The following is a 110,476-nucleotide window of genomic DNA, read 5'->3' as shown; positions in this document are numbered from 1 at the left end:
CTGGCTTGCGGTCGGCGCTTCCGGCGGTCGCCGCATCATGCCGGCGGTCATGCAGATCCTTTCCTTCCTGGTCGATTACGGCATGCCGCTGGAAGCCGCGTTCCATCAGCCGCGCATCGATGCCAGCGTGATGGGGCAGCCCTGGTACGATCCGCAGCATGACCATGGCGTGCAGGAGGCCGTGAAGGCGCGCTTCCCCGGCGCGGTGCCGAAACGCCGCGATCCGCTGCCGCTGCATTACGCCTGTCCGGCGGCGGTGATGTTCGGGGCCGACGGCCTCTGCAGCGGCATGGTCGAGATCGCCCAGCCCTGGGCCAGCGTCTCGGCCGCCTAAGGAAAAGATCAGGCAGATCAAAGGCTAATCCGGCCGGGCTTGCCTCCGGCCGGGGCTGGCCGTATATCCCGCCGCGCGTTTTCATTCAGGGACCAGGATCATGGATCGCCAGCGTTTCGAGGGCTTTGCCTATCTCGCCGCCTTTATCGCCTGCGTGCCGGCGGCCAACTGGCTGATCGGCAATGTCGGTACTGTCTGCATCCCGAAAGGGCCCTGCCTGATCCCGGTCGCGCCCTTCGGTATCACGGCGCCCAGCGGGGTGCTGATGATCGGCCTGGCGCTGGTGCTGCGCGATCTGGTGCAGCGCCGCCTGGGCAAGGGCTGGACGCTTGGCGCCATCATCGTGGGCGCGGCGCTCTCCGGTCTGGTGGCGCCGCCGGCGCTGGTGGCGGCGAGCGTTGCCGCCTTCCTGCTGTCCGAACTGGCCGATTTCGCCGTCTACACGCCGCTGCAGAAGCGCGGCCTGATCCGCGCCGTGCTGCTGTCCAGCCTGGTCGGGCTCTGTGTCGATTCCGTGGTCTTCCTGCAGCTTGCCTTCGGCAGCCTCGATTATCTCGGCGGCCAGATCATCGGCAAGCTGTGGATGGTGCTGCTCAGCATTCCGGTGATCCGGCTGCTGCGCGACCGCGACCAGCGGCTGGGCATCGCGGCGGCCTAAACGCCGCGTTTCGCCTTCATGTCAGCGATGGCCTGCAGCCAGTAATCGGCATCCTCGTACTGCGTCGGGTCGGGCACATCGGCCAGATGGAAGGCTTCGCGCCGTTCCACGCAGGTACCGCAGCGGCCGCAATGTCTTTCGCCGCCCTTGTAGCAGCTCCAGGTCAGGTCATAAGGCACGCCGAGCCGTGACCCTTCGGCGACGATGCCGGCCTTGTCGGTGCCGGTGAAAGGCGCGTAAAGCTCGATCTCCCACATGTCTTCCAGTGCGCAGTCCTGCATGGCGCGGAAGGCATCGACGAAAGCCGGACGGCAGTCGGGATAGATGAAATGGTCGCCACTGTGCACGGCGATGCCGACGGCTTCGGCCTTGGCGCCGGCGGCGATGCCGAAGGCGATGCTCAGCATGATGGCGTTGCGGTTGGGCACCACGGTGGACTTCATGTTGTCCTGGGCATAGTGCCCGTCCGGCACCGCATCGCCGCCGCTGATCAGCGACGAGGAGGTGAGGAAACGGCCCAGCCCGGCGATATCCACCACGTCATGGCGCGCGCCAAGTTCGGCGGCGATCCGCGCGGCATGTTCGATCTCGCGGCGATGGCGCTGGCCATAGTCGAAAGAAATGAGGCGGTCGAGCTTGCGCTCGACCGCCACTTTGTAGGCCAGGGTGACAGAGTCGATGCCACCCGAACAGAGAATGACGGTCTTCATGGGACCGTTTTTTACGCCGATCAGGCGGCTTGCGCCACTCCCTGATCGATCCGGCGGCGGCGGATCTGCCACAGGATGATCAGGCCGTAGAGCAGAATGGCCGGCGCTGCGACCCAGTAGGGATTGGGGCGCGGATTGGGCACCTTCACCCCGATCACCGCGTTGCCGGCGCGCACCTGCAGCTTGGCGGCTTCCGAACTCGGCCGCACCGAGCCGACGACGAAGCGGTCGCCCTGCTGGGTCACGGCGATGCCGGCGGCCTGCAGTTTCTCGGCCGCCGTGGTGCCGCTGGCCAGATTCAGGCGGATCGACTTCTCGACATCGTCGCCATCGCGATCCTGCGCCAGCAGGCGGAAGCGCACGGCATCGCCGGCCGGGGTCCGGTCGACCACCTGCAGGAACTGGGCGGCCGGCACATCCTGGTACGGCGGGATGATCTGATCCATCCAGTAATTCGGCCGCAGCAAGGTGAAGCAGACCAGCAGCAGCAGGACCACTTCCGCCCAGCTGCATTTGGTCAGCAGCCAGCGCTGGGTGGCCGCCACGAAGGCGCCCATGGCAATGGTGGCGCAGATGACCACGACGAGGAATTCGCCCACGCCGCCCACATCGATCATCAACAACTGGGTGTTGAAGATGAACATGAAGGGCAGCACGGCAGTGCGTGATTCATAGATCGTCGCCTGCCAGCCCACCTTCATCGGGTCGGCGCCGGCAATCGCGCCGGCGGCATAGGCGGCCAGGCCCACCGGCGGCGAGACGTCGGCCATCAGGCCGAAGTAGAAGACGAACATATGCACGGCGATCAGCGGCACGATCAGGTCGTTCAGCTGGGCGATTTCCACCACCACCGGTGCCATCAGCGTGGCGACGACGACATAGCTGGCCGTGGTCGGCAGGCCGGTGCCCAGCACGATGTTGATGACAGCCACCAGCATCAGCATGATGACGAAGTTGCCGGCCGAGAGGAACTCGACCACTTCCACCAGCACGAGGCCGATGCCGGTCAGCGTCACGGTGCCGACGATGATGCCGGCGGCTGCGGTGGCGATGCCGACAGCAGCCATGTTGCGGCCGCCGGTTTCCAGACCGCTGACAAAATCGGTCCAGCCCTGTTTCCAGCGCGCCGCCATCTCGCCTTCCTTGCGGAAGAACGCGGTCAGCGGATGCTGGGTCAGCACCACGGCCGCCATGGCCACGCAGCCCCAGAAGGCCGACAGGCCGGGCGACAGTTCCTCGATCATCAGGCACCAGATCAGCACCCCGACCGGCAGCAGGTAATGCAGGCCGGTGCGCGCCGTCTCGAAGAAATCGGGCACGGTGACCAGGGGCTGGGTCGGATCGTCGATCGGCAGGTCCGGGTTCTTGGCGCGCAGGCGCACCAGGCCGGCATAGGCGATCACCAGCAGCACCAGGGCGATCCAGGTGGCGGCGCCGCCGAAGACGTCGACCATCCAGCCCAGGCCGTATTTGACGATGCCGCAGAGGATGATGAAGCCGCAGATCGTCATCAGGCCGCGCAGGGCCGATGACGCGATGCTGCGCGTGCGGGTGAGCGGAATGCCCTTCATGCCGGCCTTCATCGCCTCGATATCGACGATGTAGAACAGCGCGCCGTAGGTCATGATCGCCGGCAGGAAGGCATGCTTCACCACCTGCGAATAGGGGATGCCGACATATTCAGCCATGATGAAGGCGGCGGCGCCCATCACCGGCGGCATCAGCTGTCCGTTGACGCCGGCGGCCGATTCAATGGCGGCGGCCTGCACCGGCTTGTAGCCGACGCGTTTCATCAGCGGGATGGTGAAGGTGCCGGTGGTCACCACATTGGCGACCGACGAGCCCGAGATCATGCCGGTCAGGCCCGACGACACCACGCCGGCCTTGGCCGGGCCGCCACGGAACTGGCCGAGCAGCGAGAAGGCGACCTGGATGAAATAGTTGCCGGCGCCGGCTTTCTCCAGCAGCGCGCCGAACAGCACGAACAGGAAGATGAAAGCGGTGGAAACGCCGAGCGCCACACCGAAGACGCCTTCGGTGGTAAGCCAGAACTGCGAGGCCGCACGGTTCAGGGACGCGCCCTTGTGCGAGATCATCTCGGGCAGCCAGGGGCCGGTGAAGACATAGACCAGCAGGATGATGCAGGTGATCGGCATCCAGATGCCGTCGGCGCGACGTGAGGCCTCCAGCAGCACCAGCACGCCGATCACCGATACCGTGATGTCGGCCGGCGTCGGCAGGCCGGGCCGGGTGGCCAGGGCGCGGTAGAACACGACGAGATAGAGCACGGCGGCAATCGACAGGCCGATGAAGATCCAGTCATAGGCCGGGATGCGGTCGCGCGGCGCTTTGGCGCTGGCCGGATAGGCGGCGAAGGCGAGGAACAGCGCGAAGGCGAGATGGATGCAGCGCGCTTCGGTGTCGTTGAAGATGCCGATATGGAAGATGAAGGGCAGCGGCGAGGCATACCACAACTGGAACAGCGACCAGGCGATGGCGGTGAAGGCGATGGCTTTGGTGACGATCGGGCCGGGATGGCGGCCGCCGCGGTCTGCCATCTCGACGAGCGCGTCGAGATCGACATTCTGCGGGATGTTTTCGCCCGCACCTTGGGATTTGCTAGTCATGGTAACTCACCGGATTGTGGATTTTGTGCCGCCCGTGGGCGGGATGACGGCTGCCTGCCGTCATAGAGAATGGGCGGCCCGGCCGATATTGGTGGCAGGGCCGCCCATCGCAGGCCGGATTACATCCAGCCCTTCTCCTTGTAGTACTTCACCGCGCCGTCATGCAGCGGGGCCGAATTGCCGTCCTTGATCATCGCCTTCGGGTCGAGGGCGGCGAAGGCCGGATGCAGCTTCTTGAACTCTTCGAAATTCTCGAAGGTGGCCTTGACCAGCTGGTACACGGTCTCGGTGTCGACCTTGGACGACGAGACCAGGGTGGCCAGCACGCCGTAGGTGGTGGTCGCCTGCGGGTTGTTGCTGTACAGGCCGGCCGGGATGGTGGCCTTGGCATAGTACGAATTGGCAGCAACCAGCTTGTCGACGGCCGGGCCCGTGATCGAGACCAGCTTGGCGCCGCAGCTCGTGGTCGGGTCCTGGATGTTGGCCGAGGGATGGCCGACGCCGTAGAAGAAGCCGTCGATCTTGTTGTCGCACAGCGCCGGGCCATGCTCATCGGCCTTCAGCTCGGAGGCGAGCGCAAAGTCGCTGAGCTTCCAGCCCAGGGCGCCGATGAACTCTTCCAGCGAGTTGCGGGTGCCCGAACCGGGATTGCCCACGTTGAAGCGCTTGCCCTTGAAGTCCTCGAACTTGGTGATGTTGGCTTCCTTGCGGGCCAGCACCGTGAAGGGCTCCGGATGCAGCGAGAAGACCGAGCGCAGTTCCTTGAATTCGCCGGCATCCTTGAACGGGCCGACGCCCTTCAGCGCCTGGTAATGCACGTCTGACTGGGCGGCGCCGAAATCGAGCTCGCCACCCTTGATGGTGTTGATGTTGTAGCCCGAGCCGCCGGTCGATTCGACCGAACAACGGATGCCGTGGACCTTGCGGTCCTTGTTGAGCAGGCGGCAGATCGCGCCGCCGGCAGCGTAGTACACGCCGGTCACGCCGCCGGTGCCGATGGTGACGAACTTCTGCTGCGCCATGCCGGCGCCCGGCAGGGCGGCCAGCAGGGCGGCGCCGAGCGCACCCATCGCAAGCTTGTTAGCAAACTGCATGATCACTTCTCCTCCGTAGGGAGCAGTCGCCGAGATTGGCGACTGCCGTAATGAGCCGTTGAATGCCGCATGATGGCGGCGGGATCGGACAGATGCGGAGCGCTCATGTCGGCCCGGCTGCACCCCGTTGCAGCCCTGGCCCGCTCCGCGCACCGCCCTGTGATAGCGGAAAGCCTGTCGGTTCCGCCATGCGTATCGGTGCCTGTCCCATAACCCAGTGGTATGGATACCGGCAGGGCCGGTCCCGTCAAGCCCGTTGTGGCCGTTTTGCCGCTGCCAGTGCGGCTGAAACGCTTTTTTCGGTCTGTGCCAAAAGGGCTATGAACTTGCGCGCCAGCACCGAGGCGGGCTGGTGTTTGGCGCGAATCGCCTGCACCGAAAAGCCGATGACCGGCTGCAGCGGACGGGCCGTTACCAGGGCCGGATCATGGGCGGCGGCGGTATACTGGTCGACGATGGCGGCGCCGGCGCCGCGGGAAACCAGGGAAAGTGCGATCTGGTTGGTTTTGACCTCGACAATCGGCCGCAATTCCACATCCGAGAGCTTGACCGCGGCGCCGAAGGCGGCGCCCAGCGGATCGTCGCTGCGCAGGCCGATGAAGGGATGCCGGCGGAACCAGTCGATCTTCACCGTCGGCGTCAACTGCGGTTCCATCGCCTTGGGGAAAATCCCGTAGAACTGCGCCGCCGCCAGGGTCTGGATGTCCAGGCCGGGATGCGGCTGCACGTCGAAGCCGATCCCTAAGTCCACCTCGTGGTTCAGCACGACCCGCACCAGATCGGCATATTGCCGTGTCTCCACCTCGAAACTGACATCGGCATGCTTCTGGCGGAATTTGGTGATCGCCAGCGGGATCAGGTCGATGCACAGCGCTGGCGCCGCAGCGATACGCAGATGCCCGGTGGTGGCGGCGCCCAGGTTGCGCGAGAGTTTGCGCAGGTTGTCCAGGCCGCTGATGATGCGCTCGCTTTCGGCATGCAGCACCTGGCCCTCGCGTGTCGGCAGCAGGCGGCCTTTCACGCGGTCGAACAGGCGATAGCCGAGCTGGTCCTCGGCGCGCAGCAGCAGGCGGGTGGCGGCGGGCTGCGAGATATTCAGCAGCTTGGCCGCCGCCGTGATCGTGCCGGTCAGCATGATGGCGTGGAAGACTTCGAGATGGCGGAGTTGCATGTCTGATCCGGCGTGTGTGCGAGGCGCACTGTAGCGACACTGTAGCGCTGTGGTGAATTTTCCCCAAGGGTTGGCATAACCCAATGTTATGGACCATGCCTGCAACGGCAGTGGCGACGATGCCCTCTGCGCGCCTAGCTTGTACGGGACGCTCGCCGCATCTCCCCGCGGCGGCGCAATCGGAGTCTGGCATGAACATCGTGGTGATCGGCTCGGGCGTGGTGGGCATGACAACCGCCTGGCGCCTCGCCCGCGACGGCCATCGCGTCACCGTGGTCGATCGTGCGCCGGCAACCGCCCAGGGCGCGAGTCACGCCAATGGCGCCCAGCTCAGCTATTCCTATGTCGCGCCGCTGGCAGCGCCGTCGGTATGGTTCGACCTGCCGAAATACCTGTTCGGCCGCAGCTCGCCGGTGCGTTTCCGCCCGACGCTGGAGCTGTTCCAGTATCGCTGGCTGCTGAAATTCATGGCCGCCTGCAACCGGCAGGAGGCTTACGCCACCACCGACAAGCTGCTGCGGCTGGCCTATTTAAGTCGTGACGTGCTGCATGCCGCCAACGACATCCATGGTCTCGATTTCGTCTGGAACCGCGCCGGCAAGCTGGTGCTGCAGGGCGATGCGGCCGGCCTCGATGGCGCCCGCGCGCAGGTCGACTACCAGAGCCGCCTTGGCAGCGTGCAGCAGGTGCTGGACCGCGATGCCTGCCTCGCCGTCGAACCGGCGCTGAAAAGCATCGCGCATCGCATCCATGGCGGCGTCTATACGCCCAGCGAGGAAGCCGGCGATCCCTATCGCCTGTGCATGGGCATCGAAAGCCTGCTCACCGGCGACAACAGTGGCGTGACATTCGTCTACGGCGCCCGGGTGCGCCGCCTGCTGCGTGCCGGCCATCGCCTGCTCGGCGTGGAAACCACCGACGGCAATGTGCTGGAGGCCGATGCCTATGTGCTGGCCGCTGGCGTCGCCAGCCGGCGCCTGGGTCTCACCGCCGGCCTCGATCTGCCGATCTACCCGATCAAGGGCTACAGCCTGTCGCTGCCGATTGCGCGCGACGATGCCGCTCCGCGGGTTTCGATCACCGATACCGACCACAAGGTGGTCTATGCCCGGCTGGGCGAAAAACTGCGAGTGGCCGGCATGGCCGATATCGTCGGCATGAATGACAGCATCGACCCGAGCCGTCTCAACCAGCTGGTCAAGCAGGCGCGCGAGACCTTTCCCGCCGCCTCCACCTGGCAGCAGATCGAGCCGTGGACCGGCCTGCGCCCGGCGACGCCCAAGGGCCTGCCGATCCTGAACGGCAGCGGCATCGACAACCTGCTGCTCAATGTCGGCCATGGCGCGCTCGGTTTCACCCTGGCCTTCGGCTCGGCCGAAGTGATCGCGGCCTCGCTTGCCGGCCGGCCCGCGCCAGTGCCGCTGGACGATTTCGCGCTGAGCGCTGCCTAACGCAGATTCTGGAGGTAATGCCGCGCCGTTGCCGCATCGGCAATGCTGCGACCCATCACGCCGGCATGAGTCACCGTCTGGCGTACCAGCGCGCCATTGTCCGGCGCCGGTGTGCCGTCGCTGAGCAGCGTGTTGTTCTCGAAGCCGATACGGGCATGGCCGTTCAGCGCCAGCGCCGCCAGCGCGCAGGCCGATTCCTTCGGCCCGAAGGCGCAGACCGCGAATTCGCCGTCGCTCGCCGTCCAGTCATGCATGAAGGGCAGCAGGTCGCTCGGTTCCGAACGCTGGCCGGCAGTATAACGGCCGAGCACGAACAGCACGAAATGCTTGCTCCCCGGAATGATGCCGCGCGCTTTCAGCTCGTGAAAGCGCTGCACGTCATCGGCGGCATAGAGGATGTACTGCATCATCACGCCGGCCTTGTAGAGTTCGGCCAGGAAAGCAGCGCCCTCGGCCTCGGCGGTTTCATCCGGCAGGATCTCGCGCACGGCGAGGCTGCAGGCCTCCGGCATCAGTGCCCGCATCGCCGCCATCTGTTCCTGGCGGTTATAGACGCCGGCGGCTTCCGAGGTCGCCTGGATGATGATCTCTTCACCGGCCTCGCGCCGCACCGCCTTGATGGCGGCGCGGTAGAGGTCGGCATCCAGCGAATGTCGGCCGCTGGCCGGTTCCCGCACATGCAGGTGGATCATGGATGCGCCGGCCTCCAGGCATTGCGCGGCGCAAACGCCCAGTTCGTCGGCGCTCAGCGGCACCGCCGGATGATCGGCCTTCAGCTTGCGGGCGCCATTGGGGGCCACGGCGATGACGGCCGGCGCCAGCACGGCCGGAACGATCGGCAGGCCGGACATCAGGCCACCGCCTTGAGCGAGACGTCGACGGCCTCGCCCAGCTTTTCGACGATCAGGTCGATATCGGCGCTGGTGCAGATGAAGGGCGGGGCGAGCAGCACGTGGTCGCCATGCAGGCCGTCGATGGTGCCGCCCATCGGATAGACCATCAGGCCCAGCTTCATGGCTTCCTGCTTGATGCGGGCATGCAGCTTCTTCGCCGGATCGAAGGTTGCCTTGCTGGCGCGGTCCTGCACCAGTTCGATGGCCTGGAACAGGCCGCGGCCGCGGATATCGCCGACATGGCGGTGGTTGCCGAAGCGGTCCTGCAGGCGGTCCATCAGATGTGCGCCCATGGCTTTCACATTGTCCAGCAGATGGTCGCGTTCGATCACCTGCTGCACGGCCAGGGCCGCGGCGCAGGCCATCGGATGGCCCAGATAGGTATGGCCATGCTGGAAGAAGCCGGAGCCGTTCTTGAACGCATCGAAGATATGCTGGCCCAGCAGGATGGCGCCGATCGGCTGGTAGCCGCCGCCCAGGCCCTTGGCGATGGTCATGATGTCGGGCGCGATGCCGTCCTGCTCGCAGGCATGCAGCGTGCCGGTGCGGCCCATGCCGCACATCACTTCATCGAGGATTAGCAGCACGCCATACTGGTCGCAGATCTCGCGGATGCGCTTGAAGTAGCCGGGCGCAGCCGTGACGGCGCCCAGCGTCGCACCCACCACCGGTTCGGCGACGAAGGCGATCACGCTGTCCTTGCCCAGCTCCAGGATCTTGGCTTCCAGCTCGTTGGCGGCGCGCAGGCCGTAGGCTTCCGCCGTCTCGTTATCGCGGCGGTCGCGATACTCAAAACACGGCGCGATATGATGCGCCTCGATCAGCATCGGGGCGAACTGCTGGCGGCGCCAGGCATTGCCGCCCACCGACAGCGCGCCGACCGTGTTGCCGTGATAGCTCTGGCGCCGCGCGATGAAATGCTTGCGCTGCGGCTCGCCGCGTTCGACGTGATACTGCCGCGCCATCTTCAGAGCCGCCTCGATGGCCTCCGAGCCGCCCGACACGTAATAGACATGGCTGATACCCTTGGGTGCCGTCTCGATCAGGCGGTCGGCCAGCTTTTCGGCCGGCTCGGTGGTGAAGAAGCTGGTATGGGCGAAGGCCAGCTTGTCGGCCTGCTCGTGCATGGCGCGGGTGATGTCGGGATGGCCATGGCCCAGGCAGCTCACCGCGGCGCCGCCCGAGGCATCGATATACTGCTTGCCGCTGGCGTCGATGATGCGGATGCCTTCGCCGCCGACGGCGACCGGATAGGCATGGTTGATGCTGCGATGGAGGATGCGGCTCGGCATGACTTACGACTTTCTGCTGCGGGACGGTTTGCGGGACCAGTAGGTGGAAAAGGCGCCGAGCTGATGCTCGGCATTGGCGATGGCATCCAGGGCCGTGTTGCCGGCCCGCGCCGCCACCAGCGCGATCAGGCTTTCGGCTACAGCAAAGGCAGGCGTGACGGCATGGAAGAAGGAGGGCGTGTCGGTCGGCACCAGGATGGCGTGGCGCGCACGCGCGGCAATCGGCGAGACCCGGCTGTCGGTGATCGCCACGATCTGGCAGCCGCGTTCGGCGGCATACTGCATGCGTTCGATGGTGGCGGTGGCATAGGGCGCCACGCTGGTGACCAGCAGCACATCCTGGCCGCCGGCATGGCGCAGGGCATCGATGCCGGTATCGCCGGCGCCGTCCAGCAGCAGGCCGTTGTCGCGGAACAGGCCGTAGACATACTGCGCCTGGAAGGCCACGGCGTAGCAGGAGCGCAGGCCGAGGAAATACACCCGGCGCGCCCGGTCGATCAGGGCGGCGGCGGCGATCAGGCTGGCGATGCCGGCCTCGTCATGGCTGGCGGCGATATGCTCGGCCATGGCCCAGCCGATCTGGGCGGCCAGCTTGGCCTCGCCGCTCTGCTGCTGGCGCTGCTGCAACTGTCCGGCCTTGGCGCTGAAGCCGGCACCCGCCGGGGCCGGGCCGCGCCGCAGCGCCGCGGCCTGCAGATCCCGGAAGGCGGCGTAATCGGCAAAGCCGAGCTGGCGCGCGAGGCGCGTCATGGTCACCGCCGGCACGCCGGCACGGCGGGCCTGTTCGCGCATCGACAGCAGCGCCACATCGTCGGGATGCTCCAGCACGAAGCGCGCCGCCGTCTGCAACTGCGGCGGCAGGCCGGAAAAGGCGGCGGCAATGCGGTCGGCAAGCGAGGACGGGGCCATGGGGCGGCATTCAACCGTGCTTCGGCCGGCCTTGCAACAAGTGATTCATAAATTAACGAATTGAAACATTCGTTGCAGTGCGGCAGGCCGGGCGGGGCTTGCCCGGACGCTTGCCTTGGCCCGATAAGCCGCGCTTATAGTATTTTCCGGTTTCCATCGGAATATCATCATGGCCGACCTGCGCAATCTCGAAACCTTCGTCTGGGTCGCCCATCTCGGCGGCTTCCGCTCCGCGGCCGAGAAACTCAATACGACGCAGCCGGCGGTGTCGCAGCGCATCGCCCTGCTGGAAGCCGAATTCGGCGTGCGGCTGTTCGACCGCGAGCCACGCGGCGTGGCGCTGACGGCCAAGGGCAACGAATTGCTGCCCTATGCCGAACGCATGCTGCAGTTGCATGCCGACCTGCTGCATGCGGCGCGCGAGAAGAAGGCGATGCGCGGCATCGTGCGCCTCGGCGTGGCCGAGACCATCGTGCATACCTGGCTGTCCAAACTGATCGAACGCATGCATGCGGTCTATCCGGCGCTGACGCTCGAGATCGAGGTCGATACCTCGCCGCTGTTGCGCGAACGCCTGCTGTCGCATCAGCTCGACATCGCCTTCGTGCTCGGGCCGATCAGCGAGCCGCGCATGAAAAACGTGGCTTTATCGAGTTATCCGCTGGCCTGGATCGCCAGCCCGTCGCTCGATCTGGGCGCCGAGCCGGTGCCGCTGGCAACCCTGGCGCGCTGGCCGATCATCACCTATCCGCGCAACACCCGGCCCTATATCATCATCCGTGAAATGATGACGCGGTCCGACATGCCGGCCCTGCGCATGTATGGCAACGCGTCGCTCTCCACCATCGTGCGCATGACGCTCGACGGCATCGGCATCTCGGCGATTCCGCCGCTGATCATCCGCCGTGAGCTGCAGGAAAAACGCCTGCGCGTGGTGAAGGCCGAACAGAATCTGCCCGATCTGAACTTCCATGCCTGTTATCCGGTCAAACCCGACAGCTATCTGGCCGAAGCGGTGACCGAGATCGCCCGCGAGATGGCGGCGGCCGAGGCGAAGCGGCGCGAAAAAAGGCTGCGAGCCTGATTTTTAACCGATAAGAATTTCTTATCGGCTGCCATCGGAACTCCCGATTGGACAGTCATGCACCCGTCATGATGCGATGATCGCGGACTGGAGGGGTGCATGAACGCCATTGCGTCAGGGACAATCTATGCCAGCGGCCGCGAGGCCCGGCAGGCCATTCGCCGCGGCGACCATCGCGGTCCCACCGCCGGCATCGCGCCGGGTTTCGTGCAGGGCAACCTGGCCATCCTGCCGCGGACGCTGGCCGACGACTTCTTCCGCTTCTGCCAGTTCAACCCCAAGCCCTGTCCGCTGCTGGCCGTGTCCGAGCCCGGTTCGCCGCGTCTGCCGGTGCTGGGCGATGACCTCGACATCCGCACTGACATCCCGCTCTATCGCGTCTGGCGCGACGGCAAACTGGTCGAGGAAGTGCCCGACCTGAAAGCCGTGTGGCGCGACGATCTGGTGGCGTTCCTGATCGGCTGCTCGTTTTCCTTCGAAGAGGCGCTGATCGAGGATGGCATCCCGCTGCGCCACATTGCCGCCGGCACCAATGTGCCGATGTACCGCACCAATATCCCCACCACGGCGGCCGGCCCGTTCCAGGGTCCGCTGGTGGTCTCCATGCGGCCGCTGAAGCCGGCCGATGCGATCCGCGCCGTGCAGATCACCTCGCGCTTCCCCGCCGTGCATGGCGCGCCGGTGCATCTGGGCAAGCCCGAACTGCTCGGCATCAAGGATCTGGCGAAACCCGATTACGGCGATCCGGTCGAGGTGAAGGATGATGAACTGCCGGTCTTCTGGGCCTGCGGCGTCACCCCGCAGTCGGTGATCGCCACCGTGAAGCCGGACTTCTGCATCACCCATGCGCCGGGGCACATGCTGGTGACCGATCTCAAGAACAGTCGTTTAGCGATTCTGTAATCTGTCCATCCAACAGGGGGTAATGATGACGATGAAGACTCTGCTGACTGCGGTCAGCCTGCTGGCAGCCACGGCTGCCACCTCGCCCGTTCTGGCCCAGGCCCTGCCGGCCGGCCCGAAAGTGTCGATCACCATGGCGACCCAGCCGGGTCCGGCCCTGCCGCAATACAGCAAGGTCGATGTGCCGATGCTGAAGGAAGGCGTGCCGGTCAAGAGCGGCGGCCGCATCGAGATCAAGCTGGCCAGCTGGCCGGAAATGAACCTCAACGGCCCCGAGATCATCCGTCTCGTGCGCGCCGGTCAGGTCGATATCGGCGCCGCCCCGCTCGCCACCGTGTCGGGCGACGTGCCGTTCCTGGATGGGGCCGATCTCGCCGGCCTCAATCCCACCATCGAACAGGCCCGCAAGGTGGTCGATGCGCTGGTGCCGCTGGCCAACCGCGAGCTGGAGCGCTTCAACACCCGCATCATCGCGGTCTATCCCTTCCCGGCACAGGTGCTGTTCTGCCGCACGCCGGTCACCTCGCTGGCCGAGCTGAAGGGCAAGAAGGTCCGCACCAATGGCGGCTCGATGAACGACTTCATGAACCATATCGGCGCCCAGCCGGTCGCCATCGGCTTCCCGGAAGTCTACGGCGCGCTGGAACGCGGCGTGGCCGATTGCGCCATCACCGGCACGTCGTCCGGTAACGGCGCGAAGTGGTATGAAGTGGCCAAGCACATGTACACGCTGCCGCTCAGCTGGTCGACCTCGGCCTACATGGTCAATGTGCAGTGGTGGAACAAGCTCGATCCCGCCGTGCGCGACTTCATGGCCAAGACCATGAAGGAAGTGGAAGACGCCCAGTGGAAGCTCGGCGTGGAAGCCACCGAAGACGGCATCGCCTGCAACAGCGGCAATGCTGCCGGCTGCAAGATCGGCACGCTGGTGACCAATGCGCCGATGACCATCGTGCGCGAGAAGCCGGCCGACGTGGCCCTGCTGCGCCAGGCTGTCGGCGATGCCGTGCTGCCCGCCTGGGTCAAGCGCTGTGGCGAACGTTGCGGCAAGGTCTACGAGCAGGTGATCCAGCCGATCACCGGCGTCGCCCTCAAGCCCTGAGTTTACGCGTGACCGCCACTCCTCCGGCGGCTGGCGCCGCTGCGGCTTCTGCCGCAGCGGCCGCCAGGCTCCGCCGCCTGATCGAAGTCGCCTGCCGCTGGATGAATTACACCGCCGGCTGGGTCTTCGTCTTCTGCGCGCTCTTCGTCACCTTCGACGTGCTGGCGCGCGCCTTCCTCGGATTCTCCTCACAGTCGACCACCGAGCTGACCGGCTACATGCTGGCCTTCGGCATCGCCTGGGGCCTGCCGCATGCGCTGGCCACCCGCAACCATGTCCGCATCGACATGATCCTGAACAAGGTGCCGCTGCGCGGCCGCCAGTATCTGCATCTCTTCGCGCTCACGCTGCTCGGCGTGCTGGCCGGATTCTTGAGCTTCGGCGCCATCGAGCTGGTGCAGGAAAGCCTCGATTTCGGCGCCACCGACAACAGCCTGCTGCGCACGCCGCTGGCGCTGCCGCAGGGCCTGTGGGCCGTCGGCATCGTGGTCTTTTTCCTCCTGATCGTCGCCATGCTGGTCGAGACGCTGCTGCTGATCCTGGCCGGCCAGGCCGAAGCCGTCGATCGCCTGCTCGGTCCGCGCACCTATACCGAAGAGGCGGCCGAGGCGCTCGAAGCCGTCGCCGTCAGCCGTCAGGACGTGAAATAATGATTGCCGTTGTCTTCCTGCTGATCCTGCTCGGCATCACCGTTGCCAGCGCGCTGACCGGCGGCGGCAGCGCCCCGGTCGCCGAAATCATCCTGCTCGTCGGCGTGATGTGCACCTTCTTCGGCTCCGGCGTCTATATCGGCGCAGCGCTCGGCGCGCTCGGCCTTCTGGCCGGCTTTGCGTTCTCGGACCGGCCATTCTGGAATTTCCTCGGCCAGATGACCTGGGGCCCAAGCAGCAGCTTCGTGCTGGTCGCCGTGCCGCTGTTCCTGCTGATGGGCGAGATCCTGCTGCGCGCAGGATTATCCGATAAGCTCTACCGCGCGCTCAATGTCTGGCTCAATCGTCTGCCCGGCGGGCTGCTGCACACCAACATCGCCGCCAGCGCCATCTTCTCGGCCATCTCCGGCTCCAGCGTGGCGACGGCCGCCACCATGGGCTCGGTGGCGCTGCCGTTTTTCAAGAACACAAAATACAGCCCGAAGATGGTTCTGGGCTCGCTCGCCGCTGGCGGCGCGCTCGGTAATCTCATTCCGCCGGGCATCACCTTCATCATCTATGGCCTGATCACCGAAACCTCGGTCGGCGCGCTGTATATCGCCGCGCTCGGTCCCAGCCTGCTGGTGGTGGTGCTGTTCATCGGGCTGATCGTCATCCATGGCCTGCGTCATCCGATTGCGCCGGAAGGCCCGGCGATTCCGCTCAGCGTCAAGATTGCCAGCCTGAAGGACCTGGTGCCCACCGCGCTGCTGATCCTGCTGGTGCTGGGCACCATCTATGCCGGCATCGCCACGCCCACCGAGGCCGCAGCTTTGGGCGTTACTGGCGCGCTGCTGTTTGCCCTGGTCGGCGGCAAGCTGACCCTGAAGATGATCCATGACTCGGCCGAGGCGACCGCGCGCACCACGGCCATGATCGGGCTCATTCTCTTTGGCGCCTATCTGCTCAACTTCATCCTCACCAGTCTGCGCGTGCCGCAGATGATGGCGGATACGGTGGCCGGCCTGCCGCTGCCGGGCTGGGCGATCATCGCGCTGATTATCGGCTTCTACCTGGCGCTCGGCACCTTCATGGAGGGCTTCTCCATGATCCTGACCACCATCCCCATCGTCTTCCCGATCGTGAAGGCGCTGGGCTACGATCCGATCTGGTTCGGCGTCATCGTCACCATGCTGGTCGAGATCGCCATGATCAGCCCGCCCGACGGCACCGTGCTGTACGTATTACAGGGCATGAGACCAGACCGGGGGCCGATCAGCGACGTCTTCTCCGGCGTGCTGCCCTTCATGCTCGTCTATATCTTCGCCATCGTGCTGATGATGGTCTGGCCGGGCATCGCGCTCTGGCTGCCGGCGCAGTTTAACTGAGGAATACCGCGTATGCTCACCTTCGACCGCTTCTGGCAGGACCGCCGCGACCGCGTGGCCGTGCAGATCGACACGCTGATCGTCGCCGGCTGGGCCGGCCGCGATGCCCATGCCATCGAGCATCATATCGAGGAACTGGCCGCCATAGGCGTGCCGCGTCCCAGCAGCGTGCCGCTGTTCTACCGCATCGGCACCGGCCAGCTCAGCCAGACCACGCATCTGCAGGTGCTGGGCCCGGATACCTCGGGCGAGGTCGAGCCGGTTGTCGTGTCTCTGGCTGATGGCCTCTGGGTCACGGTCGGTTCCGACCATACCGACCGCAAGGCGGAATCGATGGGTGTGGCGCTGTCCAAGCAGCTCTGCTCGAAAGTGGTCGGCACCGGCCTGTGGCGCTATGACGATGTGGCAAAGCACTGGGACAGCCTGATCCTGCGCGCCTGGGCCACCATCGACGGTCAGCGCGTGCTCTATCAGGAAGGCGCGGTATCGGGTCTGCGCAGTCCCGACGACCTGATGACCCGCTATCGCAACGAAGCCATGCTGCCGCCCGGCACGCTGATGTTCGGCGGCACGCTGGGCGCCATCGGCGGCATCCGGCCCAGTTCGCGCTTCGAGATCGAGCTGGAAGACCCGGTGCTGAAGCGCAAGCTGTCACATGCCTATGATGTGGAAGCGCTGCCTGTTGTCGCCTGAGCGCTGACGCCGTTAGACTTGAGGTCATGAGCGCCTATCCCCAGATCCGGTCCTTCGGCGACACGGCCTTCAGCGTCGAGTTCGGCGAGGGGATCGATCGCGCCGTCAATGCCATGGTGATGGCGCTGCATGCGGCGCTGATGGATGCAAAGCCCGCCGGCCTGATCGAGACCATCCCGTCCTTCCGCGCCCTGCTGGTGCAATACGATCCGCTGGTCACGGCCCGCGCCGATCTGGAAACCCAGGTGCGCGGGCTGTTTGCCGGGCTGAAACCCGCGCAGCGCGCCGGCCGGCTCTGGCGCCTGCCGGTCTGCTACGCGCCCGAATTCGGCCCTGACCTGGCCGAGGTGGCCGAGCGCTGCAAGGTGACGCCCGAGCAGGTGATCGCCACCCATACCGGCGGCCGGTATTTCGTCTACATGCTCGGTTTCATGCCGGGCCTTGCCTATATGGGCGGGCTCGATGCGTCGCTGCATCTGCCGCGCCGGTCCTCGCCGCGCACGAAAGTGCCGCAGAGCTCGGTCGCCATCGCCGAGTCCATGACCACGATCTACCCTTGGGAAAGTCCGGGCGGCTGGCATCTGCTCGGCCGTACGCCGCTGCGGCTGTTCGATGCCGCGCGCGCCGAACCGATCCTGTTCGCCGCCGGCGACGAGGTGACCTATGTCGCCGTCTCGACCGGTGACTATGCCGCCATGGCGCGGCAGGTGGAGCAGGGCGCGTTCGACTATGCGGGCCTGCAGGTGAAGGAATGACCGCCGGTTTCCTCGATATCATCGCGCCCGGCCTGATGACTTCGGTGCAGGATCTCGGCCGCCGCGGCCATCAGGCGCTCGGCATGCCGGTGGCCGGCGCCACCGATCCGCTGGCGCTGCGGCTGGTCAACAAGCTTGTCGGCAACGACGAAAACACCGGTGCGCTGGAGATCGGTTTCCTCGGGCCAACCTTCACCGTGAATGCCGAAGCCGTGCGCGTTGTCTTCGGCGGCGCGGCGAAACTCACCCTGCAGCCGGCCGGCAATGGCGAGGCGCGCGCCCTCAAGCCCTGGCGTTCTGCTTTGCTGAAGCGCGGCGACAAACTCGCGATTGGCGCAGTGGAAGAGGGCAGTGTGGCCTATCTTGCTGTCGAAGGCGGCTTCGCGATTGCGCCCTTCATGGGCAGCCAGTCGACCTACATGCGCTCCGGCCTGGGCGGCTTCGAGGGCCGCGCGCTCAAAGCCGGCGATCAGCTTCCTCTCAATCGCGTTGCACAGGAAGGCGACGAGCGCGAAGCCTCTGATGCCATCGACTACGGCAGCGGTCCCATCCGCGTCGTGCTCGGCCCGCAGGAGGACCGTTTCACGCCGAAGGGCATCGAGACCTTCCTCGCATCGACCTACACCCTGACCAAGGAAGCCGACCGCATGGGCATCCGGCTGGAGGGCGAGAGCGTCGAACACACCCGCGGCGCCGATATTGCCTCCGAAGGCGTGGTCAGCGGCTCGATCCAGGTGCCAGGCAACGGCAAGCCGATCATCCTGATGGCCGACCGCCAGACCACCGGCGGCTATACCAAGATCGCTACGGTGATCTCGGCTGACTTACCCCGCGTCGGTCGCATGAAGCCCGGCGACACGCTTACCTTCACAGCCATTGGCGTGGCCGAAGCCGAGGCGATCCGCCGTACCCAGGAACAGATGCTGAAGCGCCTGATCGATGGCATCCGCACGGCTTTGCCCGATGTCACTCTCGACCTGGATGCGCTATATACGCAGAACCTGATCAGCGGCGCCGTCGATGCCCCCAGCGGGCACTGGCGCTAAGGCAAGCGAGGCCTCCATGACCGTGAAGACCAACCTGAACAGCGATCTCGGCGAGAGCTATGGCGCCTGGACCATGGGCGACGACGCGGCGATGCTGGCCGTGGTCGGCACCGCCAATGTCGCCTGCGGCTTCCATGCCGGCGACTGGAGCGTGATGCAGGCCACCGTGGCCGAGGCCGTGAAGAACGGCGTCTCCATCGGCGCGCATCCCTCCTACCCGGACCTGCAGGGCTTCGGCCGCCGGCCGATGACCATGAGCAACAAGGAAGTCGAGGCGCTGATGGCCTATCAGATCGGCGCGCTGATGGGCGTCGCGGCCACCAAGGGGGCTAAGGTCACCCATGTGAAGCCGCATGGCGCCATCAACAACAAGGCCGCTGTCGACATGGACCTCGCCATGGCATTGGCGCGCGGCATCGCCGGCGTGTCGAAGGATCTGATCTTCCTGGCGCCGGCCGGCTCGGCCATGGTTGCAGCGGCTGCGAAAGCCAACCTGCCGGTGGCGCAGGAAGTCTTCGCCGATCGCAATTACGACGACGAGGGCAACCTGGTGCCGCGCGGCCAGCCGCATGCCATGGTGCATGACAATGACGAGGCGCTGCGCAATGTGCTGCGCATGGTGCAGGAACGCGCCATCGTCTCGGTCAGCGGCAAGCGCATCCCCTGCAATGTCGATTCCATCTGCGTCCATGGCGACAGCGTCGGCGCCGTCTCGATGGCCCGGCATATCCGCGCAGGACTCGAACAGGCCGGCGTCAGGCTGGTGACCCTGCCGGAGATGATCGGGTAAGGCCTCCAGTCTTTCCATCGTCATTCCCGCGCAAGCGGGAATCCAGAGTCTGGAGCTCAGGCCTTTCCCCTGGGTCCCCGCTTTCGCGGGGACGACGGCGCAGAGCTATACCTTGACGTCGCCCCCCGTCGCCCGGCAAGACTGGGTGAGGGGAGACCGCATGCCGAAGTCGAAAGCCGCAAAACCAACCGCCACGAAGCCACGCCAGCCGGACGTGACGCGGCGCAACATCCTGGATGCGGCGCTGGTGGAATTCGCCGCCCATGGCCTGGCCGGCGCCCGGGTGGACGAGATCGCGGCGCGCTCCGGCTCCAACAAACGCATGATCTACGAGTATTTCGGCAACAAGGATGGCCTGTGGCTGACCGTGTTGGAACGCGCCTATGAACGCATGCGCGAGGAAGAACACGCCATCGACGTTGCCCGCATGTCGCCGGTCGAGGGCATGCGCTACCTGATGGAATTCAATTTCAAATTCTGCTCGCGCAACCCCGAATTCATCGCGCTGCTGAATGCGGAAAACCTGCACAAGGCCAGCTTCCTCAAGGATTCCAAGAAAATCCGCGAGCTGTATACGCCGCTGCTGGTGGTGATCACCGATTTGCTGCAGCGCGGCCAGCGCGACGGGGTGTTTCGCAAGAATGTCGATCCCGTCGAGCTTTACACCACGATTGCGGCGCTCGGGTTCTTCTATTTTTCCAATATCCATACCCTGTCGACCATTTTCGGCCGCAACCTCCTGTCGCCGAAGCAGCAGAAAATCCGCATGGAACACTCCATCGAGGTTGTGCTCGGCTATCTGCGGCCCTGATGCAGCGCAGCAGGCCGGTCTTCGCCCAAGGTCGAATTTCGTAACTGACCGGTTACTTCCCCGTTGACAAGTTTGCCCGGCGACGGAATGCTGGGGCCAACAACAAAGGACCATCGGTCCATAAACGGAGGAAACCACCATGCAAGGCAGTCTTGCCATTCGTATTGCTGTCGCCGCATTTGCGGTCGGCACCCTGGGTCTCGTCGCCCAGCCGGCCGCCGCGCAGGCGACCTGGAAGCCGACCCGCCCGATCACCGTGATCGTGCCCTGGGCCGCCGGCGGCTCCACCGACCAGGTCATCCGCATCACGGCGGCCGAGCTGGAAAAGGAACTCGGCCAGAAGATCGTCGTGGTGAACCAGCCCGGCGCGTCGGGTTCGATCGGCACCAAGAGCGTGCTGGAAGGCCCGAAGGACGGCTACACCTGGGCCTCCGGCGCCGCCAAGGATATCGGCTCCTATGCCGTGTCCGGCCTGCTCGACACCACCGCCAAGGACTGGGATTTCTATCTCACCGTGGCGAACCAGTCGGTGATCAGCGTCAATCCGAACACCCCCTACAAGTCCGTCGCCGAGCTGCTGGCCGCCATGAAGGCCAAACCGGGCCAGGTGTCGTTCTCCACCGCCGGCGTGAATTCCTCGGGCCATTACGGCTCGGAAGCGCTGTCGCGTGCGGCCGGCGCCACCTACAAGCATGTCTCCTATGACGGCGGCAACCCGGCGGTGATCTCCACCGTCGCCGGCGAAACCGAAGTGACCAGCCAGCTCGGCGTCGAGCAGATCGAAATGATCCGCGGCAAGCGCCTGCGCGCGCTGGCCGTGCTGGCCGACAAGCCGCTGGTCGTCGACGGCGTGCCGCCGATCGAGCCGATCACCAAGACCCTGCCGAACTTCCGCACCGAGACCAACTACTTCGGCATCTTCCTGCCCAAGGGCGTGCCGGCGGAAGTCACCGCCACGCTGAACAAGATCTGGGACGAGAAGATCAAGACCTCGGAAGCGCTGAAGAAGTATTCGGCCGACAAGGGCGCGATCTTCGACCCGCGGTCCGGCGAAGATGCCAAGAAGGCGTCCTTCCCGGCGATCCAGGGCGCTGCCTGGATCCTGCAGGAAGGCGGCAAGGCCAAGATCAACCCGGAAACCATCGGCATCCCGAAGCCGTAATCCGGTGTGAACACCACGGCCGCCTGGCTTGATCCGAGCCGGGCGGCCGATTGTTTTTAACGGGAGTGCGATCATGAGTGCAGGCGAAGACGAGGCGAAGGTCGTTCCCGCGCGGTCCGATGTCTGGTGGGGGATCGGCTGGGTGGTGCTCGGCCTCGCCATCACCTGGGGCGCGGTGAAGATGGACCGCCTCGAGAACCTGCATATCAATCCCTACACGATCCCGGGCCTGCTGCCCGGCATCCTCGGCATTTTCATCGCCTTCTTCGGCGTGATCCTCGCCATCCGCACGATCCGTGCCGGCGCCTTCGCCGCACCGCAGGGACAGTCTGCGGACGAGCGCGCGGAGTCGCGGGTTGCCTGGCAGCGCGTCGTTCTCACCGCGGCGATCTGCGTGACCTTTGCGCTCGGCCTGATCGGACGCGGGCTGCCCTTCTGGGCCACCTCTGCGGCCTTCATCTTTTCCTTCGTGACGATTTTCCAGTGGAAGGAACGCGGCGCGGCGAACCAGCGCCTGCGCGGCCTGCTGGCGGCCGCCGGCGTTGCCATCGGTGGCGCCGCCGTCATCACCTTCATCTTCCAGGAACTCTTCCTGGTGCGGTTGCCGTAAGCGGGGATTCAGTATGTTTGAAGGTCTTGTCCTCCTCGGCTCCTCGCTGGCCAGCTTCCTCGGTCCCTGGCAGCTGTTCTATGCCTTCGGCGCCACGCTGGCCGGCATCATCATTGGCTGCATGCCGGGCCTCAGCGCCACGCTCGGCATTGCCTTGTTCACCACGCTCACCATCCGGATGCCGCCCAATGACGCCATCCTGATCCTGATCTGCGCCTATTCGGGTGCGATCTACGGCGGCAGCCGCACGGCCATCCTGCTCAACATCCCGGGCACGGCGGCCAATGCCGCCGCCTGCCTCGACGGCTACCAGCTCGCCCGCCAGGGCCAGGCCGGCCGCGCCATGGGCATCGCCACCACCGGCTCGGTGGTCGGCTCGATCTTCGGTATCATCTGCCTGGCGCTGTTCACGCCGCTGCTGGGCGAAGTCGCGCTCACCTTCGGCGCCTTCGAATTCTTCTGGCTCACCATGTTCGGCGTCATGATGTCGGGCAGCATCACCGGCGAGGATGCCCTGAAGGGCTGGATCATGGGCTTCCTTGGCCTGTTCATCGCCCTGATCGGCCAGGACGGCATCCATGCCTATGATCGCTACAGCTTCGGCATCAGCGATCTCACCGGCGGCTTCTCGCTGATTCCCTCGCTGGTCGGCGCCTTCGGTTTTGCCGAAGTGCTGACCGTGATGAAGGAGCGGCAGGCGCGGCCGGCGATCCACACGGTCGACTCCGTCTTCCCGCGCTTCGGCGACGTGATCAAATACTGGCGCACCGTGCTGCGCTCCGGCGTGATCGGCGTCTATGTCGGCATCCTGCCCGGCGTGGGCGAGGACATGGCGGCCTGGAGTTCCTATGCCGCCGCGCGCCGCGCCAGCAAGGAAAAGGAAAAATTCGGCAAGGGCTCGATCGAAGGTCTGATCGCCGCCGAAACCGGCGACAACGCCTCGATCCCCGGCGCCATCATTCCCTCGCTGGCGCTCGCCATCCCCGGTTCAGCCCCGGCCGCCGTGCTGCTCGCCGCCATGATGATCCATGGCGTGCGCCCGGGTCCGATGCTGATGATCGAAAGCCCGCAATTCGTCTATGACGTGGTGGCGATGAACCTGATGGCCACCGTGGCCATGCTGTTCTTCGGCCTGTTCCTGGTGCGGCCGCTGCTGATGGTGCTGCAGATTCCGCGCACCTACATCATGGCGATCATCTTCGTGCTCTGCACCGTCGGTTCCTACTCGCTGGCCGGCCGCCTGTTCGACGTCTGGACCATGATCGGCTTCGGCATCGGCGGCTATATCCTGCGGCAGAACGGCTATTCCATGGCCCCGCTGGTGCTGGGTCTGGTGCTGGGCGATCTGATGGACAAGAGCCTGCGCCGCGGCCTGGTGCTGTCGGATGGCGACCTGACGCCGTTCTTCACCCGGCCGATCTGCGTGGCGCTCTGGGTGGTCGTCGTCATCATGCTGCTGATGAGCATTCCCGCCACGGCCAAGATCATCCGTGGCCAGATTCAGGCGGCGAAGACCCGTCTCGGTTTCGGCGGCGCCTGAGTCATGGGCGCATTGACGATCCGGCTCCCGTCCCGTTATAAGTAACTGAATGGTTACTTCAGGAAGATACCTGAAATGCGCGTCTCGCTCTGTAACGAAGTCCTCAGTCCCATGCCCTTCGCCCAGCAATGCACGCTGGCGGCGGAGCTGGGCTATGACGGGCTGGAAATCGCGCCCTTCACGCTGAGCGACGAACCGCTCTCCTTGAGTGCCGCCGAGCGCCGGGTACTGCGCCGCACCGTGGAAGAGGCGGGGCTGGCGGTCACCGGCCTGCACTGGCTGCTGGTGACGCCGAAAGGCCTGTCGATCACCGATACCGATCCCGCCGTGCGCCGCCGCACCCGAGAGATGATGCAGGGTCTGTGCGATCTCTGCGCCGATCTCGGCGGCCGCTACCTGGTGCATGGCTCGCCGGCGCAGCGCCAGCTGCCCGACCGCGACATCCATGCCGCCAAGGGCTATGCGCTGGAAGCCTTCCGCCATGCCGCCCGCGCCGCTGAGAAGGCCGGCGTGATCTACTGCCTGGAACCGCTGTCGCGGCGCGAGACCAATTTCGTCAACACGGTGGGCGAGGCCATCGGCGTGGTCGAGGGCATCGCCAGCGACGCTTTCCGCACCATGATCGACTGCAGCGCCGCCGGCCTGGCCGAAGACGAGAGCGTGTCCGCGCTGATCGACCGCTGGATGCCCAGTGGCCTGATCTCGCATGTGCAGGTGAATGATCCCAATCGAAAAGGCCCCGGCCAGGGCGATATGGATTTCGTGCCGATCCTCGCGGCGCTGAAGCGCCACGGCTATGCCGGCGATATCGGCGTCGAGCCCTTCGTCTACGAGCCCGATGGCCCCGGTGTCGCCGCCCATGCCATCCGCTACCTCCGCGACCTGATGGAGGCGGCGTGATGGCTGCCGCACCCGTCTTCACTATTGGCGATATCCAGCTCTTCGAGCGGCCCGTCACCCTGCGCCTGCCCTTCCGTTTCGGCGTGGTGACGCTGACCGCCGCGCCGCAGGCCTATGTACGGCTGCGCATCACGCTATCTGACGGCCGCAGCGGCTGGGGCGCGGCGGCCGAGCTGATGGCGCCGAAGTGGTTCGACAAGAACCCGGACCTGAGCAACGAGCAGAATTTCGACCAGCTCCGCCTCAGCCTGCTTCATGCCGTGAATGCCTATGCGGCCGATCCGACGCCGCGCACCGCGTTTGGCCATTCCGCCGCCCATCATGCCGCCCTGGTGACGCAGGGTGCGAAGACCGGCCTGAATGCGCTGGTGGCGTCCTATGGTCCGGCGCTGCTCGACCGCGCGGTAATGGATGCGCTCTGCCGCCTGCGCGGCGTGCCGTTCGTGGCGCTGCTGGGCAAGAACCAGTTCGGCATCGAGGCGACGGCACTGACGCCGGACCTCGCCGGTTTCGACCTCGACGGCTGGCTGGGTTCGCTCAAGGCCGTGCGCACTATCGCCGCCCGCCACACGGTCGGCCTGGTCGACCCGCTGCGCGAGAGCGATGTGGCCGCGCCGCGGCTGGATGACGGCCTGCCGGAAAGCCTGGAAGGCGCCGTGCAGCAGTATGGCCATCGCTGGTTCAAGCTGAAGGTCGGCGGCAATGTCGCCTCCGACCTCGCACGCCTGCAGGGCATCGCCGCCGTCCTCGACCAGTCGAACGAACCCTATCGCGCCAGCCTGGACGGCAACGAGCAGTATGACGACGTGAACGGCATTGCCGCGTTATGGGCGGCGATGAAGGATGACCGCCTGTTGCGCCGGCTCTGCTCCTCGATCCTCTATGTCGAGCAGCCGATCAGGCGGGCATCGGCGCTGGCCCGGCCGGTGACCACACTGGCCGCCGAGATTCCGCTGATCGTCGACGAATCCGATGCCGATTACGATGTCTTCCCCAGGGCGCGCGAACTCGGCTATCGCGGCATTTCGTCCAAGACCTGCAAGGGCATCTATCGCGCCATCCTCAATGCGGCGCGCTGTGCACACTGGAACGGGCAGGCGGGCGGCGGCTATTTCATCTCCGGCGAAGACCTGACCTGCCAGGCCGGCCTGGCCCTGCAGCAGGATCTGGCGCTGGTGGCGGCGCTGGGCCTCACGGATGTCGAGCGCAACGGCCATCACTATGTCGACGGCTTCGGCACCGCCTCGCAGGCCGAGCAGGATGCCTTCCTCGCCGCCCATCCCGATCTCTATCACCGCGACACACGCAGCGGCCGTGTGCGGCTGACAATCCGCAGCGGCAATCTCGACCTGCGCAGCACCATGGACGCCGCCGGCCTTGGCGCGGCGGCTGAACCCGACTGGGGCGATCTCGCCCCCATGACACTCGAATCGTGAAAGAAGGACTGAAGACCATGAGCAAGGATATCCGTCTCGGCATCATCATGAACGGCGTCACCGGACGCATGGGCATGAACCAGCATCTGATCCGTTCGATCTGCGCGATCCGCAAGGATGGCGGCGTGGTGCTGAAGAACGGCCGTCGCGTGATGCCCGATCCGATCCTGGTCGGCCGCAACCTCGACAAGGTGGCGCGTCTGGCCAAGCAGCATGGCATCGAACGCTATACCGACGATCTGGACGCGGCGCTCAAGAACAAGGACGACACGCTGTTCTTCGATGCCGCCACCACCCAGGCCCGCGCCGGCCTGCTGAAAAAGGCGATGGCTGCCGGCAAGGATGTCTATTGCGAGAAGCCGACGGCGGAGAAGCTCAGCGTCGCGCTCGACCTGGTGAAGGCGGCGAAGAAATACAAGATCAAGCATGGCGTGGTGCAGGACAAGCTGTTCCTGCCCGGCCTGCAGAAGATCAAGATGCTGATCGACAGTGGCTTCTTCGGCGAGATCCTCTCGGTGCGCGGCGAATTCGGCTACTGGGTCTTCGAGGGCGACTGGCAGACGGCGCAGCGCCCCAGCTGGAACTACCGCTACAAGGATGGCGGCGGCATCATCCTCGACATGCTCTGCCACTGGCGCTACGTGCTCGACAACCTGTTCGGCGAAGTGGAAAGCGTCTCCTGCCTGGGTGCCACCCATATCAAGAAACGCTGGGACGAGAACGGCAAGCCCTACAAGGCCGATGCCGACGACGCCGCCTATGCCACCTTCCAGCTCAAGGGCGGCGTGATCGCCCAGATCAATTCCTCCTGGACCACACGCGTGCGCCGCGACGATCTGGTCACCTTCCATGTCGATGGCACGCTGGGTTCGGCGGTGGCCGGCCTCACCAGCTGCCGCACGCAGTCCCGTGTGAACACGCCGAAGCCGGTGTGGAACCCCGATGTGCCGCAGACCATCGACTTCTTCGATACCTGGCAGGACGTGCCGGACAACCAGGTCTACACCAACGGCTTCCGCGCCCAGTGGGAGATGTTCATCCGCCATCTGGTCGACAACGAGCCGTTCAAGTGGACCCTGCTCGAAGGCGCCAAGGGCGTGCAGCTCGCCGAAGCCGGCCTGAAGAGCTGGAAGGAACGCCGCTGGATCGACCTGCCCGAGTTGAAGGTCTGATCCGAGTCTGAAGGAGTTTCGCCATGGCGATCATGCTCAACCTGCCGGATGCTCCCGGCCATATCAGCCCCTACCGGCTGAAGACGCCGAAGGCCTTCCCGGTTTCGAAGCCGCCATTCAGCCGTATTGCTTTTGCTGCGGCCCATGTGGTGGCCGATCCGCTGGCCGAGCATGATCCCTGGCTGACCCCGGCCATCGACTGGGAGCGCACCATCGCCTTCCGCCGGCATCTCTGGTCGCTCGGCTTCGGTGTGGCCGAGGCCATGGACACCGCCCAGCGCGGCATGGGTCTGGACTGGAACGATGCGCAGGAATTGATCCGCCGCTCGCTCGATGCGGCAAAAGACGTGCCCGGGGCTGTCGTCGCATCCGGTGCCGGCACCGATCACCTGGCGCCGGGGCCCGATGTCACCATCGATACGGTGATCCGTGCCTATGAGGAACAGTGCGCTGCCATCGAGAAGCTCGGCGGCCGCATCATCCTGATGGCCAGCCGCGCGCTGACGGCCGCAGCCAAATCGCCCGACGACTATATTAAGGTCTATGGCCGCATTCTCAGCCAGGTGAAGCAGCCGGTGGTGATGCACTGGCTGGGCGAGATGTTCGATCCCGCACTCGCCGGCTACTGGGGCAATGCCGACCATATGACGGCGATGAGCACCTGCCTGGACGTCATCGCCGCCAATGCCGCCAAGGTCGACGGCATCAAGATTTCGCTGCTCGACAAGGACAAGGAAATCGTCATGCGCCGGCGCCTGCCGAAAGGCGTGCGCATGTATACCGGCGACGACTTCAACTATGCCGAACTGATCGCCGGCGACGCGCAGGGCCATTCCGATGCGCTGCTCGGCATTTTCGACGCCATCGCGCCGGCGGCGTCTGCGGCGCTTGGCGCGCTGACCCGCGGCGATGAGAAGACCTTCCACGAGATTCTCAGCCCCACGGTGCCGCTGTCGCGCCATATCTTCAGGGCGCCGACGCGCTTCTACAAGACCGGCGTGGTCTTCATGGCCTATCTGAACGGTCATCAGGATCACTTCCTGATGGTCGGCGGCCAGCAGAGCACGCGCTCGGCCCTGCATCTGGCCGAGCTGTTCCGCCTCGCCGATGCGGCCGGGCTGCTGACCCATCCGGAGCAGGCAGCGCAGCGCATGAAGGCCGTCATGGCCGTGCACGGGATCGACGCATGAAAAAGCCCGGCCCGCTGTCGCTCAACACCGCCACCGTGAAGGAACAGTGGTCGCTGCAGCAATGCATCGAGGGCTGCGCCCGCCATGGCATCACCGGCATCTCGCCCTGGCGCGACAAGCTGGCGGAATACACCACCGCGAAAGCCGCGAAGCATATCCGCGATGTCGGGCTCACCGTCACCGGCCTGTGCCGCGGTGGTATGTTCCCCGCGGCGGATGCCGCCGGCCGCCAGGCGGCGATCGAGGACAACAAACGTGCGATCGATGATGCGGCGGCGCTGAATGCGCAATGCCTGGTGCTGGTGGTGGGCGGCATGCCCGCCGCATCGAAGGATATCGCCGGGGCGCGCAGCCAGGTGCAGGATGGCATCGCCGCCGTGCTGGAGCATGCCCGGGCCGCGAACGTCCCGCTGGCGATCGAGCCGCTGCATCCCATGTATGCCGCCGACCGCGCCTGCGTGAACACGCTGGGGCAGGCGCTGGATCTCTGCGATGCGCTGGGGTCCGGTGCGAACGACACCCATCTGGGTGTTGCCGTCGACGTCTATCACGTCTGGTGGGATCCGCAGTTATCCGCGCAGATCAAACGGGCGAACAAGCGCGTGCTGGCCTTCCATGTCTGCGACTGGCTGGTGCCGACCACCGACCTGCTGCTGGACCGCGGTATGATGGGCGATGGCGTGATCGATATTCCCGCGATCCGCACCATGGTCGAAGGTGTCGGCTACACCGGCTTCTGCGAGGTCGAGATCATGTCCACCAACAACTGGTGGAAAAAGGATGCCGACACCGTGCTGAAGACCTGCGTCGAGCGCCACGCGACGGTGGTCTAACCTCGTCGAGGTCTGGGCGCCCGCTTTCGCGGGTGCGACAAAAATATTTTCGTCACGCCCGCGAAAGCGGGCATCCAGACGGATCAGTCGGGATCTCGCCCTTGATTCGACGGCGATGCACCCGCCATGATGGGGCGCCCCGTTCTCTCGCCCGGTTCATCCATGTTCAAAGCCAAACCGCTGTCGATCCCCGGCCTGTTGGAGCTGTTTCCGGCGACCGTGATGAATACGCGCGGCTGGATCAGCGCCGTGCATAACGAGGCCCTGCTCGGCGGCCTGGGGATTCACGACCGCTTCGTCGACGACCGCATTGTCTATGCCGACAAGGCCGGCACGGTCGGCGGCCTGCGCTACCAGATCGAACCGGCGCGGCAGGCCATCATGCTGCGGGTGCTGCGCGGCAGCCTGTTCGTCGCCGCCGTCGATGTGCGTCGCAGTTCGCCCACCTTCGGCCGCCATGCGACGCTGGTCATCACCTATATGAGTGCCAACCAGTTCTACGCCATGCCGGGCTTCGCCATCGGCTGGTGCAGCCGCGAACCGGCCACCGAAGTTCTGGTCAAGGCCAGCGCCGATCATGTGCCGCATCTGCAGCGTGGCATCGACTGGCGCGACCCGGCGCTGAAGATCGACTGGCCGGTGCGTGCCGCCGACGCCATCATCGAGCCGGGCGATGTGGATCAGCCGCAGCTGTTGGAACAGACCGACCTGCTGGAATGACCGGGACACCCGCATCCTTGATAACCGAGTCCGGCGAGTCCGGGCGGCTGCAGCGGGCCGATGGCGCGCTGACCTTGCGGTTTGATGCCGACAGTGCCGGCATCACCCGGCTGGCCGATCTGTACCAGCGCGATCCCTGCCGCGCCCTGCTGCCGGAGCCCGATCCGGGCGAGCCGCGCACCGCCGTGCTCATCACCACGGCCGGCGGTCTCACCGGCGGCGACCGGCTTGCGGTGGATGTTTCCGTCAGCACCCAAGCCACGGCGCTCTGCACGCCGCAGGCGGCGGAAAAAATCTACCGCTCGCCCGGCAATGCGGCGGTCATCGATATCCATATGGGCATCGCTGCCGGCGCGGCGCTGGAATGGCTGCCGCAGGAAATGATCCTGTTCGACGGCGCGCAGCTCCGACGCAGCATCAGTATCGACCTCGCCGGCGATGCACGCCTGCTGGCTGGCGACATCACCGTCTTCGGCCGCACGGCGCGCGGCGAACGCTTCAGCCATGGCGGCCTGTTCGACCGCTGGCAGGTTCGCCGCGACCATCGCCTGGTCTGGACCGATGCCACCCGGCTGGCCGACGACATTGCCGCCCGGCTCGACCACCCCGCCGGGTTCGATGGCGCGGTGGCCCAGGCCCTGATCCTCTATCGCGGGGCTGGCGACGCTCCGGCGATGCGCGACCGTCTGCGCGGCCTGCTGGCCGAAGCGCCCGAGGGCACGGTGGCCGATGCCACAGCCGGGGCCACAATCGGCGCCACGGTCGGCGCCACCGTGATCGACGATCTGCTGCTGGTCCGCCTGCTGGATCGCGATGCCGTCCGCCTGCGCCAGGCCTTTGCTATCCTCTGGGCCGCCCTGCGGCCCGGCCTGGCCCTGCCGGGGCGGATGCCCCGCCTCTGGCGGCTCTGACCGGAACTGATTCAAAGAGAGTCACTGCGCCTATTTTTTGCACTCACGCCGGCAATGGCCTCGAAAGCGTGCACATAAAACAGGCATGGTCCGGTTTGGTACGCGTACGACCAAGGTCGGGTCGCCCGCCCCGGTAGGTATCGCAGGCCTGTCATATTGCGGCGCGGAATCAGCATATTACCCCCGGTATTGGCCCATGCTTTGCGGGTATGCCCGGCTTGGCACGCTCCTTGCCATTTCCTTTCCGTCTGGTCGCGCCCTGGGGGGGCCGGCCCAAGCAGGAGAGGAATACAATGAGCAAGTTCATGCGGACGATGGCCGCGGCAGGCGCCATGCTGGGCGCAGTCGCCGCCGGCCAGGCCCAGGCTCAGGACACGATCAAGGTCGGCGTCCTGCACTCGCTGTCGGGCACCATGGCGATTTCCGAGACGACCCTGAAGGACACGGTCCTGATGATGGTCGACGACATCAACAAGAAGGGCGGTCTGCTCGGCAAGAAGGTCGAGGCCGTGGTGGTCGATCCGGCCTCCAACTGGCCGCTGTTCGCCGAAAAGGCGCGCGAGCTGATCTCGAAGGAAAAGGTTTCGGTGGTCTTCGGCTGCTGGACCTCGGTGAGCCGCAAGTCGGTTCTGCCGGTCTTCGAAGAGCTGAACAGCATGCTGTTCTACCCCGTCCAGTACGAGGGCGAGGAAAGCTCGAAGAACGTGTTCTACACCGGCGCTGCTCCGAACCAGCAGGCCATTCCCGCTGTCGAATACCTGATGAGCAAGGAAGGTGGTGAAGTCAAGCGCTGGGTGCTCGCCGGCACGGACTACGTCTATCCGCGTACCACCAACAAGATCCTCGAAGCCTTCCTGAAAGCCAAGGGCGTTAAGCAGGAAGACATCATGATCAACTACACGCCGTTCGGTCATTCCGACTGGCAGACGATCGTAGCCGACATCAAGAAGTTCGGCACCGCCGGCAAGAAGACCGCCGTGGTTTCGACCATCAACGGCGACGCCAACGTTCCCTTCTACAAGGAACTGGCCAATGCGGGCATCAAGGCCTCCGACATTCCGGTGGTCGCCTTCTCGGTCGGCGAGGAAGAACTCGCCGGCATCGACACCAAGAACCTCGTCGGCCATCTCGCCGCTTGGAACTACTTCCAGTCGGTCAAGAGCCCGGTCAACGACGCGTTCATCAAGCAGTGGAAGACCTTCATCAAGGATCCGAAGCGCGTGACGAACGATCCGATGGAAGCCACCTATATCGGCTTCAAGATGTGGGCCCAGGCTGTCGCCCAGGCCGGCACCACCAACGTGGATGCCGTCCGTCAGGCGATGTATGGCCAGAAGGTCAAGGCGCCGGGTGGTTTCACCTCGGTGATGAACACCAACCACCATCTGTCCAAGCCGGTGCTGATCGGCGAAATCCGCCCCGACGGCATGTTCAACATCGTCTGGCAGACCAAGGGCCCGGTGAAGGCCGACGCCTGGTCGAAGTACATCCCGGAAAGTGCCAAGCTGACCGCCGACTGGACCTTCCCGTGGGTCTGCGGCAACTGCGAGAAGCCGAAGTATGCGGCTCTGGCCAACTAAGGCGTAAAGCGTAACGCATGGCATCCGGTCCCTCCCTTCGCCGCAATGCGAGGGGAGGGATTTGGAGCGCCCAATCAAAAACAATCCGTCCCGTCATCGTTCAGGCCATCGTAAAAATGACCCGCTTTCTGCCTATTCTGATGGTCGCGTTGATGCTGACCCTGCTGGCGATGCGCCCTGCGGCCGCCCAGGATCTGACAACCACGCTCAGCGGCCTGACCGAGGCCGACCCCAAGCCCGCCATTGCGGCGCTGACCGCCAGCGACGATGACAAGGCCAAGGCGGCGCTCGCCGCGCTGGCTGCCGGCAACCTCTATCTCCGCATCTCCGACAATGCGGTGGTGATCGGCGAAAAGGATGGCGACATGATCGTCGTCACCAATGCCGCCACCGGCGATGTCGAAGACATGCTGAAACCCGAAGACCTGCAGGCCATCGCCCTGCCCGACGATGCCAAGTCGCTGCTGGCCGCGGCCGCCGGTGATGCGCAGGCATCCGGCCCGGTCGATTTCGCCACCGCCGTGAATGGCCTTAAGGCCGACAGCTTCGCCGACAAGGCCAAGGCGATTGCAGCGTTGAGCGCGCTGGGCGATGCCCGCGCCGTGCCGGCCTTCCAGGCGCTGGCCGATGGCCGCCTGTTCACCCGCAAATCCGACGGCCTGCTGGTGATCGGCAGCGCCAGCGGCAACGATATCGCGCTCACCGATGCCGTCACCGGCGAGAAGCTGGGCATTGTGGCGCCGGCGACGCTCGATCCGCTGTTCGTCAACAACAACCTGCGCAACACGCTGCGCGAAGCCATCGGCCGCCTGGGTCTGGCCAGCAGCGATCCGGCCGTGCGCCGCTCGGCGGCGGCAGCCCTGCTCGACAGTCCGGCGCCGGAAGCCGTGGCGCTGCTGCGCGAGGCCTATGCCAAGGAACAGAATGCCAGCGTCAAATCGGCGATGGCGCTGTCGCTGGCCGCCACCGAGTTGAGCGACCCTGACAAGTCCAAGCGCATCCTGGCCATCCAGACCATGAGCGGCACCGCCGAGCTGCGGGTGCGCTCGCTGCTGCAGGCCCGCCTCAACCAGGAAACCGATACGGAAGTGAAGGCCGCGCTGACCAAGGCTTTCGACACCATGCAGACCAAGATCACGCTGTTCTCCTATGCGGAGAATTTCGTGCAGGGCATCTCGCTGGGCTCGGTGCTGCTGCTGGCCGCCGTCGGCCTCGCCATCACCTTCGGCGTCATGGGCATCATCAACATGGCCCATGGCGAAATGATCATGCTGGGTGCCTATTCGGCTTATGTGACGCAGGAAATCTTCCGCGCCCTGCTGCCGCCCTCGTGGATCGGCGCCTATCTGCTGGCCGCGCTGCCGGTCGCCTTCCTGGTCGCTGCCCTCGTCGGCATCGCCATCGAGCGCGGCATCATCCGCTGGCTCTATGGCCGGCCGCTGGAAACCATGCTGGCCACCTGGGGCGTCAGCCTCTGCCTGCAACAGGCGGTGCGCAGCATCTTCGGTGCCACCAACAAGGAGGTCGCCAATCCCAGCTGGATGACCGGCGCCATCGATGTGGCCGGCGGCCTCGCCGTCACCTGGAACCGCGTCTACATCATCATCTTCTGCTTCGCCGTGCTCGGCCTGATCGCGCTGATCCTCAAGCGCACCAGCTTCGGCCTGCATATGCGTGCCGTCACGCAAAACCGCCAGATGGCCGCGGTGATGGGCATTCCGACGGCCCGCGTCGATGCGCTCACCTTTGCCCTGGGGTCGGGCATCGCCGGCATGGCCGGTGTGGCGCTCAGCCAGATCGGCAACGTGTCGCCCAATCTCGGCACCATCTACATCGTCGACAGCTTCCTGGTCGTCGTCTTTGGCGGCGTCGGCAGCCTGATGGGCACCCTGGTCGGCGCGCTGACGCTCGGCGTGGTCAACAAGATCCTCGAACCCGTCGCCGGTGCGGTGCTGGGCAAGGTGGTGGTGCTGGTCTGCATCATTCTCTTCATCCAGAAACGCCCGCGCGGACTCTTCGCGGCGAAGGGGCGCTCCGCCGATGCTTAATCCGCAGAATGGGCTTGAGGACCTGAAGACTCTCGCCAAGCCGCGGCCGCTGCTCAGCCGCACCGGCTGGGCCGCCTTCCTCGCCATTGGCTTCGTGCTGATCGTGGTCGTGCCGCTGCTCAATATCCTGCCGGGCCGCGGCAGTTTCGCGCAGCTGCCGGATTACCTGATTCCGCTGCTCGGCAAATACGCCTGCTACGCCATCCTGGCGCTCAGCCTCGATCTGGTCTGGGGTTATGCCGGCATCCTCAGCCTCGGTCATGGCGCCTTCTTCGCGCTCGGCGGCTATGCCATGGGCATGTACCTGATGCGCCAGATCGGCACCCGCGGCGTCTATGGCAATGCCACGCTGCCCGATTTCATGGTCTTCCTGAACTGGAAGGAACTGCCCTGGTACTGGCAGGGCTTCGACAGCTTCCCCTTCGCCATGCTGATGGTGCTGCTGGCGCCTGGCATCCTGGCGCTGGTGCTGGGCTGGTTCGCCTTCCGCAGCCGCGTCACCGGCGTCTATATCTCCATCGTCACCCAGGCGATGACCTTCGCCCTGCTGCTGGCCTTCTTCCGCAACGACATGGGCTTCGGCGGCAATAACGGCCTCACCGATTTCAAGGATATCCTCGGCTTCCCGATCCAGGCCGCCTCCACCCGCATCGGGCTCTATGTCATCTCGATTATCGTGCTGGGCCTGTGTTTCCTGCTCTGCCGGTTTGTCACGCTGTCCAAGCTCGGCCGCGTGCTGCTGGCGGTGCGCGATGCCGAAAGCCGCGTGCGCTTCCTCGGCTATTCGCCAACATCCGCCAAGCTCTTCGCCTTCGTGCTCTCGGCGCTGCTGGCCGGCATTGCCGGCGCGCTCTATGTCCCGCAGGTCGGCATCATCAACCCGAGCGAATTCTCGCCGGCCAATTCCATCGAGATCGCCATCTGGGTGGCGGTCGGCGGCCGCGGCACGCTCTATGGCGCCATCCTCGGCGGCGTGGTGGTCAACCTGGTCAAGACCTGGCTGACCGGCGCGGCGCCCGAACTCTGGCTCTTCGTGCTCGGCGGCCTGTTCATCGCCAGCACGCTGCTCTTCCCCAAGGGCATTGTCGGCCTGCTTGGCCAGTGGAAGGCCTGGCGCGACGAAAAACGCGCCTATGCCCTGAATGAAAAAGCGCCCGTGGCCGAAAAGGCAGGTGAATGATGCGTCCTGCCATGCCGCCCCCCTCGCCACTGATCGAACAGGCCACCGCCGGCATGGCGCCCGCCGTGGTCGACCGCCCGCGCGTCTCCGATACCCAGCTCTATCTGGATGGCGTTTCCGTCTCCTTCGATGGCTTCCGCGCCATCAACAACCTCGCGCTGATGGTTGCCCCTGGAGAGCTGCGTACGATCATCGGCCCCAATGGTGCCGGCAAGACCACGATGATGGATATCATCACCGGCAAGACCAAGCCTGACTCGGGCGAGGTGCTGTTTGCCGGCCGCGTCGATCTTACGAAACTCGATGAAGTCGAGATCGCCAATCTCGGCATCGGCCGCAAGTTCCAGAAACCGACGGTGTTCGAGAACCTGACCGTGTTCGAGAATTTCGAGCTGGCGCTGAAATCGGCGCGCGGCGCCTGGAAGACCCTGCTCGGTCGATTGAATGCTGAGGCGCTCGACCGCATCGCCTGGGCCCTGCACACGGTGGGCCTGGAAACCAAGATCCGCGACCAGGCCGGCGCGCTCAGCCATGGCCAGAAGCAGTGGCTGGAAATCGGCATGCTGCTGGTGCAGGACACCCAGCTCATTCTGCTTGATGAACCGGTCGCTGGCATGACCGATGCCGAAACCAAGCAGACCGCCGAACTGATCCTGACGCTGAAGGGCGAGCGCACCCTGGTGGTGGTTGAGCACGACATGGAATTCGTGCGCGATCTCGGCGCCAAGGTCACCGTGCTGCATGAGGGCAGCGTGCTGTCGGAAGGCACGGTCGATCATGTGCAGAACGATCCGCGCGTCATCGAAGTCTATCTGGGACGCTAGAGCATGCTGCAGGCGGAAAACCTCAATCTCTATTACGGCGCCAGCCACGCCCTGCGCGATGTCGGCGTCAGTGCCGAACCCGGCAAGATCACCTGCGTGCTCGGCCGCAACGGCGTCGGCAAGACCTCGCTGATGCGGGCGCTGGTCGGCTTGCAGACGGTGCGCTCGGGCAAGGTGATCTGGGAAGGCCAGGACATCACCGCGCTCAAGCCTCATGAGCGGGCCCGGCGTGGCATCGCCATGGTGCCGCAGGGCCGCGAGATTTTCGCCCGTCTCAGCGTCTACGAGAATCTGCAGACCGGCATGGCGCCGCTCCCCAGAGCCGAACGCCGGATCGAGGACGAGATTTTTGCGCTGTTCCCGGTGCTGCACGAGATGCGCAACCGGCGCGGCGGCGACCTTTCGGGGGGACAGCAGCAGCAGCTGGCGATCGCGCGGGCCTTGGTCACGCGGCCCCGGCTGCTGCTGCTGGACGAACCGACCGAGGGCATCCAGCCTTCGATCATCAAGGATATCGGCCGGGTCATCCGTGAACTGGCCAATCGCGGCACCATGGCCATCGTGCTGGTCGAGCAGTATTTCGACTTCGCCAAGGCGCTCACCGACCGCTTCATCCTGCTGCAGCGCGGTGAAGTCGTGGTGGAGGGTGATGCCGCAAGACTGGATGCAGACGACGTCCGCCGCTATCTTACCGTCTGACATCGCCATCTGGTTTTGAGGGGAGGGGAGCTGTCATGAATCTGACGCCCCGCGAAAAGGACAAACTGCTGGTCGCCATGGCGGCCACCGTCGCCCGCCGGCGCCTGGAGCGCGGCGTCAAGCTCAACCACCCCGAAGCCGTGGCCCTGATCACCGATTATGTGGTGGAAGGCGCCCGCGACGGCCGCTCGGTGGCCGATCTGATGCAGGCCGGCGCCACCGTCATCACCCGCGCGCAGGTGATGGACGGCATTGCCGAGATGATCCACGAGATCCAGGTGGAAGCCACCTTCCCCGACGGCACCAAGCTGGTGACCGTGCATAACCCGATCCGCTGACGGAAAGGCGCGCGCCCATGATCCCCGGCGAAATCATCACGGCACCTGGCGAGATCGAACTGAATGCCGGCCGGCCCACGGTCACGCTGGAGATCGCCAATACCGGCGACCGGCCGATCCAGGTCGGCAGCCATTACCATTTCTTCGAGACCAATCCGGCGCTGAAATTCGACCGCGACAAAGCCCGCGGCATGCGGCTCAACATCGCCGCTGGCACCGCCGTGCGTTTCGAGCCCGGCCAGACCCGGCAGGTGACGCTGGTCAGCTTCGCCGGCAAGCGCGAGGTCTACGGCTTCCGCGCCGATATCATGGGCAAGCTGTAAGAGGGGATGGAGAGATGACCAACCGCATTCCCCGCAAGGCCTATGCCGGCATGTACGGCCCCACCGTGGGCGACAAGGTGCGGCTCGCCGATACCGACATCATCATCGAGGTGGAAAAGGACTTCACCTCGATGCCGCCGACGGCGAAGGCCGGGCAGGGTGGTTACTCGGCGAACACGCCGCTCTATGGCGAAGAAGTGAAATTCGGCGGCGGCAAGGTGATCCGCGACGGCATGGGCCAGAGCCAGGTCACCAATGCGGCCGGCGCGGTGGATACGGTCATCACCAATGCGCTGATCCTCGATCACTGGGGCATCGTGAAGGCCGATATCGGCCTCAAGAACGGGCGTATCGCGGCCATCGGCAAGGCCGGCAATCCCGATATCCAGTCCGGCATCGATATCATCATCGGCCCGGGCACCGAAGCCATTGCCGGCGAAGGCAAGATCATCACCGCCGGCGGTTTTGACGCGCATATCCATTTCATCTGCCCGCAGCAGATCGAGGAAGCGCTCTATTCCGGCGTCACCACCATGATGGGCGGCGGCACCGGCCCGGCGGCCGGCACCTCGGCCACCACCTGCACGCCCGGGCCCTTCCATATCATGCGCATGCTGCAGGCGGCCGAAGCCTTCCCCATGAATATCGGCCTGCTCGGCAAGGGCAATGCGGCCAAGCCGGACGGCCTGGTCGAACAGATCCGCGCCGGTGTCTGCGGCCTTAAACTACATGAGGACTGGGGCACCACGCCGGCCGCCATCGACAACTGCCTGACCGTGGCCGACGAATACGACGTGCAGGTGGCGATCCATACCGACACGCTGAACGAAAGCGGCTTCGTCGAAGACACGATTGCTGCTTTCAAGCACCGCACCATCCATGCCTTCCATACCGAAGGTGCGGGCGGCGGCCATGCCCCCGATATCATCAAGGTGGCGGGGCTGGCCAATGTGCTGCCCAGCTCGACCAACCCGACCATGCCCTACACGGTCAATACCGTGGACGAGCATCTCGACATGCTGATGGTCTGCCATCATCTCGACCAGCGCATCCCGGAAGACGTGGCCTTCGCCGACAGCCGCATCCGCCGCGAGACCATTGCGGCCGAAGATATCCTGCACGATCTCGGCGCGTTTTCGATGATGTCGTCGGACAGCCAGGCCATGGGCCGGGTGGGCGAGGTGATCATCCGCACCTGGCAGACCGCCGACAAGATGAAGAAGCAGCGCGGCCGTCTGCCGGAAGAAAAAGGCGACAACGACAATGTGCGCGCCAAGCGCTACATCGCCAAATACACCATCAATCCGGCGCTCTCCCATGGCGTGGCGCATGAGATCGGCTCGGTGGAAGTCGGCAAGTTCGCCGATCTGGTGATCTGGTCGCCGGCCTTCTTCGGCGTGAAGCCCGATATGATCCTGAAGGGCGGCAGCATCGCCGCCGCCCCGATGGGCGATCCCAATGCCTCGATCCCGACGCCACAGCCGGTGCATTACCGCCCGATGTTCGCCAGCTTCGGCCGCAACATGGTGCAGTCGAGCCTCACCTTCGTCAGCCAGGCCGGCATCGAGGCCGGCATCGCGCAGGCCTTCGGTCTGCAGCGGCCGCTGGTGGCGGTGAAGGGCACGCGCAAGGTGACCAAGAAGGACATGGTGCATAACGCCTATATGCCGGTGATCGAGGTCGATACCGAGACCTATGTGGTGCGCGCCGACGGCAAGCTGCTGACCTGCGAGCCGGCCAAGGAACTCGCCATGGCGCAGCGGTATTTCCTGTTCTGATGTTTTGTGTCGTCGTCCCCGCGAAAGCGGGGACCCAGAATCGCAGAAAGACTGGATGCCCGCTTTCGCGGGCATGACGAGGGAGAGAAGCAGTGCTGAAATCACATGACGTCATCCCCGCGACCAAGTGGCCCGCATCCGAGCGCCGCGCCACGGTCACCTTGGCGCATCACGACCGTCATCGCCGCCGCATCCGTCTCACCGCCGATGACGGCACGGCCTTCCTGCTCGATCTGGCCGAGGCCACAGTGCTGCGCCATGGCGACGGACTGAAGCTGGAGACCGGCGGCTATATCGAGGTGCGGGCGGCGCCCGAACAGCTGATCGAAGTCTCGGCGCCGACGCCCGAGCTGCTGGCGCGGCTCGCCTGGCATCTGGGCAACCGCCATCTTCCTGCAGAAATTAAAGCGGACTGCATCCTGATTCGCGACGACCATGTCATCGTCGAGATGCTGAAGGGCCTCGGTGCCTCGGTGCAGGCGGTCGATGCGCCCTTCGATCCCGAAGGCGGCGCCTACGGCCAGCACAATCACGATCCCTCGCATCCTTACGGTCTGGGCTCGCGCTACGGCAAGGGCGGCGAACAGGCCGGTGGTCACAGCCACAGTCATGACCACGGGCATGGCCACAGCCACGATCACGGTCATGACCACGCGCACGATCATGATCATGGCGACGGCCATCACAGTCATGATCACCACCACGACCATGACCACAAGCACTGAGCTTTACCGGCTGCTGGCCTGGTTCTCGCCGAGCTATCCGATCGGCGCCTTTTCCTACAGCCACGGACTCGAATACGCGGTCGAGACCGGCCGCATCAAAACCGCCGCCGATCTTTCGCAGTGGATCGGCCATATCCTGCGCCATGGTGCCGGCTGGGTCGATGCCGTGTTGCTGAAGGAAGCCCATGCGGCGGCCGATGACGCGGCAAAGCTCGACGACCTCTGCGACCTGGCCGCCGCCTGGCGCGGCACGGTGGAGATGGCGCTGGAAAGCGGCCAGCAGGGCGGCTCGTTCCTGAGCGTCACCCGCGCCGCCTGGGGCCATCCCGCCCTCGATGCCTTTGCGCAGCTGCGCAGCGAGAAACCGACGCCGCTCTGCATCGTCATCGGCGTTGCCGCTGCCGCGCACGGCCTCGACATTGCCACCGTGCTGGCCGCCTATCTGCACGCCTTTGCCGCCAACCTGGTCTCGGCCGCGGTGCGCCTGATCCCGCTGGGCCAGACCGATGGCCAGCGCGCGCTGAACGCCCTGATGCCGGTGGTCGATGCCGTTGTGCCTTGCGCGCTGGCCTGCGCGCTGGAAGACTGCGGCACGGCAGCCCCCATGGTCGATCTCACATCCATGCTGCACGAAACCCAGTATACGAGGCTGTTCCGCTCATGAGTTCTTCCAATCCTCTTCGCGTTGGCATCGGCGGCCCGGTCGGTTCGGGCAAAACGGCGCTGGTCGAGCGGCTGTGTCGCCACCTGCGCGACGACTGGAATATCGCCGTCGTCACCAACGACATCTACACCAAGGAAGACGCCGAATTCCTCACCCGCGCCAATGCGCTGGCGCCCGAGCGCATCGCCGGCGTCGAGACCGGCGGCTGCCCGCATACCGCCATCCGCGAAGACGCCTCGATCAACCTGGCGGCTGTCGCCGACATGCAGAAGAAGTTTCCCGGCCTCGACGTCATCTTCGTCGAATCCGGCGGCGACAACCTGGCCGCCACCTTCTCGCCCGAACTGGCCGATATCACCATCTATGTGATCGACGTCTCCGCCGGCGACAAGATTCCGCGTAAAGGTGGCCCCGGCATCACCCGCTCGGACCTCTTGGTGATCAACAAGATCGACCTGGCGCCTCTCGTGGGCGCCGATCTCGGCGTGATGGATCGCGACTCCAAGAAGATGCGCGGCCAGCGGCCTTTCATCTTCGCCAATCTCAAGGCCCAGCAGGGCGTGGCCGAGATCGCCGACTTCATCCTGAAAAGCGGCGGCCTGAAGGAATAAATAAAAAAGGAAACGACATCATGTCGAAACCTGTTTTCGAAGACCTGTTCCGGCTGTCCGGCCGCCGCAACCGCAAATCCTATTTCCTCTACTGCCTCGCCTATTTCGTGGTGATGCTGGTGCTGTGGGGCGTGATCGGCGCGCTGGCCATCGGCGGTGATACCGAGGACGATCTCACCGGCACCGGCCTCGCGCTGGTAATCCTCGGCGGCCTGGTCACACTGGTGATCATGGTGTCGTCCTGGGCGGTCGGCGCCCAGCGCTGCCGCGATTTCGGCTGGACAGGCTGGGCGCTGCTGATCGTGCTGCTGCCCTTCATCGGCTGGATTTTCGGCTTCGCCATGTTCTTCATCCCGGGCACCCTCGGTCCCAACCGCTACGGCCCCGACCCGCTCGGGCCGGCTGTCCTGCCCGCTGCCTGATCCCCGATTGACCTCAGAGGTTATTGTCGGGCTTACCTCGCAGGCCTAGCATGCGCCCCATGAGCGGCAGCGCAGCCACGGCACGCCTCAGTCCCGCCGGTCCGGATTTCCCCGACCTGCTGCGGCACTGGCGCGGCCTGCGCCGTATGAGCCAGCTCGGCCTGTCGCTGGAAGCCGGCATTTCCACCCGCCATCTCTGCTTCCTCGAAAAGGGCAAGTCGCGCCCGAGCCGCGAGATGGTGACGCTGCTCTCGCATGTGCTGGATATCCCGCTGGATGCGCGCAATGCGCTGCTGGTCGCCGCCGGCTATGCCCCGGCCTTCAGCGCCGGCAGCCTGGCCGCGCCGGAACTGGCGGCGGCGCAGCGCGCGCTGGATTTCATGCTGGCCCAGCAGGAACCCTATCCGGCCCTGGTGCTGGACGAGGGCTGGACCATCCGCCAGCGCAACACCGCTGCCGTGAAGGTCTTCGGCGCCATGCGCGAGGCCTATACGCTGCCGCCGGCGCTGGCGCAGAATGCCATGCATATCCTCTGTCATCCCGGCGGCCTGCGGCCCTTCCTGCTGAACTGGGCCGAATTCGTCGGCGCCTTCCTGCAGGTGCTGCAGCGCGAGGCCAGCCAGGGCCTGAACGGCGCCGCGGCCCGCCTGCGCGACGAGCTGCTCGCCTATCCCGACATGCCCGCCGTCTTTGCCGATGCGCCGATGCCAGACGGACCTATGACGGTGATGCGCCTGCGGCTGGGCGCCGAGGTGCTGTCCTTCTTCGTCACGCTCACGACCTTCGCGATGCCACGCGATGTGACGTTACAACAGGTCAAGATCGAAGGATTCTTCCCGGCCGACGACGCCACCGCCGAGGCGGCGCGCCGGATGGCTGCCGTGGATTGATCTCCCCAATTGACCTCTGACGTCATTGTTTCGCCGCACCGGCCTTTGGCATGGTCCCCGCAGATCGAACACGGAGACCATCATGCCGACCGACCCGCTCACCACCCTGCGCAGCCTGAATGCCAGGTTCATCCATAATTTCGTCACCAACGACGTGGCATCGCATGACGCGCTGATCCACGAGCGCTTCGTCTACATCGCCTCCAGCGGCGCACGGGTCGAACGCGCGCCCTATCTGGCCGCCTGGGCCACCGGCTTCGACCCCGCCGTGATCCTCTACTGGGATTACCGCGACGAGCGTATCGAGATTTTCGGCGACACCGCGCTGGTTTGCTCTACCAACCGCTGCACGCGGCTGCAGGACGGCGTGGAACACACCGGCATGACCACCTATACGGACATCTATATCCGTGAAGACGGCCTCTGGCGCTGCATCCAGGCCCAGATCACCACGCTGCAGCCGGGGCATTGGCCCGGCGACGACACCATCGTGCGCAAATACATCCGTGGCGTGATGCAGCCGGCCTTGGTCTAGCGTCAGGGGAGTTTCGAGTTTAGGGCTTTGTCCAGAAAGTCCTGCAGAATATTGCGCTGCAAGTAATCAATGCTTTCGGGAATCATGCGTCGCGCGATCTTTGCGAGAAGCAAATGCCAGAGATTATCGTGTAACAGCATCTCACACGCATAGCTGTAGAATTTGATGTGGCGTAATCCGGAGAACTGATTGGCGTAATATCGCTCGATCGGATCCTGCGGCACGCCCAGCTGCTCATAAAACGCGATACGTTCATACCCCTGATATACTTCGATCCGGATGTCGACATACCGAACGGCGTCGGATGGAGAAGTCATCGGTCTGCGTTGCAAAGCATAAGTCACGCTGATCGGTGTGGTGTCCGGTGGCGAGGGAACCGGGTGTGGTGTGCGAATAGAGCCGAAACCACGCTTAAGGGGTTGCAGCATGCTGTTGAACTGCTGCAGGAATGAGTTCGTAGCTGGAATCTTGAAGTAGGTGGGAATGCTGCTTCCCGCCATATCAAACATGGCAACCGTCAGCAGCGGGCCAAAGGGATTGATCGAGACATCTTCGTCCGCAAGCCCATATCCGCGAGCCGTACCATAGAGATTGAAGTAATCCTCGCGTGTGAATTGCGCCGGCCGAATGATCTCGGCGGTCACGCTGGGTTTGTAGACAAGAATGGCCGGCAACTTGAGTAGTGTCGTATTCAATCCCACCAAGGGGGCAATGACGACGAAGGCGAGGAACTTGCCGGCCCTTGTCGGCACTAGGCAGGCCACAGCCATTGCAAGCAGAAGGCTGGAGAGAGTCGGGATCGCTGCTCCCGTCAGGATGAAGGCCAGTCCGCCAAGCGATCCGCTGAGGGGGTGCAGGAAGAGGATATACAACCCAGCCAATCCTACGGCTGAGAGAGCCAGCTTGAGGCTCAATGGGAGTGGGGCGACCCAACGGAGAATGTACGCTTTCATGGATTGCGATATTCGCTTGACCAACATCTGATGGCAATCAGCTTCGCCTGTCGCAATCCTGACCAAAGTCCGGGCCTGAATCAATCGCGGTTCCGCGCCCGAACCAGTAGCTTTCCCGCGCGGGCCCCGGCTATCCTGCTAAAAAACAGCGGGAGGACCCATGCCGGATACGAGTGCAGAGCGCAACGCGGCCCTGGATGCCATTCTGGGCCAGGTGCCGGTGATTCCCGTGCTGGTCATCGAGGACGCGGCCACCGCCGTGCCGCTGGCCCGGGCGCTGGTGGCGGGCGGCGTCACCGTGCTGGAAATCACGCTCCGTTCGGCCGCGGCGCTCGATGCCATCAAACGCATCGCCGCCGAGGTGCCCGAGGCCAGGGTTGGCGCCGGCACGGTGCTCAATCCGGCGCAGTTCGCAGCGGCGCAGCTTGCCGGCGCGCAGTTCGTCATCTCGCCCGGCGCCACCGAGGCTTTGTATTTCACTGCCAAGGATACCGGCCTGCCCTATCTGCCGGCGGTGGCCACGGCGTCTGACGTGATGCGCGCGATGGAGCATGGCTTTGCCCGCGCCAAGTTCTTCCCGGCCGAAAGCAGCGGCGGCATTCCCGCTTTGCGCAGCCTGGCCGGGCCGTTCCCCGCCATGCGCTTCTGCCCCACGGGGGGTATTACGGAAGCCAACCTGCGCAGCTACACGGCGTTGCCCAATGTCTTCGCGGCCGGCGGATCGTGGCTGGCACCGAAAGAGCTGGTGCAGAAGGCCGACTGGGCCAGCATCACCGCCATTGCGAAAAAAGCCATCGCCACCGCCCAAGGGCAATAACCGGGAGTCTAGGCTCATGCTCGAACTGCGCCCGAACTGCGAATGCTGCAACATCGATCTCGCGCCCGATGCGGAGAACGCGATGATCTGCACCTTCGAATGCACCTTCTGCCGTGACTGCGCCGACAATACCTTGAAGGGCATCTGCCCGAACTGCGGCGGCAACCTGGTCAGCCGGCCGATCCGTCCGGCCGCCAAGCTGACGAAATTCCCGGCCAGCACCAAGCGCGTGTTCAAGGCGGAAGGCTGCGACGCAGCCGCAGAGTAGGTCATGTCGAAATACGTCCTCGCCATCGACCAGGGCACGACATCGAGCCGCGCCATCGTCTTCGATGCCGCCGGTCTGCCGGTCGCCACCGCGCAGACCGAGCTGCGGCAGCATTACCCGGCCGATGGCTGGGTCGAGCATGATGCCGAGGATATCTGGCGCGACGTTTGCCAGGTGATGCGCGAGGCGGTGGCGAAAGCCGGCCTGCGCGGCACCGATATCGCGGCCATCGGCATCACCAACCAGCGCGAAACCACCGTGGTCTGGGAACGCAGCAGCGGCCGTCCGATCCACCATGCCATCGTCTGGCAGGATCGCCGCACGGCCGAGGTCTGCCGCCGCAAGGTGGCCGATGGCGTCGGCAGCCTGGTCCAGGCCAAGACCGGCCTGCTGGTCGACAGCTATTTCTCCGCCACCAAGATCGCCTGGCTGCTGGATAACGTGCCGGGTGCGCGGGCGCGGGCGGAAAAAGGCGAGCTCTGCTTCGGCACCATCGATTCCTTTCTGCTGTTCCGCCTGACCGGCGGCCCGGGAAAGACTGGTGTTCATGCGACGGACGCCACCAATGCCTCGCGCACCATGCTGTTCGACATCACGGCACAGGACTGGGACGACACGCTGCTGCAGGTTTTCAACGTGCCGCGCGCCCTGCTGCCGAAGGTGCAGGATTGCAGCGGCCTGTTCGGCGCCAGCACGACCGAGATTCTCGGCCATGCCATCCCCATCACCGGCATTGCCGGCGACCAGCAGGCCGCCACCTTCGGCCAGGCCTGTTTCCAGCCCGGCATGGTCAAATCCACCTATGGCACCGGCTGCTTCGCCCTGGTCAATATAGGCAGCAAACCCGTGCAGTCGAACCACCGCCTGCTCACCACGGTGGCTTACAGATTGAACGGCAAGGTCACCTATGCGCTGGAAGGCTCGATCTTCGTCGCCGGCGCCGCCGTGAAATGGCTGCGCGACGGGCTCGGCATCGTCGGCAGCGCCGCCGAGACAGCAACACTCGCGGCCAGCGCGCCGGAAAACCACGGCGTCTATCTGGTGCCGGCCTTTGTCGGCCTGGGCGCGCCCTACTGGGACCCCGATGCGCGCGGTGCGCTGCTTGGCCTCACGCTCGATGCCGGACGCGCACATATTGCCCGCGCCACGCTGGAATCGGTGGCCTACCAGACCCGCGACCTGACCGCGGCGATGAAATCCGATGGCGCGCCGGCGCCGGCCGCCATCCGTGTCGATGGCGGCATGGTGGCCAATGACTGGCTCTGCCAGTTCCTCGCCGACATGCTGAATGTCGCGGTCGAACGCCCGAAGGTGATCGAGACCACGGCGCTCGGCGCCGCCTATCTCGCCGGTCTGGCCACCGACGTCTATGCCGGGCTGGATGCGGTGGCCTATGGCTGGCATTGCGAGCGCCGCTTCGAGCCGCGCATGAATGCCGCGATGCGGGCCCAGCTCTACGAGGGCTGGCAGAAGGCGGTCCAGCGCGTGCTGACGAAATGATGCGTTCCGTCGCCGCCGTGTTGCTCGGCCTCCTGCTCGCCGGCTGCGTCACCACCGCGGATCGCGCCAGCATCCAGACCGGCGAACGCGTCACCTGGGACAGCGTCGCCTGCACCGGCCAGCCGGTGATCTGCAACCGCCTGCCGGGTGTCGGCTATCTCTTCCGGCCCAAAGAGGGCATGGCCACGGCGCTGGTGCTGGTCAGCCATGGCTCGCAGGGGCTGGATTCGCGGCTGTTCGAATATGCCGATGCGCTGCGCAAGGACGGCTTCGCCGCCCTGGTGATCGATCACTGGTCGCCGCGCGGCATCAGTGTCACGCATAACGACTACGTCGCCGCTGCGCTGAAGGGCGGCAACGAACTCAACATGGCCTTCGACAGCCTGACGGCCGCCGCCTGGGCGCGCGGGCAGGGCTTTGCGAAGATTGGCAGCATCGGCGAATCCCAGGGCGGCGGCGCGGCGATCACGCTGGTGCAGAAATGGGCGCATGAGATCGTCGACCGCAATGTCACGCGGCTCTATGGCCGGCCGTTCCGGGTGCAGCCGCTCGAGGCGGTCGTCGGGCTCTACGGCTATTGCGGCATCCGCAACGTGACGCGCGATGCTTACGTCGCGTCGCCCTTCCTGTTCGTCACCGGCGCCGAGGATGACGAGACGCCGAGCCGCTACTGCGAGCGCTACGTGCCGTGGATGAACGGGCGCGGCGGCCGTGCCGACATCGTCGTGCTGCCCGGCGTCGGCCACAGTTTCGACGCGCCCTACCGGCGCATGCGCAACACCACCGGGCCGCATTATGCGAAATGCGACCTGCTGGTCGAGGCCGACCGCGTCACCGAACTGAACAGCGGCGCCAGCATGCCAGGCCAGGATACGCGGGCGCTGATGGCACGCTGCGTCAGCACCGGCTACCACAGCGGCTATCACGGCGACCGCTTCATTGCCGTGCCGCACTGGAGCGGCTTCTTCCGCCAGCATCTGCTGTGAGTGTGGTTAACAAAACCGCGCCGTATTAACCTTAACAGCGCTGCGGTTTCGCGCCGTCTGCTGAAGATTCAGATTGCGGGCGGCATAACCCTCAGGTACAAAAATTGTCATACGCCGCGAGAAACGCGGTGTCGCAGGCTCCGGCCTGCCCTGGACATACATACGAAGGGCCCGCAGAAGGGGGCGCCGACGATGGGCAATACGGTTAACACAAACGCGGGTGCATTAACTGCACTTTCGGCGCTGCGCGGCGGCAATATCGCGCTCGACGTTACCTCCAAGCGGGTGATGACGGGTTTGCGCGTCGCCGATGCCAGCGACGATGCCGCCATTTTCGCCGCCGCCCAGGATACCCGCAGCAAGATCAAGGCCTATGCCTCGGTGCAGTCTTCGCTGTCGTCGGGCTTCGCGCTCGGCGAAGTCACGATGGCGGCGATCGAGAGCATCTACAAGGTGGTGGGTTCGATCCGCGCCAAGATCGCCAATCTGGCGGATGGCTCGCTGGCCCCGGCGCAGCAGGATGTCTACCGCAACGACGTGGCCAAGCTGATCGAGCAGATCAACACCTATATCGGCCAGGCCACCTACAACTCGAAGAACATCCTGCGCGGCGATGGCGTGGCCGCGCCGATCACCTTCGTCGCCGATGTGTCGGGCTCGCTGCTCAGCTACTCCACCACCCATGCGCTCGACGACGATGTGGAAGAACTGCTCGGCCCTTCGGTGGTGACAGTATCGACCACCGATGTGACCGAAGCGCTGAGCGGCCTGCCGCCCGATACCGCCACGGCGCTGACCAGCCTGCGCGCGTTTGAGAACCGCCTGCTCGATGTCACCCAGACGGTCTCGGCGCAGAAGCGCGCCATCGACCAGCAGCGTAGCTTTGTCTACAACCTGTCGGAAGCGATGACCGGCGCGCTCGGCGCCCTGGTCGAAAGCGATCTGGCGGCGGAGAGCGTGAACCTGCAGTCGCGCCAGGCGGCCAAGCAGCTCAATCTCGAAGCCCTCGCCATCGCCAACCAGCAGCCCAGCGTGCTGCTGCGTCTGCTGGGGTAAGGGCGCTCCATCACCTCCCATCGTCATGCCACGCTGGCGTGGCATCCACGACTTTCTCTTTTGGCGCGTCTAGCAAGGACGTGGATGCCACCGCTGACGCGTTGGCATGACGGTGCGGGCAGGGGGACGGCGGCGCGCGCTCAGCCCGCCACGTAGATCAGCAGCACGCTGCTGCCGCATCCGGTCTGATGTCCTTCACTTGCCGTAGACGGCCAGCGCGACCATCATGACATTCAGCGGCAAGAGAAGCGTGCAGAGGCTTAGGACCAGGCCATGCAGCCAGTTCCGGCGTGGCGCCAGAAACACCACGCTCAGCCCGGCCAGGATCATCACGTCCGGCAGCACATGGAGCGAGTCATAGATCGCCTTGTGTACGGCCTGGTTCGACCAGTGCATCAGGGCCATCGCATCAGGCATCCAGGGCGCGGCCTGCAACGCGGCTGCTGAACCGTAGGCAAGGACAGCAGCGATGCGATACCACCGCTGCGCATGGGCGGGGCGTCGGTCGGTCCAGCTCTGTAGCAGGCCGATCACCATGAAGGTGAGGATGGCGCCGATCACGACGCCGGGTATTGCGTACATCACCATGACGGCAGGATGTCAGGCGCCGTACCGGTTGTCCGCAGCATTGGTGCCTGCCGCTGTGACCGCCGTCTCAGCTCGCCACGTAGATCAGCAGCACGCTGCTGCCGAAGCCGAGCAGGATGCAGGCGACGGCATACAGCGCATACCAGCTGCGCCGCGGCGGCAGCAGCCGCGTGGTCAGGCTGAACAGGATCACGGCGGCCACCAGCACCGTGCCGGGCAGTGCTTTCGCCGGGCGCACCAGATAGCGGCCGTAATGCTCCAGCAGGCCGGGCGAGAGCTGTTCGCCCAGGCCCAGCAGCAGCGTGGCGATCAGGGGCAGCAGTGCCAGCAGGCCGGCGGCGCGTGCCGTCCAGATCTTCCATGGGTCGCGCGGATCGGCCACGCGATGCCGGCGCGTGGCGACCAGGCCGATCGCGGCGAGCAGGATCAGCGCCAGACCGCCGATCAGGCTCGGCCGGCCGATATAGACCAGAATGGGCCACAGCTCGTTCATCGTCGTCTTCGCTCCCGGAACAGCAAACGCCTCACCGGCCTTTCGGCTCCGATCGTGATTTAGGTTTATAATCACATTATATACTATAAATGTTCTTATTCTCGTGCTATGGTCAGGGCCTGATCCTCCCTCCCCGGAAAGGTACAGGCCATGGAGCACGATGATAATACATTGAAAACCCTGGACGATTACCGCAGCCGACCGCGCCGCCGGGTGAACTGGCGGTTGGCCGCCGAGCTGCTGGCGCGCGGCCTGACCCTGGAGGCGGCGGCCAAACGGCTGGGCTGCGGCGTCGCGGTGCTCCGGCGCAACCTGCGCCGCTCGCCGGAATTCCGCCGTCGCATCGAGCAGGCGGCCGAACAGCGCCGGCTGCGCATCCAGCTCCGTTTCATGGCGCTCGGTGAGGAAGCGGCCGAGCTGTTGCGGCCGGCCGAGAAGCAGGATGCCCGCCTGCTGCAATGGCTCGGCACGCAGGCCGGACTGGCGGGGCAGCCCGGCGCTGTCCAGGACGGCGATTTCGCCGTTCGCTGGGCGCTGGCGCTCGGCGTCACCACCCGCCAGCGCCTGAAGAAGGCGGCGGAAGACGTGGCGATGGCCGAAGATGCGGCCGCCGTGCAGGCGCTGCTGGACGAAGTGCGGGCGGCGCGGCAGGACCGGGGATGAGCCAAAGCGGTGGGCTCAGGATGGCGCAGGATGGCTGGAGATGGTCTGGAATGGCGTGGCGCTGGCCGGATTTGGCAAAGTTTGGTCCGGTTTGGCGCGAGATGGCGCGACATGGCAGGATTGCCGGCTGTGGCCGCCTGTTTCCGACGTGTTTTTCGTGCGCAGATCGCCCATCCGGCGGGCATTCGGGCGGCCTGCGACGCACTGCGACAAAAGGCTTGTGCCCTGCGGCGGGCCGGGCTGTTGCGCCCCCCATACCCGTATGCTAGTTAAACGCGGCTTTCGCGCCGGGGGGGCCGTAAAAAAGCTATAGCCACCCCGAAAATTCCTTAAGTCGTGCAAAGTCTTAAGCGGTGCGTCGTGCGGCAGGTCGGTCTCCCCCGGCCGAGTCCGGACGGCAGCGCCGGTCCATGTAAGAAGAAGGGTCGTTCGTGGCTGAAACTACGCTCGTCTCCGGCATTGCCGGCCGCTATGCGACTGCGCTGTTCGAACTGGCGCGCGACGCCGGTCAGCTCGATGCCGTCGCCAGGGATCTCGCCTCGCTGTCCACCATGCTGGCCGAGTCGACCGATCTGGTCCGTCTGGTCCGTTCGCCGGTGTTCAGCCGCGACGAGCAGGCCAAGGCCATCGCCGCCATCGCCGCCAAGGCCGGTTTCAGCGAGCTGGTCGGCCGCTTCCTCGGCGTGCTGGCGGGCAACCGCCGCCTGTTCGTGGTCGCCGATATCATCGCCTCTTTCCGCACGCTGCTCAGCCATCATCGCGGCGAAGCCATTGCCGATGTCGTCTCGGCGGTGCCGCTGAATGATGCGCAGCTCGCGCAGATCAAGTCTTCGTTGTCGTCCACTGCTGCCGGCAATGTCGTGATCAACGCCAAGGTCGATCCCTCGCTGATCGGCGGCCTGATCGTCAAATTCGGTTCGCGCATGATTGATGCGTCGATCCAGACCAAGCTCAACAATCTCAAGACCGCCATGAAAGGTGTTGCGTGATGGATATCCGCGCCGCAGAGATTTCTGAAATCCTGAAGAGCCAGATCAAGAATTTCGGTGCCGAAGCCGAAGTCTCCGAAGTCGGTCAGGTTCTTTCCATCGGTGACGGCATCGCCCGCGTCCATGGCCTCGACAAGGTGCAGGCCGGTGAAATGGTCGAGTTCCCCGGTGGCGTGAAGGGCATGGCGCTGAATCTCGAAACCGACAATGTCGGCGTCGTGATCTTCGGCGACGACCGCGGCATCAAGGAAGGCGACACCGTCAAGCGCACCGGCGCCATCGTGGACGTTCCCGTCGGCAAGGGCCTGCTCGGCCGCGTCGTCGACGCGCTGGGCAACCCGATCGACGGCAAGGGTCCGCTGGTCGACGTCAAGCGCGCCCGCGTGGAAGTGAAGGCGCCTGGCATCATCCCGCGCAAGGGCGTGCATGAGCCGATGCAGACTGGCCTCAAGGCGCTCGACGCGCTGGTGCCGGTCGGCCGCGGCCAGCGCGAGCTGATCATCGGCGATCGTCAGACCGGCAAGACCGCCGTGGCCATCGACGCCATCCTGAACCAGAAGGCCACCAACGCCGGCGCCGCCGACGACAAGAAGATGTACTGCATCTATGTCGCCGTCGGTCAGAAGCGTTCGACGGTTGCCCAGGTGGTGAAGACGCTCGAAGAAGCCGGCGCCATGGAATATTCCATCGTCGTCGCCTCCACCGCGTCGGAGCCGGCCCCGCTGCAGTTCCTGGCGCCCTACACCGGCTGCGCCATGGGCGAGTTCTTCCGCGACAACGGCATGCATGCCGTGATCGTGTATGACGATCTGTCCAAGCAGGCCGTCGCCTACCGCCAGATGTCGCTGCTGCTGCGTCGCCCGCCGGGCCGCGAAGCCTATCCGGGCGACGTGTTCTACGTGCATTCGCGCCTGCTGGAACGCGCCGCCAAGATGTCGGACAAGAACGGCGCCGGCTCGCTCACCGCGCTGCCGGTCATCGAGACCCAGGCCGGCGACGTCTCGGCCTACATCCCGACCAACGTCATCTCGATCACCGACGGCCAGATCTTCCTGGAAACCGAACTGTTCTATCGCGGCATCCGTCCGGCCATCAACGTCGGCCTCTCGGTCAGCCGCGTCGGTTCGGCCGCGCAGATCAAGGCGATGAAGCAGGTTGCCGGCTCGATCAAGCTGGAACTCGCGCAGTATCGCGAAATGGCCGCCTTCGCCCAGTTCGGCTCGGATCTCGATCCGGCGACCCAGCGCCTGCTCAATCGCGGCGCCCGCCTGACCGAACTGCTGAAGCAGGCCCAGTACCAGCCGCTGCCGGTCGAAGAGCAGGTCGTCTCGATCTATTCGGGCGTGAAGGGCTATCTCGACAAGATTGCGGTCGGCGATGTCGGCCGCTTCGAGCAGGCTCTGCTGAGCACCGTCAAGTCCAAGCATGCGGACCTGCTGAAGGGCATCCGCGAGGCGCAGGCCCTGACGCCGGACCTGGAAGCCAAGCTGAAGGCCGTGCTCGAAGAGCTGGCCAAGACCTTCGCCTGAGCCGCAAACCAAGGGTAGCGCATAATGCCTAGCCTCAAGTCACTGCGCGTTCGGATCAACTCGGTCAAATCGACCCAGAAGATCACGAAGGCCATGAAGATGGTGGCAGCCAGCAAGCTGCGCCGCGCCCAGGAGGCCGCCGAAGCCGCGCGTCCTTATGCTGAGCGTATGGCGCAGATCATGGCGTCGCTGTCGGCCGCCCAGACGGGGTCCGATACCGCACCGAAGCTGATGATCGGCACCGGCAAGGATCAGGTGCATCTCCTGATCGTCGCCACCGCCGAACGCGGCCTGTGCGGTGCGTTCAACTCCTCCATCGTCAAGCTCGCCCGCCGCAAGATCGAAGAGCTGGTCGGCCAGGGCAAGACGGTGAAGATCCTCTGCGTCGGCAAGAAGGGCCGCGACCAGCTGCGTCGCGACCATGCCTCCAAGATTGCCGATACGGTCGATCTGTCGAAGTCGAAGAAGATCGGTTTCACCGACGCCCAGGACATCGCCGATCGTGTGCTGGCGATGTTCGAGGCCGGCGAATTCGACGTCGCCCATGTCTTCTACAACAACTTCAAGTCGGTGATCAGCCAGATCCCGACCGTGCAGCAGCTCATTCCGGCCATGGTTGCCGGCAATGCGGCCGCCACCGGTCCGGACCTGCATGGCGCCATCTACGAGTTCGAGCCGGACGAGGAAACCATTCTCGATCAGCTGCTGCCGCGGAACCTGTCGATGCAGGTTTACCGGGCGCTGCTCGAGAACGCGGCCTCCGAACAGGGCGCCCGCATGTCCGCGATGGACAACGCGACGCGCAATGCCGGCGAGATGATCAAGAAACTGACCACCGTCTACAACCGGTCGCGTCAGGCCCAGATCACCAAAGAGCTTATTGAAATCATCTCCGGCGCCGAGGCGGTCTAAGACCGCGCGCTGGGAGTACGGAAAAGAAGAGAGCGGAGCAGCATCATGGCTACGAACAAGACGGGTCGCATTACCCAGGTCATCGGCGCGGTTGTCGACGTGCAGTTCGACGGTTACCTGCCGGCGATCCTGAACGCCCTGCATTGCACCAACCAGGGCAACCATCTGGTGCTCGAAGTGGCGCAGCATCTGGGCGAACAGACCGTCCGCACCATCGCGATGGACTCGACCGACGGTCTGGTCCGCGGCATGGAAGTCACCGACACCGGCAGCCCGATCTCGGTGCCGGTCGGTCAGGAGACGCTCGGCCGCATCATCAACGTGATCGGCCAGCCGATCGACGAGCGCGGGCCGATCAACGCCAAGCATGCAGCCCCGATCCATGCGCCGGCCCCGGCCTATATCGACCAGTCGACCGAGCAGAAGGTGCTGGTCACCGGCATCAAGGTCGTCGACCTGCTCGCGCCCTACTCGAAGGGCGGCAAGATCGGCCTGTTCGGCGGCGCCGGCGTCGGCAAGACCGTGCTGATCATGGAGCTGATCAACAACATCGCGAAGACCCATGGCGGCTACTCGGTGTTCGCCGGTGTCGGCGAGCGTACCCGCGAAGGCAACGATCTCTATCACGAGATGATGGAGTCGGGCGTTATCAAGACCGACGGCCCGGGCTCGAAGGTCGCCCTGGTGTACGGCCAGATGAACGAGCCGCCGGGCGCCCGCGCCCGCGTCGCGCTGACCGGCCTGACGCTCGCGGAATACTTCCGCGACCAGGAAGGCCAGGACGTGCTGTTCTTCGTCGACAACATCTTCCGCTTCACCCAGGCGGGTTCGGAAATGTCGGCGCTGCTCGGCCGTATTCCGTCGGCGGTGGGTTACCAGCCGACGCTGGCCACCGACATGGGCGGTCTGCAGGAGCGCATCACCTCGACCCATAAGGGCTCGATCACCTCGGTGCAGGCGATTTACGTGCCCGCCGACGATTTGACCGATCCGGCGCCGGCCACCTCGTTTGCCCACTTGGACGCCACCACCGTGCTGTCGCGCCAGATCGCCGAACTCGGCATCTATCCGGCCGTCGATCCGCTCGACTCGACCTCGCGCATTCTCGATCCGCGCATCGTCGGCGAAGAGCATTACGACATCGCCCGTCGCGTGCAGAGCATCCTGCAGAGCTACAAGTCGCTGCAGGACATCATCGCCATCCTGGGCATGGACGAACTGTCGGAAGAAGACAAGCTGACCGTCGCCCGCGCCCGCAAGATCCAGCGCTTCCTGTCGCAGCCCTTCGACGTGGCCCAGGTGTTCACCGGCTCGCCGGGCGTGCAGGTGCCGCTGGCCGAGACGATCCGCGGCTTCAAGGAAATCGTCGAAGGCAAGCACGACCATCTGCCGGAGTCGGCCTTCTACATGGTCGGCACCATCGACGAGGCGATTGCCAAGGCGAAGAAGCTGGCGGCCGAAGCGGCCTGATCCAGGCCCGCGTAAAGGAGCAAGACCATGGCGGAGACCGTCAGGTTCGAACTGGTATCGCCCGAGAAGCTGCTTCTCGCGCTCGATGCCGAGATGGTGGTGGTACCCGGTGAGGCCGGCGACTTCGGCGTTCTGCCGGGTCACAGCCCGCTGATCTCCACCATCCGCAACGGCATCATCGAGGTGACGGTGAACGGCAGCGTCGCCGAGCGCATCTTCGTCGCCGGCGGTTTTGCCGAGGTGGCGAACGACAAGCTGACCGTGCTGGCCGAAGAGGCCGTGCCGGTGTCGAAGCTGGATCGTGCGAAGGTCGAAGCGGCGCTGAAAGACGCCCGCGAGGACTTCGAGGACGCCAAGGACGACCACGCCAAGGCCCGCGCCAATGCCCGCGTCGAGAAATACACCGCCATGCTGGAAGCGGCGGCGTAAGGCCGGTTGTCATTTCAGAGTTTGCAAACGGCGCGGTGTCAAACCCGCGCCGTTTGTCGTTTCACCGCTTCAGGATCTGCTCGCTGACATCGCGGCGATGTTCCCAGCCGGCGCGCTCCAGCTCAGGCGTGGCGGCCTCGTCCTCGGGCCAGCCGACGCAGAGATACGCCACCAGCTTCCATTCCGGTTCGACCTCGAGATCGCGGGTGAGCGCCTCGGGCTCGAAGATCGAGACCCAGCCGGCGCCGAGTCCCACCGCCCTTGCTGCCAGCCAGAAGCCGTAGACCGCCATCACGGCCGAGTAATCCAGCATCTCCGGCATGGTGCGGCGGCCGAGGCCGTGGCCCTGCGCCGTGGCCTCGTCGGCAAAGACCGCCAGATGCACCGGCGCCTCTTTCAGGCCGGCGAGCTTCAGCCCGGCATAGAGCCTGGCCTTCTCGCCGCTGTAATCCGACAGCGCCTCCTTGTTGGCGCGTTCAAAGTTGGCGATCACCTTCTGCCGGCGCTCAGGGTCTTCCACCAGCACGAAACGCCAGGGCTGGCTGTTGCCGACGCTGGGCGCCAGCGCCGCCGTCTCCAGAAGTTGGGCAACCAACGCCATCGGGACCGGATCGGTACGGAAGCGGCGCACGTCGCGCCGCCACACCATCAGCTCGGTCAGCTTTTTGCGAAAAGCTTCATCGAAGACGGGCGGCGACGCGGGCACGGGTTGGTTAGTGGCCAGGCTGCTGGATGGCGCTGAGCAGCCAGCGGCCGTCCGGCGTATCGCTGGCGCGCAGGAAGGTCCAGACCTCGGTGCTGCTGCCACGCTCGGTCTTGCTGCCCTCGGCCACGCTGCCGTCGGTGCGCAGCGTGTAGTCGAGCGCGCTCCAGCGCATCGCCACCGTGGCATAGTCGAAGCCGTCCTCGCTCCAGCTCTCGGCCAGGTCGCCCTGTTCGAGCGTCACCGCCTCGACATGGTTGGCGAGGCCCTTGCTGGCCAGCAGCGACAACTCGCGGCTGAAATAGCCGACCATTTCCGGCGTGGCAAATTTACGCAGCGCATCCAGGTCGGCCTGGCTCCAGGCGGCCTGGATATCGGTCAGCGCCTGCTGGAACGCCTCGAAGTCACGCTCAGTGATCTGCAGGCCGGCGCCCATGTTCGAGCTGCCGGTCGGGGCGATATCGGCGGTGCGCGCCGTGCTGGTCGCGAGCGGAATATCCGAGACGCGGAAATCGTTCGGCGCACCGCCAGCGGTTGCGAGTTGCGGCTGCGGCTGTTGGCCGCGCATGCTGCGGAAGAGGCGCAGGCCGAGCCAGACCAGGCCGCCGATCAGCGCGACCTGCAGCAGCAGGCCGAAGATGCCGGCAAAGCCCATGCCGGCGCCGCCGAAGAGGCCGCCGCCGAACAGCATGCCGACGAGGCCGGCGCCGACCAGGCCGCCCATCATGCCGGCCATGAAGGGATTGCGCTGGAAGAAGCCGGGCTGCTGCGCCGGAGCGCCCGGCGCGGGCGTCGCCTGCTGGGCCGGACGGGGGGCGGCCTGGGTCGGTGGCGTGGCGCTGCGCTCGACCGGGGCGGCCTGCGGCGCGGTGGGGGTGGCGGGGGCCGACTGCGTGGTGCGGCTGCCGCGGCTGCCGGCGCTGGTGCTGCCGCCGGCCTTGGCGGCGGCCAGAGCCGGCGCCAGAGCGATAACGAGACTGGCGGCCAGCGCGGTCGCCTGCATGATTTTGCGAATATGTGACATCTGCCTACCCCTGTTTTGCCCGCTCTGCCGACGGGCTCCCTCCATGTAAGCAGCGTCAGCCGGCCGCGCAAGACGCCGGCTGACGCTTTGGCCGGAAAAGCGCTATTCCGCGCTGCGGTAAATCTCGCCGCCTTCTTTTCTGAAGCGCTCGGCCATCTCGGCCATGCCGGTCCGGGCCACGTCGTTCTGCATCCGGGCGGCGTCGCGCACCTCCTGGCTGATTTTCATCGAGCAGAATTTCGGTCCGCACATCGAGCAGAAATGCGCCGTCTTATGCGCGTCCTTGGGCAGGGTCTGGTCATGGAACTGCGCTGCCGTTTCCGGATCGAGGCCCAGGTTGAACTGGTCCTCCCAGCGGAATTCGAAACGCGCCCGGCTCAAGGCATCGTCGCGCCTGGCCGCGCCCGGATGACCCTTGGCGAGATCGGCCGCATGCGCCGCGATCTTGTAGGTCACCACGCCGACCTTCACGTCGTTGCGGTCGGGCAGGCCGAGATGTTCCTTCGGCGTCACGTAGCAGAGCATGGCGCAGCCATACCAGCCGATCATCGCAGCGCCGATGCCGCTGGTGATGTGGTCGTAGCCCGGCGCTATGTCTGTCGTGAGAGGCCCGAGCGTATAGAACGGCGCCTCGCCGCAGGTTTTCAGCTGCTTGTCCATGTTGGCCTTGATCTTGTGCATGGCGACATGGCCCGGCCCCTCGATCATCACCTGCACGCCCTTGGCCCAGGCGATCTTGGTCAGCTCGCCCAGCGTTTCCAGCTCGGCAAACTGCGCGGCATCGTTGGCATCGGCGGTCGAGCCCGGCCGCAAGCCGTCGCCCAGCGAGAAGCTGATGTCATAGGCCCGCATGATGTCGCAGATCTCGGCAAAATGCGTGTAGAGGAAATTCTCGCGATGATGCGCCAGGCACCATTTCGCCATGATCGAGCCGCCGCGCGAGACGATGCCGGTGACCCGATTGGCGGTGAGCGGGATGTAGCTCAGCCGCACGCCGGCATGGATGGTGAAGTAATCCACGCCCTGTTCGGCCTGCTCGATCAGGGTGTCGCGATAGATTTCCCAGGTCAGGTCTTCGGCGCGGCCGTTCACCTTCTCCAGCGCCTGGTAGATCGGCACGGTACCGATGGGCACGGGAGAGTTCCGGATGATCCAGTCGCGGATATTGTGGATATTGCGGCCGGTCGAAAGGTCCATCACCGTATCGGCGCCCCAGCGGATCGCCCAGACCATCTTGTCGACCTCATCGGCCACCGAGGAGGTGACGGCCGAGTTGCCGATATTGGCGTTGATCTTCACCAGGAAATTGCGGCCGATGATCATCGGCTCGAGTTCCGGATGGTTGATGTTGCAGGGGATGATGGCGCGGCCGCGGGCGATCTCGTCGCGCACGAAGGCGGGTGTGACCAAGTCGGGGATATCCGCCCCGAAATCCTCGCCATCCCGCTTGGCAAGGTCCTGCCGCGCTTCGTTCTCGCGGATGGCGACGTATTCCATCTCGGGCGTGATGATGCCGCGCCGGGCATACTCATACTGCGTCACCGCAACGCCGCCTTTCGCCCGCAGCGGCCGCGGATGCAGCGGGAAGGCGGGTACCGAACTGGCGCCGCCATTGTCGGCCGGCTGCACCAGCCGGCCGTCGTAAGCCTCGACATCGCCGCGCGCCATGATCGAAGCGCTGCGCCAGCGTGGCAGGCCTTTGTTGATGTCGATCTCGGCGTCGGGATCCGTGTACGGCCCCGAGGTGTCGTAGACCGGCAGTGGCAGCTCACCGGCCGATGGATGCGTGGCGATCTCGCGATGCGGCACGCGGATAGCGGGATGCAGGCTGCCCGGCTGGTACCGCTTCACCGAAGCGGGCAGGGGTCCTGTGGTGATCTTGAAGTTGGGGGCGGTGGTAAGCGTGTCCATAAGGATCTCCGTTGCAACAGGCGACAGGAGATCCGGGGTGTGGTGGATGTTCGCGGAATGCGGCGCAGGAAGACTCAGGCTGTGCCGTACGACCGTTCCCTCCGCCGGCATGACCCGGATCAGGTTCTCAAACCCGCCGGATTCAGCGGCGGGTTTCAGGGTCACGGCGTTGCAGAGGATGAACCACTGCCGGCCGACTCTCAGCGCCCTAGCGGCGCCCCCCTCGGTAAGGCCGATGGTGGCGCAGATGTCGGGCGCGGTCAACATGCGCAACCTGCAACTGTATGCGGATCGTATTACGCGATTTACAGACGGGATTTTTCCGCGCCATGCTGCAGTCGGATTTGGGGAAGGAAACGAGTATGCGCTGGCTCCAGGACTTTCTGGAAACTGACGGGTTTCTGCCGCATGGCATGTGTTTGATCTGGAAGCCGGAGGTGTTCTGGCTCCATCTCGTGTCGGATACCACCATCGCGCTCAGTTACTTCGCCATTCCCGCGGCCCTGCTCTATGTCGCCGTACAGCGCGCCGATCTGGTGCCGCGCTGGCTGCTGGCGCTGTTCATGGCCTTCATCGTGCTCTGCGGCCTGACGCATCTGCTTGGCGTGTGGGTGCTGTGGAATCCCGATTATGGCGTCGAGGGGCTGGTCAAGGCGGCGACGGCGATGGTGTCGCTGGCGACGGCGGCATCGCTGGTGCCGGCGGCGCGCTGGGCCGGCACAATGCCGAGCGCCGGACAGTGGATCGAGACCAATCGTCACCTGAACAGCGAGATCGCCGACCGGCGCGCCGCCGAGGACCAGGTGCGCGCGCTCAATGCGGATCTGGAAAACCGCATCCGCCTGCGTACGGCCGAGCTGGAAGCGGCCAATGCCCGCCTGCAGCATGAAGTGGACGAGCGCCGCGCTGCCGAGCAGCGTTTCCGCAACGTGGCCGAGCTGAGCGTCGACTGGGTCTGGGAGACCGATGCCGATCTCGTCTACACCTACATGTCGGATCGCGTCGAGCAGGTGACCGGCTCCAGGGTCGCCGACTACATCGGCCATTCGCGCATCGCGATGTTCGGCGACGTTTCGGCCGACCCGTTCCTGCAGCAGCATATCGAGGACTGCAAGGCGCATCGGCCATTCTCCGATGTGGTGCAGTGGATCCACCGGCCGCGCGGCCTGGTCTGCATCAGCGTCAGCGGCCGGCCGCATTTCGATAGCGAGGGGAACTTCATCGGCTATACCGGCGTCGGCCGCGACGTGACTCAGGAGCAGCTGCAGCGTCGCCGTCTGGAGGACATGAATGTGGCGCTGTCGGAAGCACGCGACCAGGCGTTGCGGGCCTCGAAAAGCAAATCCTCCTTCCTCGCCCATATGAGCCATGAGCTGCGCACGCCGATGAATGCCATCCTCGGCTTTGCCGAGGTGATGAAGGAGCAGGTGATCGGGCCGATGGAAGAGCGCTACCGGGCTTACGCCGGCCATATTCATGACAGCGCCCAGCATCTGCTCAGCCTCATCAACGATGTGCTCGATCTCTCCAAGATCGAGGCCGGGGCCTATGAGCTGCAGGAAACCAGCGTCGATCTGCCGGCCCTGGGCGCGCGCGCCCTGCGCCAGGTGGATGGCGCCGCGCAGGATCGCGGCGTGCTGCTGGCCATGGATATGCCGCGCGACCTGCCAGCGGTGTGGGCCGACCAGCGGGCGATTTTCCAGATCACGCTCAACCTGCTGACCAATGCGGTCAAGTTCACGCCGCGCGATGGCCGCGTCACGCTGTTTGCCCGGCGCGAGGATGGCGGCGGCCTGGCCTTCGGCGTGCGCGATACCGGCATCGGCATGAATGAGACTGAGATCGGCAAGGCGCTGCAGCGTTTCGGCCAGGTCGACAATGTGATGACCAAGCAGCATCAGGGCTCCGGCCTCGGCCTGCCGCTGGTGCAGGAACTCACCCTGCTGCATGGCGGCGCGGTGAGCCTGCAGTCTTCTCCCGGTGCCGGCACCGTGGTCACGGTGCGCTTCGGTGCCGACCGCATGGAACAGCCCGACTGAGCGTTCAGAATATAGGGGTTGACTTTGCGGTCTCTCGGCCCAATACTAAACCACATGGTTAAGTATTCAGATGCCGCTCTCGACCGCACCTTTGCAGCCCTTGCCGACCCCACCAGGCGGGCGCTGCTGGCGCAGCTCGAGGGTCAGGACAGCCTTTCGATCAGCGATCTGGCGCGGCCGTTTCCGGTGTCGCTGCCGGCGATCATGAAGCATCTCGACGTGCTGTCGGATGCCGGCCTGATCTCCCGCAGCAAAACCGGCCGCACCGTCACCTGCCGGCTGAATGCCCAACCGATGGAGCAGGCCATGGACTGGTTGCACCGTTACCAGCGCTTCTGGACCGCCTCGCTCGATCGTCTTGCCGCCTTTGTCGAGGAACAGTCATGTCCGCCCAAGCTCTCCCTGGTGCCCCCGTCTCCCGCGATGCCGTCCGTCCCAGCCTCACGCTCAAGCGCCGGCTCAAAGCCCGGCCGGAAAAAGTCTGGCGCGCCTGGACGGACCCCACGCAAATAGTCGCGTGGTTCGGGCCGGGGAACTGCGAATACCTGGCCAATGAAATCGACCTGCGGGTCGGCGGCCGTTTCCGCGTCGCTTTCCGCAGCGATATCGACGGCAAGCCGCAGGAACGCCATGAGGTCGGCGGCACCTACCGCGAGATCGTGGAAAACCAGCGGCTGGTGTTCAGCTGGAACTGGGTCAGCACGCCCGAACGCGTGTCGCAGGTGACGGTGACGCTGAAAGCCGATGGCGACGGCACGCTGCTGACGCTGCATCACGAGCAGCTCTGGGACGAGGCCTCGAAGACCGGCCATACCCGAGGCTGGACCGCATCGATGAACAAGCTGGAAGCCCTGTTTTATTGAAGGAAGCCGTCATGAAGCGCGTTTACAAGGGCAGCTGCCATTGCAGCGCCGTACGGTTCGAGGCTGACCTCGACCTCGATCAGCCGACCAGCAAATGCAACTGCTCGGTCTGCACCAAGGCGCGGTTCTGGAAATCCGTCGTGCCGGAAGACGCCGTGCGGATTCTGCAGGGCGCGGACGGGCTGACCGAATATCGCTTCGGCAGTGGCAATATCCGTCACCTGTTCTGCAGCCATTGCGGCATCAAGCCGTTCGGCCGCGGCGAGGTGGAGGGCTTCGGCCGCTTCGTCGCCGTCAACGTCGCCTGTCTGGACGATGCCAGCGATGCCGAACTGACCGAGGCGCCCGTGATCGTCGAGGATGGGCGCAACAACGACTGGACCAAACCGCCGGCGGAAAGCCGCTATCTGTGATGGAGGACTAGCCCATGACCGATCACCGGATCGTATCCCGCGAAGACTGGATCGCTGCTCGCCGTGCCCATCTGGCGCGCGAGAAGGAGATCACCCATGCGATGGACCGGCTGTATGAAGAACGCCGCGCCCTGCCCTGGGTGAAGGTCGACAAAACCTATATGTTCGACACCCTGCAGGGACCGAAGTCGCTCGGCGACCTGTTCGGCCGCAACAGCCAGCTCATCGTCTACCACTTCATGTTCGGGCCGGACTGGGAGCAGGGCTGCATGGGCTGTTCCTTCCTGGCCGATCATATCGATGGCGCCAACCAGCATCTGAAGCATCATGATGTCTCGGTGGTGGCGGTGTCGCGCGGGCCGCTGGCCAAGCTGCAGGCCTATCGCAAGCGCATGGGCTGGCAGTTCGACTGGGTGTCGTCGCAGAGCAGCGATTTCAATTACGACTACCATGTCTCCTTCACCCCGGAGGAGCTTGCCGGCGACAGCCTGTCCTACAATTTCGAGATGATCCCGAGAGAGCAGGGGCATGACGAATTGCCGGGCACCAGCGTGTTTTTCCGCGATGACAACGGCGACATCTTCCACACCTATTCATCCTATGCCCGCGGCGGCGACATTCTGATCGGGGCCCATCATTTCCTCGACCTGACGCCGAAGGGCCGCAACGAAAACAGCACCATGGGCTGGATGCGCCGCCACGACGAATACGAAGACGCGCCGAAAGCCGCGTCCTGCTGCAACGACTGAGCCTGGGCTGCCGGATACCTGACGCTTATTGTCAGGTATCCGGCGGTATCATGGACGATCCGATAACCGTCTCGCAGAAAGAGTGCGACCATGACTGCTGCTGATCCGGCAATGGCAACATTGCCCCCGGATGCCGACGCGCCGCCGCCGAAAGCCGGCCGCCGCGAATGGATCGGGCTGGCGGTTCTGGCACTGCCCTGCCTGCTCTATTCCATGGACCTGACGGTGCTGAATCTCGCCGTGCCGCAGCTCAGTGCCGATCTGCAGCCCAGCAGCATTCAATTGCTGTGGATCGTCGATATCTACGGCTTCATGGTCGCCGGCTCGCTGGTCACCATGGGCACGCTGGGCGATCGCATCGGCCGCCGCCGCGTGCTGCTGATCGGCGCGGTGGCCTTCGGCATCACCTCCGTCTTCGCCGCCTTTGTCACCAGTGCCGAGATGCTGATCCTGGCGCGCGCGCTGCTCGGCATCGCGGCGGCGACGCTGGCGCCCAGCACGCTGTCCCTGATCCGCAACATGTTCCTCGATCCGCATGAACGCACAGTGGCCATCGGCATCTGGATCGCCAGCTTCTCGGCCGGCGGTGCGCTCGGCCCGGTGATCGGCGGCGTGCTGCTGACCTATTTCTGGTGGGGCTCGGTCTTCCTGGTGGCCCTGCCGGTGATGGCGCTGCTGCTGATCCTGGGCCCGATCCTGCTGCCGGAATACAAGGACCCCAAGGCCGGCCGGCTGGATATCCTCAGCGCCGCACTGTCACTGGCCGCCGTGCTGCCGATGATCTACGGCATCAAGCGCCTGGCCGAATACGGGCCGAACTGGGCTTCTGCTGCGATCATTCTGCTTGGCCTGGCGCTGGGCACGATCTTCGTGCGCCGGCAGATGCGGCTGTCCGATCCGCTGATCGACATGCAGCTGTTCCGCTCGCCGGCCTTCAGCACCTCGCTGGCCATCAACATCATCGGCGTCTTCGTTGCCTTCGGCATGTTCCTCTTCCTGGCGCAGTATTTCCAGCTGGTGCTGGAGATGAGCCCCCTGGAAGCCGGCCTGTGGATGGCGCCGATGGGCGCGACCTTCATCGTCGGGTCGATGATCGCGCCGATCATCATCCGCCGCCTGCGGCCGGGCTATGTGCTGGCGCTCGGCCTCGCTTTTGCCGCCATCGGCTATGTCATGCTGGGGCGCGCCGAAGCGCCGGGCGGCTTTGTCATGCTGATTGCCGGGTCGATCGTGTTCTGCCTCGGCCTGTCGCAGGTCTTCACGCTGACCACCGATCTGATCGTCAGCACCGCGCCACCCGAACGCGCCGGCGCGGCGGCGGCTTTGGCCGAGACCAGCTCGGAATTCGGCGGTGCGCTTGGCATCGCGATTCTCGGCACGCTGGCGACGGCGGCCTATCGCAGCAGCATGACCAAGGTCATTCCGGCCGATCTGCCGGCGGCGACGGCAGAGGCGGCGCGCAGTACGCTCGGTGGCGCGATGACGGCGGCGGCGCAGCTGCCGGTCGCCACCGGGGAAGCATTGCTGGATGCGGCGCGCCTGGCGTTTTCGCAAGGGTTCTTCCTCAGCGTCTTCACCTGCGCGGTGATCGCCGCCATCGGCGCGGTGATGGCCGCCGTGGTGCTGCGCCGAGTGCAGATCGGCGGCGCACATTGAGAGTCTGCGCATGACCATCGTCATTACCGCCTTTGAACGATCGCCCGATGGCGGCAAGGGGCTGGCGCGCGATACGCGCGTGCGCTGGGCGCTTGAAGAAGCCGGGCAGCCTTACGCGGTGCGGCTTGTCTCGTTTCAGGCGATGAAGGAGCCTGCGCATCTGGCGCTGCATCCCTTCGGCCAGATCCCGACCTATGAGGACGGCGATCTCGCCCTGTTCGAGACCGGCGCGATCGTCTTCCACATCGCCGAACGCCATGCGGGCCTGCTGCCGGACGATGCCGCTGCACGGGCGCGGGCGATCACATGGATGTTTGCCGCGCTCAACACGGTGGAGCCGCCGATCCTGGACCTCGCAACTGCAAAGATCGTGGAGGGCGGCAAGCCCTGGGCCAAAGAGCGCCTGCCGCTGGTCCAGGATCGCGTGCGCGAGCGGCTGACGCAGCTTTCCGCCTGCCTGGGCGATGCCGACTGGCTCGATGGCGGATTCAGTGCCGGCGACCTGCTGATGGTGTCGGTGCTGCTCCGGTTGAAGCCTTCGGGCCTTCTGGGCGAATACCCGAATCTCGCGGCCTATGTCGCGCGCGGTGAAGCGCGGCCGGCCTACAGGCGGGCGTTCGATGCCCAGGCAGCAATCAACGCGCGACCTTAATCCATCAGGCCCTTCTCGCGCAGCGAGACATGGCCCTTGCGGCCGATGATCAGGTGGTCATGCACGCTGATCCCCAGCGCATCGGCGGCCTTCATCACCTCGCGCGTCATCTCGACATCGGCGCGTGATGGTGTGGGATCGCCGGAGGGATGGTTGTGCACCAGGATCAGGGCGGCGGCGTTCAGTTCCAGCGCACGTTTGATGACTTCGCGCGGATAGACCGGCGTATGATCCACGGTGCCGCGCTGCTGCTGCTCGTCGGCGATCACCTGGTTTTTCCGGTCGAGATAGAGCACGCGGAACTGCTCAATGCCCTCGTGCTGCAGCACGGCGCGGCAGTAATCCAGCAGCGCCTGCCAGTTTGACACCGCCGGCCGCTGCATCGCATCGGCCTTCAGCAGCCTCAGGCCGGCCTCGCGGGTGACCTTCAGCGCGGCAATCGCCGCTTCGCCGCAGCCCGGCACTTTCGAGAGGCGCTCGGGCGGCGCGGCGAGCGCTGCCGCCAGCGAACCGAATTCAGCAATCAGCGCTTTCGCCAGCGGCTTGACGTCGCCGTTGCGGAACACGCCAAACAGGATCAGTTCGAGGATTTCATAATCCGGTATGCCGGCGCCGCCGCTTTCGAGGAAGCGGGCCCGCAATCTGCTGCGATGGCCGTGGAAGTGGGGTTTTTCTGGATCGCCCGCTTCTGCCACTCAGATCCGTTTATGCGTATGGCGGCTTGTGCCAGCCCTTGGGCGACTGGGTGAAGATCTCGTAGCCGGTCTCGGTGACGCCGATCGAATGTTCGAACTGCGCCGAGAGCGAGCGGTCCTTGGTCACCGCGGTCCAGCCATCCGACAGCAGCTTCACCTGCCACTTGCCGGCATTGATCATCGGCTCGATGGTGAAGAACATGCCGGCCTTCAGCGGCACGCCGGTGCCCGGCTCGCCGTAATGCAGGATGTTCGGCGGCTCGTGGAAAATGCGCCCCAGGCCATGGCCGCAGAAATCGCGCACCACCGAGAAGCGTTCTTTTTCGGCGAAGCGCTGGATCGCATAGCCGATGTCGCCGGTGGTGGCGCCGGGCTTGACGACTTCGATGCCGCGCATCATGGCTTCATAGGTGATCTCGCAGAGCCGCTTGCCCTTCACGCCGACATCGCCGAGCAGGAACATGCGGCTGGTATCGCCATGCCAGCCATCGAGGATGACGGTGACGTCGATATTCAGGATGTCGCCGTCTTCCATCACCTTGTCGCCCGGGATGCCGTGACAGACCACATGGTTGACCGAGGTGCAGATCGATTTCGGGAAGCCGCGATAGCCCAGCGGCGCCGGCACGGCGCCATGCTGCAGGATATAGTCGTGGCAGAGCGTGTTGAGCTGGTCCGTGGTGATGCCGGGGACCACATGGGGGGTGATGAAATCCAGGGTCTCGGCGGCCAGGCGGCCGGCCTTGCGCATGCCCTCAAAGTCGGCGGCGCTGTGCAGGCGGATGGCACCGGGACGGAAATCCTCGTCCTCGTCCATGTCGTCAGCGATGCGGGCCTGGCTCTGGTTCACAGCGAAAATCCAGTTATCTGTTGCATTTCAGTGCGTTACGGGTCTATCGGCAGCCGGTCTGTCATCACGATCCCGGCCTCGGTAACGCGACAGGCATAACATAGCGCCTCGACCCCGGCATTCCTAGCCTCGATGAAGGCGGCGGCATAGCCCGGATCGCAGTCGGCGGCGATGCGGAAATGGCGGCAATCCCCGCGCTGGACCACGAACAGCATGACGGCGCGATGGCCGGCCGCCACCATGGCTGTCAGCTCGCGCAGATGTTTGGCGCCACGCTCCGTCACGCAGTCGGGAAATTCCGCCAGCGGCGGGTGGCGGCTCAGATGCACATTCTTGATTTCCAGATAGCAGTCTGGTTTTCCGGGCGCGGTGAGCAGGAAATCGACGCGGCTGTTGGCGCCGTATTTCACCTCGGGCCGGTGCAGGGCATAGCTGGCCAGTTCGGGGATGTGATCCTGCTGCAGCGCTTCGGCCACCAGCCGGTTGGGCAGGCCGGTATCGATGCCCACCAGGGTGCCATCGGCCTCGGCGATCACCCAGCCCCAGTTCAGCTTGCCCTTGCCGGGCTTGAGCCAGGCGCGGCTACCCGGCTTGTCCAGTCCCAGCATGGCGCCGGGATTGGGGCAGTGCACGGTTTCCTCATGGCCGTCGGCAAAGCGCATGTCGGCGAGGAACCGCTTGTAGCGGCGCAGCAGGATGGCGGGGGTGAGGGGCGTGGGAAAGTCCATGTCCCGGCTATAGCGATGGCTGGCCTGCCCGTCCAGCGCGTGCTATGTCCTGCGACATGACGGAAACGCCCGAGATCGCGCCCAAGATTGTGACCGCCGCCATGCTGGTGATCGGCAACGAGATCCTCTCGGGCCGCACCCGCGACGCCAATATGCATCACCTGGCCGGCAGGCTGACCGAACTGGGCATCCGCTTGCGCGAGGCGCGCGTGGTGCCCGATATCGAAGCGACGATCATCGCCGCCGTGCGCGAGTTGAGCAGCGCCTATGACTATGTCTTCACCTCAGGCGGCATCGGCCCGACCCATGACGACATCACCGCCGACTGCATCGCCAAGGCCTTCAATGTCGGCATCGACGTGCATCCGGAAGCGCGCCGCCGGCTGGAAGCGCATTACGAGGCCGGCATGCTGAACGCCGCGCGCCTGCGCATGGCGCGCATCCCCGACACCGCCACGCTGATCGACAATCCGGTCTCCGCCGCGCCGGGATTCCGCATCGGCAATGTGATGGTGATGGCCGGCGTGCCGATGATTTTCCAGGCCATGGTGGCCAGCGTCGCCCCGTCGCTGACCGGTGGCGACAGGCTGCTGTCGCGCACCGTGCTGGCCTTCGTGCCCGAGGGTGCCGTGGCGGAAGACCTTGGTGCCCTGCAGAAGCAATATGCCGATGTCGACATGGGCTCCTACCCGGCCTTCCGCGCCGGCAAGGCCTCGACCGCCATTGTGCTGCGCTGCACCGACAAAAACCGTCTGGATCAGGCCGCCGATGCCATGTATGCCATCTTCCGCCGCATGGGCGGCGAGCCTTTTGAGAACGAGATCGTCTGATGCGTGCGCTGCTGTTCGTCTTTGTCCTTCTGCTGACCGGCCCCGCCCTGGCCCAGGCGCAGGCCCAGGCGCCGATGTCGTCCAACCTGACGCCGCCGCCGCGCTTCTTGGCCAAGGACCTGGTCGCGCTTTGCGAGGGCCCGGAAAACAGCGCCCGGCTGGCCGGCTGCCTGCGCTACCTGCAGGGCGCCGTCGCCATGTATGAGGTGGCTGTCGGCGAGGCCAAGGACCTGAGCCTGTTCTGCGCGCCGCGCGAGGCGCCGGCGACCCTGCTGCGTCAGCAGTATGTGGAATGGGCCAAGGATAATGGCGATCTGCTGGGCCAGGATGCGATCCAGGCGGTCAAGCTGGCGCTGGTCGATGCCTTCCCCTGCCAGGGCGATTGAAGCTGGGTGACTGACGCATCTACACATCAAGGTGATCGGGTGGCCCTGATTCTGCCGCATTCCTGATCGAGCCTGACAGGCTATAATCCCTTGCCCCCGCAGAACCGGACGGACACCGTCATGGGCAAAACACTGAGCTCGTCTTTCGCTCTCGCCGCGCTGGCGGCCCTGCTGGCCGGCTGCGGCCCGCCGATGGCCTGGCAGAAGCCCGGCGTCACCATGGCGGATGCGCAGACGGACAGCCGCGAATGCAATGCCCTGGCGCGCAACCAGGCCTTCCGCGAGGGGTTCTTCGGGCCGTCCTACGGCTATCCGGGCTATCCCGGCTATTACGCCTTCGGCGGCTATCCCTATGGCCCCTACAGCTATCGCGGCAGCCCCTATCGCGACCCTTACATGTGGCGCGGCCAGCGCGAGAGCGAACTGCAGGATTTCTGTCTGCGTGCCCGTGGCTACAGCCTGCAACCGGTTCCGCAATAGCGAGGATGCCATGATCCGCCCTGTCTTCGTTGTCAGCCTTGTAATCCTGCTGGCGGCCTGCGCGCCCACCACCGAATGGTCGCGGGCCAATACCACAACCGCGCAGCTGAAAACCGACGAGAAAGACTGCAATGCCATCGCGGACTATCAGGCGATGGACGAGAGCAGCAAGTCGAAGCCGATCTATCCGCCCTACAAGGACACCCAGTTCACCCTCGACGGCGGCGGCGGTGACGATGGCGGCGGCGGTCCCACCACCTCCTACAGCCGCCGCGGCGCGCGGATGTATGAGCTGAGCGAATACTGCATGCAGCAGCGCGGCTATGCGCTGGTGCCGATCCAGAAACCGGCGCGATGACGCGCGGTTTCACCCTCGCCGCGATGCTGCTGCTGACGGCCTGCGCCACCACGCCGACCGAATGGGTGCGCACCGATACCGGCGTGGCGCAGCGCGATCGCGATTACAAGGAATGCCGCGACATCGCCTGGAAACAGGCGCTGGATGAAAGCTCGTCCTCGCGGCCGCTCTATCCGCCGTGGACCGGCACCGGCTTCGATACGCGACCGCCATTCTCGCCGGGCTTCCGCCAGGAGTCGCCGTCCTATTTCGCCCGCGGGCCGCGTGAGGCCGAATTCACCGATTACTGCATGCGCCAGCGTGGCTACAGCCTGCAGGCGCTCACGCCACCGCCGCGCTGAGCAACCTCTCCGCCTTGTGGCAGGCGACGCTGCGGCCATCTGCCAGCGGACGCAACGGTGGCCGCACGGCACGGCAGTGATCGTCGGCATGGCTGCAGCGCGCTGCCAGTGCACAGCCGGGCGGCAGCTGCGTCTGGTTCGGTGGCTGGCCCTGCAGCAGGCTGTGCCGGCGCGCCTGGCCCTTCGGCGGCGGCACCGGGCGCGGCAGGGCGGCGAGCAGCGCCTGGGTATAGGGATGCGCTGGCCGGCTGAACACGGTGGCCGTTTCGCCCTGTTCGACGATGCGGCCGGCATACATCACCGCCACATGGCTGCACAGATGGTCGATCACCGCCAGGTTATGGCTGATGAACAGATAGGTGATGCCATGGCGCTGCTGCAGCTCGGCCATCAGGTTCAGCACCTGGGCCTGTACGGAAACGTCCAGCGCCGAGACCGCTTCGTCGGCAACGATCAGTTTGGGCTGGGTGATCAGGGCGCGGGCGATGGCGATACGCTGGCGCTGGCCGCCGGAGAATTCATGGGGATATTTCGCCATGTCGCCTTCGCGCAGGCCGACGGTGGCCAGCGTATCGGCGATGCGGGCGCGGCGCGCGGCGCGGCTTAAGCGTTCCAGCACGTCCAGCGGTTCAGCGACGATGCGCTCGACGCTCAGTCGCGGATCGAGCGAACCATAGGGATCCTGGAATACCATCTGGAAATCGCGACGGGCGGCGCGCAGGTCGGTTACCGACAACCGATGCAGGTCGCGGCCGGCAAAGCGCACGCTGCCAGCATCGGGGGCTTCCAGCGCCATCACCAGCCGGGCGAGCGTGGACTTGCCGCAGCCGCTTTCGCCCACCACGCCCAGGCTTTCGCCGGCCTTGATCTGCAGCGACACGCCGTTCACCGCATGCACCTTCTGCACGGGCGCAAAGGGCGTGCTGCGGCCGAGCGGATAGGCCTTCTGCACCTCTGAAATCTCGACCAGCGCCGTCATGGCTGCACGGCCCTCAGGCCGGTGAGCGCATCGGTGCGCCAGCATTCGGCGCGGTGACTGACACCGACGCTGACATCGGGCGGGAATTCGGCGCGGCAGCGCGGCTCGACCAGATCGCAGCGGTCGGCAAAGGCGCAGGCGGCCGGCAGGTCGGCCAGATCGGGCACGATGCCGGCGATGGTGGGCAGCGGCGGCCGCGGATGCGCGGCGCTGCTGTCGCCGATCTGCGGCATGGCGGCGAACAGGCCGCGCGCGTAAGGATGCGCCAGTCGGGCGAAGACCTCGTGCACCGGGCCGCTTTCCACCGCGCGGCCGGCATACATCACCAGCACGCGGTCGGCGGTCTCGGCGATCACGCCCAGATCGTGGCTGATCAGCACCAGGCCCATGCCGCTGTCATCGACCAGGCGGCGGATCAGGTCGAGAATCTGGCCTTGGATGGTGACGTCGAGTGCCGTGGTCGGTTCATCGGCAATCAGGATATCGGGGTCGCAGGCCAGCGCCATGGCGATCATCACGCGCTGACGCTGGCCGCCGGATAATTGATGCGGATAGGCGCTGATACGGTCGCGCGGATTGGGCAGGCCGACGCGATCCAGCAGCTCCACGGCGCGTTCATGGGCCTGGCGCTGGCTCAGGCGCAGATGCTGCTGCAGCGGCTCGGCGATCTGGTCGCCGATGCGGTGCAGGGGATTGAGCGAGGTCATCGGCTCCTGGAAGATCATCGCCAGCCGGTTGCCACGCAGGGTGCAGAGCGCAGCTTCATCCTGCTGCAGCAGGTCGTTGCCGCCATAGAGCACGCGGCCGCCGGTGACGGCGGCATCGGGCAGCAGGCCCATCAGCGCCAGGGCCGTCATCGACTTGCCGCAGCCGCTTTCACCGACGATGCCCAGCACCTCGCCCTTATGCAGGTCGAAGCTGATGCCGCGCACAGCGGCGGCCGGACCGCGGCCGGTCTGCAGGGTAACGCGCAGGTCCTGGACGGAGAGCAACGGAGCATCGGTCATCGTCTTCACCGCTGCCGCGACAGGCGCGGATCGGTCAGGTCGCGCAGACCATCGCCGAGCAGGTTGAGGCCGAGCACCGCGATGGCGATGGCGCAGCCGGGAAAGACCGCCAGGAAGGGCGCGCGAAACACCATGCCCTGGGCTTCGTTGAGCATGCGGCCCCAGGAGGGCGTCGGCGGCTGGGTGCCGAGGCCGAGATAGGAGAGCGCGGCTTCGGCCAGGATGGCGAGCGCGAACTGGATGGTGGCCTGCACCACGATGACGCTGAGGATGTTGGGCAGCACATGCTCGACGGTGATACGGAATGTGCCCTTGCCGGCGCTGCGCGCGGCCAGGATGAAGTCGCGGGCCCAGATCGCATTGGCCGAGCCGCGCACCACGCGGGCGAAGACCGGGATGTTGAAAATGGCGATCGCCACCACCGAGTTCATCGTGCTGGGACCGAAGATGGCGGCCAGCATGATGGCCGACAGGATGGCCGGGAAGGCGAAGGTGAAATCGGCAAAGCGCATGACCAGTTCTTCCAGCCAGCCGCGTTTGGCCGCCGCCAGCAGGCCGAGCGCGCTGCCCAGCACCAGGCCGATGCTGACGGCCACGGTGCCAACCATCAGCGAGTTCTGTGCGCCAGCGAGGATCAGCGACAGCACGTCGCGGCCGAAGGGATCGGTGCCGAGCCAGTATTCGGCCGAGGGCGCTGCCATGCGGCGGCGGATGTTGATCGCGGTGGGCGAATGAGGCGTCCAGACCAGTGACAGCAGCGCCATGCCCAGCACAAGAGCGCTCAGCAGGCCGCCAATCACGAAGCTGCGATGCCGCAGGGCGCGTTTGAGGAAGTCAGACATCGCGCGCCTTCAGCCGCGGATCGATCACGGCATAGAGAATGTCGACGATGAAATTCACCATCACCACGGTGAAGGCCAGCAGGATCACGGCAGCTTTCACCACTTCGATGTCGCGGTTGCTGATTGCCTGGAAGATCAGGCGGCCGAGACCGGGGAGGGCGAAGACCTGTTCGACGACAATGGTGCCGGTCAGCAGGTTGCCGAACTGCAGGCCGATCACGGTGACGACCGGGATCAGCGCATTGCGCAGCACATGGCGCCAGAGTGCGGCGCGCCGGCTCAGGCCCTTGGCACGCGCGGTGCGCACGAAATCCTCGCGCAGCACTTCCAGCACCGAGGAGCGCGTGATGCGCGCCAGGATCGCCGCCTGCACCACGGCGAGCGAGATGCTGGGCAGGATCAGACTTTTTGCTGCGGCCAGCACGCCGCCGCCCCAGCCGGGAAAACCGCCGGCCGAGACCCAGCCGAGATTGACGGCGAAGAGCAGGATCAGCAGCAGGCCGAACCAGAAATTCGGGATCGAGATGCCGAGCTGGCTGATGCCCATGATCACCACGTCGCCCGGCCGGTTATGCTGAGCGGCGGCATAGACGCCGAGGCCCAGCGCCAGCAGGATGGTCATCAGCATGGCGCCCAGCGCCAGCGGATAGGTCAGCGCCAGCCGTTCGGCGATCAGCGGCCAGACCGGCGTCTTGTAGGCATAGGACATGCCGAAATCGCCGACTGCCAGATGCGCCAGCCAGTCGATGTAGCGGTCGAACACCGGCCGGTTCAGACCGTACTGCTCGCGGAACACCTGCAGCTGTTCGTCGGTGGCGTCGATGCCGAGCACCAGCAGGGCCGGATCGCCGGGCAGGATTTCCAGCACCAGGAACACGATCACCGAAGTCGCCGCGAGCGTGGCGAGCAGGGTGAGGAAGCGTTTGAACAGGAAGGCTGGCATAATGGGGCGATGCGCGCCTGGGTCAGAGTTTCAGCGCCAGCGTGACGCCGTCGCCCAGCGGCAGCATGCTGTGCCGGATACGCGGATCTTTCGCGAGCTTTTCGTTGAAGGCGCGCAGGGCGATCGTATCCGTCGAAGTATCGGCGGGATCAGCAACGGCGCCGCCCCACAGCACATTGTCATAGGCCGCCATGCCGCCGGGCCGCAGCAGCGTGAGCACGCGTTCGTGATAGGCGGCATAACCGGCCTTGTCGGCATCGACGAAGGCAAAATCATACGTGCCGGCCGCGCCATCGGCGATCAGGGCATCAAGCGTCTGCACGGCCGGTGCGATCTTCAGGACGATCTTGTGGGCAACGCCGGCCTCCTGCCAGTAGCGCCGGGCCACCGCGGTCCAGTCCGCGCTGATGTCGCAGGCGGTGATATGGCCGTCCTCGGGCAGGGCCAGCGCCACGGCCAGCGAGGAATAGCCGGTGAAGACACCGACCTCCAGGCAGCGTTTCGCACCGGTCGCCTGCACCAGCAGCTGGAAGAAGGCGCCCTGGTCGGCGCCGATCTGCATGCCGCCATGGGGGATCCCGGCGGTTTCCTGCCGCAGCCGGGCCAGGGCGGGATGTTCCGTCGGCGAGACCGACAGCAGGTAGTCGTAGAGCCTGGCGTCCAGGCCAACGCTGCGGGGCATCAGGAGGCCTCCTTGCGGGCGGCCATATACGCCGCGTGCCGGGGCGGCAGCCGGTCCAGCAGGGCGCGGCGGCCGGGGGTGTCCAGGGTCGGCCAGGCGCCGATCTCGGCGCCGGTCCGCCAGCAGCCGATGCACCAGCCGGTTTTCCGGTCGATCTGGCAGACATTGATGCAGGGCGAGGGGATGTCCGCCCGATCCGTCATGGCCGGGTCTGTCATGGCGCGTCAAACCAGCGCATTTTCCCGCAGGGGACTTGAACCATGGGCGTGGACACTCTTATCTAGCGGGCGCCGTGCGGCCAGGGCCGCCGCGGACAGGCAGGGGACGTTCTAAGACGATGATCGACATAAAGAATCTGGTCAAGCAATTCGGGCCTTTCACGGCGGTCGACAATGTCAGTCTGACGGTTGCCAAGGGCGAGGTGCTGGGCTTCCTGGGCCCCAACGGCGCCGGCAAGTCGACCACGATGAAAATGCTCTGCGGGTTCCTGACGCCCACCTCGGGCAGCATCGCCGTCTGCGGCCATGACGTCGAGACCGATCCGCTGGCGGCCAAGCAGGTGATCGGTTATCTGCCGGAAGGCGCGCCGACCTATGCCGACATGACGGCGCGCGGCTTCCTCGATTTCATCGCCGATGTGCGCGGCATGAGCGGCACCGACCGCCAGTGGCGCCTCGACAAGGTGGTGGACCAGGTCAACATCAAGGATGTGCTGGACCAGCCGATCGACACGCTGTCCAAGGGCTACAAGCGCCGCGTCGGCCTCGCCCAGGCGATCCTGCACGATCCGCCGGTGCTGGTGCTGGACGAACCGACCGACGGCCTCGACCCGAACCAGAAGCATGAAGTGCGCGGCCTGATCCAGGCCATGGCGCGCGACAAGGCCATCATCATCTCGACCCATATCCTCGAAGAGGTGGAAGCGGTGTGCAGCCGCGCCATCATCATCGCCCGCGGCCGTATCGTCGCCGAGGGCCGCCCGGAAGGGACGGCCGGCTGGCGTATCGGCGATGTGCTGGCCGCGCCGGGCAAGCTGGACGCCGCCTTCCGCACCATCACGCAAGCGCGCGCCGCCTGATCAGGACCAGACCCATGAAACCGATGCTTGCCGTTCTGCGCCGCGAATTCAGCGGCTATTTCTCCACCCCGGTGGCCTATGTCTTCATCGTGGTGTTCCTGTTCACCGCGGGAATCTTCACCTTCTATCTCGGCCAGTTCTTCGAACGCGGCCAGGCCGACCTGAAGGCCTTCTTCCTGTTCCATCCCTGGCTCTATCTCTTCTTCCTGCCGGCCATCGCCATGCGGCTGTGGGCGGAAGAGCGCAAGAGCGGCACCATCGAGCTGCTGCTCACTCTACCAATCCCGTTGTGGGCCGCCGTGCTGGGCAAGTTCCTCGCCGCCTGGGCCTTCGCCGGCATCGCACTGCTGCTGACCTTCCCGCTCTGGCTTACCGTCAACTGGCTCGGCTCGCCCGATAACGGCGTCATCCTCGCCGGCTATATCGGCAGCCTGCTGATGGCCGGTGCCTATCTGGCGATCGGCAGCTGTCTCTCGGCGGTGACCAAGAACCAGGTGATCGCCTTCGTGGTCAGCGTGCTGGTCTGCTTCATCTTCACCGTCTCGGGCGCGCCGATGGTGCTGAGCTTCTTCCAGGGCTGGGCGCCGGCGCTGATCGTCGACACCATCGCCTCCTTCAGCTTCCTGGCGCATTTCAACGCCATCACCGATGGCGTGATCGATCTGCGAGATCTGGTGTTCTTCCTTTCGCTGATCGCGGTCTGGCTCTATGCCACGGCCGTTGTCGTCGACCTCAAGAAGGCGGGTTGAGTCATGAAGTCCGGCAGCAAAGCCCTTCTCACCGGCACCGGCCTGATCGCCGCTTTTGCCGTCTTCCTTGGCCTGAACGTCGTGGTCAACCAGGGTCTGCGCAACACCCGCATCGACCTGACCGAAGCCCGGCTCTACACGCTATCCGACGGCACCCGCAATGTGCTGAAGGCGATCCCCGAGCCGATCACCCTGCGCTATTTCTTCTCCGACAAGCTGGCCGGCAATGCGCCGCAGCTGAAGCAGTACGGCACCCGCGTGCGCGAACTGCTGGAACGCTATGCCTCGCTGTCGGGCGGCAAGATCCGTCTGGAAGTGATCGATCCCGAACCCTTCTCGGAAGCCGAGGACCGCGCGGTGCAGGCCGGCCTGCAGGGCGCGCAGCTGCCCGGCGGCTCGCTGTATTTCGGCCTGGTCGGCAGCAATGCGCTGGACCAGCAGCAGGTGGTGCCCTTCTTCCAGGCGGAGAAGGAGCAGTTCCTCGAATACGATCTGACCAAGCTGGTTTTTGCACTGAGCAACCCGACCAAGCCGACCATCGGCATCCTCGGCGCCATGCCGCTGGAATACGGCCCGGGCGGCATCATGGCGGCCATGCGCGGCCAGGCGCAGCCCTATCTGATCCTCGAGCAGATCAAGCAGTTCTTCCAGGTGAAGATGCTCGATCCCTCCAAGCCGGAGGAGATCGACGACAAGCTGGGCGCGCTGGTGCTGGCGCATCCGAAGGACCTGAGCCCGCAGGCACAGTATGCCGTCGACCAGTATGTGCTGAAGGGCGGCCGCCTGATCGTCTTCGCCGATCCTTACTCCGAAACCATGGCGGCGCAGCCGAATCCGATGACCGGCCAGCCGACGCCGGGCGGCGACCAGTCCTCGCTGCTGCCCGAGCTGTTCAAGGCCTGGGGCATCGAAGTGCAGGCCGGCAAGTTCGTTGCCGATCTGAGCCTCGCCCAGCGCGTGCAGACCGGTCGTCCGGGTGCGGCGGCCGTGGTCGATTACGTGCCGTGGCTGGCGATCCCGCCGGAGAATCTCAGCCATGCCGATGTGGTGACGGCTGATCTGACGCAGATCAATGCCGCCTCGATGGGCGCGATCCGCAAGCTGGATGGCGCCACCACCACGGTGACGCCGCTGATCACCTCGTCGAACCAGACCATGCTGATGGATATCGCCGACCTGCAGGGCGATCCCAATCCGCAGATCCTGGCCGAGAAGTTCAAGGCCGGCGGCGAGACCTATGTGCTGGCGGCCCGCATCAGCGGCAACGCCAAGACGGCTTTCCCCAATGGCGCGCCGGCAGCTGAGAAGAAGGACGGCGCGGCGACGGCTGCCCCGGCCGCGGCACTGACCGAGAGCGTCAAGCCGATCAATGTGCTGCTGGTGGCCGATGCCGATCTGTTGGATGACCGCTTCTGGGTGCGCACGCAGCAGATGATGGGCCAGAGCATGTATGTGCCGATTGCCGCCAATGCCGACTTCCTGGTCAATGCGATCGAGAATATGTCGGGCTCGGGCGACCTGATCGGGCTGCGCAGCCGCGGCAAGTCGCAGCGGCCGTTCGAGCTGATCGACGGCATGCGCCGCCAGGCCGACCAGCAGTTCCTTGCCCGCCAGCGCGTGCTGGAGCAGAAGCTGGAAACCACGCAGAAGCAGCTGGCCGACCTGCAGTCCAAGGCGCAGGAGCAGTCCAACGCCCTGCTCAGCGCCGAGCAGGAAGCCGCGATCACTACCTTCCGCGACCAGCTGCTGGAAACCCGGCGCGAGCTGCGCGGCGTGCAGCGCGAGTTGAACCGCGATATCGAAAGCGTGCAGCTGCTGGTGAAGTTCATCAATATCGGCCTGATGCCGCTGCTGGCCGCGCTGGTCGCGGTCGGTCTCGCCATCGTCTGGCGCCGTCGCCGGATCCGTCGCGCGCTGGAAGGCTGAGAGTCGGGAGTCACGTCATGCAGATGCGCAATAAAACCTGGGCAATTCTGGTCGCTGCGGCCGTTGTGATCGGCGCGGCCGGCTGGTGGGTGGCCACGTCACGCGACCAGGCCTCGCAGGCCGATTTCACGCCACGGCCGCTGTTCCCCGGCCTGACCGCCAAGGTCAACGATGTGGCCTCGCTGGAGATTGCGACGACGAAGGCGCTGTTCCGCATCGAACGCGGCGCGACGGCAGACCAGTGGACCATGCCGAGCCGCAGCGGTTATCCGGTGCGCGCCGATCTGGTGCGCAAGAATGTACTGGGCATTGCCGGGCTGGAAACGGTGGAGCCGCGCACCGACAAGCCCGAGCATTACAGCCGCCTGCAGGTTTCCGAGCCCGACAAATATCAGCCGGTGGACGAGACGGCGAAATCCGATCCCGGTCCGATCCTGGTGCGGCTGGTGGATGCCGATGCCAAATCGATTGCCGCGGTGATCGTGGGCAAGGCGCGCAGCTTCGGCAGCGGCGGCAAGCCGGGCCAGATGCATGTGCGCAAACCCGAAGACGCCCGCGCCTGGCTGGCTCAGGGCTATCTGGAGCTGCCCGCCGAACCGGCCCAGTGGCTGGCGAAGGATATGATCAAGCTGGATCGCAGCCGGGTCGCCTCTGCCACCGTGACGCATCCCGACGGCGAAGTACTGAAGGTCCTGCGCGGGCCGGAAAAGACCGATGGCTCGGGCGTCGATTTCGTGCTGCAGGGCGTGCCCAGGGGCATGAAGGCGGCGTCGGCCTATGACATCAACGCGGTGCCGGGTGCGCTGGCCTATCCGAATTTCGAGGATGTGGACAAGGCGGCCGAGCATGATTTCGCCAAGGCCACGGTGACCGAGATCGTCACGCTGGATGGCATCAAGGCGACGATCCGTGTGATCCCGGCCGAGCAGGACAAGAAGTTCTGGATGACCATCGCCGTCGCCTACAACGCCGCATTGGCGAAACCTGATGCCGCAAACAAGGATCTGCTGAAGCCCGATGAGGCCGAGAAGCAGGCCAACGAGGCTACCCGCCGCCTCGACGGCTGGGCCTATCTGGCGCCCGACTTCACGGCACGCGACTTCACGCGCCGCCTGAAGGACCTGATCGAGAAGGATGAGCCGGAAAAGAAGGACGAGAAGAAGGGCTGAACCTTCTTCTGTCCCGGCTTACATCCCGACGCGGCTGAGCGGAATTTCGGTGACGCCATAGCCGGCTTCGGCCGGGATGCGCAGATGCGGTTCGCTGAAGCTCACCTTGTCCAGCACCGGCATCACGTCGACGATGGCATCGACGGCTGCGGCTTTCAGGGCGCTGTCCACATCATTTGAACGCGCCAGCTTGACCAGCTGCATGCGGGTGGCAAACACGATGGTGCGTGTCTTGGCTTCCCAGGCATCCAGCGCGGCCTGCGCGCCCAGCCATTCGGATTCGACGGACTCACTGCCGTCATGGACACCGATCTGGTCTTCCGGCGTGCGGGCCAGGAAGAACCAGGTGTCGAACCGTTTGGGCATCACCTCGGGGGTGATCCAGTGGGCGAACGGCACCAGGCTGTCCAGCGCGTAATCGAGCCCTTCGGCTTCGGCCATGTCGCGCAGCGACTTGTCGCCGCGGTTCAGCGGTTCGCGCCAGGGCCCGAGCTTTTCCACGGCCTCGGCCGACAGCAGTTTGCCGTCGCCCTTTTTACGCGCCAGCAGCAGACCGGATTCCTCAAAGGCTTCGCGGATCGCGCCGAAGGCAAAGGCGGTGAGCTGCGGATCGAAGGCGCCGGGCCGGGCATGGCGGCCCATCAGCACCGGATCGCTGTCGCCGGCGGCCAGCTTGCCGCCGGGAAACACCATGGCGCCGGAGGCGAAGTCGATGGCATGGTTGCGCTTGACCATGAAGACTTCCAGTCCGGCCTCGCCATCGCGGATCATCAGCACGGTGCTGGAGGGCAGCAGGGCCGGTTTCTGTTCACTCATCGCGTCTTCCCTTTGTGTTTTTTTATTCTTCAGACCGCACGCCGCAGGTAGATCTTGTTACCCCCATGCGGATCGGGCGTGAAGCCGCGGTGGCGCAGCCAGTCGATGCCGGCGCGGTCCTGCACCGGGCGCTGCACCTCCACCGCGGTCAGGCCGAGGCTGCGGGCATGCTGGGCGGCACAGTCGAGCATCCAACCCCCCAGGCCCTGGCCACGCGCTTCCTCGGCGACCGCCAGGCGGTTGACCAGCAGGCTGGCATGCATCGGCAGCAGGACGGTGAAACCATCGACGGCGGTGCGCCATTCGGCCAGGAACAGGCTTTCATCGCGCTGCAGGGCGGCGAGGTCGAGCGTGGCGGCATCGCTGAAGGCGCCGCGGGAGATTTCGTTGAGGCGCGGCAGGTCGTTGCGGTCGGCCAGTCGCAGGCGATGTTCGATCCGGCTGTTTGCGGTCATGGCGAAAGCTTCCGCCGCGCCGGCTGCAGTGTCAACGATTGCGGCTGTGACCGATGGGTTGCGTGCCGCTATTGCGGCGCTTTCAGGTCGACGGCGCCGATGATCGGGCCGACACCGTGGCTGTTGACGGCCTGCAGCAGCACCACGGCGCCCTGCCGGCTCCAGTCGATATCGGTGAGCGCCGGCACTTCATAAGACGCCGCCTTGCCCTGCCAGCGGCCGAGTTCGGCCCAGACCCGCGCGACATTCAGGTAATTCAGCGTGCGGCCGTGATTCTCGCCGCGTTCGATGGCGACGTCATGCTGGAAGTCGTAGCGGCAGAGCAGCAGCTTGGCCTCGCCGGCCCAGCCTTTTTCCGCCAGCGCCTTGTCGATATCGGGTACGCGCACCTGCCACTGGCCGGCCTTGTGCTCGGCCTTCATGGTCACATGCTGCTGCTTGCGCGCCTTGGAAATCGCATAGGCCACAGCATCGCGGTCGGAACCGACCACGGCGAACTGGCCGTCCACCACCACCTGCGGCGTATAGACTTCGCGCTTACCGCTGTTGCGGGCGTAGTCCTGCTGGCGCACGCCATGACCCTTGCGGCTGAGCGTATCTTTCCAGCCGAGATAGTCCCAGTAATCGACATGCAGCGACAGCGGCAGCACGCCGGGCTCCTGGCGCCAGTCCTTCATCAGCGCATCGGCCGGCGGACAGGAGTTGCAGCCCTGGCTGGTGAACAGCTCTAGCACCACGAGTTGCGGCGCGGCCTGATTCTGCGCGCGCGACGGCATTGCTGCGGCCAGGGCGACAAGGCCCGGCAGCAAAAATAATCCACAGCGGCGAAAAGTGGTCAGCATCATCGCGTCAACCTAGGCACAGCCCTACCCTACGACCAGTCACGTTGCAGTGAAAGCCGCAAGCCGCTGATCTAGCAGCAAAGCCGGCAGCGGCATGAGCCGCGGGGCATGGGTCCAGAGCAGGGCGGCCTCGACCGGACGGTCGGGAAAAATCCGGGTCAGCAGGGCGCGGTACAGCGCCATCTGGTCCAGATAGGCGGGGTCGACATCCTCGGCCCGCAGCGGCGGCGGGCGATTGGTCTTGTAATCCACCACCAGCACGGCCGCGTCTGTCACCAGAAGACGGTCGACCTGGCCCGCCACCAGCCGGTTGCCGATCCGTCCGGCCAGCGGGGCTTCGGCCCGGGCGCCGGCGGCAAAGACCCCGGCGAAATCCGGGTCGCGCAGCACCGCCAGCACTTCGCTGCCGATCTCGTTCTGCTGTGCCGGGGCCAGGCCATGGACAGGATGGGCGAGGAAGCGCAAGGCGGCTTCGGAACGGTCAGCCTCGGGCAGCTCGGGCAGGATCTGCAGCAGGCGATGGATCAGGCGGCCGCGCGCCAGACCGGCCAGACGGTCGGCGGCCATGGGACTGAGCGGCGGCGGATCGGCCTTGCTGGGCCGCGAGGGACTGAGCGGTTTCGGCGGCGTCGGATCGGGCGGTGCCGGCCGATGCAGCCAGGCCGGCGTCGGCATGGCCGGCACGACCGGCGCCTCGGCCTCGGCTGTGCCGCGGCTTAACGGGAAGCTCTCGAACCGCAGGGCCGTATCGCCCCAGGGCAGCGCTATGCCCTCCTGCGGCTGCAGGGCTGCAAAGCCATTGGCGACCAGATCGTACCAGCTGCCTGGCGCCGGGCCTTTTTCGGCCGTGCGGCTGTTGAGGTAACCGCAGATATAAAGCCGGTCGCGGGCGCGGGTCAGCGCCACGTAGAGCAGGCGGCGGTATTCCGCCAGCTGCTCGCCGTGGCGTGCGTTGCGCAGGCCGGTCGTCAAGGCCACATCGTTGTCCTTGCGCATCGGCCAGTAGAGCTGCGGCACGGCGCGTGCGAGTGCGGGGCCGGGCGCATGCATCGGCGGCTGCGGCGCTTCGCCCCAGAGCAGACCTTCGTCGCCCTGCGCCTGCGGCAGGTCGCAGGTATCGGGCAGGATCACCACCGGCGCCTCCAGGCCCTTTGCCCCATGCACGGTCAGCACGCGCACTTCGTCGCGGCCCTGGTCGAGGTCGCGCTTCACCTCGCCGGCATGGCGCGGGAACCAGCTGACGAAACCCTGCAGGCTGGGGGCTTCCTCGCGTTCGTAGGCCAGCGTGGCGGCGAGGAATTCGTCGATCGGTTCGTTGGCCTGCGGACCCAGCCGCGCGATCAGGCGCCGCCGGCCGCCGCCGGCGCCCAGCAGCTCGGCATAGAGCGTGAACGGCGGTGTCAGATCGGCCTTGCCCAGCAGCGCCTGCAACTCCTGCAGCGCCGCCAGCCAATGCGGCTGTTCGCCGGCGCGGGCCCGCAGGGCATGCCACAGGCGCGGCTGCGCACGGTTCCAGCACAGCGCGAACAGATCGTCCTCGCTGAAATTGAACAGCGGGCCTTTCAGCACGGCGGCGAGCGTCAGATCGTCATCGGGCAGCAGACAGAAACGGCCGAGCGCCAGCAGGTCGAGCACGGCGATCTGTTCGGCCAGTTTCATGCGGTCGGCGCCGGCGACCGGCACATTGGCGGTTTTCAGCGCCTGCACCATCGCCTCGAAGAACACGTTGCGCCGCCGCACCAGGATCATCACATCGCCGGCGCGCAGACGGCGGCCCTGGTTGGGCAGGTCTTCGTGATCCATCCAGTGGCGGATCGTTGCGGCGATCTGTTCGGCCAGGCGCACGCGCGGATCCTTCTGGCCGACGTAATCCAGCGGCGCATCCCAGGGTTCGCTCTCGGCTTTCGGATCGGGCTTCAGCGGCGGCCAGAGTTCGATGCGGCCGGCGGCCTCGCGCCGGCTGGCCTTGTGATTCAGCAGCACGCCATCCTGCACCACGCCGGGTTGGGCGGCCTCCGGCGCGAAGACGGCATCCACCAGCTGCAGGATCGCCGGCGCCGAGCGGAACGACATTTCCAGCGGCACCGGATGCAGCTGTTCGCCCACGGCCTCGGCACGGCGACGGAAATCCTGCCGCATGTCGAGGAAGGCCTGTGGTCGCGCGCCCTGGAAGCTGTAGATCGACTGCTTGACATCGCCGACGGCGAAGACGGTGCGCCGCAGGCCGTCGCGCGCGCCGCTGCCGCTGAAGAATTCCTCGGCCAGGGCGGCGATCACCGACCATTGGTCAGGACTGGTATCCTGCGCTTCGTCGACCAAGATATGGTCGATGCCCTGGTCGAGCTTGAACATCACCCAGGGCACCTGGCTCGGCTCGACCAGCAGGTCGCGGCTTTTCAGGATCAGGTCGTCATAGTCCAGCTGGCTGCGGGCGGTCTTCAGCGCCGTATAGGCCGTCAGCACGCGCTCGCCCAGCCGCAGCAGCATGGCGGTGGCCTCGGCGATGGTGAGAGCATTCAGGGTTTGCTGCAGCTCGATCAGGCGTGTCTGTTCCTCGCCCAGGATGTCGCCGCAATCGGCGGCGACAGCGATGGCGGCCTTGCTGGCCATGCTGGCGCGCGGCTTGCCTTCGGCAGTGAAGAATCCGGCCAGCCAGTCGCTTTCGAAGGTTGCGGCCGGCATGCTGGCGGCCAGCCAGTCGCCGAGCGGCAGGCCGATCTTCTGGTCGGTCTTGCCGCCGCTGCACAGGGCGCCGACGGCACGCCGCAGTGCCGGCCCATCCATGGCGTCGATATAAGCGGCAATCGTACTGTCGCGGGTCGCATCGGGCGGCAGGTCGAGCATGGCATGGAGCGCGCCGATGGCCGCTGCCGCGCCGCCATGGGCGTCGAGCAGAAGGGCGAGATCGCGCCGGCGGCCGAGCAGGGCTTTCAGCAGGGCGGCGAAACGCGTGTCATCGACACTGGCAGCGAAGAAGTCGATCACCGGCTTGAAGCCGGTATCGCGCAGGCCGTCGCCCAGCACCTGCGCCTGGGCGGCGGCGAACAGGTCGGCGGTCACGCTTTCATCGGCCACGGCAAAGCCCGGCGGCACATTGGCCTCGACCGGGAAACGCTTCAGCAGGGCTTCGCAGAAAGCGTGCACGGTCTGGAGTCTGAGGCCACCGGGCGCCTCCAGTGTGCGGGCGAACAATCGCCGTGCCGCGCCCATGTCGCTGTCGGTGACCGCGCGGCCGAGCAGCTTGAAAAGCTGCTCTTTGAGGGCCGCATCAGGCAGCGTTGTCCATTTGCCGAGCCGTTTGGTCAGGCGCAGCTGCATTTCCGCCGCCGCCGCCTTGGTGAAGGTGAGGCAGAGAATGCCGCTCGGCCGCGTGTCGTTCAGCAGCAGGCGTGTGACGCGGTCGACCAGCACGGTGGTCTTGCCGGCGCCGGCATTGGCGGCCACCCAGGTCGACAGTGAGGGATCGGCGGCGGTGCGCTGTCCCATCTCATGGGCCAGTTTTTCATTATCGGGGGTCATGACTCGTCCCCCATGCCCTCGGCGCGTTCGGCGACACGGGCAAGATGATCGTAGTCGCCGGCATAGTCGACGAATTGCGGGCGCGGCCGCGACAGATAAGGCATCTCGGCATCATCGAAGCGCGCCACCCAGGCGGCCAGTCGTGCGAGGGCTTCCTGCGCCAGTTCATTTGCCGGTGGAATTTTCGTGCGGCTGGTGCTTTCGATGCGACGCGCCTCGCCCGGCTCCGCGCCGCCGCCGCTCAAGCGGATATAAACCAGTTCGGCGATAATGCCGGGGGCAAGGCCGGCAAAGCCGCCGGCTGCAGCAATCGCTGCTTCCAGCGCCAGTTGCGGCGACAGGCCTGTATGCACCTGTTTGGCCGAGGGTGGGCGGCCGGTCTTGTAGTCCAGCACGGCCAGACTGCCATCGCTGCTGTTGCGGTCGATACGGTCGGCCTTGGCCTGCAAGGTGAAGAGCCCGGCCGGCGCTGCGATTTCCAGCGCGCCTTCCTGTTCCAGCACAGCCGGGTGGCAGCCGGCGGCGCGGCGTGCGCGTTCCCAGGTCAGGAACCACTGCATGGCGCGCTCGAAACGCGGCCACCACAAAGCCGCGATCTCCGGCCGCAGCAGCCATGGGCCAAACTGCTGCCGGCCCAGCGCCTGCAATTCCGCCAGCGCCGCTGTTTCATCCGGCAAGGCGTCCGGATATGTCTTCAGGAATGTCTCCAGCACGCTGTGGATCACCTCGCCGCGCAGACGGGCATCCGGCGGCTGGTCCGGCGGATCCAGGCTGCGCAGTTTCAGAATGTGCTTGGCATAGAGCGCGTAAGGGTCGCGGATCCAGGTTTCGATGGCGGTGACATAGAGCGCGCGTGGCCTAGCTTCGACCGGCGGGCGTGGCTCGGGCCAGACGGAGGCAAGCTTTTCCGTTGGCGTATCGATCTGCTCGGCCCAGTGCAGATATTGCGACGCGTCAGTCGCGGACCAGCGCGCATCACCCTCCAGCAGTGCGTCCAGCCGCAGCAGCCAGCGCGCCGGCACCGTGGGCGTGCCGTCGACCTTTGCGGCGCGGGTCAGGATCACGTCATGGCCGCAGGCGGCCTGCATGAAGTCATGGGCGGTCTGTCCCAGGCGGAATTCCGGCGGACTGAGGCCGAGTTTTTCGCGCATCGGCCGGCTCAGCCAGGGATCCTCTCTGGCCTGTGGCGGCCAGGTGCCTTCGTTGAGGCCGCCGAGGATGATGCGGTCGGCATGCTGCAGTCGGGCTTCCAGCAGGCCCCAGATGAACAGGCGCGAATGCGCGCCGCGTTTCGGCCGCACCACCTGGCCTTCCAGAAGGGCATCCAGCAGGCGCGGCCAGGCGGCCGGGTCGAGGCTGCCGAACTGTCCGGCGGCCTGCAGCAGATCGACCACCAGGCCGTGCAGGGTCTCGCCGCTGTCGTGCTGCCACAGCGATGGCGCGTCGTCGTCTTCGGCGGCGGTCAGCGCCTCGGCCGCCGCGATCTGCGCACGCAGCAGCTCGTCCAGGGCGACATCGGTTTGCTGCTGCAGCGCCTGCAAAGGCTGCAGGATGGCCGAGAGGCGGCCGAGCACCGGCAGCAGGTCGCGATCCTTTTCGCTTTGCAGGTCGGCAAACAATCCGGGCAGGCCGGTCTGCGGCCGGGTCCGGCGCAGCACGGCGCGTTCCAGCCGCCGTGTCCAACGCAGCAGGTCGAGGCGCTGCAGGCCGAGCCGACAGAAGGGATGCTTCAGCAGCGCCAGCAGCGGCACCGGCGCGCAATCCTCCGCCACCGCCTGGGCCAACAGGCGCAGGAACACGGCCGGTGGCGTCTGGTCCAGCGGCGTGCCGGCGGAATCGTCGATGGCGATGCCATAGCGCGCCAGTTCGGCGGCGACGCGGCGCGCCAGCATGCGGTCGGGTGTGATCAGCGCCGCGGTGCGGCCCGGCTGTTCCAGCGTCTCGCGCATCAGCAGCGCAATCGCCAGCGCTTCTTCGCGCGGTCCCGGTGCGGCGATGCGCTGCAGACCCTGCAGCGCGCTATCAGGCAGCGCCGCGCCCATGCCGCCCCAGCGATGGGTTTCGCCCGGCGGCAGCAGAGCGGCCGAGAACAGCGCGGCGCGCGCGGTGGCCGTTTCATCGCTATCCGTGCCGGGCCAGTCCTGCACGGTGCCGCGGAGCACGCCCAGCACATCCAGCAGGCGCGCCAGGGCATGCTGCGGATGGGTTGGTTCGGTATGGGCCGCGGTCCAGGCGGCATCGTCCAGCCGTTGATCGAGTCCGGGGAGTACCACGCAGCCCTGCGGCTGCCGGGCGATCAGCTGCAGCAGCCGCGCGGTGGCGGGAATGGTGCCGGTGGAGCCGGCGGCGATCACCGGCCCGGTCGGCGGATGCTGCTGCCAGTGCTCGACCCAGCGCTGGGTGAGGCGCTGGCGGTGTTCCGCCGCATCCAGCCGGCCCTGCTCGGCCTTGATTGCCGGCCAGGCGGTGCGGATCACCTGCAGAAAATCCAGCGTCTGCTGCCAGTGGATGCTGAGTTCCGCCGGGACCAGATCGGGCAGGCGGTCGAGGCCGACTTCCTCGGTGGCCGCAGAGTCGAGCAGATGGCCCAGCTCGCGCGCCAGCCGCAGCGCCGTGGCCGGATCGCCGCCGGCCAGCTCCGATGCGCGCACCAGGCGCGCCAGCAGCAGGCTGCGGTCCAGCGCGGTGAAGGGCAGGGCTTCGCCGGCGCTGTCACTGTCATGCAGGTCGAGTTCGTCTTCGTCGATATCGCCGAGCGGGCGGATCACCGGCAGCAGCAGCGCCGCGCCGTCGCTCTGGCGCAGGAAGGCTTCGCCCAGCGCCCGGCAGGCGCGCCGGGTGGGCAGCAGGACGGTGACGCCGGAAAGCTGCAGCGGATCGCGGCCATAGCGCTGCAGGATGCCGGCGGCCAGCGCATCGAGAAAGGCGCGGCCCGGCGCAATCGTGAAGACGGCGGGGTCGGCCGCGCGTGTCATGCCAGTAATGCCTCGGCCTGCGCGAGGCCGTCATGGGTGCCGACATCCATCCAGTCGCCGCGATGCACCAGGCCATGCAGGCGGCCGGCGGCAATGGCGCGGTCGTAGAGGGTATTCAGCGAGAAGGCGTCCGGCGGCGCGTTGTGAAAGAGCGCAGGCTGCAGGATCTGCACGCCGGTATAGACATATGGCGCTGCTGGCTGTGCACCGCGCCGGATCAGCCGGTCATCGGCCGCCAGATCGAAATCGCCCGGCCCGCCATGACCGGTGGCGCGTTCGCGTGGTTGCAGCAGCAGCAGGCCGTCCATGCGCGCTGGATCGAAGGCCGTGGCCAGACGGTTCAATGAGGCCTCGCCGTTATCGCGCCAGATCAGATCGGCATTCACCGCATAGAAGGGCGCATCGCCCAGCAGGGGCAGCGCTTTGGCGATGCCACCGCCGGTTTCCAGCAGCCGGTCGCTTTCGTCGGAAATGGTGATGGCGATGTCGTGGCGCGTCGCCAGATGGTCGCGGATTTTATCGCCGAGCCAGTGGATGTTGACGATGGCTTTTTGCACGCCGGCTTCGACCAGACGATCAAGGCAGCGATCCAATAGCGTGCGGCCGGCGACATGGACCAGCGGCTTGGGCGTATGGTCGGTGATCGGCCGCAACCGCGTGCCCAGCCCGGCGGCCAGCACCATTGCCGTTGCGGGCGCGCGGTCCATCACAGGCCCGGCAGCGGCTGGCGCCGCAGCGCCTGCGGCACCATGGCATCGAACCAGCCGCGCAGATCGGCCAGCGCCGGATGCGCCAGATCGCGTTCCACCAGGCCCCACATGCGGGGCATGAAAGCCTGATACTGCGGCTTGCCGTCGCGTTTCCACAGGCGGGTGAAGATGCCGAGGATGCGGGTGTTACGCTGGGCGCCGAGGATGGCATAGGCGCGGCGGAATTGCGCATCGTTCACGCCACTGCCGGCGATGTAACGCTGCAGCATCGCTTCAGCCAGATCGGGATCGACATCGCGGCGTGCGTCTTCCAGCAGCGAGATTAGGTCATAGGCCGGGTGCCCTGCGACCGCATCCTGGAAATCCAGCAGACCAAGACGGGCCGGGCCCTCGCGCTGCGGCAGCCACAGCAGGTTCTCGGCATGGAAGTCGCGCAGCACCAGCACGCGCGGTTCGGTATCCACTTCGGGCGCCAGGATGCTCCACAGGAAGCGGAAGGCCTGGCGCTGGGATTGCGGCGTCTCGCGCCCGGTCAGCGCCGGCAGATACCAGTCGAGGAACAGTTCCACTTCATCGATCAGGCGCTGTTCGTCGTAAGGCGCGATGCCGGCGGGCGCCGGATGACGATGCAGGTCGAGCAGGAAATCGATGGTCGCTTCATACAGCGAGGTTTCATCCTGCCCGTCACGGATCAGGCGGGCGAAGAGATCGTCGCCTAAATCTTCCAGCAGCAGGAAACCGTGCTGCGCGTCTTCCGCCAGGATGCGCGGCGCGCTGTAGCCAAGGGTTTCGAGATGCCGGGCGATGCGTACAAACGGCCGGATGTCTTCCTGTGGCGGCGGCGCATCCATCAGGACGGCCGAAGTCGCGCCGCGCTGTAGGCGGTCGTATTTGCGAAACGAAGCGTCGCCGGCCAGCCTGCTGCGCGCGGCGTCGCCCCAGCCGGCTTTGGCAATGAAGGCCGTGGACAGCAACAGGCGGTCAGTCATGCGCGGACACCGTAAAATCAGTCAGACGTGCGGCCCAGGCGGCATCGCCTAGCAGGTCGGCCTGGCGCGGACCATCGGCGCCGGCCGTAGGGGTCAGGCGGATGGTCAGGGCGGAAGCCGGGGCCTGATTGCCCATGCGGTCGGGCCATTCGATCAGCGTGATCCCATCGCGCAGGGCATCGTCGAGGCCGAGTTCGTCCAGCTCGCGGATATCGCTGACGCGATAAAGATCGAAATGCCACAGCGTGCCAGCATCGGTATCGTAGGTCAGCACCAGATTGAAGCTGGGGCTGGGCACTTCGGTGCCGGGACCGCTCAGATGCCGGATCAGGGCGCGGGCGAAGCTGGTCTTGCCGGCGCCCAGCGGGCCATCCAGCAGCAGGGCATCGCCAGCCTTAAGCTGCGGCGCCAGCGCCAGCGCCAAAGCGGCGGTGGCCGCCTCGTCGGGCAGCGAAAGACGGCGAATCAGCGGCATGATGGGGTTGAGTCTACTGACGGGCCGTCAGGGCCGCAATCGCGTCTGCCGGCAGGCTGTCGCCCTCATGGCGCGGCAGCAGGATTTCCACGGCCTGCGTGCCATCCTGCTCGCCGGTGAGCCGCAGCTGTGCGCCATGCAGGTCGAACAGGCCGCGGGCGACGATCAGTGACAGGTCGGCATTGGCGCGCCGGCGGTCGGGCGCATCGACCAGATCGGCAAACAGCTGGCGCGGCTGCACCGGGCTTAAGCCCCCGCTGTGGCATTCGATACGCAGGTTGACATGACCGGCGCGGCTGCTGCCCAGCTGCAGCGCCACATGGCCGCCCTGCGGTGTGCCGTCCAGGGCGGCAGCCATCACGCTGTCGAGCGCCTGGCGCAGGCGCTGCTCGTCGCCGCTGATTACGGCACCGCCGGTATTTCCGTCGGGCAGATCGAGGCGGATGGTGCGGCGGTCGGCCAGTTCACGCCAGGCTGTCACTTCGTCGCGCCACAGGGTTTCCAGCGCCAGGGGTTCTGGATCCAGCGCCATCTGGCCGACCTCGATGGTGGCGATGGCGATGATATCGTCGAGCAGGCGCAGCAGGTCGCGCGAGGTCTTCATGATATCGGCGCAGTATTCTTCCTGCCGGGCATTCATCGGCCCGAGGATGCCCTGGGCCAGCACCTCGGTCATGCTGATCAGCGTACCGAGCGGCGAGCGCAGGTCATGGGTGATGTTGCTGATGAAGGCCGCATTCATGCGGTCGGTGCGTTCCAGCGCCTCGTTGCGCTCGCGCAGGGCGCGTTCGATACGGATGCTGGCGCTGACATCGAGATAGGTATAGAGCACCGCGCCATCGGGCAGCGGCACCGAGGCATAGTCGATCACGGTGCCGTCGCCGCGCTCCAGCCGGCCGCGGGTGGCCTTGCGGCTGGCGAAGCTGTCGATCAGGCGCTCGCGCAGCTGCACCCAGTCAGGCCCGCGCTGCATCAGTGGGCGAGCGGCTTCCAGCACTTCGGTGATATGCGGCTGGCGGTTCAGCACATCGGGGTCGATCTGCCAGAGCTGCGCGAAGGCGCGATTGTAAAGCGAGATGCGGCCATCCGAGCCATAGACGACCACGGCTTCGTAGAGATGGTCCAGGGTGGCGCGCTGCACCGCGATCATGGTGTTGGTGGCGCGCTCCAGGGTGAGCTGCCGCGTCACATCGTCATAGGCAAAGAGCAGGCCGCCCGAGGGATAGGCACTGATCACCAGCCGCAAGGTCGAACCATCGGGCAAATGGATCAGCTCTTCCTGCCGCTCGATCACGGTGGTGAAGAGCCCGATCTGGCTGCGCTTGTAAGTCTGCCAGTCGATCTGTTCCGGCAGCCGGCGTTCGGCCCGCAACTGTTCCAGCACTTCGCCGAATCCTGGGCGGGTTTCCAGCCAGGCTTCATCGAGCTGCCACAGGCGCGCATAGGCGCGGTTCCAGATCAGCAGCTTGCGGTCCGGGCCATAGATCGCGGTGGCGGTGGAGATGGTGCGCAGCACTTCCATATGGGCTTCCATATGGCGGCGCAGCTGGCCGCGCGCGTCGGCCTCGGGCGTGATGTCCTGGCCGAAGCCGAGCGTGCCGTCGCCGGCCGGCAGTTCGAAGATGCGATAGTTGCGGCGGTCGCCTTCGGCAACGAACCGGCGTTCCTGCGAGCGCAGTGTCGCCGCCTCGCGGGCGGCCAGCGCCAGGTCGCGCGGCTGGTCGAGATCGTGGGCGGAGGCCAGTTCCAGGCCGCGTTCGATGGCGTCTTTCGCGGTCGTTTCCGCCATCAGGGCATAGCGCGCATTGACCCAGAGCAGGCGGCCTTCGCCATCGCGGCGCCAGATCGGGAAGGGCGCGGCATCCAGCAGGGCGCTGGCCTGCTGTTCGGCCTGACGCAAGGAGTCGTTTTCGGCGAGCAGGGCATCGAGGCGCTGCTGCAGGGCCTGTGCCGCCTTGCGCTCGCCGTCGCGGGCAATGCCGGTGGCGACCGCTTCGGCTTCCGCGATCTGCAGCCGATCGGTCAGGCCGCGCAGGCGCCATGTCTGCCAGCCGGCGAAACCGGCTGCGGCCGCGGCAAGAACCGCTACCCAGACCGTCTCGTTCACGCTTGCATCTCCACAGCCCCAGACATGCCGGCCACTATAGACAAGGCGTCAGAAACAACAAAGGCCGGGGAATACCCCGGCCTTTGCGTCTGTCAGGCTGGTGGCCTGCATTAATAGCGATAATGATCCGGCTTGAACGGGCCCTTGTCGGCGATGCCGAGATACTTGGCCTGCACCGGGGTCAGCTTGGTCAGCTTGGCGCCGACCTTCTCCAGATGCAGGCTGGCGACCTTCTCGTCCAGATGCTTGGGCAGGGTGTAGACCTGCTTGTCGTACTTGCCCGGATTGGTCCAGAGCTCCATCTGCGCCAGCACCTGGTTGGTGAAGGAGGCGCTCATCACGAAGCTGGGATGGCCGGTGGCGTTGCCCAGGTTCACGAGACGGCCTTCCGACAGCACGATGATGCGCTTCTTGTCGGGGAACTCGACCTCGTCCACCTGCGGCTTCACATTGTGCCACTTCATGTTCTTTAGCGCACCGATCTGAATCTCAGAGTCGAAGTGGCCGATGTTGCACACGATCGCGCGATGCTTCATCGCGCGCATATGGTCGATGGTGATGACATCCAGGTTGCCCGTCGCGGTGACGAAGATGTCGCCCTTGGGGGCGGCGTCTTCCATGGTCACGACTTCGTAGCCTTCCATCGCCGCCTGCAGCGCGCAGATCGGATCGATTTCGGTGACCATGACGCGGCAGCCGGCGTTACGCAGCGAGGCGGCCGAACCCTTGCCCACGTCGCCGTAGCCAGCGATGACGGCGATCTTGCCGGCCATCATGACGTCGGTGCCGCGGCGGATACCGTCGACCAGGCTCTCACGGCAGCCATACAGGTTGTCGAACTTCGACTTGGTCACGCTGTCGTTGACGTTGATCGCCGGGAAGAGCAGGCGGCCTTCCTTGGCCATGACGTACAGACGATGCACGCCAGTGGTGGTTTCCTCGGTCACGCCCTTGATGGCGGTGCCCATCTTGGAATACCAGCCGGGCGAGGACTTCAGCTTCTTGGCGATCGCGGCATAGAGGACGGTCTCTTCCTCATTGGTCGGCTTGGAAATGACCGAGGCGTCCTTCTCGGCCTGCATGCCCAGATGGATCAGCAGGGTGGCGTCGCCGCCGTCGTCCAGGATCATGTTCGGTGCGCCGCCATCGGCCCATTCGAAGATCTTGTGGGTATAGTCCCAGTATTCTTCCAGCGACTCGCCCTTCACGGCGAAGACCGGGATGCCGGCCTTGGCGATGGCGGCAGCGGCATGGTCCTGGGTCGAATAGATGTTGCACGACGCCCAGCGGATGTCGGCGCCGAGCGCCTGCAGGGTTTCGATCAGCACGGCGGTCTGGATCGTCATGTGCAGCGAGCCGGCGATGCGCGCGCCCTTGAGCGGCTGCGACTTGCCGAATTCGGCGCGGGTGGCCATCAGACCGGGCATTTCGGTCTCGGCCATATCCAGTTCCTTGCGGCCCCAGTCGGCCAGGCCGATGTCTTTAACGATGTAATCCGCGCTCATTTCAGCTGCTCCAGTTGGCGAGATTTCCAAAACTGGGCGCCGGTATAGCAGGGGGCGGCCGGGTCTGTCCAGCCTTACATAAAGAAATCTTTATATAGGAATATGACCGTCTACGGCCTATTCAGGCTCCCCGAACTTGCCCTCCACCAGGGCGACCAGGGCCTCCAGGGCGGCCTGAGCTTCGGCGCCGGTGGCGGCGATATCGATGCTGCTGCCCTGGGTGCCGGCCAGCATCATCAGGCCCATGATGGATTCCCCGTTGACCGTCTGGCCGTCTTTCGAGACCTGGATGCGGGCCTGGGGAAAGCGGGCGACCACCTGGACGAACTTGGCTGCCGCGCGGGCATGCAGGCCGCGCTGGTTCGGGATCGTCACGTTGCGCGTCAGGGCGCCGCTGGCCGTCGGGGCATTCATCAGGCGGATTCTCCCGCCAGCAGCTTGGACGCCACGTTGATGTATTTGCGGCCGGCTTCCTGGCCGGCGCTGACCGCCGTGGCCAGATCGGCCTTGGCGCGCACACTGGCCAGCTTGATCAGCATGGGCAGGTTCACGCCGGCGATCACTTCCACCTTGGCCTGGTCCATGATCGAGATGGCGAGGTTCGAGGGCGTACCGCCGAACATGTCGGTCAGCACGATCACGCCGCGCCCGGTTTCGACGGCCGCGACGGCGGCGAGGATATCGGCGCGGCGCTGCTCCATGTCGTCATCGGGTCCGATGCAGACGGCGCGCATGCTTTTCTGCGGACCGACCACATGCTCGGTGGCGTGGATGAATTCCTCGGCCAGGCGGCCGTGGGTAACGACGACAATACCGATCATGGGACGCTATCGATCTTGTGACGGGGCATGGGGCTGGGGATCCTTTAACGGCTGCGTCAGGCCAAGGTTCAGGCCGGGGCCAGATCGCGGTCGCGGTGGCGGATATCGACACGTTGTCCGGCATCGCGCAAGTGTTTGCCCAGGGCCTCGGCAACCGCTACGGAACGGTGGCGTCCGCCTGTACAACCGATGGCGATGGTCAGATAGCGCTTGCCCTCTTCGGCGTAGCGCGGCAGCAGTGCGCCGATCATGCCGGTGAGCCGGGAAAAGAAATCGTCATAGCCGGGATCGGCCGCGACATAGGCGGCCACCGCAGGCTCGGTGCCAGTCTGCGGTCGTAAGACTTCGTCATAATGCGGATTGCGCAGGAAGCGCACATCGAACACCAGATCCGCCTCGCGCGGCAGGCCAAGTTTGTAGGAAAACGAGGTCACCATGATACTGAGGCCGGGCAGGGCGTCCAGCGCGAATTGCGCGGCCATAACCTGCCGGAATTCGGGTAATGCCAGGGCGGAGGTATCCAGCGTGACATCCGCTTCGCTCTGCAGCGGCAGCATCAGGCGGCGCTCGGTGGCGATGCCGTCGGCGACCGGCCGGTCGGCGGCCATCGGATGACGCCGCCGCGTGGCGGTGAAGCGCTTGAGCAGGATGTCGTCGTTGCAGTCGAAATACAGCAGCTGCACGGCCAGGTCGGCGCGCTGCTTCAGTTCGCCGATCACGGTAATCAACGCATCGGTCTGGAATCCGCGGGTGCGGCTGTCGATGCCCACGGCGATGGCACGGCGCGGCTGGTCGGATGCCGGCTCATCCTCGGGCGAGGCGAGGCGGCGCAGCAGCGAGATGGGCAGGTTGTCGACGGCTTCGTAGCCGAGATCCTCCAGCACCTTCAGGGCGGTGGTCTTGCCGGCGCCGGACAGGCCGGTGACGACGACAACGCGGATCGGCTCGGCTTTGGCAGGGTCCGCGGCGGGCATGACCATCAGGCCTGCTGCCGGAACGCAACGACAGTCTCGGCGCCGAAGGCTTCGGCCGGCGTGAACAGCCGGCCGGTGGCGGCACGGGCCAATGCCCATTTCACCTTTGCCGCCGCACTGGCCTCGAAGGCATGCAGCGCGAGGCGGGGCAATGCGACATCGCACAGCGTTTCGTAAGCTTCATCGGGCAGGCGGGGCACGTCGGCGGCGGTCACCAGATCGATCACCAGCGCCAGCGGCGTCGGATCGGCGGCCATCACAGGCACCGGGCCTAGGCCACGGATTTCCAGCAGGCCGCGGATGGCGGCAGGCGCTGCCGCGATCACGCGCGCACCCTGGCGGCGCAAAGCCGTGCGGTCGTCGGCCACCAGCATGGCGCCGGCCACGCCATAGGCTTCGATCAGTCGGAGTGCGAGGTCGGATTTGCCGGCGCCCGAGGGGCCGCGCAGCAGCACCGCCTCGCCGTCAATCGCCACACAGGTTGCGTGGACAGTCAGCATGGGCGGGCAGCCTGCCGCCCGCTCCGTGCACTGTCAATACATGCTTCTGTGGATATCCGCCGGGTTGGTTAATACCCGCCGTTCAAAGCGGCAGACGGACCACAAAGCGGGCACCGGTCGGCCCGTCGTCACGGTTCTCGGCATGAATCTGGCCGCCGAGCGACTGCACGATCTGGCGGGCAATCGAGAGGCCGAGGCCCGAATGCAGACCGAAAGCCTCGGCGGATGGGCGTTCGGTGTAAAAGCGCTCGAAGATCGATTCCCGGTTTTCCTCCGGAATGCCGGGGCCATGATCGGTGACGCTGAACACGATGTGGCGCGGTTCCCGGCGTACGATGACCGTGATGATGCCCGCGGGCGGGCTGAAGGAAATCGCGTTGTCGAGCAGGTTGCGCGCCACCTGGCCGAGGCGGTCCTCAAAGCCCGGCGCCAGATAGGGGCCGGGCTCGATCAGCTTCAGTTCGATATGCGGGCCGCTATCGCCCAGTCGGGTGGCGTAGGGCTCGATCACCGACTGCAGCATGGCGGCGATATCGATCGGTTGTGCTTCGGTGCGCGCCAGTTCGGAATCCAGGCGCGAAGCGCCGGAGATATCGGTAATCAGCCGGTCCATGCGGCGCACGTCATCCTGCATCACGGTCAGCAGCCGCGTGCGCAGTTCCGGCTTGTCGGTGCGCATGAAGGTTTCCATGGCGCTGCGCAGCGAGGTCAGCGGGTTCTTGATTTCATGCGAGACATCGGCGGCGAATTTCTCGATGGCGTCCAGACGCTGGGACAGTGCCGCCGTCATGGCGCGCAGCACGCTCGAAAGATCGCCGATCTCATCCTGCCGGCCAGAGAAATCGGGCAGCGACAGATGGGCGATGCGGCCCTTGGCGTCGCGGATGCGGCCTGCCGCCTCGGCCAGACGATGCACCGGCCGCACGATGGCACCGGCGAGATAGAGCGAGGCCAGCACGGTGAAGCCCAGCACGGCGGCAAAGACCTTGAGCACGCCAAGCCGCTCCTCGCGCACGCGGGCATCCAGCTCGGCGCTGTCGATATTCAGCAGCAGGGCCCCCACCACCTTGCGCAGGCCCTGTACCGGTACGGCGACCGACAGCATGATGCGGCCGTCGGGCAGGTCGCGCAGCTGCTCGCCGCTTTCGCCGTTCAGGGCGCGGCTGGCTTCCGGGTAATCGTTGGCATGGGTGAAGGGCAACTCGACATAGCTCGGCAGCTGCAGGGTGGTCATGAACAGGGCGTTGATGTTGTCGTAGAGGCCGATCAGCGCCTGTTCCCAGGGCGTGTCGATATTGGGCGGCGCCAGTTGGCGGGTCACCACGCCGCGCCCGGCGGCCAGCAGCAGGCGGCTGTCGGCAATCATCTCGCCCTCGGCATCGAACAGCCGGGCGCGGGCGCTGGATTGCGTGGCAAGGCGTCGCATCAGCTGGCGCGCCAGCTCCGGCTCCAGCGTCGGCGTGAATTCGGTGGGCGAAATGGCGGATTCGCCCAGGGCGCCGGCGATCAGGTTGGCTTCATAGCGCAGCGCATTGATGCGGGTGTCGATCAGGCTCAGGCGGAACTGGTCGAGATAGAAAAAGGCCAGCACCAGCGCCAGCGGTGCCGCCAGGTTGATCAGCAGGATGCGGCGGGTCAGCGGCGACATCACCCGCCGTCGCGTGCGCTGTTCGCTCACCGCCGCATCTCCGTGATCGTCCTTCTTTCAGGCGGCAGCTTACGCCGCCGGTTCCTTGAAGCGGTAGCCGACGCCATACAGCGTCTCGATCGAGTCGAAGTCGTCGTCGATGCTCTTGAACTTCTTGCGCAGCCGCTTGATGTGGCTGTCGATGGTGCGATCGTCGACATAGACATTGTCGTCGTAAGCGGCATCCATCAGTTGATCGCGGTTCTTCACATGACCGGGGCGCTGGGCCAGCGCTTCCAGCAGCAGGAATTCCGTCACGGTCAGCGTGACATCCTCGCCCTTCCAGGTGCAGCGGTGGCGGGCCGGATCCAGTTCCAGCGCGCCGCGCACAATCATCTTGTCGGCCGAAGTCTGCTCGGCGCCCGGGCGATTGGCTTCGGCGCGGCGCAGCACCGCCTTGATCCGCTCAATCAGCAGGCGCTGGCTGAACGGCTTGGTGATGTAATCGTCGGCGCCCATCTTCAGGCCCAGCACCTCGTCGATCTCCTCGTCCTTGGAGGTGAGGAAGATCACCGGCACCTGGCTGACGCGGCGCAGCCGGCTCAGCGTTTCCATCCCGTCGAGCCGTGGCATCTTGATGTCGAGGATGACGAGATCGGGCACCTGCTGGGTCAGGTGGCGCAGGGCCTCGGCGCCGTCATTGTAGGTGCGGACCTTGTAGCCTTCCGCTTCCAGCGCGATCGAGACCGAGGTGAGGATGTTGCGGTCGTCATCGACCAGGGCAATGGTGGCGCTCACGGCAAATCCTTAAGTATCACTGGGCTAAATCCCGGAAAACCGGTGATCCAAGTCACATCTATATAGCAAGCCGCTGGCGGTTTTGCAGGGGCCGCAGCAGGCTGGCGGCATGAATTTCGCCCCGCTTCTAACGGCCGGCCCGGCCGTTCATATCCATCTGGCGGCCACATTTCTGGCGCTGCTGCTGGGAATCGCCATGCTGGTGCGCCGCAAGGGCACCGGCGCACACCGGCTGCTTGGCTGGCTCTGGGTCGGCCTGATGCTGACGGCAGCGGTCAGTTCCTTCTGGATCACGGGCATCACCGGCACTTTCAGCCCGATTCATGCGCTCAGCGTGCTGGTGCTGGTTCTGGTGCCCCTGGCCATCCTGGCGATCCGGCGCGGCAAGGTCGCCCGGCACCGCATGGCGATGATCGGCCTGTTTTTCGGCGCCCTGGTGATTCCGGGCCTGTTTACCCTGCTGCCGGTGCGGCTTCTGGGGCGACTGTTGACCGATGGCGTGGCTTTATTCGCCTTGGCCCAGTAACAGCCCGCGGCGGCGCGCCGCCTCGAACAGGCTCAGAAAGACCGCAAAGCCGAGCGCCAGATACAGGGCGTTCAGCGCGAAGGCGCCGATCAGCAGATCCTGCCGCAGCACGCCGTCCACCAGCAGCGCCCGCATGCCTTCGAACACATAGGCGGGCGGCATCGACCAGGCCACCGCCTGCAGCCAGCCCGGCAGCACGCTGACCGGGTAATACACCGCTGCCACCGGCAGGATCAGGAACATGGCGCCCCAGGCGGCGCTTTCGGCGCCCAGGCCATGGCGCATGATGAGGCCGCAGACGGCGATGCCGATGGCCCAGCCAAACATGGTGAGGCTGAAGAAGAAGCCGGCCAGGCCCAGGCCCATGCTGTAGACCGAGAAGTCGAAGAACAGCCAGGCCATCAGGCTGACCGGGATCATGCCGACCAGGGTGCGCAGCAGGCCCATCACCAGGATCGAGGCGGCGAATTCGCTCGGCCGCAGCGGGCTGACGAACAGGTTGCCCAGATTGCGCGACCACATCTCCTCCAGGAAGGAGATCGCCACGCCGAGCTGCACGCGGAACATCGAGTCCCACAGCATCATGCCGGCGAGGAAGACGCCGAAGGCCTGGGCGATATAGGAGGTCTTGCTGGCGAGGAACTGGGTGAGGAATCCCCACATGATCATCTGCACGGCGGGCCAGTAGATCAGCTCGACAATGCGGGTCCATGAGCCCGACAGCAGATACCAGTGCCGGCGCAGCATGGCGTGCATGCGCTGCAGGCTGCAGCTCAGCGAGTCCGTCATCATGCCGGCACCTTCTGTTCGGCGGCCTTGCCCTGGCCGCGGGCGATATCGAGGAACACTTCCTCCAGATTGCTGCGGCCGTAGCGGGCGATCAGTTCCGGCGCGGTGCCGCGGTCGACGATGCGGCCCTGCTTCATCATCAGCACCTGGTCGCACAGCCGTTCGACTTCGCCCATGTTATGCGAGGCCAGCAGGATGGTGGTGCCGCGCTCCTGGCGGTATTTTTCCAGCAGGCTACGCACCCAGTCAGCGGTATCGGGGTCCAGCGAGGCGGTGGGTTCGTCGAGCAGCAGCAGGTCGGGGTGATTGATCAGCGCCTTGGCCAGGGCCACGCGGGTCTTCTGGCCGGCCGAGAGCGCGCCGGCCGGGCGATCCAGCAGGGCGGCGAAATCGAGTTCCTGCGCCAGTTCGGCGATGCGCGCGGGCGCCTGCTTCACGGCATAGAGGCCGGCGAAGACCATCAGGTTCTGCCGCACGGTCAGGCGATGCGGCAGGTCCACATAGGGCGAGGAAAAATTCAGCCGCGGCAGGATGCGGTGGCGCTCGCGCAGCATGTCGGTGCCCAGGATGGCGATGCTGCCGGCCGAAGGCTTCAGCAGGCCGAGCAGCATGGCAATCGTGGTGGTCTTGCCGGCGCCGTTGCCGCCCAGCAGGGCCGTGACACTGCCCGGCTTCACGGTGAAGTCGATGCCGTCAACGGCACGCACCAGCGATTCTGCCTGACCATAGGTCTTGGCCAGGCCGGCCACGGCAATCGCGGAATCAGTCATGATACAGGCTCTGGCGGCTGACGGAGGGGCGAGGCAAAACTGATAGGCAGATGCGGCAGGATTGTCCAGCCCGACCTGGGCCGGGCCCGGCGGCCGTCACTTGCTGGTCATGGTCCAGATGCCGTCCCAGTTTGCCGGGGCTTCTTTTTCTAGGATCGCGACGCGGCTGAGGAAGGCATCCGCCAGACGGTCGCCGCCGGCGCTGGTCCGGCCCTGCTCCAGATGCTGGCGCGCAACGGCCCAGTCGCCCCGGCGATAGGCGGTCAGGCCTTCGGCAAAGGCGGCATCGCGGGCATGCTGTGCCGCATCGGCGTGACCATAGACCTCGAAGACGCGTTCCGGTTCGGTCTTGCCGACCACGCGCATCATGTCGATCTCACGCATGGCAAACTGGTCGCCCACCATGTTGCGGGTCTGCGTGTTGACCATGATGCGGGTGCCATAGGCCTTGTTGGCGGCTTCCAGGCGCGAGGCAAGGTTCACGCTGTCGCCCAGCACGGAATAGCTTTGCGAGAATTCCGAGCCGATCGAACCGACAAGCATCTCGCCGGTGGCGATGCCGATGCGGATGTCGATCGCCGGCAGGTTGCCGCGCACGCCGATCAGGTCGGGCAGTTCGGCATTGAAGCGCTCGAGCTGCTTCACCATGTCCAGCGCAGCCTCGCAGGCCAGCAGGGCCTGGCGGTCGCTGGCCACGAAGGGAGGGCCCCAATAGGCCATGATGGCATCGCCGATATATTTATCGATGACGCCGTTATGCTCGCGCACCGGCTGGGACATCAGGGTTAGGTAGCGGTTCACCACCGCCAGCAGCGCGGCAGGCGACAGGCGCTCGCTCAGCGCCGTGAAGCCCTGCATGTCGCAGAACAGCACGGTCATGATCCGTCGCTCGCCCTCGCTATGGGCGAGATCGGGGCGATCCAGCAGGCCCTCGACAATACGCGGATCCATGTATTTGCCGAAGGTGTCGCGGATGCGCTCCTTCTTGCGCAGCTCTTCCACCATCACATTGAAGCTGGCCGTGAGCTGGCCGATCTCGTCGCGGGACGAGATCGGCAGGTCGACATCCAGGGAGCCGCCTTCGATCCGCTGGGCGCCCAGCAGCAGCGCCTTCACCGGCCGGACCAGGCTGCGGGTGATGAAGCCGGCGGCGACCAGGCCGAGCGCGCAGGCCAGGATGGTGACAAGCATGTTGGCCAGCATGAGGTTTTCCTGAAACTGGCGCACACTCTTGGCGGCGCCTTCCAGAATCAGCCGCATGTCGTTGCGATACCGCTCCAGCCGCTCGTTCACATCCGTGCTGCGTTCTTCGATGGGATCCAGTGCGGCATACACTTTCCGCCAGTCTTCAGCGGCGAGGCCGTCCAGCACCGGGGCCAGCACCCGCTCCTCTTTGCTGAAAAGTTCCAACATCATTTCGAGTTGGGCATCCACCCGCGCAATCGCCTGATCGTTATGGAAATAGGAATCCCATGCCAGCAGGGCGGCCAGATGCTGTCGTGTCGCGCCCAGCTCGTTTCGGACATCCTCGATCGACTTGAAGACGGTCGCGCGATAGGCTTCGTTGTGGTCGTTGCTTGTCATATCGCCCGAGCGGACATGCACGATCAGGCGCCGCAGGGCGAGGTCCTCTTCCACCGAACGGATATGGGCACGCGCCAATCCGGCATAGGCGGGCATGTAATGCTTTTCGATCAGGGTGAGTTCGTCGCTGACGATTCGCGCCATCTGGCTGGCGATCACGGCCACCAGCACCATGATGGCCAGCAGGCTGGCGGCGACGGCGAAGATCTTGGCGCCGACGGACCGCAGGATGCTGACCTTGAAAGGGAGCGCGGCGATGGCGGAGAAGAAGGTCATGAAAGTCCCGGTCGGATCGTCAGGGTCGGCAGCATGACATAGCGGGGGCGGTCCGGGAAGGGATCCTGGATGCCTGCCGCCACCTGTCTGTCATATCAAAACATCGGCTGTGCAAAAGCGCTGGCCCATGGCGCGGCAAACCGTGTAACGTCCGGCCCATGTCGCGCGAAACAAGACGCTTTCTCTGGTCTCTCTGCATTTCGATCGGGCTGGTCTACACGGTTCTCGAACCGCGCCATGTGCCGTTCCTGTGGACCTGGCTGATCTCGCCGCATCTGCCGATCTGGCTCGACAAGCCGCTGGCCGTGCTGGCCTGGTTCAGCCTGGCCTGGACGGTTGCCACCGGATTCGAGCTGTTCCTGTGGCGGCGCATGTATGGCCAGAGCCTGTCGGGCGTGCCACGCCAGCGCAAGCTGCTGACCGACCTGTTCAACGTGATGCTGTATGTCATCGCCGCCGGCTTCATCGTCGTCGAGGTCTTCGACCAGGCGCCGACCGGCCTGTTTGCCACCTCGGGCGTGGTCGCCATCATCATCGGCTTCGCCCTGCAGCAGCTGCTGACTGATATCTTCGCCGGCGTCGCCCTCAATCTGGAGCGCCCGTTCAAGGCCGGCGACTGGATCACCATGGACGGCACCCAGGGTATGGTGCTGATGACCAACTGGCGCGCCACCCATCTGCGCACCCGCACGATGGATCTGATGGTGGTGCCCAATGCGGTGATCGGCCGCGCCAAGCTGATCAATCACAGCCGGCCGCAGGCGCGGCATCTCGATTTCGTCGAAGTGATCCTGCAATACGGTTTCGACGAAGCCGCCCTGCAGCGCCTGCTGAAGGACGCGGCGCTTACTGTGGACGGCGTGCTGGCCGACCCGGCGCCGATCATCGCGCTGCATGAACTGCGGCCGGTCGTCACGGTCTGGCGCATCTACTTCTTTGCCGACGATTTCGCCCGGGTCGTGATCATGAAGGCCGAACTGCTGCATGCCGCCTATGCGGCTTTGCGCAAGGACGCGCTGTCCGCCTATCTGCCACGCAACGAAACCATTCTGCATCTGGATGCGCCGACGCCGGCGCTGCAAAACAACTGATCATGGGCGTTTGGGGGATGACACGATGAAAAAGAAAAGCCTGAAGCTGGCCCTGCAGGGCGGCGGCGCCCATGGCGCGTTCACCTGGGGCGTGCTCGACCGGTTGCTGGAAGACGACCGCATCGAGATCGAGGCGCTGGTCGGCACGTCGGCGGGCGCCATGAATGCCGCCGTGGCGGCCTATGGCCTGGGCGCCGGCGGTCCGGCGAAAGCCAAGGAGCTGCTGGAGAAATTCTGGCGCCTGTCGTCCGAGGCCGGCAAGAAGGGTCCGCTGCAGCCCAGCCCGATCGACAAGATGTTCAGCATCGGCAACATGGACTTCTCGCCGATGTACCATTTCTTCAATTCACTGTCGCAGATGATGTCGCCCTACCAGCTCAATCCGGCGAACGTCAATCCGCTGCGCGATCTCATCGCCGAAGTGGTGGATTTCGAGGCGCTGCGCGCCAACAAGACAGCCGCCAAGCTGTTCATCTGCGCCACCAATGTGAAGAACGGCCGCATCCGCGTGTTCAACCGCGATGAAGTGACGCCCGATGCCGTGATGGCCTCGGCCTGTCTGCCATTTCTGTTCCAGGCCGTGGAAGTGGACGGCAATTTCTACTGGGATGGCGGCTATTGCGGCAATCCGCCGATCTTTCCGCTGATCTATGAAAAAGGCACCAACGATATCCTGATCGTGCAGATCAATCCGGTGAATATCCCGGACGTGCCGAACACGGCGGCCGCCATTCTCGACCGCATCAACACGCTGAGCTGGAATTCCAGCCTGATGCGCGAGATGCGGGCGATCCAGTTCGTGACCAACCTGCTGGACAGCAACGAGCTCAACCGCGAAAAGTACCCCCGCGTCTTCATGCACAGCATCGATGCCGAGGAGCTGCTGGCCAAGTTCAGCGTCTCCAGCAAGCTCAACCCGGACTGGGATTTCCTGTGCTATCTGCGCGGCATCGGCCGCGAGAAGGCGGATGCCTTCCTGGCCGAGCATTTCGACGATATCGGCAAGGCGTCGACCACCGATATCGTGGCCAAATTCATGTAAATCGCGGCCCCCGGACGACCCTGTGGCAACGCCCCGGTCCGGGGCTGGACAGGGGTGGGGATTTTGTCTATAACCGCGCGCCGTTACGGGCTTTTGGCCGTAACGGCTTGTGTGCCCAGGTAGCTCAGTTGGTAGAGCAGAGGACTGAAAATCCTCGTGTCGGCGGTTCAACTCCGTCCCTGGGCACCATTTTCTCCCCTTATCGTTAATCTGTTTGCTGCCATGCCCGACATGGCCATGCCATATTTGCGACCACACTGCTGACGCCATGACCCGCTCCCTTATCGCCATCCTGCTCACCGCCATCATTCTGCTGGCCCCGCCGGCCATGGCGCAGACCGTTGCCCCTGCTGCGCCCCCTGCCGGTCTGTCCGCTGCGGAACTGAACAGTCTGGCCGATCAGCTGGAAGACGAGGGCGCGCGGCGCAAGCTGGTCGAAACCCTGCGCGCACTGTCGACAGCGCAGACGGCGCCGGCCGAGACCAGGCCGGCCGCAAAACCGGCCACGGCGCCGGCTCCTGCCGCAGCCCCGGCTGCGACACCGGCGAAGCCGGCCGCTGCCGCGGAACCGGAAGATCCCGGCGCCGTCATTGTCGATTCCGTGGTCGACCAGATGCGCCGCGCCGGCAGCAGCTTCGCGGCACTAGGGGCCCTGTTCTCCGATCTGCCGGCATTAAAGAAATGGTTCAGTCTGCAGATTGAGCATCCCGGCCGTCGCGCCCTGTGGATCGATGTGCTGCTGAAACTGGGCGCCGTGCTGGTGGTGGCGATGGCGGCGCAGGCCGTGGCCTTCCTGGCGATCCGCCGGCCGCTGGCCACGCTGGAATTGCGCAAGCCCGGCCCGCTCTGGCTCGGCCTGGTCTTCGTGCTGCTGCGTGCGCTGGTGGCGTTGCTGCCCACGGCGGTTTTCGCCGGCACGGCCTATGGCATGCTGGCGGTGCTGGCGCCCAATGCACTGACCCGCGATATCGCCCAGATCATCGTTCTGGCCTTCGTCGCCTGGCGCGCCATCGAGATCGCCGGCCAGATGCTGCTGGCGCCCGAAGTGCCGCATCATCCATCGCCTCTGGCGCGTCTGCTGCGGATCGATGGCGAGAATGCCGCGTATATCCAGGTCTGGCTGCGGCGCCTGAGCGCCATCGCCCTGTTCGGTTATGCCGCCGTGCGGATCGCCGTGCGTGTGCGTATCCCCGCTGACGGCATCGACGTCATCGCCACGGTGATCGGCTTTGTCTTCACCCTGATGCTGACTATCCTGGTGCTGCAGAACCGTACGGCCGTGGCGCAACGCATCCGCGGCCAGGCAGCGGCAGAGGATGACACGGCGCGCGGCAATGCGCTGCGGCTGCTGCGCCATCGCGCCGGCGATATCTGGCATGTGCTGGCGCTGCTCTATATCGGCGCCACCTTCGCGGTCTGGGCCTTCGATGTCAGCGGCGGCTTCCAGCTGATCCTGCGCGGCACGCTGCTCACCGTAGCCGTGCTGATTGTCGTGCGCGTGCTGCTGTTTGCCGCCGAACATGGCTTCGGGCGACTGTTCGCAGTCAAGCCCGAGGTGCAGCATCGTTTCCCGGGTCTGGAGCGGCGCGCCAACCGTTACCTGCCTGTCCTGCTGGGCGGCCTGCGCCTGCTGCTCTATATCATTGCTGTCTTCGCCATCCTGCAGGCTTGGGGCATCGACTCGCTGGGCTGGCTGGGCAGCGCCACGGGGCGCAACCTGGTGGCCCGCGTCACCACCATCCTGCTGGTCGTGGTGATCACCGTGCTGCTGTGGGAAGCGACCTCGGCCGCGATCGAATACTATCTCACCCGGCCTGGCGTCGATGGCCAGCCCACCATGCGTTCCAGCCGCGTGCGCACCTTGTTGCCGCTGCTGCGCCGCTTTGTCTCCATCGTGCTCGGCCTGATCGCGGCTTTGATCGTGCTGTCGGAACTCGGCATCAACATCGCGCCGCTGCTGGCCGGTGCCGGCGTGATCGGCCTTGCCATCGGCTTTGGCGCCCAGACCCTGGTGAAGGACATTATCACCGGCATTTTCATCCTGGCTGAGGAAACCATCTCGGTGGGCGACGTGGTCGATCTGGATGGCAATGCCGGCGTGGTCGAGGATATCTCGATCCGCACCATCCGGCTGCGCGACATGGATGGGACCGTGCATGTGATCCCGTTCAGCGCCGTCAACAAGGTCAAGAACATGACGCGCGGTTTCGCCCATGCGGTGATCGACGCCAATGTCGCCTACCAGGAAGACGTCGATACGGTGATCACAACCCTGCAGGAGCTGGCCGAGAGCATGCGGGGCGAGCCGGAATGGCAGGCCAAGATCATCGAGCCGCTGGAGGTGATCGGCGTCGAACAGATCGCCGCTGCCGGTGTCATCATCCGCGTGCGCTTCAAGACGCTGCCGGGCGCGCAATGGGGCGTGAAGCGTGAATTCTTCCGTCGGATGAAGGCGCGGTTCGACGAACGCGGCATCGTTATCCCGCTCGCCCAGACGGTGTTCATCGAGCGCGACCGCCCCGATGAGGATGAGACGGAGGATGGCAAGCCGAAGACGAAAAAGCGACCGATGGAGATGCGGGATCCGCCCGAAGGCAGCACTGAAGCCGACATGCCGGCCGGCAGTCCGCCGCCTAAAGCCGCGCCATAAGCCGGGCGATCCTGTCGAGGTGACGCTGTAGCTTTTCCGGCGTCGCCACATTCATGTGGTAATAGGCATGATAGCCGATCGGGGTTTTCCCGCCGGTCAGCGCGCGCAAGTAACGCGTGATCACCTTGCGCGGCGGATCACCCATGAAAAACGCCATCCAGCGCGGCCGGCCATAGGTGGTAATGGCGGCAATCGTTTTCAAATGCGTCAGGCCCGGCTTCACATCGGCCGGATCGCTGATGTCGAAGGCGACACCCGGCATCAGCACGCGGTCGAACCAGCCTTTCAGGATCGCCGGCAGGCCGAAGCACCAGACCGGAAAGCACAGCACCAGCGCCTCGGCCGCCAGCAGGCGGTCGACATAGGCCTGCACCGGTGCACGGTTGACCGCCGTGTTGTGGTAGTTCAGCCGTTCCTCCCGGCCCAGCACCGGATTGAACCCTTCGGCATAGAGATCGCAGTCGTCCACTGTATGCCCGGCGGCGCGCAGGGTCTCGACCACCCGGGCATGCAGGGCGGCGTGGAAACTGGTTTCCACCGGATGGGCATAAAGCACCAGAACGCGCATGGCCTGTCCTCGACGAATGGTTCAAAGCTTCGATTCGACACTCAAGGATCATGCCAGATTCCGGATGTCGTCACGGCGCTGTCATCGCTTCGGCATCGGTATGTCATGGAATCGCATTACGGAGTCTGTCCTGCACTCATCAACAGGGGGACCGGTATGAAACCGACCACGTTTGCACTGCTCACTGCCACCGCGCTGCTGACCGCTACGAGCGCCATGGCCCAGGATAAGGCCTTCCGCGCCGCGGTCGCCGGTCATGTTTTCCTGCCGGCCCAGACCTTTGTCGATGCCCCGGCCGATGCGCCGGCCTCGATGAAGACCTCGGGAAAATTCACCGGCGCCGCCCGTAATGACAAGCTGAACAGTGTGGAAGGCATCTCGGCGTTGTCGGACAAGAATGCGCCGCGCAAGATCGGCATCAGCCTGCCGTTCAAGGGCCAGCCGGTGCAGGGTTTCTCCGGCGTGAAGTCGCTGGGCAATGGCGAATTCCTGGTCGTCACCGATAACGGCTTCGGCAACAAGGCCAATTCGCCCGACGCCATGCTGATGTTCCATCGCCTGAAAATCGATTTCGCCACCGGCACCGTGCAGCGCCAGGAAACCCTGTTCCTGCATGACCCGGACAAGAAGGTGCCCTTCCTGATCGTCAACGAAGGCACGACCAAGCGTTACCTCACTGGCGCCGATTTCGATCTGGAATCGATGCAGATTGCCGGTGACACGCTGTGGTTCGGCGACGAGTTCGGTCCCTACCTGATCGCCACCGACCGCAAGGGCAAGGTGAAGCAGATCGTCGAGACCAAGGTGAACGGCAAGCCGGTGCGTTCGCCCGACCATTATGCCGTGCGCACGCCGGGCGCGCCGGGTGCCGTGGCATTCGAATCGCGCCGCAGCAAGGGCTTCGAGGGCATGGCTGCGTCGAAGGACGGCAAGTTCCTCTACCCGCTGCTGGAGGGCGCGCTGTGGGATGCCGCCGCCAACGGCACCGAAAAGGGTGCCGACGGCAAGGAATACCTGCGCATTCTGGAATTCGATCTGGTTAAAAACGACTGGACCGGTCGCAGCTGGAAATACCGTCTCGAAGTCAATGGCAACAGCATCGGCGACTTCAACATGATCGATGCCAGCAGCGGCATGATCATCGAACGCGATGATACCGAAGGCGGTGCGGCGCAGGCATGCAAGGGCGAGATGAAGCCGGATTGCTTCAACGTGCCGGCCAAGTTCAAGCGTGTCTACAAGGTCGACTTCAGCCAGACCGATCTCGATGGTTATGTGAAGAAGGTCGGTTATATCGACCTGATGGACATGGCCGATCCGAACCGCAAGGCCAAGCAGGGCGGCGAGACGGGCGAGGGCGGTCCGCGCCTCACCTTCCCCTTCTTCACCATCGAGAATGTCGATGTGGTCGACGGCACGCATATCATCGTCGGCAACGACAACAACTTGCCGTATTCCTCCGGTCGCGCGCTCGGCAGGAGCGATGACAACGAGTTCGTGCTGCTGGAGGTGAGGGACTTCCTGGCGGCCAAGTAAGACGAGTGCTGGCGGCTGGAGCAATCCAGCCGCCGTTCGCTTACTGGCCGAGTTTCTCCGGATTGCCGGCTGCCCAGTCGAGGCCGAAATCACAGGTCGCCGAGCCTTCATCGCAGATAACGCCGACGCCCTCGGCACGGTACAGCGACCGGCAGACTTCGCGCTTTAACACGACGCTTTCCTCACAGACCATATCACGTTCGATCCGCCAGTTCGTCTTGCTCTGCTGGCCGCGGATTCGGACGAAGCGCGTTCCGTCAGGTAGATAGAGCAAGGGCACGCGAACGCCATTGGCGGGCACCACATGATAGAGCGTGTTGTTGGTGAGTAGGGCGGCGAGTTGCGCTCCGTTTAGTGGTGCAATGGCCTTTGCTTCAAGCTCCTGGCGCTGCGG

At 65.5% G+C, this 110,476-nt stretch carries 112 protein-coding genes and 1 tRNA gene (2 of these 113 cut by a window edge); 70 read left to right on the top strand and 43 right to left on the bottom strand.

Annotation, left to right across the window (positions count from 1 at the left end; translation table 11 throughout):
* Both AC1ROB_RS19675 and AC1ROB_RS19670 read left to right on the top strand, forming a co-directional pair.
* Nucleotides 1-334: the end of a gamma-glutamyltransferase family protein gene (locus AC1ROB_RS19675; protein ID WP_492969411.1), read on the top strand. It extends 1,214 nt beyond the left edge of the window; only the last 334 of its 1,548 coding nucleotides appear in the window; the start codon falls outside the window, past its left edge; it ends in the stop codon at nucleotides 332-334.
* 100 nt (nucleotides 335-434) lie between these two features.
* Nucleotides 435-992 (top strand): VUT family protein, encoded by a 558-nt coding sequence (locus tag AC1ROB_RS19670; RefSeq protein ID WP_492969412.1) that lies wholly within the window; start codon nucleotides 435-437, stop codon nucleotides 990-992.
* Here AC1ROB_RS19670 and queC read toward each other — a convergent pair.
* From queC to AC1ROB_RS19650, 4 genes are all read right to left on the bottom strand, one after another.
* Complete coding sequence (queC, locus tag AC1ROB_RS19665; RefSeq protein ID WP_492969413.1) at nucleotides 989-1,702, bottom strand: 7-cyano-7-deazaguanine synthase QueC; 714 nt, start codon at nucleotides 1,700-1,702, stop codon at nucleotides 989-991. The genes AC1ROB_RS19670 and queC overlap by 4 nt on opposite strands.
* A gap of 20 nt (nucleotides 1,703-1,722) precedes the next feature.
* A complete protein-coding gene (locus tag AC1ROB_RS19660; RefSeq protein ID WP_492969414.1) occupies nucleotides 1,723-4,329 on the bottom strand; it encodes a TRAP transporter permease in 2,607 nt (868 codons plus the stop codon).
* 119 nt (nucleotides 4,330-4,448) lie between these two features.
* Nucleotides 4,449-5,423 (bottom strand): TAXI family TRAP transporter solute-binding subunit, encoded by a 975-nt coding sequence (locus tag AC1ROB_RS19655; RefSeq protein WP_492969415.1) that lies wholly within the window; start codon nucleotides 5,421-5,423, stop codon nucleotides 4,449-4,451.
* A 247-nt stretch (nucleotides 5,424-5,670) separates the two neighbouring features.
* A complete protein-coding gene (locus AC1ROB_RS19650) occupies nucleotides 5,671-6,594 on the bottom strand; it encodes a LysR family transcriptional regulator (protein ID WP_492969416.1) in 924 nt (307 codons plus the stop codon).
* A 191-nt stretch (nucleotides 6,595-6,785) separates the two neighbouring features.
* On the opposite strand from AC1ROB_RS19650, the gene AC1ROB_RS19645 reads away from it, so the two are divergent.
* Entirely contained in the window at nucleotides 6,786-8,045 is a 1,260-nt protein-coding gene (locus AC1ROB_RS19645; RefSeq protein ID WP_492969417.1) for a D-amino acid dehydrogenase, read from the top strand.
* On the opposite strand, the gene AC1ROB_RS19640 is transcribed toward AC1ROB_RS19645, so the two are convergent.
* Genes AC1ROB_RS19640 through AC1ROB_RS19630 form a run of 3 tightly spaced genes read right to left on the bottom strand, consistent with a single transcriptional unit; the run spans nucleotide 8,042 to nucleotide 11,139 of the window.
* Nucleotides 8,042-8,896: a beta-keto acid cleavage family enzyme gene (locus AC1ROB_RS19640; protein ID WP_492969418.1), complete on the bottom strand. Its 855-nt coding sequence runs from the start codon at nucleotides 8,894-8,896 to the stop codon at nucleotides 8,042-8,044. The two genes, AC1ROB_RS19645 and AC1ROB_RS19640, sit on opposite strands and share 4 nt — an antisense overlap.
* The gene (locus AC1ROB_RS19635; RefSeq protein WP_492969419.1) at nucleotides 8,896-10,230 is read right to left on the bottom strand and encodes an aspartate aminotransferase family protein; all 1,335 of its coding nucleotides are present in this window, start codon (nucleotides 10,228-10,230) and stop codon (nucleotides 8,896-8,898) included. Before AC1ROB_RS19635 ends, AC1ROB_RS19640 begins: the two co-directional genes overlap by 1 nt.
* 3 nt (nucleotides 10,231-10,233) lie before the next feature.
* Nucleotides 10,234-11,139: a MurR/RpiR family transcriptional regulator gene (locus AC1ROB_RS19630; protein ID WP_492969420.1), complete on the bottom strand. Its 906-nt coding sequence runs from the start codon at nucleotides 11,137-11,139 to the stop codon at nucleotides 10,234-10,236.
* 169 nt (nucleotides 11,140-11,308) lie between these two features.
* Here AC1ROB_RS19630 and AC1ROB_RS19625 point away from each other — a divergent pair, with 169 nt between their 5' ends.
* The 34 genes from AC1ROB_RS19625 (at nucleotide 11,309) to AC1ROB_RS19460 (ending at nucleotide 43,431) form a co-directional block, all read left to right on the top strand.
* The gene (locus tag AC1ROB_RS19625) at nucleotides 11,309-12,223 is read left to right on the top strand and encodes a LysR family transcriptional regulator (protein ID WP_492969421.1); all 915 of its coding nucleotides are present in this window, start codon (nucleotides 11,309-11,311) and stop codon (nucleotides 12,221-12,223) included.
* Nucleotides 12,224-12,322: 99 nt separating this feature from the next.
* On the top strand, nucleotides 12,323-13,126 hold the full coding sequence (locus tag AC1ROB_RS19620; protein WP_492969422.1) for a putative hydro-lyase: 804 nt from the start codon (nucleotides 12,323-12,325) through the stop codon (nucleotides 13,124-13,126).
* 25 nt (nucleotides 13,127-13,151) lie between these two features.
* Nucleotides 13,152-14,228 carry a TRAP transporter substrate-binding protein gene (locus tag AC1ROB_RS19615; protein WP_492969423.1) on the top strand — a complete coding sequence of 359 codons (1,077 nt, stop codon included), beginning with the start codon at nucleotides 13,152-13,154 and terminating at the stop codon, nucleotides 14,226-14,228.
* Between the two features lie 8 nt (nucleotides 14,229-14,236).
* A complete protein-coding gene (locus AC1ROB_RS19610; protein WP_492969424.1) occupies nucleotides 14,237-14,878 on the top strand; it encodes a TRAP transporter small permease subunit in 642 nt (213 codons plus the stop codon).
* Nucleotides 14,878-16,245, top strand: a complete 1,368-nt coding sequence (locus AC1ROB_RS19605; RefSeq protein ID WP_492969425.1) for a TRAP transporter large permease — start codon at nucleotides 14,878-14,880, stop codon at nucleotides 16,243-16,245. The genes AC1ROB_RS19610 and AC1ROB_RS19605 overlap by 1 nt, the downstream gene beginning before the upstream one ends.
* Before the next feature lie 12 nt (nucleotides 16,246-16,257).
* The gene (locus AC1ROB_RS19600) at nucleotides 16,258-16,938 is read left to right on the top strand and encodes a DUF2848 domain-containing protein (protein WP_492969426.1); all 681 of its coding nucleotides are present in this window, start codon (nucleotides 16,258-16,260) and stop codon (nucleotides 16,936-16,938) included.
* Nucleotides 16,939-16,964: 26 nt separating this feature from the next.
* The gene (gene pxpB, locus AC1ROB_RS19595) at nucleotides 16,965-17,693 is read left to right on the top strand and encodes a 5-oxoprolinase subunit PxpB (RefSeq protein ID WP_492969427.1); all 729 of its coding nucleotides are present in this window, start codon (nucleotides 16,965-16,967) and stop codon (nucleotides 17,691-17,693) included.
* Nucleotides 17,690-18,739, top strand: a complete 1,050-nt coding sequence (locus AC1ROB_RS19590) for a 5-oxoprolinase subunit C family protein (protein ID WP_492969429.1) — start codon at nucleotides 17,690-17,692, stop codon at nucleotides 18,737-18,739. Before pxpB ends, AC1ROB_RS19590 begins: the two co-directional genes overlap by 4 nt.
* Before the next feature lie 16 nt (nucleotides 18,740-18,755).
* A complete protein-coding gene (locus AC1ROB_RS19585) occupies nucleotides 18,756-19,529 on the top strand; it encodes a LamB/YcsF family protein (RefSeq protein ID WP_492969430.1) in 774 nt (257 codons plus the stop codon).
* A gap of 160 nt (nucleotides 19,530-19,689) precedes the next feature.
* Nucleotides 19,690-20,340, top strand: coding sequence for a TetR/AcrR family transcriptional regulator (locus tag AC1ROB_RS19580; protein WP_492969431.1), 651 nt, complete (start codon nucleotides 19,690-19,692; stop codon nucleotides 20,338-20,340).
* A gap of 139 nt (nucleotides 20,341-20,479) precedes the next feature.
* Complete coding sequence (locus AC1ROB_RS19575; protein ID WP_492969432.1) at nucleotides 20,480-21,502, top strand: Bug family tripartite tricarboxylate transporter substrate binding protein; 1,023 nt, start codon at nucleotides 20,480-20,482, stop codon at nucleotides 21,500-21,502.
* A 73-nt stretch (nucleotides 21,503-21,575) separates the two neighbouring features.
* The gene (locus AC1ROB_RS19570; RefSeq protein ID WP_492969433.1) at nucleotides 21,576-22,112 is read left to right on the top strand and encodes a tripartite tricarboxylate transporter TctB family protein; all 537 of its coding nucleotides are present in this window, start codon (nucleotides 21,576-21,578) and stop codon (nucleotides 22,110-22,112) included.
* 13 nt (nucleotides 22,113-22,125) lie between these two features.
* Complete coding sequence (locus tag AC1ROB_RS19565) at nucleotides 22,126-23,652, top strand: tripartite tricarboxylate transporter permease (RefSeq protein ID WP_492969434.1); 1,527 nt, start codon at nucleotides 22,126-22,128, stop codon at nucleotides 23,650-23,652.
* A gap of 75 nt (nucleotides 23,653-23,727) precedes the next feature.
* On the top strand, nucleotides 23,728-24,552 hold the full coding sequence (locus tag AC1ROB_RS19560) for a sugar phosphate isomerase/epimerase family protein (RefSeq protein ID WP_492969435.1): 825 nt from the start codon (nucleotides 23,728-23,730) through the stop codon (nucleotides 24,550-24,552).
* The gene (locus tag AC1ROB_RS19555; protein ID WP_492969436.1) at nucleotides 24,552-25,988 is read left to right on the top strand and encodes an enolase C-terminal domain-like protein; all 1,437 of its coding nucleotides are present in this window, start codon (nucleotides 24,552-24,554) and stop codon (nucleotides 25,986-25,988) included. The genes AC1ROB_RS19560 and AC1ROB_RS19555 overlap by 1 nt, the downstream gene beginning before the upstream one ends.
* 17 nt (nucleotides 25,989-26,005) lie before the next feature.
* Nucleotides 26,006-27,160: a Gfo/Idh/MocA family protein gene (locus tag AC1ROB_RS19550; RefSeq protein WP_492969437.1), complete on the top strand. Its 1,155-nt coding sequence runs from the start codon at nucleotides 26,006-26,008 to the stop codon at nucleotides 27,158-27,160.
* 23 nt (nucleotides 27,161-27,183) lie between these two features.
* Entirely contained in the window at nucleotides 27,184-28,350 is a 1,167-nt protein-coding gene (locus tag AC1ROB_RS19545; protein WP_492969438.1) for a dihydrodipicolinate synthase family protein, read from the top strand.
* A complete protein-coding gene (locus tag AC1ROB_RS19540; protein ID WP_492969439.1) occupies nucleotides 28,347-29,183 on the top strand; it encodes a sugar phosphate isomerase/epimerase family protein in 837 nt (278 codons plus the stop codon). Before AC1ROB_RS19545 ends, AC1ROB_RS19540 begins: the two co-directional genes overlap by 4 nt.
* A gap of 162 nt (nucleotides 29,184-29,345) precedes the next feature.
* A complete protein-coding gene (locus tag AC1ROB_RS19535) occupies nucleotides 29,346-29,903 on the top strand; it encodes a dTDP-4-dehydrorhamnose 3,5-epimerase family protein (RefSeq protein ID WP_492969440.1) in 558 nt (185 codons plus the stop codon).
* A 17-nt stretch (nucleotides 29,904-29,920) separates the two neighbouring features.
* Nucleotides 29,921-30,814: an urease accessory protein UreD gene (locus tag AC1ROB_RS19530; protein ID WP_492969441.1), complete on the top strand. Its 894-nt coding sequence runs from the start codon at nucleotides 29,921-29,923 to the stop codon at nucleotides 30,812-30,814.
* A 314-nt stretch (nucleotides 30,815-31,128) separates the two neighbouring features.
* The gene (gene urtA / locus AC1ROB_RS19525) at nucleotides 31,129-32,394 is read left to right on the top strand and encodes an urea ABC transporter substrate-binding protein (protein ID WP_492970751.1); all 1,266 of its coding nucleotides are present in this window, start codon (nucleotides 31,129-31,131) and stop codon (nucleotides 32,392-32,394) included.
* 116 nt (nucleotides 32,395-32,510) lie between these two features.
* Nucleotides 32,511-34,442 carry an urea ABC transporter permease subunit UrtB gene (gene urtB / locus AC1ROB_RS19520; RefSeq protein ID WP_492969442.1) on the top strand — a complete coding sequence of 644 codons (1,932 nt, stop codon included), beginning with the start codon at nucleotides 32,511-32,513 and terminating at the stop codon, nucleotides 34,440-34,442.
* Nucleotides 34,435-35,622, top strand: a complete 1,188-nt coding sequence (gene urtC, locus AC1ROB_RS19515) for an urea ABC transporter permease subunit UrtC (protein WP_492969443.1) — start codon at nucleotides 34,435-34,437, stop codon at nucleotides 35,620-35,622. The genes urtB and urtC overlap by 8 nt, the downstream gene beginning before the upstream one ends.
* Before the next feature lie 53 nt (nucleotides 35,623-35,675).
* The gene (gene urtD / locus AC1ROB_RS19510) at nucleotides 35,676-36,446 is read left to right on the top strand and encodes an urea ABC transporter ATP-binding protein UrtD (RefSeq protein WP_492970752.1); all 771 of its coding nucleotides are present in this window, start codon (nucleotides 35,676-35,678) and stop codon (nucleotides 36,444-36,446) included.
* Between the two features lie 3 nt (nucleotides 36,447-36,449).
* The gene (gene urtE, locus AC1ROB_RS19505) at nucleotides 36,450-37,145 is read left to right on the top strand and encodes an urea ABC transporter ATP-binding subunit UrtE (RefSeq protein WP_492969444.1); all 696 of its coding nucleotides are present in this window, start codon (nucleotides 36,450-36,452) and stop codon (nucleotides 37,143-37,145) included.
* A 35-nt stretch (nucleotides 37,146-37,180) separates the two neighbouring features.
* Nucleotides 37,181-37,483 carry an urease subunit gamma gene (locus AC1ROB_RS19500; RefSeq protein ID WP_492969445.1) on the top strand — a complete coding sequence of 101 codons (303 nt, stop codon included), beginning with the start codon at nucleotides 37,181-37,183 and terminating at the stop codon, nucleotides 37,481-37,483.
* Nucleotides 37,484-37,500: 17 nt separating this feature from the next.
* Nucleotides 37,501-37,806, top strand: coding sequence for an urease subunit beta (locus AC1ROB_RS19495; protein ID WP_492969446.1), 306 nt, complete (start codon nucleotides 37,501-37,503; stop codon nucleotides 37,804-37,806).
* Nucleotides 37,807-37,820: 14 nt separating this feature from the next.
* A complete protein-coding gene (ureC, locus tag AC1ROB_RS19490) occupies nucleotides 37,821-39,584 on the top strand; it encodes an urease subunit alpha (RefSeq protein ID WP_492969447.1) in 1,764 nt (587 codons plus the stop codon).
* 92 nt (nucleotides 39,585-39,676) lie between these two features.
* Complete coding sequence (locus AC1ROB_RS19485) at nucleotides 39,677-40,309, top strand: urease accessory protein UreE (RefSeq protein WP_492969448.1); 633 nt, start codon at nucleotides 39,677-39,679, stop codon at nucleotides 40,307-40,309.
* Nucleotides 40,230-40,973, top strand: a complete 744-nt coding sequence (locus AC1ROB_RS19480) for an urease accessory protein UreF (protein ID WP_492969449.1) — start codon at nucleotides 40,230-40,232, stop codon at nucleotides 40,971-40,973. The genes AC1ROB_RS19485 and AC1ROB_RS19480 overlap by 80 nt, the downstream gene beginning before the upstream one ends.
* The gene (gene ureG, locus AC1ROB_RS19475; protein WP_492969450.1) at nucleotides 40,970-41,584 is read left to right on the top strand and encodes an urease accessory protein UreG; all 615 of its coding nucleotides are present in this window, start codon (nucleotides 40,970-40,972) and stop codon (nucleotides 41,582-41,584) included. The genes AC1ROB_RS19480 and ureG overlap by 4 nt, the downstream gene beginning before the upstream one ends.
* A gap of 20 nt (nucleotides 41,585-41,604) precedes the next feature.
* Nucleotides 41,605-42,006 carry a DUF805 domain-containing protein gene (locus AC1ROB_RS19470; protein ID WP_492969451.1) on the top strand — a complete coding sequence of 134 codons (402 nt, stop codon included), beginning with the start codon at nucleotides 41,605-41,607 and terminating at the stop codon, nucleotides 42,004-42,006.
* 59 nt (nucleotides 42,007-42,065) lie between these two features.
* Nucleotides 42,066-42,896 (top strand): helix-turn-helix domain-containing protein, encoded by an 831-nt coding sequence (locus tag AC1ROB_RS19465; protein ID WP_492969452.1) that lies wholly within the window; start codon nucleotides 42,066-42,068, stop codon nucleotides 42,894-42,896.
* Nucleotides 42,897-42,978: 82 nt separating this feature from the next.
* Complete coding sequence (locus AC1ROB_RS19460; protein ID WP_492969453.1) at nucleotides 42,979-43,431, top strand: nuclear transport factor 2 family protein; 453 nt, start codon at nucleotides 42,979-42,981, stop codon at nucleotides 43,429-43,431.
* Between the two features lie 2 nt (nucleotides 43,432-43,433).
* Here the strand turns inward: AC1ROB_RS19460 and AC1ROB_RS19455 are convergent, their stop codons facing one another.
* Nucleotides 43,434-44,303 (bottom strand): hypothetical protein, encoded by an 870-nt coding sequence (locus AC1ROB_RS19455; RefSeq protein WP_492969454.1) that lies wholly within the window; start codon nucleotides 44,301-44,303, stop codon nucleotides 43,434-43,436.
* A 241-nt stretch (nucleotides 44,304-44,544) separates the two neighbouring features.
* Here AC1ROB_RS19455 and eda point away from each other — a divergent pair, with 241 nt between their 5' ends.
* The 5 genes from eda (at nucleotide 44,545) to AC1ROB_RS19430 (ending at nucleotide 49,011) form a co-directional block, all read left to right on the top strand.
* Nucleotides 44,545-45,201 (top strand): bifunctional 4-hydroxy-2-oxoglutarate aldolase/2-dehydro-3-deoxy-phosphogluconate aldolase, encoded by a 657-nt coding sequence (gene eda, locus AC1ROB_RS19450; RefSeq protein WP_492969455.1) that lies wholly within the window; start codon nucleotides 44,545-44,547, stop codon nucleotides 45,199-45,201.
* A 16-nt stretch (nucleotides 45,202-45,217) separates the two neighbouring features.
* Nucleotides 45,218-45,469 carry a DUF1272 domain-containing protein gene (locus AC1ROB_RS19445; RefSeq protein WP_492969456.1) on the top strand — a complete coding sequence of 84 codons (252 nt, stop codon included), beginning with the start codon at nucleotides 45,218-45,220 and terminating at the stop codon, nucleotides 45,467-45,469.
* A gap of 3 nt (nucleotides 45,470-45,472) precedes the next feature.
* On the top strand, nucleotides 45,473-46,969 hold the full coding sequence (gene glpK / locus AC1ROB_RS19440) for a glycerol kinase GlpK (RefSeq protein WP_492969457.1): 1,497 nt from the start codon (nucleotides 45,473-45,475) through the stop codon (nucleotides 46,967-46,969).
* Nucleotides 46,966-47,955 (top strand): dienelactone hydrolase family protein, encoded by a 990-nt coding sequence (locus tag AC1ROB_RS19435; RefSeq protein WP_492969458.1) that lies wholly within the window; start codon nucleotides 46,966-46,968, stop codon nucleotides 47,953-47,955. The genes glpK and AC1ROB_RS19435 overlap by 4 nt, the downstream gene beginning before the upstream one ends.
* Before the next feature lie 192 nt (nucleotides 47,956-48,147).
* Entirely contained in the window at nucleotides 48,148-49,011 is an 864-nt protein-coding gene (locus tag AC1ROB_RS19430) for a flagellin (RefSeq protein ID WP_492969459.1), read from the top strand.
* 195 nt (nucleotides 49,012-49,206) lie between these two features.
* On the opposite strand, the gene AC1ROB_RS19425 is transcribed toward AC1ROB_RS19430, so the two are convergent.
* Both AC1ROB_RS19425 and AC1ROB_RS19420 read right to left on the bottom strand, forming a co-directional pair.
* Nucleotides 49,207-49,599, bottom strand: coding sequence for a hypothetical protein (locus AC1ROB_RS19425; RefSeq protein ID WP_492969460.1), 393 nt, complete (start codon nucleotides 49,597-49,599; stop codon nucleotides 49,207-49,209).
* Nucleotides 49,600-49,666: 67 nt separating this feature from the next.
* Nucleotides 49,667-50,092 carry a hypothetical protein gene (locus tag AC1ROB_RS19420; protein WP_492969461.1) on the bottom strand — a complete coding sequence of 142 codons (426 nt, stop codon included), beginning with the start codon at nucleotides 50,090-50,092 and terminating at the stop codon, nucleotides 49,667-49,669.
* 150 nt (nucleotides 50,093-50,242) lie between these two features.
* Between AC1ROB_RS19420 and AC1ROB_RS19415 the strand changes: the two genes are divergently transcribed.
* The 6 genes from AC1ROB_RS19415 to AC1ROB_RS19390 all read left to right on the top strand — a co-directional run bounded on the left by AC1ROB_RS19415 (nucleotide 50,243) and on the right by AC1ROB_RS19390 (nucleotide 56,084).
* Nucleotides 50,243-50,755: a hypothetical protein gene (locus AC1ROB_RS19415; RefSeq protein WP_492969462.1), complete on the top strand. Its 513-nt coding sequence runs from the start codon at nucleotides 50,243-50,245 to the stop codon at nucleotides 50,753-50,755.
* Nucleotides 50,756-51,186: 431 nt separating this feature from the next.
* Nucleotides 51,187-51,744 carry a F0F1 ATP synthase subunit delta gene (locus AC1ROB_RS19410; protein WP_492969463.1) on the top strand — a complete coding sequence of 186 codons (558 nt, stop codon included), beginning with the start codon at nucleotides 51,187-51,189 and terminating at the stop codon, nucleotides 51,742-51,744.
* A complete protein-coding gene (atpA, locus tag AC1ROB_RS19405) occupies nucleotides 51,744-53,273 on the top strand; it encodes a F0F1 ATP synthase subunit alpha (protein WP_492969464.1) in 1,530 nt (509 codons plus the stop codon). The genes AC1ROB_RS19410 and atpA overlap by 1 nt, the downstream gene beginning before the upstream one ends.
* Before the next feature lie 24 nt (nucleotides 53,274-53,297).
* Nucleotides 53,298-54,185: a F0F1 ATP synthase subunit gamma gene (locus tag AC1ROB_RS19400; protein WP_492969465.1), complete on the top strand. Its 888-nt coding sequence runs from the start codon at nucleotides 53,298-53,300 to the stop codon at nucleotides 54,183-54,185.
* 45 nt (nucleotides 54,186-54,230) lie between these two features.
* Nucleotides 54,231-55,655 carry a F0F1 ATP synthase subunit beta gene (gene atpD / locus AC1ROB_RS19395; RefSeq protein ID WP_492969466.1) on the top strand — a complete coding sequence of 475 codons (1,425 nt, stop codon included), beginning with the start codon at nucleotides 54,231-54,233 and terminating at the stop codon, nucleotides 55,653-55,655.
* A 27-nt stretch (nucleotides 55,656-55,682) separates the two neighbouring features.
* Entirely contained in the window at nucleotides 55,683-56,084 is a 402-nt protein-coding gene (locus AC1ROB_RS19390) for a F0F1 ATP synthase subunit epsilon (RefSeq protein WP_492969467.1), read from the top strand.
* A gap of 61 nt (nucleotides 56,085-56,145) precedes the next feature.
* Here the strand turns inward: AC1ROB_RS19390 and bluB are convergent, their stop codons facing one another.
* From bluB to thiC, 3 genes are all read right to left on the bottom strand, one after another.
* A complete protein-coding gene (gene bluB, locus AC1ROB_RS19385; RefSeq protein ID WP_492969468.1) occupies nucleotides 56,146-56,790 on the bottom strand; it encodes a 5,6-dimethylbenzimidazole synthase in 645 nt (214 codons plus the stop codon).
* Nucleotides 56,791-56,797: 7 nt separating this feature from the next.
* Nucleotides 56,798-57,811 carry a TIM44-like domain-containing protein gene (locus AC1ROB_RS19380; protein WP_492969469.1) on the bottom strand — a complete coding sequence of 338 codons (1,014 nt, stop codon included), beginning with the start codon at nucleotides 57,809-57,811 and terminating at the stop codon, nucleotides 56,798-56,800.
* 102 nt (nucleotides 57,812-57,913) lie between these two features.
* Nucleotides 57,914-59,722: a phosphomethylpyrimidine synthase ThiC gene (thiC, locus tag AC1ROB_RS19375; protein ID WP_492969470.1), complete on the bottom strand. Its 1,809-nt coding sequence runs from the start codon at nucleotides 59,720-59,722 to the stop codon at nucleotides 57,914-57,916.
* Nucleotides 59,723-60,159: 437 nt separating this feature from the next.
* On the opposite strand from thiC, the gene AC1ROB_RS19370 reads away from it, so the two are divergent.
* The 7 genes from AC1ROB_RS19370 to AC1ROB_RS19340 all read left to right on the top strand — a co-directional run bounded on the left by AC1ROB_RS19370 (nucleotide 60,160) and on the right by AC1ROB_RS19340 (nucleotide 66,094).
* Nucleotides 60,160-61,761, top strand: coding sequence for a sensor histidine kinase (locus AC1ROB_RS19370; protein ID WP_492969471.1), 1,602 nt, complete (start codon nucleotides 60,160-60,162; stop codon nucleotides 61,759-61,761).
* A gap of 54 nt (nucleotides 61,762-61,815) precedes the next feature.
* Complete coding sequence (locus AC1ROB_RS19365) at nucleotides 61,816-62,274, top strand: ArsR/SmtB family transcription factor (RefSeq protein WP_492969472.1); 459 nt, start codon at nucleotides 61,816-61,818, stop codon at nucleotides 62,272-62,274.
* A complete protein-coding gene (locus AC1ROB_RS19360; protein WP_492970753.1) occupies nucleotides 62,271-62,624 on the top strand; it encodes an SRPBCC family protein in 354 nt (117 codons plus the stop codon). The genes AC1ROB_RS19365 and AC1ROB_RS19360 overlap by 4 nt, the downstream gene beginning before the upstream one ends.
* Before the next feature lie 11 nt (nucleotides 62,625-62,635).
* Nucleotides 62,636-63,037 (top strand): GFA family protein, encoded by a 402-nt coding sequence (locus tag AC1ROB_RS19355; RefSeq protein ID WP_492969473.1) that lies wholly within the window; start codon nucleotides 62,636-62,638, stop codon nucleotides 63,035-63,037.
* Between the two features lie 14 nt (nucleotides 63,038-63,051).
* Nucleotides 63,052-63,786 (top strand): DUF899 domain-containing protein, encoded by a 735-nt coding sequence (locus AC1ROB_RS19350; protein WP_492969474.1) that lies wholly within the window; start codon nucleotides 63,052-63,054, stop codon nucleotides 63,784-63,786.
* Nucleotides 63,787-63,897: 111 nt separating this feature from the next.
* Nucleotides 63,898-65,442: an MFS transporter gene (locus tag AC1ROB_RS19345; RefSeq protein WP_492970754.1), complete on the top strand. Its 1,545-nt coding sequence runs from the start codon at nucleotides 63,898-63,900 to the stop codon at nucleotides 65,440-65,442.
* Nucleotides 65,443-65,452: 10 nt separating this feature from the next.
* Nucleotides 65,453-66,094, top strand: a complete 642-nt coding sequence (locus tag AC1ROB_RS19340; RefSeq protein WP_492969475.1) for a glutathione S-transferase family protein — start codon at nucleotides 65,453-65,455, stop codon at nucleotides 66,092-66,094.
* On the opposite strand, the gene radC is transcribed toward AC1ROB_RS19340, so the two are convergent.
* From radC to sfsA, 3 genes are all read right to left on the bottom strand, one after another.
* A complete protein-coding gene (gene radC, locus AC1ROB_RS19335; RefSeq protein ID WP_492969476.1) occupies nucleotides 66,091-66,789 on the bottom strand; it encodes a RadC family protein in 699 nt (232 codons plus the stop codon). The genes AC1ROB_RS19340 and radC overlap by 4 nt on opposite strands.
* Nucleotides 66,790-66,799: 10 nt before the next feature.
* Nucleotides 66,800-67,606: a type I methionyl aminopeptidase gene (gene map, locus AC1ROB_RS19330; RefSeq protein ID WP_492970755.1), complete on the bottom strand. Its 807-nt coding sequence runs from the start codon at nucleotides 67,604-67,606 to the stop codon at nucleotides 66,800-66,802.
* A 68-nt stretch (nucleotides 67,607-67,674) separates the two neighbouring features.
* Nucleotides 67,675-68,367: a DNA/RNA nuclease SfsA gene (sfsA, locus tag AC1ROB_RS19325; protein ID WP_492969477.1), complete on the bottom strand. Its 693-nt coding sequence runs from the start codon at nucleotides 68,365-68,367 to the stop codon at nucleotides 67,675-67,677.
* A 56-nt stretch (nucleotides 68,368-68,423) separates the two neighbouring features.
* On the opposite strand from sfsA, the gene AC1ROB_RS19320 reads away from it, so the two are divergent.
* From AC1ROB_RS19320 to AC1ROB_RS19300, 5 genes are all read left to right on the top strand, one after another.
* Nucleotides 68,424-69,197: a competence/damage-inducible protein A gene (locus AC1ROB_RS19320; RefSeq protein WP_492969478.1), complete on the top strand. Its 774-nt coding sequence runs from the start codon at nucleotides 68,424-68,426 to the stop codon at nucleotides 69,195-69,197.
* Entirely contained in the window at nucleotides 69,197-69,583 is a 387-nt protein-coding gene (locus AC1ROB_RS19315) for a Rap1a/Tai family immunity protein (RefSeq protein ID WP_492969479.1), read from the top strand. Before AC1ROB_RS19320 ends, AC1ROB_RS19315 begins: the two co-directional genes overlap by 1 nt.
* A gap of 120 nt (nucleotides 69,584-69,703) precedes the next feature.
* Nucleotides 69,704-70,063: a hypothetical protein gene (locus AC1ROB_RS19310; RefSeq protein WP_492969480.1), complete on the top strand. Its 360-nt coding sequence runs from the start codon at nucleotides 69,704-69,706 to the stop codon at nucleotides 70,061-70,063.
* A gap of 10 nt (nucleotides 70,064-70,073) precedes the next feature.
* Nucleotides 70,074-70,421, top strand: coding sequence for a hypothetical protein (locus tag AC1ROB_RS19305; protein ID WP_492969481.1), 348 nt, complete (start codon nucleotides 70,074-70,076; stop codon nucleotides 70,419-70,421).
* Nucleotides 70,418-70,762 (top strand): hypothetical protein, encoded by a 345-nt coding sequence (locus AC1ROB_RS19300; RefSeq protein WP_492969482.1) that lies wholly within the window; start codon nucleotides 70,418-70,420, stop codon nucleotides 70,760-70,762. Before AC1ROB_RS19305 ends, AC1ROB_RS19300 begins: the two co-directional genes overlap by 4 nt.
* Here the strand turns inward: AC1ROB_RS19300 and AC1ROB_RS19295 are convergent.
* Genes AC1ROB_RS19295 through AC1ROB_RS19270 form a run of 6 tightly spaced genes read right to left on the bottom strand, consistent with a single transcriptional unit; the run spans nucleotide 70,743 to nucleotide 75,418 of the window.
* Nucleotides 70,743-71,741, bottom strand: a complete 999-nt coding sequence (locus tag AC1ROB_RS19295) for an ABC transporter ATP-binding protein (protein WP_492969483.1) — start codon at nucleotides 71,739-71,741, stop codon at nucleotides 70,743-70,745. The two genes, AC1ROB_RS19300 and AC1ROB_RS19295, sit on opposite strands and share 20 nt — an antisense overlap.
* Nucleotides 71,738-72,748: an ABC transporter ATP-binding protein gene (locus tag AC1ROB_RS19290; protein WP_492969484.1), complete on the bottom strand. Its 1,011-nt coding sequence runs from the start codon at nucleotides 72,746-72,748 to the stop codon at nucleotides 71,738-71,740. The genes AC1ROB_RS19295 and AC1ROB_RS19290 overlap by 4 nt, the downstream gene beginning before the upstream one ends.
* A 5-nt stretch (nucleotides 72,749-72,753) precedes the next feature.
* Nucleotides 72,754-73,590, bottom strand: a complete 837-nt coding sequence (locus AC1ROB_RS19285) for an ABC transporter permease (RefSeq protein WP_492969485.1) — start codon at nucleotides 73,588-73,590, stop codon at nucleotides 72,754-72,756.
* Entirely contained in the window at nucleotides 73,583-74,533 is a 951-nt protein-coding gene (locus AC1ROB_RS19280) for an ABC transporter permease (protein ID WP_492969486.1), read from the bottom strand. The genes AC1ROB_RS19285 and AC1ROB_RS19280 overlap by 8 nt, the downstream gene beginning before the upstream one ends.
* A 22-nt stretch (nucleotides 74,534-74,555) precedes the next feature.
* Nucleotides 74,556-75,215, bottom strand: a complete 660-nt coding sequence (locus AC1ROB_RS19275; RefSeq protein ID WP_492969487.1) for a class I SAM-dependent methyltransferase — start codon at nucleotides 75,213-75,215, stop codon at nucleotides 74,556-74,558.
* Nucleotides 75,215-75,418: a DUF1289 domain-containing protein gene (locus AC1ROB_RS19270; RefSeq protein WP_492969488.1), complete on the bottom strand. Its 204-nt coding sequence runs from the start codon at nucleotides 75,416-75,418 to the stop codon at nucleotides 75,215-75,217. Before AC1ROB_RS19270 ends, AC1ROB_RS19275 begins: the two co-directional genes overlap by 1 nt.
* Before the next feature lie 134 nt (nucleotides 75,419-75,552).
* Between AC1ROB_RS19270 and AC1ROB_RS19265 the strand changes: the two genes are divergently transcribed.
* The 4 genes from AC1ROB_RS19265 to AC1ROB_RS19250 are packed head-to-tail and all read left to right on the top strand — an operon-like array spanning nucleotide 75,553 to nucleotide 80,137.
* Nucleotides 75,553-76,293, top strand: a complete 741-nt coding sequence (locus AC1ROB_RS19265; protein WP_492969489.1) for an ABC transporter ATP-binding protein — start codon at nucleotides 75,553-75,555, stop codon at nucleotides 76,291-76,293.
* 14 nt (nucleotides 76,294-76,307) lie between these two features.
* Nucleotides 76,308-77,042, top strand: coding sequence for an ABC transporter permease subunit (locus AC1ROB_RS19260; RefSeq protein WP_492969490.1), 735 nt, complete (start codon nucleotides 76,308-76,310; stop codon nucleotides 77,040-77,042).
* Nucleotides 77,043-77,045: 3 nt separating this feature from the next.
* Entirely contained in the window at nucleotides 77,046-78,968 is a 1,923-nt protein-coding gene (locus tag AC1ROB_RS19255) for a GldG family protein (RefSeq protein WP_492969491.1), read from the top strand.
* A 17-nt stretch (nucleotides 78,969-78,985) separates the two neighbouring features.
* On the top strand, nucleotides 78,986-80,137 hold the full coding sequence (locus AC1ROB_RS19250; protein ID WP_492969492.1) for a DUF4340 domain-containing protein: 1,152 nt from the start codon (nucleotides 78,986-78,988) through the stop codon (nucleotides 80,135-80,137).
* A gap of 18 nt (nucleotides 80,138-80,155) precedes the next feature.
* On the opposite strand, the gene AC1ROB_RS19245 is transcribed toward AC1ROB_RS19250, so the two are convergent.
* The 16 genes from AC1ROB_RS19245 to AC1ROB_RS19170 all read right to left on the bottom strand — a co-directional run bounded on the left by AC1ROB_RS19245 (nucleotide 80,156) and on the right by AC1ROB_RS19170 (nucleotide 99,250).
* Nucleotides 80,156-80,953, bottom strand: a complete 798-nt coding sequence (locus AC1ROB_RS19245) for an NUDIX hydrolase (RefSeq protein WP_492969493.1) — start codon at nucleotides 80,951-80,953, stop codon at nucleotides 80,156-80,158.
* A gap of 29 nt (nucleotides 80,954-80,982) precedes the next feature.
* Entirely contained in the window at nucleotides 80,983-81,408 is a 426-nt protein-coding gene (locus tag AC1ROB_RS19240; protein WP_492969494.1) for a GNAT family N-acetyltransferase, read from the bottom strand.
* A 68-nt stretch (nucleotides 81,409-81,476) separates the two neighbouring features.
* The gene (locus AC1ROB_RS19235; protein ID WP_492969495.1) at nucleotides 81,477-82,253 is read right to left on the bottom strand and encodes a DUF1223 domain-containing protein; all 777 of its coding nucleotides are present in this window, start codon (nucleotides 82,251-82,253) and stop codon (nucleotides 81,477-81,479) included.
* A gap of 36 nt (nucleotides 82,254-82,289) precedes the next feature.
* Nucleotides 82,290-85,769, bottom strand: a complete 3,480-nt coding sequence (gene addA, locus AC1ROB_RS19230; RefSeq protein WP_492969496.1) for a double-strand break repair helicase AddA — start codon at nucleotides 85,767-85,769, stop codon at nucleotides 82,290-82,292.
* A complete protein-coding gene (addB, locus tag AC1ROB_RS19225; RefSeq protein ID WP_492969497.1) occupies nucleotides 85,766-88,744 on the bottom strand; it encodes a double-strand break repair protein AddB in 2,979 nt (992 codons plus the stop codon). The genes addA and addB overlap by 4 nt, the downstream gene beginning before the upstream one ends.
* Nucleotides 88,741-89,451 carry a nucleotidyltransferase family protein gene (locus tag AC1ROB_RS19220; RefSeq protein ID WP_492969499.1) on the bottom strand — a complete coding sequence of 237 codons (711 nt, stop codon included), beginning with the start codon at nucleotides 89,449-89,451 and terminating at the stop codon, nucleotides 88,741-88,743. The genes addB and AC1ROB_RS19220 overlap by 4 nt, the downstream gene beginning before the upstream one ends.
* On the bottom strand, nucleotides 89,451-90,443 hold the full coding sequence (locus AC1ROB_RS19215; RefSeq protein WP_492969500.1) for an aminoglycoside phosphotransferase family protein: 993 nt from the start codon (nucleotides 90,441-90,443) through the stop codon (nucleotides 89,451-89,453). Before AC1ROB_RS19215 ends, AC1ROB_RS19220 begins: the two co-directional genes overlap by 1 nt.
* On the bottom strand, nucleotides 90,436-90,918 hold the full coding sequence (gene tsaE / locus AC1ROB_RS19210) for a tRNA (adenosine(37)-N6)-threonylcarbamoyltransferase complex ATPase subunit type 1 TsaE (RefSeq protein ID WP_492969501.1): 483 nt from the start codon (nucleotides 90,916-90,918) through the stop codon (nucleotides 90,436-90,438). The genes AC1ROB_RS19215 and tsaE overlap by 8 nt, the downstream gene beginning before the upstream one ends.
* Before the next feature lie 13 nt (nucleotides 90,919-90,931).
* The gene (locus tag AC1ROB_RS19205; RefSeq protein ID WP_492969502.1) at nucleotides 90,932-93,025 is read right to left on the bottom strand and encodes a PAS domain-containing sensor histidine kinase; all 2,094 of its coding nucleotides are present in this window, start codon (nucleotides 93,023-93,025) and stop codon (nucleotides 90,932-90,934) included.
* A 110-nt stretch (nucleotides 93,026-93,135) separates the two neighbouring features.
* Nucleotides 93,136-94,530, bottom strand: coding sequence for an adenosylhomocysteinase (gene ahcY, locus AC1ROB_RS19200; protein WP_492969503.1), 1,395 nt, complete (start codon nucleotides 94,528-94,530; stop codon nucleotides 93,136-93,138).
* A 117-nt stretch (nucleotides 94,531-94,647) separates the two neighbouring features.
* The gene (locus tag AC1ROB_RS19195; RefSeq protein WP_492969504.1) at nucleotides 94,648-94,944 is read right to left on the bottom strand and encodes an HPr family phosphocarrier protein; all 297 of its coding nucleotides are present in this window, start codon (nucleotides 94,942-94,944) and stop codon (nucleotides 94,648-94,650) included.
* Nucleotides 94,944-95,351, bottom strand: coding sequence for a PTS sugar transporter subunit IIA (locus AC1ROB_RS19190; RefSeq protein WP_492969505.1), 408 nt, complete (start codon nucleotides 95,349-95,351; stop codon nucleotides 94,944-94,946). Before AC1ROB_RS19190 ends, AC1ROB_RS19195 begins: the two co-directional genes overlap by 1 nt.
* Before the next feature lie 68 nt (nucleotides 95,352-95,419).
* Nucleotides 95,420-96,325: an RNase adapter RapZ gene (gene rapZ / locus AC1ROB_RS19185; RefSeq protein WP_492969506.1), complete on the bottom strand. Its 906-nt coding sequence runs from the start codon at nucleotides 96,323-96,325 to the stop codon at nucleotides 95,420-95,422.
* Nucleotides 96,326-96,330: 5 nt separating this feature from the next.
* Nucleotides 96,331-96,825, bottom strand: a complete 495-nt coding sequence (locus tag AC1ROB_RS19180; protein WP_492969507.1) for an HPr kinase/phosphorylase — start codon at nucleotides 96,823-96,825, stop codon at nucleotides 96,331-96,333.
* An 82-nt stretch (nucleotides 96,826-96,907) separates the two neighbouring features.
* Nucleotides 96,908-98,503 (bottom strand): stimulus-sensing domain-containing protein, encoded by a 1,596-nt coding sequence (locus AC1ROB_RS19175; RefSeq protein ID WP_492969508.1) that lies wholly within the window; start codon nucleotides 98,501-98,503, stop codon nucleotides 96,908-96,910.
* A gap of 39 nt (nucleotides 98,504-98,542) precedes the next feature.
* A complete protein-coding gene (locus AC1ROB_RS19170; protein ID WP_492969509.1) occupies nucleotides 98,543-99,250 on the bottom strand; it encodes a response regulator transcription factor in 708 nt (235 codons plus the stop codon).
* Between the two features lie 109 nt (nucleotides 99,251-99,359).
* On the opposite strand from AC1ROB_RS19170, the gene AC1ROB_RS19165 reads away from it, so the two are divergent.
* Complete coding sequence (locus AC1ROB_RS19165; RefSeq protein WP_492969510.1) at nucleotides 99,360-99,776, top strand: DUF2306 domain-containing protein; 417 nt, start codon at nucleotides 99,360-99,362, stop codon at nucleotides 99,774-99,776.
* Here AC1ROB_RS19165 and AC1ROB_RS19160 read toward each other — a convergent pair.
* From AC1ROB_RS19160 to AC1ROB_RS19150, 3 genes are all read right to left on the bottom strand, one after another.
* Nucleotides 99,756-100,568, bottom strand: coding sequence for an ABC transporter permease (locus tag AC1ROB_RS19160; protein ID WP_492969511.1), 813 nt, complete (start codon nucleotides 100,566-100,568; stop codon nucleotides 99,756-99,758). The two genes, AC1ROB_RS19165 and AC1ROB_RS19160, sit on opposite strands and share 21 nt — an antisense overlap.
* The gene (locus tag AC1ROB_RS19155) at nucleotides 100,565-101,335 is read right to left on the bottom strand and encodes an ABC transporter ATP-binding protein (protein ID WP_492969512.1); all 771 of its coding nucleotides are present in this window, start codon (nucleotides 101,333-101,335) and stop codon (nucleotides 100,565-100,567) included. The genes AC1ROB_RS19160 and AC1ROB_RS19155 overlap by 4 nt, the downstream gene beginning before the upstream one ends.
* Before the next feature lie 96 nt (nucleotides 101,336-101,431).
* On the bottom strand, nucleotides 101,432-103,195 hold the full coding sequence (locus AC1ROB_RS19150) for an adenylate/guanylate cyclase domain-containing protein (RefSeq protein WP_492969513.1): 1,764 nt from the start codon (nucleotides 103,193-103,195) through the stop codon (nucleotides 101,432-101,434).
* Between the two features lie 158 nt (nucleotides 103,196-103,353).
* On the opposite strand from AC1ROB_RS19150, the gene AC1ROB_RS19145 reads away from it, so the two are divergent.
* The 4 genes from AC1ROB_RS19145 to AC1ROB_RS19130 all read left to right on the top strand — a co-directional run bounded on the left by AC1ROB_RS19145 (nucleotide 103,354) and on the right by AC1ROB_RS19130 (nucleotide 107,978).
* Nucleotides 103,354-104,286 (top strand): mechanosensitive ion channel family protein, encoded by a 933-nt coding sequence (locus tag AC1ROB_RS19145; protein ID WP_492969514.1) that lies wholly within the window; start codon nucleotides 103,354-103,356, stop codon nucleotides 104,284-104,286.
* Nucleotides 104,287-104,311: 25 nt separating this feature from the next.
* Nucleotides 104,312-105,328 (top strand): patatin-like phospholipase family protein, encoded by a 1,017-nt coding sequence (locus AC1ROB_RS19140; protein ID WP_492969516.1) that lies wholly within the window; start codon nucleotides 104,312-104,314, stop codon nucleotides 105,326-105,328.
* Nucleotides 105,329-105,441: 113 nt separating this feature from the next.
* A tRNA-Phe gene (locus AC1ROB_RS19135) sits at nucleotides 105,442-105,517 on the top strand.
* A 79-nt stretch (nucleotides 105,518-105,596) separates the two neighbouring features.
* Entirely contained in the window at nucleotides 105,597-107,978 is a 2,382-nt protein-coding gene (locus AC1ROB_RS19130) for a mechanosensitive ion channel domain-containing protein (RefSeq protein ID WP_492969517.1), read from the top strand.
* On the opposite strand, the gene AC1ROB_RS19125 is transcribed toward AC1ROB_RS19130, so the two are convergent.
* A complete protein-coding gene (locus AC1ROB_RS19125; RefSeq protein WP_492969518.1) occupies nucleotides 107,962-108,546 on the bottom strand; it encodes an NAD(P)H-dependent oxidoreductase in 585 nt (194 codons plus the stop codon). The two genes, AC1ROB_RS19130 and AC1ROB_RS19125, sit on opposite strands and share 17 nt — an antisense overlap.
* A gap of 156 nt (nucleotides 108,547-108,702) precedes the next feature.
* Here AC1ROB_RS19125 and AC1ROB_RS19120 point away from each other — a divergent pair, with 156 nt between their 5' ends.
* Nucleotides 108,703-110,082, top strand: coding sequence for an esterase-like activity of phytase family protein (locus AC1ROB_RS19120; RefSeq protein WP_492969519.1), 1,380 nt, complete (start codon nucleotides 108,703-108,705; stop codon nucleotides 110,080-110,082).
* A 40-nt stretch (nucleotides 110,083-110,122) separates the two neighbouring features.
* Here AC1ROB_RS19120 and AC1ROB_RS19115 read toward each other — a convergent pair whose 3' ends face one another.
* Nucleotides 110,123-110,476: the 3' portion of a hypothetical protein gene (locus tag AC1ROB_RS19115; protein ID WP_492969520.1), read on the bottom strand. The gene runs 84 nt beyond the window's last position; 354 of the gene's 438 nt are visible here — the last part of the coding sequence; the start codon falls outside the window, past its right edge; the stop codon is at nucleotides 110,123-110,125.

This window comes from Ferrovibrio sp. GW821-FHT12F09, assembly GCF_058806775.1.
The sequence above is the reverse complement of the archived record's forward strand: the minus strand, read 5'-3'. Positions and strand labels throughout refer to the sequence as shown.

Excerpts from the sequence above, each read along its gene's own strand:
- AC1ROB_RS19670 (WP_492969412.1), top strand. The coding sequence starts at position 435 with ATGGATCGCCAGCGTTTCGAGGGCTTTGCCTATCTCGCCGCCTTTATC.
- queC (WP_492969413.1), bottom strand. The coding sequence starts at position 1,702 with ATGAAGACCGTCATTCTCTGTTCGGGTGGCATCGACTCTGTCACCCTG.
- AC1ROB_RS19660 (WP_492969414.1), bottom strand. The coding sequence starts at position 4,329 with ATGACTAGCAAATCCCAAGGTGCGGGCGAAAACATCCCGCAGAATGTC.
- AC1ROB_RS19655 (WP_492969415.1), bottom strand. The coding sequence starts at position 5,423 with ATGCAGTTTGCTAACAAGCTTGCGATGGGTGCGCTCGGCGCCGCCCTG.
- AC1ROB_RS19650 (WP_492969416.1), bottom strand. The coding sequence starts at position 6,594 with ATGCAACTCCGCCATCTCGAAGTCTTCCACGCCATCATGCTGACCGGC.
- AC1ROB_RS19645 (WP_492969417.1), top strand. The coding sequence starts at position 6,786 with ATGAACATCGTGGTGATCGGCTCGGGCGTGGTGGGCATGACAACCGCC.
- AC1ROB_RS19640 (WP_492969418.1), bottom strand. The coding sequence starts at position 8,896 with ATGTCCGGCCTGCCGATCGTTCCGGCCGTGCTGGCGCCGGCCGTCATC.
- AC1ROB_RS19635 (WP_492969419.1), bottom strand. The coding sequence starts at position 10,230 with ATGCCGAGCCGCATCCTCCATCGCAGCATCAACCATGCCTATCCGGTC.
- AC1ROB_RS19630 (WP_492969420.1), bottom strand. The coding sequence starts at position 11,139 with ATGGCCCCGTCCTCGCTTGCCGACCGCATTGCCGCCGCCTTTTCCGGC.
- AC1ROB_RS19625 (WP_492969421.1), top strand. The coding sequence starts at position 11,309 with ATGGCCGACCTGCGCAATCTCGAAACCTTCGTCTGGGTCGCCCATCTC.
- AC1ROB_RS19620 (WP_492969422.1), top strand. The coding sequence starts at position 12,323 with ATGAACGCCATTGCGTCAGGGACAATCTATGCCAGCGGCCGCGAGGCC.
- AC1ROB_RS19615 (WP_492969423.1), top strand. The coding sequence starts at position 13,152 with ATGACGATGAAGACTCTGCTGACTGCGGTCAGCCTGCTGGCAGCCACG.
- AC1ROB_RS19605 (WP_492969425.1), top strand. The coding sequence starts at position 14,878 with ATGATTGCCGTTGTCTTCCTGCTGATCCTGCTCGGCATCACCGTTGCC.
- AC1ROB_RS19600 (WP_492969426.1), top strand. The coding sequence starts at position 16,258 with ATGCTCACCTTCGACCGCTTCTGGCAGGACCGCCGCGACCGCGTGGCC.
- pxpB (WP_492969427.1), top strand. The coding sequence starts at position 16,965 with ATGAGCGCCTATCCCCAGATCCGGTCCTTCGGCGACACGGCCTTCAGC.
- AC1ROB_RS19590 (WP_492969429.1), top strand. The coding sequence starts at position 17,690 with ATGACCGCCGGTTTCCTCGATATCATCGCGCCCGGCCTGATGACTTCG.
- AC1ROB_RS19585 (WP_492969430.1), top strand. The coding sequence starts at position 18,756 with ATGACCGTGAAGACCAACCTGAACAGCGATCTCGGCGAGAGCTATGGC.
- AC1ROB_RS19580 (WP_492969431.1), top strand. The coding sequence starts at position 19,690 with ATGCCGAAGTCGAAAGCCGCAAAACCAACCGCCACGAAGCCACGCCAG.
- AC1ROB_RS19575 (WP_492969432.1), top strand. The coding sequence starts at position 20,480 with ATGCAAGGCAGTCTTGCCATTCGTATTGCTGTCGCCGCATTTGCGGTC.
- AC1ROB_RS19570 (WP_492969433.1), top strand. The coding sequence starts at position 21,576 with ATGAGTGCAGGCGAAGACGAGGCGAAGGTCGTTCCCGCGCGGTCCGAT.
- AC1ROB_RS19565 (WP_492969434.1), top strand. The coding sequence starts at position 22,126 with ATGTTTGAAGGTCTTGTCCTCCTCGGCTCCTCGCTGGCCAGCTTCCTC.
- AC1ROB_RS19560 (WP_492969435.1), top strand. The coding sequence starts at position 23,728 with ATGCGCGTCTCGCTCTGTAACGAAGTCCTCAGTCCCATGCCCTTCGCC.
- AC1ROB_RS19555 (WP_492969436.1), top strand. The coding sequence starts at position 24,552 with ATGGCTGCCGCACCCGTCTTCACTATTGGCGATATCCAGCTCTTCGAG.
- AC1ROB_RS19550 (WP_492969437.1), top strand. The coding sequence starts at position 26,006 with ATGAGCAAGGATATCCGTCTCGGCATCATCATGAACGGCGTCACCGGA.
- AC1ROB_RS19545 (WP_492969438.1), top strand. The coding sequence starts at position 27,184 with ATGGCGATCATGCTCAACCTGCCGGATGCTCCCGGCCATATCAGCCCC.
- AC1ROB_RS19540 (WP_492969439.1), top strand. The coding sequence starts at position 28,347 with ATGAAAAAGCCCGGCCCGCTGTCGCTCAACACCGCCACCGTGAAGGAA.
- AC1ROB_RS19535 (WP_492969440.1), top strand. The coding sequence starts at position 29,346 with ATGTTCAAAGCCAAACCGCTGTCGATCCCCGGCCTGTTGGAGCTGTTT.
- urtA (WP_492970751.1), top strand. The coding sequence starts at position 31,129 with ATGGCCGCGGCAGGCGCCATGCTGGGCGCAGTCGCCGCCGGCCAGGCC.
- urtB (WP_492969442.1), top strand. The coding sequence starts at position 32,511 with ATGACCCGCTTTCTGCCTATTCTGATGGTCGCGTTGATGCTGACCCTG.
- urtC (WP_492969443.1), top strand. The coding sequence starts at position 34,435 with ATGCTTAATCCGCAGAATGGGCTTGAGGACCTGAAGACTCTCGCCAAG.
- urtD (WP_492970752.1), top strand. The coding sequence starts at position 35,676 with ATGGCGCCCGCCGTGGTCGACCGCCCGCGCGTCTCCGATACCCAGCTC.
- urtE (WP_492969444.1), top strand. The coding sequence starts at position 36,450 with ATGCTGCAGGCGGAAAACCTCAATCTCTATTACGGCGCCAGCCACGCC.
- AC1ROB_RS19500 (WP_492969445.1), top strand. The coding sequence starts at position 37,181 with ATGAATCTGACGCCCCGCGAAAAGGACAAACTGCTGGTCGCCATGGCG.
- AC1ROB_RS19495 (WP_492969446.1), top strand. The coding sequence starts at position 37,501 with ATGATCCCCGGCGAAATCATCACGGCACCTGGCGAGATCGAACTGAAT.
- ureC (WP_492969447.1), top strand. The coding sequence starts at position 37,821 with ATGACCAACCGCATTCCCCGCAAGGCCTATGCCGGCATGTACGGCCCC.
- AC1ROB_RS19480 (WP_492969449.1), top strand. The coding sequence starts at position 40,230 with ATGACCACGCGCACGATCATGATCATGGCGACGGCCATCACAGTCATG.
- ureG (WP_492969450.1), top strand. The coding sequence starts at position 40,970 with ATGAGTTCTTCCAATCCTCTTCGCGTTGGCATCGGCGGCCCGGTCGGT.
- AC1ROB_RS19470 (WP_492969451.1), top strand. The coding sequence starts at position 41,605 with ATGTCGAAACCTGTTTTCGAAGACCTGTTCCGGCTGTCCGGCCGCCGC.
- AC1ROB_RS19465 (WP_492969452.1), top strand. The coding sequence starts at position 42,066 with ATGAGCGGCAGCGCAGCCACGGCACGCCTCAGTCCCGCCGGTCCGGAT.
- AC1ROB_RS19460 (WP_492969453.1), top strand. The coding sequence starts at position 42,979 with ATGCCGACCGACCCGCTCACCACCCTGCGCAGCCTGAATGCCAGGTTC.
- eda (WP_492969455.1), top strand. The coding sequence starts at position 44,545 with ATGCCGGATACGAGTGCAGAGCGCAACGCGGCCCTGGATGCCATTCTG.
- AC1ROB_RS19445 (WP_492969456.1), top strand. The coding sequence starts at position 45,218 with ATGCTCGAACTGCGCCCGAACTGCGAATGCTGCAACATCGATCTCGCG.
- glpK (WP_492969457.1), top strand. The coding sequence starts at position 45,473 with ATGTCGAAATACGTCCTCGCCATCGACCAGGGCACGACATCGAGCCGC.
- AC1ROB_RS19435 (WP_492969458.1), top strand. The coding sequence starts at position 46,966 with ATGATGCGTTCCGTCGCCGCCGTGTTGCTCGGCCTCCTGCTCGCCGGC.
- AC1ROB_RS19430 (WP_492969459.1), top strand. The coding sequence starts at position 48,148 with ATGGGCAATACGGTTAACACAAACGCGGGTGCATTAACTGCACTTTCG.
- AC1ROB_RS19425 (WP_492969460.1), bottom strand. The coding sequence starts at position 49,599 with ATGGTGATGTACGCAATACCCGGCGTCGTGATCGGCGCCATCCTCACC.
- AC1ROB_RS19420 (WP_492969461.1), bottom strand. The coding sequence starts at position 50,092 with ATGAACGAGCTGTGGCCCATTCTGGTCTATATCGGCCGGCCGAGCCTG.
- AC1ROB_RS19415 (WP_492969462.1), top strand. The coding sequence starts at position 50,243 with ATGGAGCACGATGATAATACATTGAAAACCCTGGACGATTACCGCAGC.
- atpA (WP_492969464.1), top strand. The coding sequence starts at position 51,744 with ATGGATATCCGCGCCGCAGAGATTTCTGAAATCCTGAAGAGCCAGATC.
- AC1ROB_RS19400 (WP_492969465.1), top strand. The coding sequence starts at position 53,298 with ATGCCTAGCCTCAAGTCACTGCGCGTTCGGATCAACTCGGTCAAATCG.
- atpD (WP_492969466.1), top strand. The coding sequence starts at position 54,231 with ATGGCTACGAACAAGACGGGTCGCATTACCCAGGTCATCGGCGCGGTT.
- AC1ROB_RS19390 (WP_492969467.1), top strand. The coding sequence starts at position 55,683 with ATGGCGGAGACCGTCAGGTTCGAACTGGTATCGCCCGAGAAGCTGCTT.
- AC1ROB_RS19380 (WP_492969469.1), bottom strand. The coding sequence starts at position 57,811 with ATGTCACATATTCGCAAAATCATGCAGGCGACCGCGCTGGCCGCCAGT.
- thiC (WP_492969470.1), bottom strand. The coding sequence starts at position 59,722 with ATGGACACGCTTACCACCGCCCCCAACTTCAAGATCACCACAGGACCC.
- AC1ROB_RS19365 (WP_492969472.1), top strand. The coding sequence starts at position 61,816 with ATGGTTAAGTATTCAGATGCCGCTCTCGACCGCACCTTTGCAGCCCTT.
- AC1ROB_RS19355 (WP_492969473.1), top strand. The coding sequence starts at position 62,636 with ATGAAGCGCGTTTACAAGGGCAGCTGCCATTGCAGCGCCGTACGGTTC.
- AC1ROB_RS19350 (WP_492969474.1), top strand. The coding sequence starts at position 63,052 with ATGACCGATCACCGGATCGTATCCCGCGAAGACTGGATCGCTGCTCGC.
- AC1ROB_RS19345 (WP_492970754.1), top strand. The coding sequence starts at position 63,898 with ATGGCAACATTGCCCCCGGATGCCGACGCGCCGCCGCCGAAAGCCGGC.
- AC1ROB_RS19340 (WP_492969475.1), top strand. The coding sequence starts at position 65,453 with ATGACCATCGTCATTACCGCCTTTGAACGATCGCCCGATGGCGGCAAG.
- map (WP_492970755.1), bottom strand. The coding sequence starts at position 67,606 with ATGGACGAGGACGAGGATTTCCGTCCCGGTGCCATCCGCCTGCACAGC.
- sfsA (WP_492969477.1), bottom strand. The coding sequence starts at position 68,367 with ATGGACTTTCCCACGCCCCTCACCCCCGCCATCCTGCTGCGCCGCTAC.
- AC1ROB_RS19320 (WP_492969478.1), top strand. The coding sequence starts at position 68,424 with ATGACGGAAACGCCCGAGATCGCGCCCAAGATTGTGACCGCCGCCATG.
- AC1ROB_RS19315 (WP_492969479.1), top strand. The coding sequence starts at position 69,197 with ATGCGTGCGCTGCTGTTCGTCTTTGTCCTTCTGCTGACCGGCCCCGCC.
- AC1ROB_RS19310 (WP_492969480.1), top strand. The coding sequence starts at position 69,704 with ATGGGCAAAACACTGAGCTCGTCTTTCGCTCTCGCCGCGCTGGCGGCC.
- AC1ROB_RS19305 (WP_492969481.1), top strand. The coding sequence starts at position 70,074 with ATGATCCGCCCTGTCTTCGTTGTCAGCCTTGTAATCCTGCTGGCGGCC.
- AC1ROB_RS19300 (WP_492969482.1), top strand. The coding sequence starts at position 70,418 with ATGACGCGCGGTTTCACCCTCGCCGCGATGCTGCTGCTGACGGCCTGC.
- AC1ROB_RS19295 (WP_492969483.1), bottom strand. The coding sequence starts at position 71,741 with ATGACGGCGCTGGTCGAGATTTCAGAGGTGCAGAAGGCCTATCCGCTC.
- AC1ROB_RS19290 (WP_492969484.1), bottom strand. The coding sequence starts at position 72,748 with ATGACCGATGCTCCGTTGCTCTCCGTCCAGGACCTGCGCGTTACCCTG.
- AC1ROB_RS19285 (WP_492969485.1), bottom strand. The coding sequence starts at position 73,590 with ATGTCTGACTTCCTCAAACGCGCCCTGCGGCATCGCAGCTTCGTGATT.
- AC1ROB_RS19280 (WP_492969486.1), bottom strand. The coding sequence starts at position 74,533 with ATGCCAGCCTTCCTGTTCAAACGCTTCCTCACCCTGCTCGCCACGCTC.
- AC1ROB_RS19275 (WP_492969487.1), bottom strand. The coding sequence starts at position 75,215 with ATGCCCCGCAGCGTTGGCCTGGACGCCAGGCTCTACGACTACCTGCTG.
- AC1ROB_RS19270 (WP_492969488.1), bottom strand. The coding sequence starts at position 75,418 with ATGACGGATCGGGCGGACATCCCCTCGCCCTGCATCAATGTCTGCCAG.
- AC1ROB_RS19265 (WP_492969489.1), top strand. The coding sequence starts at position 75,553 with ATGATCGACATAAAGAATCTGGTCAAGCAATTCGGGCCTTTCACGGCG.
- AC1ROB_RS19260 (WP_492969490.1), top strand. The coding sequence starts at position 76,308 with ATGAAACCGATGCTTGCCGTTCTGCGCCGCGAATTCAGCGGCTATTTC.
- AC1ROB_RS19255 (WP_492969491.1), top strand. The coding sequence starts at position 77,046 with ATGAAGTCCGGCAGCAAAGCCCTTCTCACCGGCACCGGCCTGATCGCC.
- AC1ROB_RS19250 (WP_492969492.1), top strand. The coding sequence starts at position 78,986 with ATGCAGATGCGCAATAAAACCTGGGCAATTCTGGTCGCTGCGGCCGTT.
- AC1ROB_RS19245 (WP_492969493.1), bottom strand. The coding sequence starts at position 80,953 with ATGAGTGAACAGAAACCGGCCCTGCTGCCCTCCAGCACCGTGCTGATG.
- AC1ROB_RS19240 (WP_492969494.1), bottom strand. The coding sequence starts at position 81,408 with ATGACCGCAAACAGCCGGATCGAACATCGCCTGCGACTGGCCGACCGC.
- AC1ROB_RS19235 (WP_492969495.1), bottom strand. The coding sequence starts at position 82,253 with ATGATGCTGACCACTTTTCGCCGCTGTGGATTATTTTTGCTGCCGGGC.
- addA (WP_492969496.1), bottom strand. The coding sequence starts at position 85,769 with ATGACCCCCGATAATGAAAAACTGGCCCATGAGATGGGACAGCGCACC.
- addB (WP_492969497.1), bottom strand. The coding sequence starts at position 88,744 with ATGACACGCGCGGCCGACCCCGCCGTCTTCACGATTGCGCCGGGCCGC.
- AC1ROB_RS19220 (WP_492969499.1), bottom strand. The coding sequence starts at position 89,451 with ATGGACCGCGCGCCCGCAACGGCAATGGTGCTGGCCGCCGGGCTGGGC.
- AC1ROB_RS19215 (WP_492969500.1), bottom strand. The coding sequence starts at position 90,443 with ATGACTGACCGCCTGTTGCTGTCCACGGCCTTCATTGCCAAAGCCGGC.
- tsaE (WP_492969501.1), bottom strand. The coding sequence starts at position 90,918 with ATGCCGCTGATTCGCCGTCTTTCGCTGCCCGACGAGGCGGCCACCGCC.
- ahcY (WP_492969503.1), bottom strand. The coding sequence starts at position 94,530 with ATGAGCGCGGATTACATCGTTAAAGACATCGGCCTGGCCGACTGGGGC.
- AC1ROB_RS19195 (WP_492969504.1), bottom strand. The coding sequence starts at position 94,944 with ATGAATGCCCCGACGGCCAGCGGCGCCCTGACGCGCAACGTGACGATC.
- AC1ROB_RS19190 (WP_492969505.1), bottom strand. The coding sequence starts at position 95,351 with ATGATCGGTATTGTCGTCGTTACCCACGGCCGCCTGGCCGAGGAATTC.
- rapZ (WP_492969506.1), bottom strand. The coding sequence starts at position 96,325 with ATGCCCGCCGCGGACCCTGCCAAAGCCGAGCCGATCCGCGTTGTCGTC.
- AC1ROB_RS19180 (WP_492969507.1), bottom strand. The coding sequence starts at position 96,825 with ATGCTGACTGTCCACGCAACCTGTGTGGCGATTGACGGCGAGGCGGTG.
- AC1ROB_RS19165 (WP_492969510.1), top strand. The coding sequence starts at position 99,360 with ATGAATTTCGCCCCGCTTCTAACGGCCGGCCCGGCCGTTCATATCCAT.
- AC1ROB_RS19160 (WP_492969511.1), bottom strand. The coding sequence starts at position 100,568 with ATGATGACGGACTCGCTGAGCTGCAGCCTGCAGCGCATGCACGCCATG.
- AC1ROB_RS19155 (WP_492969512.1), bottom strand. The coding sequence starts at position 101,335 with ATGACTGATTCCGCGATTGCCGTGGCCGGCCTGGCCAAGACCTATGGT.
- AC1ROB_RS19150 (WP_492969513.1), bottom strand. The coding sequence starts at position 103,195 with ATGACCTTCTTCTCCGCCATCGCCGCGCTCCCTTTCAAGGTCAGCATC.
- AC1ROB_RS19145 (WP_492969514.1), top strand. The coding sequence starts at position 103,354 with ATGTCGCGCGAAACAAGACGCTTTCTCTGGTCTCTCTGCATTTCGATC.
- AC1ROB_RS19140 (WP_492969516.1), top strand. The coding sequence starts at position 104,312 with ATGAAAAAGAAAAGCCTGAAGCTGGCCCTGCAGGGCGGCGGCGCCCAT.
- AC1ROB_RS19130 (WP_492969517.1), top strand. The coding sequence starts at position 105,597 with ATGACCCGCTCCCTTATCGCCATCCTGCTCACCGCCATCATTCTGCTG.
- AC1ROB_RS19125 (WP_492969518.1), bottom strand. The coding sequence starts at position 108,546 with ATGCGCGTTCTGGTGCTTTATGCCCATCCGGTGGAAACCAGTTTCCAC.
- AC1ROB_RS19120 (WP_492969519.1), top strand. The coding sequence starts at position 108,703 with ATGAAACCGACCACGTTTGCACTGCTCACTGCCACCGCGCTGCTGACC.